General features: G+C 64.8%; 90 protein-coding genes and 1 pseudogene (1 of these 91 only partly in view). 48 read left to right on the top strand and 43 right to left on the bottom strand.

What is annotated here, in order from left to right:
* The 3 genes from M8R19_RS33060 to M8R19_RS33050 all read right to left on the bottom strand — a co-directional run.
* On the bottom strand, positions 1-493 hold a 493-nt coding region (locus tag M8R19_RS33060; RefSeq protein WP_502943055.1), incomplete at its 3' end, for a hypothetical protein.
* A gap of 321 nt (positions 494-814) precedes the next feature.
* Positions 815-979: a hypothetical protein gene (locus M8R19_RS33055; RefSeq protein ID WP_249916639.1), complete on the bottom strand. Its 165-nt coding sequence runs from the start codon at positions 977-979 to the stop codon at positions 815-817.
* Positions 980-1,254: 275 nt separating this feature from the next.
* Positions 1,255-1,626: a helix-turn-helix domain-containing protein gene (locus M8R19_RS33050; RefSeq protein ID WP_249916638.1), complete on the bottom strand. Its 372-nt coding sequence runs from the start codon at positions 1,624-1,626 to the stop codon at positions 1,255-1,257.
* 156 nt (positions 1,627-1,782) lie between these two features.
* Between M8R19_RS33050 and M8R19_RS33045 the strand changes: the two genes are divergently transcribed.
* From M8R19_RS33045 to M8R19_RS33010, 8 genes are all read left to right on the top strand, one after another.
* Complete coding sequence (locus M8R19_RS33045; RefSeq protein ID WP_249916646.1) at positions 1,783-2,928, top strand: phage/plasmid replication domain-containing protein; 1,146 nt, start codon at positions 1,783-1,785, stop codon at positions 2,926-2,928.
* Between the two features lies 1 nt (position 2,929).
* Entirely contained in the window at positions 2,930-3,103 is a 174-nt protein-coding gene (locus M8R19_RS33040; RefSeq protein WP_249916645.1) for a hypothetical protein, read from the top strand.
* On the top strand, positions 3,103-3,363 hold the full coding sequence (locus M8R19_RS33035; RefSeq protein WP_249916644.1) for a hypothetical protein: 261 nt from the start codon (positions 3,103-3,105) through the stop codon (positions 3,361-3,363). The genes M8R19_RS33040 and M8R19_RS33035 overlap by 1 nt, the downstream gene beginning before the upstream one ends.
* Before the next feature lie 35 nt (positions 3,364-3,398).
* Entirely contained in the window at positions 3,399-3,686 is a 288-nt protein-coding gene (locus tag M8R19_RS33030) for a single-stranded DNA-binding protein (RefSeq protein WP_043272796.1), read from the top strand.
* Positions 3,687-4,012: 326 nt separating this feature from the next.
* Positions 4,013-4,234 (top strand): hypothetical protein, encoded by a 222-nt coding sequence (locus tag M8R19_RS33025; protein WP_249916643.1) that lies wholly within the window; start codon positions 4,013-4,015, stop codon positions 4,232-4,234.
* Between the two features lie 135 nt (positions 4,235-4,369).
* Positions 4,370-5,881 carry a hypothetical protein gene (locus M8R19_RS33020; protein ID WP_249916642.1) on the top strand — a complete coding sequence of 504 codons (1,512 nt, stop codon included), beginning with the start codon at positions 4,370-4,372 and terminating at the stop codon, positions 5,879-5,881.
* A gap of 10 nt (positions 5,882-5,891) precedes the next feature.
* Positions 5,892-6,179, top strand: coding sequence for a hypothetical protein (locus M8R19_RS33015; protein WP_058491135.1), 288 nt, complete (start codon positions 5,892-5,894; stop codon positions 6,177-6,179).
* 4 nt (positions 6,180-6,183) lie between these two features.
* Positions 6,184-7,497: a zonular occludens toxin domain-containing protein gene (locus M8R19_RS33010; RefSeq protein WP_249916641.1), complete on the top strand. Its 1,314-nt coding sequence runs from the start codon at positions 6,184-6,186 to the stop codon at positions 7,495-7,497.
* Positions 7,498-7,899: 402 nt separating this feature from the next.
* On the opposite strand, the gene M8R19_RS33005 is transcribed toward M8R19_RS33010, so the two are convergent.
* From M8R19_RS33005 to M8R19_RS32995, 3 genes are all read right to left on the bottom strand, one after another.
* Positions 7,900-8,484, bottom strand: coding sequence for a hypothetical protein (locus M8R19_RS33005; protein ID WP_249916640.1), 585 nt, complete (start codon positions 8,482-8,484; stop codon positions 7,900-7,902).
* 321 nt (positions 8,485-8,805) lie between these two features.
* Positions 8,806-8,970 (bottom strand): hypothetical protein, encoded by a 165-nt coding sequence (locus M8R19_RS33000; RefSeq protein WP_249916639.1) that lies wholly within the window; start codon positions 8,968-8,970, stop codon positions 8,806-8,808.
* A gap of 275 nt (positions 8,971-9,245) precedes the next feature.
* Entirely contained in the window at positions 9,246-9,617 is a 372-nt protein-coding gene (locus M8R19_RS32995) for a helix-turn-helix domain-containing protein (protein ID WP_249916638.1), read from the bottom strand.
* 156 nt (positions 9,618-9,773) lie between these two features.
* Here M8R19_RS32995 and M8R19_RS32990 point away from each other — a divergent pair, with 156 nt between their 5' ends.
* The 10 genes from M8R19_RS32990 to M8R19_RS32945 all read left to right on the top strand — a co-directional run bounded on the left by M8R19_RS32990 (position 9,774) and on the right by M8R19_RS32945 (position 18,130).
* Positions 9,774-10,919: a phage/plasmid replication domain-containing protein gene (locus M8R19_RS32990; protein WP_249916646.1), complete on the top strand. Its 1,146-nt coding sequence runs from the start codon at positions 9,774-9,776 to the stop codon at positions 10,917-10,919.
* Position 10,920: 1 nt separating this feature from the next.
* A complete protein-coding gene (locus M8R19_RS32985; protein ID WP_249916645.1) occupies positions 10,921-11,094 on the top strand; it encodes a hypothetical protein in 174 nt (57 codons plus the stop codon).
* The gene (locus M8R19_RS32980; RefSeq protein WP_249916644.1) at positions 11,094-11,354 is read left to right on the top strand and encodes a hypothetical protein; all 261 of its coding nucleotides are present in this window, start codon (positions 11,094-11,096) and stop codon (positions 11,352-11,354) included. Before M8R19_RS32985 ends, M8R19_RS32980 begins: the two co-directional genes overlap by 1 nt.
* 35 nt (positions 11,355-11,389) lie before the next feature.
* Positions 11,390-11,677, top strand: a complete 288-nt coding sequence (locus M8R19_RS32975; RefSeq protein ID WP_043272796.1) for a single-stranded DNA-binding protein — start codon at positions 11,390-11,392, stop codon at positions 11,675-11,677.
* Positions 11,678-12,003: 326 nt separating this feature from the next.
* Positions 12,004-12,225, top strand: a complete 222-nt coding sequence (locus tag M8R19_RS32970; protein ID WP_249916643.1) for a hypothetical protein — start codon at positions 12,004-12,006, stop codon at positions 12,223-12,225.
* A 135-nt stretch (positions 12,226-12,360) separates the two neighbouring features.
* Positions 12,361-13,872, top strand: a complete 1,512-nt coding sequence (locus tag M8R19_RS32965; RefSeq protein ID WP_249916642.1) for a hypothetical protein — start codon at positions 12,361-12,363, stop codon at positions 13,870-13,872.
* A gap of 10 nt (positions 13,873-13,882) precedes the next feature.
* The gene (locus M8R19_RS32960) at positions 13,883-14,170 is read left to right on the top strand and encodes a hypothetical protein (protein ID WP_058491135.1); all 288 of its coding nucleotides are present in this window, start codon (positions 13,883-13,885) and stop codon (positions 14,168-14,170) included.
* Between the two features lie 4 nt (positions 14,171-14,174).
* Complete coding sequence (locus M8R19_RS32955) at positions 14,175-15,488, top strand: zonular occludens toxin domain-containing protein (protein WP_249916641.1); 1,314 nt, start codon at positions 14,175-14,177, stop codon at positions 15,486-15,488.
* An 840-nt stretch (positions 15,489-16,328) separates the two neighbouring features.
* Positions 16,329-17,261, top strand: coding sequence for an NAD-dependent epimerase/dehydratase family protein (locus M8R19_RS32950; protein WP_249920114.1), 933 nt, complete (start codon positions 16,329-16,331; stop codon positions 17,259-17,261).
* 116 nt (positions 17,262-17,377) lie between these two features.
* Entirely contained in the window at positions 17,378-18,130 is a 753-nt protein-coding gene (locus M8R19_RS32945; protein WP_249920113.1) for an SDR family oxidoreductase, read from the top strand.
* 29 nt (positions 18,131-18,159) lie between these two features.
* Here the strand turns inward: M8R19_RS32945 and M8R19_RS32940 are convergent, their stop codons facing one another.
* Positions 18,160-19,239, bottom strand: a complete 1,080-nt coding sequence (locus tag M8R19_RS32940) for a saccharopine dehydrogenase family protein (protein ID WP_249920112.1) — start codon at positions 19,237-19,239, stop codon at positions 18,160-18,162.
* 317 nt (positions 19,240-19,556) lie between these two features.
* Here M8R19_RS32940 and M8R19_RS32935 point away from each other — a divergent pair, with 317 nt between their 5' ends.
* Complete coding sequence (locus tag M8R19_RS32935; RefSeq protein WP_370311599.1) at positions 19,557-20,312, top strand: type 1 glutamine amidotransferase domain-containing protein; 756 nt, start codon at positions 19,557-19,559, stop codon at positions 20,310-20,312.
* A 47-nt stretch (positions 20,313-20,359) separates the two neighbouring features.
* Here the strand turns inward: M8R19_RS32935 and M8R19_RS32930 are convergent, their stop codons facing one another.
* The 3 genes from M8R19_RS32930 to M8R19_RS32920 form a co-directional block, all read right to left on the bottom strand.
* On the bottom strand, positions 20,360-21,082 hold the full coding sequence (locus M8R19_RS32930; protein ID WP_283939534.1) for an alpha/beta hydrolase: 723 nt from the start codon (positions 21,080-21,082) through the stop codon (positions 20,360-20,362).
* Between the two features lie 356 nt (positions 21,083-21,438).
* Entirely contained in the window at positions 21,439-22,344 is a 906-nt protein-coding gene (locus tag M8R19_RS32925; RefSeq protein WP_249920109.1) for an acetoacetate decarboxylase, read from the bottom strand.
* 343 nt (positions 22,345-22,687) lie between these two features.
* The gene (locus tag M8R19_RS32920; RefSeq protein ID WP_074983790.1) at positions 22,688-23,149 is read right to left on the bottom strand and encodes a MerR family transcriptional regulator; all 462 of its coding nucleotides are present in this window, start codon (positions 23,147-23,149) and stop codon (positions 22,688-22,690) included.
* A gap of 134 nt (positions 23,150-23,283) precedes the next feature.
* On the opposite strand from M8R19_RS32920, the gene M8R19_RS32915 reads away from it, so the two are divergent.
* Together M8R19_RS32915 and M8R19_RS32910 are read left to right on the top strand one after the other, a co-directional pair.
* The gene (locus M8R19_RS32915; protein WP_249920108.1) at positions 23,284-24,114 is read left to right on the top strand and encodes an alpha/beta fold hydrolase; all 831 of its coding nucleotides are present in this window, start codon (positions 23,284-23,286) and stop codon (positions 24,112-24,114) included.
* Positions 24,115-24,285: 171 nt separating this feature from the next.
* The gene (locus tag M8R19_RS32910; protein WP_074983795.1) at positions 24,286-25,272 is read left to right on the top strand and encodes an NAD(P)H-quinone oxidoreductase; all 987 of its coding nucleotides are present in this window, start codon (positions 24,286-24,288) and stop codon (positions 25,270-25,272) included.
* A 78-nt stretch (positions 25,273-25,350) separates the two neighbouring features.
* On the opposite strand, the gene M8R19_RS32905 is transcribed toward M8R19_RS32910, so the two are convergent.
* Genes M8R19_RS32905 through M8R19_RS32885 form a run of 5 tightly spaced genes read right to left on the bottom strand, consistent with a single transcriptional unit; the run spans position 25,351 to position 29,456 of the window.
* Entirely contained in the window at positions 25,351-26,118 is a 768-nt protein-coding gene (locus tag M8R19_RS32905; RefSeq protein ID WP_249920107.1) for an SDR family NAD(P)-dependent oxidoreductase, read from the bottom strand.
* Positions 26,115-27,290, bottom strand: coding sequence for an acyl-CoA dehydrogenase family protein (locus tag M8R19_RS32900; protein ID WP_074983798.1), 1,176 nt, complete (start codon positions 27,288-27,290; stop codon positions 26,115-26,117). The genes M8R19_RS32905 and M8R19_RS32900 overlap by 4 nt, the downstream gene beginning before the upstream one ends.
* Positions 27,291-27,314: 24 nt before the next feature.
* The gene (locus tag M8R19_RS32895) at positions 27,315-28,034 is read right to left on the bottom strand and encodes a histidine phosphatase family protein (protein ID WP_249920106.1); all 720 of its coding nucleotides are present in this window, start codon (positions 28,032-28,034) and stop codon (positions 27,315-27,317) included.
* Complete coding sequence (locus tag M8R19_RS32890) at positions 28,024-28,401, bottom strand: DUF6285 domain-containing protein (protein WP_249920105.1); 378 nt, start codon at positions 28,399-28,401, stop codon at positions 28,024-28,026. The genes M8R19_RS32895 and M8R19_RS32890 overlap by 11 nt, the downstream gene beginning before the upstream one ends.
* Positions 28,398-29,456, bottom strand: coding sequence for a phosphotransferase family protein (locus M8R19_RS32885; protein WP_116424529.1), 1,059 nt, complete (start codon positions 29,454-29,456; stop codon positions 28,398-28,400). The genes M8R19_RS32890 and M8R19_RS32885 overlap by 4 nt, the downstream gene beginning before the upstream one ends.
* 198 nt (positions 29,457-29,654) lie before the next feature.
* Between M8R19_RS32885 and prpR the strand changes: the two genes are divergently transcribed.
* The 4 genes from prpR (at position 29,655) to M8R19_RS32865 (ending at position 35,520) form a co-directional block, all read left to right on the top strand.
* Positions 29,655-31,607: a propionate catabolism operon regulatory protein PrpR gene (gene prpR, locus M8R19_RS32880; RefSeq protein WP_083426835.1), complete on the top strand. Its 1,953-nt coding sequence runs from the start codon at positions 29,655-29,657 to the stop codon at positions 31,605-31,607.
* A gap of 272 nt (positions 31,608-31,879) precedes the next feature.
* Positions 31,880-33,475, top strand: coding sequence for a long-chain fatty acid--CoA ligase (locus M8R19_RS32875; RefSeq protein WP_210147054.1), 1,596 nt, complete (start codon positions 31,880-31,882; stop codon positions 33,473-33,475).
* 72 nt (positions 33,476-33,547) lie between these two features.
* Positions 33,548-33,877: a DUF485 domain-containing protein gene (locus M8R19_RS32870; protein WP_074983811.1), complete on the top strand. Its 330-nt coding sequence runs from the start codon at positions 33,548-33,550 to the stop codon at positions 33,875-33,877.
* Complete coding sequence (locus M8R19_RS32865) at positions 33,874-35,520, top strand: cation acetate symporter (RefSeq protein WP_074983813.1); 1,647 nt, start codon at positions 33,874-33,876, stop codon at positions 35,518-35,520. The genes M8R19_RS32870 and M8R19_RS32865 overlap by 4 nt, the downstream gene beginning before the upstream one ends.
* Positions 35,521-35,607: 87 nt before the next feature.
* On the opposite strand, the gene hemB is transcribed toward M8R19_RS32865, so the two are convergent.
* From hemB to M8R19_RS32840, 5 genes are all read right to left on the bottom strand, one after another.
* Positions 35,608-36,579 (bottom strand): porphobilinogen synthase, encoded by a 972-nt coding sequence (hemB, locus tag M8R19_RS32860; RefSeq protein WP_074983815.1) that lies wholly within the window; start codon positions 36,577-36,579, stop codon positions 35,608-35,610.
* Positions 36,580-37,081: 502 nt separating this feature from the next.
* Complete coding sequence (locus M8R19_RS32855; RefSeq protein WP_249920103.1) at positions 37,082-39,451, bottom strand: hybrid sensor histidine kinase/response regulator; 2,370 nt, start codon at positions 39,449-39,451, stop codon at positions 37,082-37,084.
* Positions 39,452-39,705: 254 nt separating this feature from the next.
* Positions 39,706-46,704 (bottom strand): YDG domain-containing protein, encoded by a 6,999-nt coding sequence (locus tag M8R19_RS32850; protein WP_249920102.1) that lies wholly within the window; start codon positions 46,702-46,704, stop codon positions 39,706-39,708.
* Between the two features lie 44 nt (positions 46,705-46,748).
* Positions 46,749-48,524 carry a ShlB/FhaC/HecB family hemolysin secretion/activation protein gene (locus tag M8R19_RS32845; RefSeq protein WP_249920101.1) on the bottom strand — a complete coding sequence of 592 codons (1,776 nt, stop codon included), beginning with the start codon at positions 48,522-48,524 and terminating at the stop codon, positions 46,749-46,751.
* Positions 48,525-48,702: 178 nt separating this feature from the next.
* Positions 48,703-49,479: a response regulator transcription factor gene (locus M8R19_RS32840; protein WP_249920100.1), complete on the bottom strand. Its 777-nt coding sequence runs from the start codon at positions 49,477-49,479 to the stop codon at positions 48,703-48,705.
* A gap of 133 nt (positions 49,480-49,612) precedes the next feature.
* On the opposite strand from M8R19_RS32840, the gene M8R19_RS32835 reads away from it, so the two are divergent.
* On the top strand, positions 49,613-50,524 hold the full coding sequence (locus M8R19_RS32835) for a LysR family transcriptional regulator (protein WP_249920099.1): 912 nt from the start codon (positions 49,613-49,615) through the stop codon (positions 50,522-50,524).
* Positions 50,525-50,575: 51 nt separating this feature from the next.
* Here the strand turns inward: M8R19_RS32835 and M8R19_RS32830 are convergent, their stop codons facing one another.
* On the bottom strand, positions 50,576-51,808 hold the full coding sequence (locus M8R19_RS32830; RefSeq protein ID WP_249920098.1) for an NADH:flavin oxidoreductase/NADH oxidase family protein: 1,233 nt from the start codon (positions 51,806-51,808) through the stop codon (positions 50,576-50,578).
* 297 nt (positions 51,809-52,105) lie between these two features.
* Between M8R19_RS32830 and M8R19_RS32825 the strand changes: the two genes are divergently transcribed.
* Positions 52,106-53,008, top strand: coding sequence for an acetoacetate decarboxylase family protein (locus M8R19_RS32825; RefSeq protein WP_245322997.1), 903 nt, complete (start codon positions 52,106-52,108; stop codon positions 53,006-53,008).
* Between the two features lie 785 nt (positions 53,009-53,793).
* On the opposite strand, the pseudogene M8R19_RS32820 reads toward M8R19_RS32825, so the two are convergent.
* Positions 53,794-53,997 (bottom strand): annotated as a pseudogene (locus M8R19_RS32820) (MerR family transcriptional regulator); the annotation flags it as partial.
* 270 nt (positions 53,998-54,267) lie between these two features.
* Here M8R19_RS32820 and M8R19_RS32815 point away from each other — a divergent pair.
* Both M8R19_RS32815 and M8R19_RS32810 read left to right on the top strand, forming a co-directional pair.
* Positions 54,268-55,134 (top strand): oxidoreductase, encoded by an 867-nt coding sequence (locus M8R19_RS32815; RefSeq protein WP_249920097.1) that lies wholly within the window; start codon positions 54,268-54,270, stop codon positions 55,132-55,134.
* A 157-nt stretch (positions 55,135-55,291) separates the two neighbouring features.
* Positions 55,292-56,149 carry an oxidoreductase gene (locus tag M8R19_RS32810; RefSeq protein WP_249920096.1) on the top strand — a complete coding sequence of 286 codons (858 nt, stop codon included), beginning with the start codon at positions 55,292-55,294 and terminating at the stop codon, positions 56,147-56,149.
* A 119-nt stretch (positions 56,150-56,268) separates the two neighbouring features.
* On the opposite strand, the gene M8R19_RS32805 is transcribed toward M8R19_RS32810, so the two are convergent.
* The 5 genes from M8R19_RS32805 to M8R19_RS32785 all read right to left on the bottom strand — a co-directional run bounded on the left by M8R19_RS32805 (position 56,269) and on the right by M8R19_RS32785 (position 60,675).
* Entirely contained in the window at positions 56,269-57,042 is a 774-nt protein-coding gene (locus M8R19_RS32805) for an alpha/beta fold hydrolase (RefSeq protein WP_249920095.1), read from the bottom strand.
* Between the two features lie 68 nt (positions 57,043-57,110).
* Positions 57,111-57,611, bottom strand: a complete 501-nt coding sequence (locus M8R19_RS32800; protein WP_249920094.1) for a cytochrome P460 family protein — start codon at positions 57,609-57,611, stop codon at positions 57,111-57,113.
* 13 nt (positions 57,612-57,624) lie between these two features.
* On the bottom strand, positions 57,625-58,614 hold the full coding sequence (locus M8R19_RS32795; protein ID WP_249920093.1) for an alpha/beta fold hydrolase: 990 nt from the start codon (positions 58,612-58,614) through the stop codon (positions 57,625-57,627).
* Positions 58,615-58,659: 45 nt separating this feature from the next.
* Positions 58,660-60,009 (bottom strand): epoxide hydrolase family protein, encoded by a 1,350-nt coding sequence (locus M8R19_RS32790; protein WP_249920092.1) that lies wholly within the window; start codon positions 60,007-60,009, stop codon positions 58,660-58,662.
* A gap of 249 nt (positions 60,010-60,258) precedes the next feature.
* Positions 60,259-60,675, bottom strand: coding sequence for an organic hydroperoxide resistance protein (locus tag M8R19_RS32785; protein WP_074983849.1), 417 nt, complete (start codon positions 60,673-60,675; stop codon positions 60,259-60,261).
* A 225-nt stretch (positions 60,676-60,900) separates the two neighbouring features.
* Here M8R19_RS32785 and M8R19_RS32780 point away from each other — a divergent pair, with 225 nt between their 5' ends.
* Genes M8R19_RS32780 through M8R19_RS32770 form a run of 3 tightly spaced genes read left to right on the top strand, consistent with a single transcriptional unit; the run spans position 60,901 to position 64,361 of the window.
* Positions 60,901-63,294, top strand: coding sequence for a PAS domain-containing protein (locus M8R19_RS32780; RefSeq protein ID WP_249920091.1), 2,394 nt, complete (start codon positions 60,901-60,903; stop codon positions 63,292-63,294).
* Positions 63,291-63,662 (top strand): response regulator, encoded by a 372-nt coding sequence (locus M8R19_RS32775; RefSeq protein WP_249920090.1) that lies wholly within the window; start codon positions 63,291-63,293, stop codon positions 63,660-63,662. The genes M8R19_RS32780 and M8R19_RS32775 overlap by 4 nt, the downstream gene beginning before the upstream one ends.
* Before the next feature lie 27 nt (positions 63,663-63,689).
* A complete protein-coding gene (locus M8R19_RS32770; protein WP_249920089.1) occupies positions 63,690-64,361 on the top strand; it encodes a response regulator transcription factor in 672 nt (223 codons plus the stop codon).
* 20 nt (positions 64,362-64,381) lie between these two features.
* Here M8R19_RS32770 and M8R19_RS32765 read toward each other — a convergent pair whose 3' ends face one another.
* Positions 64,382-65,617, bottom strand: a complete 1,236-nt coding sequence (locus M8R19_RS32765) for an MFS transporter (RefSeq protein ID WP_502943052.1) — start codon at positions 65,615-65,617, stop codon at positions 64,382-64,384.
* A 255-nt stretch (positions 65,618-65,872) separates the two neighbouring features.
* Here M8R19_RS32765 and M8R19_RS32760 point away from each other — a divergent pair, with 255 nt between their 5' ends.
* On the top strand, positions 65,873-66,622 hold the full coding sequence (locus tag M8R19_RS32760) for a creatininase family protein (RefSeq protein WP_249920088.1): 750 nt from the start codon (positions 65,873-65,875) through the stop codon (positions 66,620-66,622).
* Positions 66,623-66,672: 50 nt separating this feature from the next.
* Here the strand turns inward: M8R19_RS32760 and M8R19_RS32755 are convergent, their stop codons facing one another.
* From M8R19_RS32755 to M8R19_RS32740, 4 genes are all read right to left on the bottom strand, one after another.
* Complete coding sequence (locus M8R19_RS32755; RefSeq protein WP_249920087.1) at positions 66,673-68,112, bottom strand: catalase; 1,440 nt, start codon at positions 68,110-68,112, stop codon at positions 66,673-66,675.
* Positions 68,113-68,367: 255 nt separating this feature from the next.
* Positions 68,368-71,235, bottom strand: a complete 2,868-nt coding sequence (locus tag M8R19_RS32750) for an ATP-binding protein (protein ID WP_249920086.1) — start codon at positions 71,233-71,235, stop codon at positions 68,368-68,370.
* A 107-nt stretch (positions 71,236-71,342) separates the two neighbouring features.
* Positions 71,343-71,759, bottom strand: coding sequence for an organic hydroperoxide resistance protein (locus M8R19_RS32745; RefSeq protein WP_074983863.1), 417 nt, complete (start codon positions 71,757-71,759; stop codon positions 71,343-71,345).
* 40 nt (positions 71,760-71,799) lie between these two features.
* Positions 71,800-72,198: a hypothetical protein gene (locus tag M8R19_RS32740; RefSeq protein ID WP_084302072.1), complete on the bottom strand. Its 399-nt coding sequence runs from the start codon at positions 72,196-72,198 to the stop codon at positions 71,800-71,802.
* A 1,370-nt stretch (positions 72,199-73,568) separates the two neighbouring features.
* On the opposite strand from M8R19_RS32740, the gene M8R19_RS32735 reads away from it, so the two are divergent.
* Genes M8R19_RS32735 through M8R19_RS32725 form a run of 3 tightly spaced genes read left to right on the top strand, consistent with a single transcriptional unit; the run spans position 73,569 to position 76,592 of the window.
* Positions 73,569-74,729 carry an NAD-dependent formate dehydrogenase gene (locus tag M8R19_RS32735; RefSeq protein ID WP_249920085.1) on the top strand — a complete coding sequence of 387 codons (1,161 nt, stop codon included), beginning with the start codon at positions 73,569-73,571 and terminating at the stop codon, positions 74,727-74,729.
* Positions 74,726-75,790, top strand: a complete 1,065-nt coding sequence (locus tag M8R19_RS32730; protein WP_249920084.1) for a Dyp-type peroxidase — start codon at positions 74,726-74,728, stop codon at positions 75,788-75,790. Before M8R19_RS32735 ends, M8R19_RS32730 begins: the two co-directional genes overlap by 4 nt.
* A complete protein-coding gene (locus tag M8R19_RS32725) occupies positions 75,783-76,592 on the top strand; it encodes a family 1 encapsulin nanocompartment shell protein (protein ID WP_249920083.1) in 810 nt (269 codons plus the stop codon). The genes M8R19_RS32730 and M8R19_RS32725 overlap by 8 nt, the downstream gene beginning before the upstream one ends.
* Before the next feature lie 290 nt (positions 76,593-76,882).
* Here the strand turns inward: M8R19_RS32725 and M8R19_RS32720 are convergent, their stop codons facing one another.
* The 4 genes from M8R19_RS32720 to M8R19_RS32705 all read right to left on the bottom strand — a co-directional run bounded on the left by M8R19_RS32720 (position 76,883) and on the right by M8R19_RS32705 (position 82,174).
* On the bottom strand, positions 76,883-77,218 hold the full coding sequence (locus M8R19_RS32720; RefSeq protein ID WP_116424510.1) for a histone-like nucleoid-structuring protein, MvaT/MvaU family: 336 nt from the start codon (positions 77,216-77,218) through the stop codon (positions 76,883-76,885).
* A gap of 134 nt (positions 77,219-77,352) precedes the next feature.
* Positions 77,353-78,369, bottom strand: a complete 1,017-nt coding sequence (cydB, locus tag M8R19_RS32715; protein ID WP_074983875.1) for a cytochrome d ubiquinol oxidase subunit II — start codon at positions 78,367-78,369, stop codon at positions 77,353-77,355.
* A gap of 12 nt (positions 78,370-78,381) precedes the next feature.
* Positions 78,382-79,776, bottom strand: a complete 1,395-nt coding sequence (locus tag M8R19_RS32710) for a cytochrome ubiquinol oxidase subunit I (protein ID WP_249920082.1) — start codon at positions 79,774-79,776, stop codon at positions 78,382-78,384.
* A 73-nt stretch (positions 79,777-79,849) separates the two neighbouring features.
* Complete coding sequence (locus tag M8R19_RS32705; RefSeq protein WP_249920081.1) at positions 79,850-82,174, bottom strand: FdhF/YdeP family oxidoreductase; 2,325 nt, start codon at positions 82,172-82,174, stop codon at positions 79,850-79,852.
* Positions 82,175-82,664: 490 nt separating this feature from the next.
* On the opposite strand from M8R19_RS32705, the gene moaA reads away from it, so the two are divergent.
* Positions 82,665-83,669 (top strand): GTP 3',8-cyclase MoaA, encoded by a 1,005-nt coding sequence (gene moaA, locus M8R19_RS32700; RefSeq protein ID WP_074983884.1) that lies wholly within the window; start codon positions 82,665-82,667, stop codon positions 83,667-83,669.
* A gap of 19 nt (positions 83,670-83,688) precedes the next feature.
* The gene (locus M8R19_RS32695) at positions 83,689-84,588 is read left to right on the top strand and encodes a bestrophin family protein (RefSeq protein WP_074983886.1); all 900 of its coding nucleotides are present in this window, start codon (positions 83,689-83,691) and stop codon (positions 84,586-84,588) included.
* On the opposite strand, the gene M8R19_RS32690 is transcribed toward M8R19_RS32695, so the two are convergent.
* The gene (locus tag M8R19_RS32690) at positions 84,573-85,577 is read right to left on the bottom strand and encodes an AraC family transcriptional regulator (RefSeq protein ID WP_249920080.1); all 1,005 of its coding nucleotides are present in this window, start codon (positions 85,575-85,577) and stop codon (positions 84,573-84,575) included. The two genes, M8R19_RS32695 and M8R19_RS32690, sit on opposite strands and share 16 nt — an antisense overlap.
* 162 nt (positions 85,578-85,739) lie before the next feature.
* Here M8R19_RS32690 and M8R19_RS32685 point away from each other — a divergent pair, with 162 nt between their 5' ends.
* The 3 genes from M8R19_RS32685 (at position 85,740) to M8R19_RS32675 (ending at position 89,846) form a co-directional block, all read left to right on the top strand.
* Complete coding sequence (locus tag M8R19_RS32685) at positions 85,740-86,798, top strand: 2Fe-2S iron-sulfur cluster-binding protein (protein ID WP_249920079.1); 1,059 nt, start codon at positions 85,740-85,742, stop codon at positions 86,796-86,798.
* 27 nt (positions 86,799-86,825) lie between these two features.
* Positions 86,826-88,013, top strand: coding sequence for an alkane 1-monooxygenase (locus M8R19_RS32680; protein ID WP_249920078.1), 1,188 nt, complete (start codon positions 86,826-86,828; stop codon positions 88,011-88,013).
* Positions 88,014-88,484: 471 nt separating this feature from the next.
* Positions 88,485-89,846 (top strand): OprD family porin, encoded by a 1,362-nt coding sequence (locus M8R19_RS32675; protein ID WP_283939531.1) that lies wholly within the window; start codon positions 88,485-88,487, stop codon positions 89,844-89,846.
* A gap of 289 nt (positions 89,847-90,135) precedes the next feature.
* On the opposite strand, the gene M8R19_RS32670 is transcribed toward M8R19_RS32675, so the two are convergent.
* From M8R19_RS32670 to moaB, 3 genes are read right to left on the bottom strand one after another with little or no spacing between them, the layout of a single operon-like run.
* Complete coding sequence (locus tag M8R19_RS32670) at positions 90,136-90,606, bottom strand: NAD-binding protein (RefSeq protein ID WP_249920077.1); 471 nt, start codon at positions 90,604-90,606, stop codon at positions 90,136-90,138.
* Positions 90,593-91,798, bottom strand: coding sequence for a molybdopterin molybdotransferase MoeA (locus M8R19_RS32665; RefSeq protein ID WP_249920076.1), 1,206 nt, complete (start codon positions 91,796-91,798; stop codon positions 90,593-90,595). Before M8R19_RS32665 ends, M8R19_RS32670 begins: the two co-directional genes overlap by 14 nt.
* Before the next feature lie 14 nt (positions 91,799-91,812).
* Complete coding sequence (moaB, locus tag M8R19_RS32660) at positions 91,813-92,352, bottom strand: molybdenum cofactor biosynthesis protein B (protein WP_058070373.1); 540 nt, start codon at positions 92,350-92,352, stop codon at positions 91,813-91,815.
* Between the two features lie 218 nt (positions 92,353-92,570).
* Here moaB and mobA point away from each other — a divergent pair, with 218 nt between their 5' ends.
* The 5 genes from mobA (at position 92,571) to M8R19_RS32635 (ending at position 95,365) form a co-directional block, all read left to right on the top strand.
* Positions 92,571-93,179, top strand: coding sequence for a molybdenum cofactor guanylyltransferase MobA (mobA, locus tag M8R19_RS32655; RefSeq protein WP_074980829.1), 609 nt, complete (start codon positions 92,571-92,573; stop codon positions 93,177-93,179).
* Positions 93,180-93,314: 135 nt separating this feature from the next.
* Positions 93,315-94,145, top strand: a complete 831-nt coding sequence (gene fdhD, locus M8R19_RS32650) for a formate dehydrogenase accessory sulfurtransferase FdhD (RefSeq protein WP_074980830.1) — start codon at positions 93,315-93,317, stop codon at positions 94,143-94,145.
* Positions 94,146-94,166: 21 nt separating this feature from the next.
* On the top strand, positions 94,167-94,670 hold the full coding sequence (moaC, locus tag M8R19_RS32645; RefSeq protein WP_061561790.1) for a cyclic pyranopterin monophosphate synthase MoaC: 504 nt from the start codon (positions 94,167-94,169) through the stop codon (positions 94,668-94,670).
* Positions 94,667-94,918, top strand: a complete 252-nt coding sequence (locus tag M8R19_RS32640; RefSeq protein ID WP_061561791.1) for a MoaD/ThiS family protein — start codon at positions 94,667-94,669, stop codon at positions 94,916-94,918. The genes moaC and M8R19_RS32640 overlap by 4 nt, the downstream gene beginning before the upstream one ends.
* Complete coding sequence (locus M8R19_RS32635; RefSeq protein WP_043272851.1) at positions 94,919-95,365, top strand: molybdenum cofactor biosynthesis protein MoaE; 447 nt, start codon at positions 94,919-94,921, stop codon at positions 95,363-95,365.
* 45 nt (positions 95,366-95,410) lie between these two features.
* Here M8R19_RS32635 and M8R19_RS32630 read toward each other — a convergent pair whose 3' ends face one another.
* The 3 genes from M8R19_RS32630 to M8R19_RS32620 all read right to left on the bottom strand — a co-directional run bounded on the left by M8R19_RS32630 (position 95,411) and on the right by M8R19_RS32620 (position 101,927).
* Positions 95,411-98,155 carry an ATP-dependent Clp protease ATP-binding subunit gene (locus tag M8R19_RS32630; RefSeq protein WP_436410219.1) on the bottom strand — a complete coding sequence of 915 codons (2,745 nt, stop codon included), beginning with the start codon at positions 98,153-98,155 and terminating at the stop codon, positions 95,411-95,413.
* Between the two features lie 392 nt (positions 98,156-98,547).
* Positions 98,548-99,486: a Dyp-type peroxidase gene (locus tag M8R19_RS32625; RefSeq protein ID WP_249920075.1), complete on the bottom strand. Its 939-nt coding sequence runs from the start codon at positions 99,484-99,486 to the stop codon at positions 98,548-98,550.
* A 167-nt stretch (positions 99,487-99,653) separates the two neighbouring features.
* Complete coding sequence (locus tag M8R19_RS32620) at positions 99,654-101,927, bottom strand: FdhF/YdeP family oxidoreductase (protein WP_043272853.1); 2,274 nt, start codon at positions 101,925-101,927, stop codon at positions 99,654-99,656.
* Positions 101,928-102,329: 402 nt separating this feature from the next.
* Here M8R19_RS32620 and M8R19_RS32615 point away from each other — a divergent pair, with 402 nt between their 5' ends.
* Together M8R19_RS32615 and cydB (M8R19_RS32610) are read left to right on the top strand one after the other, a co-directional pair.
* On the top strand, positions 102,330-103,736 hold the full coding sequence (locus tag M8R19_RS32615; protein ID WP_249920074.1) for a cytochrome ubiquinol oxidase subunit I: 1,407 nt from the start codon (positions 102,330-102,332) through the stop codon (positions 103,734-103,736).
* A gap of 33 nt (positions 103,737-103,769) precedes the next feature.
* Positions 103,770-103,960: the 5' portion of a cytochrome d ubiquinol oxidase subunit II gene (gene cydB, locus M8R19_RS32610; protein ID WP_074980834.1), read on the top strand. 820 nt of this gene lie beyond the right edge of the window; 191 of the gene's 1,011 nt are visible here — the first part of the coding sequence; its start codon is at positions 103,770-103,772; its stop codon lies beyond the right edge, outside the window.

Here is a 103,960-nt window from a genome sequence, read left to right as displayed (position 1 = left end):
TGAACTGCATGTAGTCCACGCTTCCCTTTGCCGCGTCCCAGCTTGATTCCGGTGCGTCACCTGATTTCTCCCATTTCTTGGTGCCGCGTTCCTTCCTTTCGACTATCCAGGTGCCTGGGATTTTGCCGTTCGTGATCTCTTTTTCGTTACGAGACGCCAATTCCTTTTTCAGCTCATGGCATTCGCGGATCAGGCTGTCGCGTTGCTCCAGTAGCTTCTGTACCTGTTCATGCAATTCATCCCTGTGATGCTCGGCCAGTGCGCACCTGTCGCTAATTTCTATCGTTATGGCGTGTAGCTTTTCGTACTTCGCCCTAGATACCAGGTCTGTGCCGTTTTCTGTTTTTTCGTTACGTTGCGCTTTTGCCCGCTCGCGGTAAGCGCGCTGCCGCTCGGCGTTGCTCATGGCTTTGCCGGTGCTGGGTCGGCCCCGGCGGCGCTTGGCCTCGCCGAGGTCCAGGGGCTGAGTGCTGTTGTCCTTCGGATCGATCATGGCGGTGTGCTCCGTGCTGGTTGCATGGAGTAATTATAGTTACGTAACGATAAATAGACCAGCGTAACGTAACGATAAATCGACCGTTCGTCGTTAATGTTCGTTACGTAACGATAACTTGGCTCGCCTCGCTCGGCGGCTGGCTCGCGAGGCGCCGGATTCGTCTCGGCACAAGCCCACCCCGCGCCATGATTACCCCTCCTGGGCGTATCGCGGCCCGTCACAGAGCACCGCATCTGGTGCGCATTGCGTGCTGACAGATCTCCGCGGAATGTCCAGGCCGTCTAGCCCAGCGAGCAGCGCTGCCGGGCTTCCCGTCGGCTACAGCCAGAGAATTACTGCGATGGCGATGGTCACGGCGACGCCTACGATGGCCCATGAGGGCGCTTTCAGGCTGCGTGGCTGTTTGGAGTGCTGGATGGGTTTCTTTGGCTTCTTGGGCGCTTTGCGCGCCTCGTTGAACCATTCCCGGTCCTGTAGGCCCATGGTCGTCTCCGTGGCTGGGCAGGGTGGGGGTGCTGTAACACCCCCAATTCACCCCGGACTTCCATGGTTTGCTCTTGGCACCAGCTTCCATTCGGGGTGTATGACGCTGTCTGGCGTGGGTGTTATGATGTAGCAATCTACCGTCGCCTCACGCCCTATTCGTTGGGCGTGCTCTCTGATTACGATCTGAAGCCCTCGGCATTCGTTTTCCGTTGGCTTTAGGTAGACCTTTGGCTCTGGGTCCCCCTGGAACGCTACGACCAGTGCCCAGGCCATCATGCTGCGGTTTTCCTTGCCGCCTCTTCTTCCAGGCTTGCCAGGATTGCGCTGATCATTCCTCTTGCCATGGGCTTTAGGTTGTCTGGCAGGTCATTAAAACGCCGGAATAACGCTCTCATTTCTGGTGATATGTCGCGCTCGTGCTTGTCCATCAGAATCTCGTCGGTTGAGCACCCGAAGAGTTTGGCCATTGCGGCAACCTTGTCGCCTGGTGGTGGGTTTTTGTCTTTCTCCCAGCCGACCACTGTGTTTTCGCCGCTGCCTATCGCTTCTCCAAGCTTCTTTTGTGACAGGCCGTGCGCCTCTCTTTGGCGCTTTATGTTCTCGCCGATGCTCATGGCTGCCTCTTCTGTTACGGGGTTGTCCATGCACCCTATCTCCTGTTTGTTTATCCAATACCGATAAATGGTGTCTTTGACCGCAAGATTTCGTTTGCATTCGATCCGCGAAAAGCTGTAGCTTCTACCGCAATATTTGGGTGGTTGACAGCTTTTGAGGCTTCCATGGGGCGACAGCAGAGCAGGATGTTCTACGACTACCTCGCGGTCGAGCAGGTCTTTCCGTTCGAACTGCCGCAGGTGTCGGACACCCGTATTTGCTACTACGACAAGCGCACCGGCGAGCGCCTCAAGGTGACGGAACCGGGTTGGAAGCATGAGGGCAGCTACTCCACGTCGATCTCCATCCGCGCCGACGGCAACAAGCTGGTGGTGAAGGGCAATCCGAGCGCGGTTAACCGGCTGGATAACCTCGACGGGTTCCGCACTCTTGACGAGTGCATTGCGGTCTTCAACGAGATCGTCACGTCGTATACCGATGAGTATGGCTTCCGCCGGCTACCGCGCTTCACCAAGTGCACCGAGTGGGGCCTGCGCCAGGGCGAGGACGGCACTAAGTCGAGCATGGTCGGCAATGGCGCCCGCATCCGTCGTATTGACCTGACAACGAACCGGACAGTAGGGAAGGGCAACGACCTGGCCTACATCCGGGCGCTTTCAACCCAGCTGTGGAAGCGCAAGGTGGGCCATCTCTATGAGGACGGGCGAACCGTCGACTGGAAGGCTCGCGACCACTACGAGAAGGCGTATCAGAAGTCGCACGCCATTCGTAAGTTCCTGTTCCCAAAGTGCAAACGGAATTTTGGCGAGGACTCGCCCGAATTTCGCTACCTGCAGTCGCTGGCCAATTTCTGCGATGAGCATGGCGTGGTGCGGATGGAGCAGGAACTGAAAGCGGAATACCTGCAACGGGAGCGCCTGGAGTGGTGGGGGCTCTTTGATGAGTCCCGTTTCCGCGACATCCACGCGGAATTTTTGGCGATAGATCAGAAGCTTGAGGTGATGGGTATGGACTACAGCACGATTGCGCAGACGCTGAAAGAGAAGGGCATTGTTGCCTCCACTCAGTCCGCCAATGCGACCGCCAACATTGCTATGCAGTGGATGCACTGCCCGGGCATTCAGTTCGATTTTAAGAAGTCGCAGATGGAGGTTTACGCCTCTCGTCTCAACAAGATCGGCATCAACATCCGCATGCCCTACGACGTCACCCGGCATACCGCTGTGCTGGTTCGTCGTGCGACCGAAATCGTCACTAACGACAACCTGGTGCTGCCGAGTTTCTACCGGCACGCCCAGGCACCGCGCACCCAGCTGCGCCTGGTGGCCTGACGTGGCTCTCTTCGATCTTGCCGAGATGGATCGGTTGCCCAAGTGGGACGTTGTTTACCAGGGCATTTTTTGCCTGACCGTCTCCGCCGCCAGTGTTGAGGAAGCGTTTCAGATGGCTATGCATGCCCTCGGCGTCGACTCCGATGATGACGTTGAAGTTTGGGAGGTGGACTGATGCGCACCGTCTCCTTCCAGGGCGTCCAGCTTTCGGCCTCTGAGCGCGCCCGTGTAGCCCTCCAGGCATCGCTGCGCAGCTCCATTGTGGCCAACCCTGCCTTGCTCGAAATGCCCGTCCTGCAGCCTGCGCCGTATGAGTCTCGCGAGGACCGCGAGTGCCGGCGTTACTGGGAAATCGTGGCCGAGTTCAAGCGCTATGCCCGTACCGAAATTTGGTCTGACGGCACGCCCTGGGTGGGTGATGCCTTCGGCTTCTAACGCCCATCCGGGCACACGTTGAGAGAGGAAAGACGATGGATATTCAGGTTGAGATTGAGAGCGCCGAGGTGGTGGTCAAGTCGGGCAATTCGGCCAAGACCGGCAAGCCCTACCAGATCCGCGAGCAGAAGGCCTACGTCACCCTGCCGGGGCAGAAGTACCCGCAGCACATCAAGGTCACCCTGGATGACAACGCGGCTCCGTACGCGCCTGGTCTCTATACCGTCGGCCCGGACAGCTTCTACGTGGGGCGGTTCGAGGACCTGCAGATGCGCCTGCGCCTGGTGCCGCTGCAGAAAGCGCCTGTGCGCGCTGCCAGCTGATCGGGGAGGGCGCCTGGATGCTGATCGCTGAGCTTCTCGCCTGGTACGTCGCTGCCGGCGTCGTCGTTCACGGCCTCGGCCGCTGGGCTCGGTCGTGACCACGTACACGGTCGCCTGCGATGGCGAGATTCAGGTGCTCAGTGACGGCGCGCCCAGCTGCTCCACCCCCTGGGTGCTTGTTGAGTCGCACCAAGATTTCGACCCCTCCACGCTCGACCCTGTGGCACTTGCCCAGGCGTTCGGGGTCGGCTTCGTCTTCGTCGGCGTACCGCTAGCCGTCGTGTTCGGAGCCCGAGCAATCCTTAAGATGATTCGGAGTTAAGTCTATGAAACTGAACAAAAAAGGTGTCGTCGCCCTGGGCTCGCTCATGGCTGCTGCTGGTTCCGGTCTGGCTGCTGCTGCCGGTCCGGACTTCTCGGCCATTACGTCTGGCGTGGACTGGTCCACTGTCGTGACCGGCATCCTGGCAGTGGCTGCCCTGGCTGCTGCGGTCTACGTCGCCGTCCGTGGCGCCAAGATGCTGCTCGGCATGATCAAAAGCGCCTGACCGGGCCGCGTGTACAAGGGGCGGCTTCGGCCGCCCTTTTCTTTGGGGAGGGCGAAAGCATGGCTGATCTTTATTACTTCGTATCGTTCTTTTTCGGCGGCATGTCGGCCCTATGTTTCTTCTGGAGTCTTTGATATGCGCCGCATAATCTCTATATTCTTTCTTTTTCTGTGCGGTAGTGTTAACGCCGCCGATTATTATTGGACCAATTATTCCGGCATAAGTGCGGCATCACCGTTTCTTGCCTGTCATCAGAGTTATACAAGCCAGGTTAATGATTTGACGTCTCAGGGCAAGATTGTTGCTGACGGCTCTTCTAGTGTTCGTATAACAATGCAGAGTTCCACAAGGGCTCTTTGTTATTGGGCGACTACTTATAAGAATTCCCCGGGTGGCTCTGATCAGCCTTTGAGTGTTAATGGTTCGGTTTTTGATCGCCTTGGCGATAGTTGTGCCTCTGGTCTTACTTATAATTCTCAGACTGGTGCTTGTGAAACACCTGCAGGCGAGGATGGAACTCTTTGCGGCAATACCACTTGGCAGTCTACCGTTCCTTATGTTTGGTCGTCTGGCGAGTGCATCCGCGTTTATGATTCGCCTCCTGCTGTTATGTGTAAGGCGTTTTCTTCTCGCGACGGCGGTTCTGTGTCGCAGCTTTCTATTCATCTTGATACGCCTGAGAAGGGGCCTATTAATGGGCAGACCGTTGCATATCCGAATATCGGCTGCTCGGTTAGTGTCAAGTCTTCTCAGTGCACGGTAAATGCGGATGGCCAAGGTTCCGTTTGCGTGGTTGACGGCGTTTACACTGGCGGCGTTGGCGGTGGCACTGACAACCCCAAGGATCAGGACTGCCATGCGCTTGGTGGTTGCGAGGCGCCCGATTTAACTCCTAAGACCGATACCAATAATCAGCCGTGTAATTATTCGACGGGCGCTGACGGCTCTCAATCCTGCACGTCGAAACAAGAGACTAAAACGTCGGGCTCGCAGAACTGTGGCACGGCGAACGGCGTATTTAGTTGCGATTGGAAATCGCCTACTTCCAAGGGCATTGATATCGCCACGAACATCAGTACGACGACGAACGCCGATGGCTCTACCACGTCCGTGAAGACGGATGTTTCGACCAAGACTGTGTGCACCGACATGAATGTGTGCAGCAGCTCCACGACGACGACCAAAACCACGACGACTAAGGATGGCACGGGCGTGGTGACCTCTACGCAATCGACCTGCAGCGGCGCCGCCTGTGGTACTGGCTCGGCCTCTAATGGCAGCGGTACGGGCTCTGGCGGCACAGGGGAGGGCGAGGGCGGTGGTGACTGTGTGACGGCCGAGGAATGCAGTGACGGCTCTAGTCCGGACACGCCGAAGCTCGATGACGTGGACGATTACCAGACTACGACACAGAAGTTCTACGACACGGTGAAGTCAAGTCCGATTGCAACAGCGGTTGGCAATATATCGGCGCCTGATACTGGAACGGCTCCGACATTAACTACGCCTGCACTTCAGGTCCTGGGCGGGGCTTCATTGGACTACGGCATTATTCGCGACCTGAAGTCCACGATTGACGATGTTCTGCAGCCGACCATGCGAGCCTTCTGGTGTTTCGTGGCGGTTATGATTTTCCTCATGGCGTGAGGTGATTGATATGTTGGATTGGCTGAAAAGTTGGCTTAACGACATTCTGAAGTGGTTTGTTGATTGGGCAGAGTGGATACCGAAAAAGATTTACTCGGTAGCCATGGAAGGTATCGGTAAGTTCCTGAATGCTATTCCGGTGCCCGACTTCATGTCGCAGGCCGGCGGTGCGTTTGCGGGCATTCCTTCCTCGGTAATGTGGTTCGCCTCGACGTTTGAATTGAGCTTCGGCATTAAGGTGTGCCTGGCCGCATTGTTGGCTCGGTTTATCCTGCGCCGTATTCCGTTCATAGGGTGACGTCATGCCTATTGATGCGTATGTGGGCAAGCCTGGTCACGGTAAAAGTTATGGCGTTGTCCAACACGTGATTATTCCGTCGCTTAAACAGGGGCGGCATGTGGTAACGAATATCCCGCTGCAGGTGGATATGCTGCTGGAAGACTTCCCGCAGGGCTCTATCGATCAATTGCCGGCTGACTGGGATAAGCGTGACGACTTGGCGGACCTGGCTCCTCCGGGTTCTGTTCTGGTGCTCGATGAACTTTGGCGGCGTTGGCCGTCCGGGTTAAAGGCAACTGCCGTGCGCGAACAAGATAAGGCGCTGCTGGCCGAACATCGGCACCGTGTCGATAAGAACAATAAGTCGATGCGTATTGTGTTGGTCACCCAGGACCTGAGTCAGATTGCGTCGTTTGCCAGGGCGCTGATTGAGCAAACTTATCGGGTGGTAAAGAAGACTAAGAAGGCGTACCGCGTTGATATCTACAGCGGTGCGGCGACGGGGGATCGTCCGCCTAAGAGTCAGATGCAGCGGCAGTCGTTCGGCACGTATAAGCCCGAGGTCTACCGTTACTACAAGTCCGCCACGCAAAGCGAAACGGGCGACGTGGGCGACGAATCCAAGGCCGATAACCGCGGCAACATCTGGCGTTCGCCGGCTCTGTGGGGCCTGGTGGTGGCCATCCCTGTGCTGGTCCTGCCCGGCGTCTGGGGCGTGCATCGGTTCTTCGATCCGGAGGCGCGTGGTCTGCACGTGCAGAGCGAGCTCGTGAACCCGCCGCCAGCTGCTGCAGCGCCGGTACAGCAGGTGAGGGCGTCTGCCGATCGTGTTGTACAGGCGGTGACGGGTGTTTCGGTCAGCGGCGCGGCGCCTATGAGTGCGACCTGGCGCGTCGCCGGCTGGCTTGGCTGCTCGGTGCCGGTCGAGGGCGATCCGTCCAGGGTGAAGCCCTGCGGGGCCTCTGTGACCGGTGCTGGCTCGGTTAGTCGCACGTCGAGCGTTGTGCTGACGGATGGCTCGTCCAGGCGAATCGTGCCGATGGCTGAGTGCCGCTGGATTGAGCGTGACTTGTACGTGCTCTGCGATGTGGACGGCGAACGAGTGACGCCCTGGACCGGTCGCGGCGCGGTGACGAAGGTCGTGGATCCGGAGGCCTCTGTGCAGGCCCGGCAATCGGCTGTGAGCAGCGAGCGGAGCGACCTGCGATCAGCCGATGCCAGGCCGGTTCCTGCATCCGTTCAGCGGCCCTCGACGCCGCACGCTACAGCGACAGTCGTAACCGTTGTGCCGGACAGCGAATATGCTTCGCGTCCCTGGAGAGGCCAGGATGATTGAGCCTGCAGACGTGTTCGTTACGGCGTGCCTGGCGGCGCCGTTGCTGGTCCTGAACATCCTGGCGGTTTCCGAGGCGCTGGGCTTCATCGCTCGGTGCCTAGGCTTCGCATAATATCGTGACGTTACGTTAAGTCGGCTCCGGACAATGCTGATAAGCTCCGGGGCCGATTTAGCGTAATGTCCATTATGCGATGCCCGCCCTAGACATCCCCGAATATCTGTTACGTGACGCAAAACTCTGGTTCCCGGGGCGCGATGCCCTGGACTCGGTTTGCTGCATGCTTGAGGACTACCCGCGCCTGGCGGGTGAGATTCGACAACTGAGGCGCCGGGTTGCCCAGCTGGACGAGGAGGGGAGTCTGTTGGATGACCGCCTGGAAGCGCTCCAGGCGGCTTGCCGGGCTATTTTGGAGCTTTAGGCCAGTAGATCATTCCTTTGAACGTGCCGGCTGTGCAGCGAGCTCTCCAGTTGTCGTCCTGACCTGTTCCTGATGTGAACTGCATGTAGTCCACGCTTCCCTTTGCCGCGTCCCAGCTTGATTCCGGTGCGTCACCTGATTTCTCCCATTTCTTGGTGCCGCGTTCCTTCCTTTCGACTATCCAGGTGCCTGGGATTTTGCCGTTCGTGATCTCTTTTTCGTTACGAGACGCCAATTCCTTTTTCAGCTCATGGCATTCGCGGATCAGGCTGTCGCGTTGCTCCAGTAGCTTCTGTACCTGTTCATGCAATTCATCCCTGTGATGCTCGGCCAGTGCGCACCTGTCGCTAATTTCTATCGTTATGGCGTGTAGCTTTTCGTACTTCGCCCTAGATACCAGGTCTGTGCCGTTTTCTGTTTTTTCGTTACGTTGCGCTTTTGCCCGCTCGCGGTAAGCGCGCTGCCGCTCGGCGTTGCTCATGGCTTTGCCGGTGCTGGGTCGGCCCCGGCGGCGCTTGGCCTCGCCGAGGTCCAGGGGCTGAGTGCTGTTGTCCTTCGGATCGATCATGGCGGTGTGCTCCGTGCTGGTTGCATGGAGTAATTATAGTTACGTAACGATAAATAGACCAGCGTAACGTAACGATAAATCGACCGTTCGTCGTTAATGTTCGTTACGTAACGATAACTTGGCTCGCCTCGCTCGGCGGCTGGCTCGCGAGGCGCCGGATTCGTCTCGGCACAAGCCCACCCCGCGCCATGATTACCCCTCCTGGGCGTATCGCGGCCCGTCACAGAGCACCGCATCTGGTGCGCATTGCGTGCTGACAGATCTCCGCGGAATGTCCAGGCCGTCTAGCCCAGCGAGCAGCGCTGCCGGGCTTCCCGTCGGCTACAGCCAGAGAATTACTGCGATGGCGATGGTCACGGCGACGCCTACGATGGCCCATGAGGGCGCTTTCAGGCTGCGTGGCTGTTTGGAGTGCTGGATGGGTTTCTTTGGCTTCTTGGGCGCTTTGCGCGCCTCGTTGAACCATTCCCGGTCCTGTAGGCCCATGGTCGTCTCCGTGGCTGGGCAGGGTGGGGGTGCTGTAACACCCCCAATTCACCCCGGACTTCCATGGTTTGCTCTTGGCACCAGCTTCCATTCGGGGTGTATGACGCTGTCTGGCGTGGGTGTTATGATGTAGCAATCTACCGTCGCCTCACGCCCTATTCGTTGGGCGTGCTCTCTGATTACGATCTGAAGCCCTCGGCATTCGTTTTCCGTTGGCTTTAGGTAGACCTTTGGCTCTGGGTCCCCCTGGAACGCTACGACCAGTGCCCAGGCCATCATGCTGCGGTTTTCCTTGCCGCCTCTTCTTCCAGGCTTGCCAGGATTGCGCTGATCATTCCTCTTGCCATGGGCTTTAGGTTGTCTGGCAGGTCATTAAAACGCCGGAATAACGCTCTCATTTCTGGTGATATGTCGCGCTCGTGCTTGTCCATCAGAATCTCGTCGGTTGAGCACCCGAAGAGTTTGGCCATTGCGGCAACCTTGTCGCCTGGTGGTGGGTTTTTGTCTTTCTCCCAGCCGACCACTGTGTTTTCGCCGCTGCCTATCGCTTCTCCAAGCTTCTTTTGTGACAGGCCGTGCGCCTCTCTTTGGCGCTTTATGTTCTCGCCGATGCTCATGGCTGCCTCTTCTGTTACGGGGTTGTCCATGCACCCTATCTCCTGTTTGTTTATCCAATACCGATAAATGGTGTCTTTGACCGCAAGATTTCGTTTGCATTCGATCCGCGAAAAGCTGTAGCTTCTACCGCAATATTTGGGTGGTTGACAGCTTTTGAGGCTTCCATGGGGCGACAGCAGAGCAGGATGTTCTACGACTACCTCGCGGTCGAGCAGGTCTTTCCGTTCGAACTGCCGCAGGTGTCGGACACCCGTATTTGCTACTACGACAAGCGCACCGGCGAGCGCCTCAAGGTGACGGAACCGGGTTGGAAGCATGAGGGCAGCTACTCCACGTCGATCTCCATCCGCGCCGACGGCAACAAGCTGGTGGTGAAGGGCAATCCGAGCGCGGTTAACCGGCTGGATAACCTCGACGGGTTCCGCACTCTTGACGAGTGCATTGCGGTCTTCAACGAGATCGTCACGTCGTATACCGATGAGTATGGCTTCCGCCGGCTACCGCGCTTCACCAAGTGCACCGAGTGGGGCCTGCGCCAGGGCGAGGACGGCACTAAGTCGAGCATGGTCGGCAATGGCGCCCGCATCCGTCGTATTGACCTGACAACGAACCGGACAGTAGGGAAGGGCAACGACCTGGCCTACATCCGGGCGCTTTCAACCCAGCTGTGGAAGCGCAAGGTGGGCCATCTCTATGAGGACGGGCGAACCGTCGACTGGAAGGCTCGCGACCACTACGAGAAGGCGTATCAGAAGTCGCACGCCATTCGTAAGTTCCTGTTCCCAAAGTGCAAACGGAATTTTGGCGAGGACTCGCCCGAATTTCGCTACCTGCAGTCGCTGGCCAATTTCTGCGATGAGCATGGCGTGGTGCGGATGGAGCAGGAACTGAAAGCGGAATACCTGCAACGGGAGCGCCTGGAGTGGTGGGGGCTCTTTGATGAGTCCCGTTTCCGCGACATCCACGCGGAATTTTTGGCGATAGATCAGAAGCTTGAGGTGATGGGTATGGACTACAGCACGATTGCGCAGACGCTGAAAGAGAAGGGCATTGTTGCCTCCACTCAGTCCGCCAATGCGACCGCCAACATTGCTATGCAGTGGATGCACTGCCCGGGCATTCAGTTCGATTTTAAGAAGTCGCAGATGGAGGTTTACGCCTCTCGTCTCAACAAGATCGGCATCAACATCCGCATGCCCTACGACGTCACCCGGCATACCGCTGTGCTGGTTCGTCGTGCGACCGAAATCGTCACTAACGACAACCTGGTGCTGCCGAGTTTCTACCGGCACGCCCAGGCACCGCGCACCCAGCTGCGCCTGGTGGCCTGACGTGGCTCTCTTCGATCTTGCCGAGATGGATCGGTTGCCCAAGTGGGACGTTGTTTACCAGGGCATTTTTTGCCTGACCGTCTCCGCCGCCAGTGTTGAGGAAGCGTTTCAGATGGCTATGCATGCCCTCGGCGTCGACTCCGATGATGACGTTGAAGTTTGGGAGGTGGACTGATGCGCACCGTCTCCTTCCAGGGCGTCCAGCTTTCGGCCTCTGAGCGCGCCCGTGTAGCCCTCCAGGCATCGCTGCGCAGCTCCATTGTGGCCAACCCTGCCTTGCTCGAAATGCCCGTCCTGCAGCCTGCGCCGTATGAGTCTCGCGAGGACCGCGAGTGCCGGCGTTACTGGGAAATCGTGGCCGAGTTCAAGCGCTATGCCCGTACCGAAATTTGGTCTGACGGCACGCCCTGGGTGGGTGATGCCTTCGGCTTCTAACGCCCATCCGGGCACACGTTGAGAGAGGAAAGACGATGGATATTCAGGTTGAGATTGAGAGCGCCGAGGTGGTGGTCAAGTCGGGCAATTCGGCCAAGACCGGCAAGCCCTACCAGATCCGCGAGCAGAAGGCCTACGTCACCCTGCCGGGGCAGAAGTACCCGCAGCACATCAAGGTCACCCTGGATGACAACGCGGCTCCGTACGCGCCTGGTCTCTATACCGTCGGCCCGGACAGCTTCTACGTGGGGCGGTTCGAGGACCTGCAGATGCGCCTGCGCCTGGTGCCGCTGCAGAAAGCGCCTGTGCGCGCTGCCAGCTGATCGGGGAGGGCGCCTGGATGCTGATCGCTGAGCTTCTCGCCTGGTACGTCGCTGCCGGCGTCGTCGTTCACGGCCTCGGCCGCTGGGCTCGGTCGTGACCACGTACACGGTCGCCTGCGATGGCGAGATTCAGGTGCTCAGTGACGGCGCGCCCAGCTGCTCCACCCCCTGGGTGCTTGTTGAGTCGCACCAAGATTTCGACCCCTCCACGCTCGACCCTGTGGCACTTGCCCAGGCGTTCGGGGTCGGCTTCGTCTTCGTCGGCGTACCGCTAGCCGTCGTGTTCGGAGCCCGAGCAATCCTTAAGATGATTCGGAGTTAAGTCTATGAAACTGAACAAAAAAGGTGTCGTCGCCCTGGGCTCGCTCATGGCTGCTGCTGGTTCCGGTCTGGCTGCTGCTGCCGGTCCGGACTTCTCGGCCATTACGTCTGGCGTGGACTGGTCCACTGTCGTGACCGGCATCCTGGCAGTGGCTGCCCTGGCTGCTGCGGTCTACGTCGCCGTCCGTGGCGCCAAGATGCTGCTCGGCATGATCAAAAGCGCCTGACCGGGCCGCGTGTACAAGGGGCGGCTTCGGCCGCCCTTTTCTTTGGGGAGGGCGAAAGCATGGCTGATCTTTATTACTTCGTATCGTTCTTTTTCGGCGGCATGTCGGCCCTATGTTTCTTCTGGAGTCTTTGATATGCGCCGCATAATCTCTATATTCTTTCTTTTTCTGTGCGGTAGTGTTAACGCCGCCGATTATTATTGGACCAATTATTCCGGCATAAGTGCGGCATCACCGTTTCTTGCCTGTCATCAGAGTTATACAAGCCAGGTTAATGATTTGACGTCTCAGGGCAAGATTGTTGCTGACGGCTCTTCTAGTGTTCGTATAACAATGCAGAGTTCCACAAGGGCTCTTTGTTATTGGGCGACTACTTATAAGAATTCCCCGGGTGGCTCTGATCAGCCTTTGAGTGTTAATGGTTCGGTTTTTGATCGCCTTGGCGATAGTTGTGCCTCTGGTCTTACTTATAATTCTCAGACTGGTGCTTGTGAAACACCTGCAGGCGAGGATGGAACTCTTTGCGGCAATACCACTTGGCAGTCTACCGTTCCTTATGTTTGGTCGTCTGGCGAGTGCATCCGCGTTTATGATTCGCCTCCTGCTGTTATGTGTAAGGCGTTTTCTTCTCGCGACGGCGGTTCTGTGTCGCAGCTTTCTATTCATCTTGATACGCCTGAGAAGGGGCCTATTAATGGGCAGACCGTTGCATATCCGAATATCGGCTGCTCGGTTAGTGTCAAGTCTTCTCAGTGCACGGTAAATGCGGATGGCCAAGGTTCCGTTTGCGTGGTTGACGGCGTTTACACTGGCGGCGTTGGCGGTGGCACTGACAACCCCAAGGATCAGGACTGCCATGCGCTTGGTGGTTGCGAGGCGCCCGATTTAACTCCTAAGACCGATACCAATAATCAGCCGTGTAATTATTCGACGGGCGCTGACGGCTCTCAATCCTGCACGTCGAAACAAGAGACTAAAACGTCGGGCTCGCAGAACTGTGGCACGGCGAACGGCGTATTTAGTTGCGATTGGAAATCGCCTACTTCCAAGGGCATTGATATCGCCACGAACATCAGTACGACGACGAACGCCGATGGCTCTACCACGTCCGTGAAGACGGATGTTTCGACCAAGACTGTGTGCACCGACATGAATGTGTGCAGCAGCTCCACGACGACGACCAAAACCACGACGACTAAGGATGGCACGGGCGTGGTGACCTCTACGCAATCGACCTGCAGCGGCGCCGCCTGTGGTACTGGCTCGGCCTCTAATGGCAGCGGTACGGGCTCTGGCGGCACAGGGGAGGGCGAGGGCGGTGGTGACTGTGTGACGGCCGAGGAATGCAGTGACGGCTCTAGTCCGGACACGCCGAAGCTCGATGACGTGGACGATTACCAGACTACGACACAGAAGTTCTACGACACGGTGAAGTCAAGTCCGATTGCAACAGCGGTTGGCAATATATCGGCGCCTGATACTGGAACGGCTCCGACATTAACTACGCCTGCACTTCAGGTCCTGGGCGGGGCTTCATTGGACTACGGCATTATTCGCGACCTGAAGTCCACGATTGACGATGTTCTGCAGCCGACCATGCGAGCCTTCTGGTGTTTCGTGGCGGTTATGATTTTCCTCATGGCGTGAGGTGATTGATATGTTGGATTGGCTGAAAAGTTGGCTTAACGACATTCTGAAGTGGTTTGTTGATTGGGCAGAGTGGATACCGAAAAAGATTTACTCGGTAGCCATGGAAGGTATCGGTAAGTTCCTGAATGCTATTCCGGTGCCCGACTTCATGTCGCAGGCCGGCGGTGCGTTTGCGGGCATTCCTTCCTCGGTAATGTGGTTCGCCTCGACGTTTGAATTGAGCTTCGGCATTAAGGTGTGCCTGGCCGCATTGTTGGCTCGGTTTATCCTGCGCCGTATTCCGTTCATAGGGTGACGTCATGCCTATTGATGCGTATGTGGGCAAGCCTGGTCACGGTAAAAGTTATGGCGTTGTCCAACACGTGATTATTCCGTCGCTTAAACAGGGGCGGCATGTGGTAACGAATATCCCGCTGCAGGTGGATATGCTGCTGGAAGACTTCCCGCAGGGCTCTATCGATCAATTGCCGGCTGACTGGGATAAGCGTGACGACTTGGCGGACCTGGCTCCTCCGGGTTCTGTTCTGGTGCTCGATGAACTTTGGCGGCGTTGGCCGTCCGGGTTAAAGGCAACTGCCGTGCGCGAACAAGATAAGGCGCTGCTGGCCGAACATCGGCACCGTGTCGATAAGAACAATAAGTCGATGCGTATTGTGTTGGTCACCCAGGACCTGAGTCAGATTGCGTCGTTTGCCAGGGCGCTGATTGAGCAAACTTATCGGGTGGTAAAGAAGACTAAGAAGGCGTACCGCGTTGATATCTACAGCGGTGCGGCGACGGGGGATCGTCCGCCTAAGAGTCAGATGCAGCGGCAGTCGTTCGGCACGTATAAGCCCGAGGTCTACCGTTACTACAAGTCCGCCACGCAAAGCGAAACGGGCGACGTGGGCGACGAATCCAAGGCCGATAACCGCGGCAACATCTGGCGTTCGCCGGCTCTGTGGGGCCTGGTGGTGGCCATCCCTGTGCTGGTCCTGCCCGGCGTCTGGGGCGTGCATCGGTTCTTCGATCCGGAGGCGCGTGGTCTGCACGTGCAGAGCGAGCTCGTGAACCCGCCGCCAGCTGCTGCAGCGCCGGTACAGCAGGTGAGGGCGTCTGCCGATCGTGTTGTACAGGCGGTGACGGGTGTTTCGGTCAGCGGCGCGGCGCCTATGAGTGCGACCTGGCGCGTCGCCGGCTGGCTTGGCTGCTCGGTGCCGGTCGAGGGCGATCCGTCCAGGGTGAAGCCCTGCGGGGCCTCTGTGACCGGTGCTGGCTCGGTTAGTCGCACGTCGAGCGTTGTGCTGACGGATGGCTCGTCCAGGCGAATCGTGCCGATGGCTGAGTGCCGCTGGATTGAGCGTGACTTGTACGTGCTCTGCGATGTGGACGGCGAACGAGTGACGCCCTGGACCGGTCGCGGCGCGGTGACGAAGGTCGTGGATCCGGAGGCCTCTGTGCAGGCCCGGCAATCGGCTGTGAGCAGCGAGCGGAGCGACCTGCGATCAGCCGATGCCAGGCCGGTTCCTGCATCCGTTCAGCGGCCCTCGACGCCGCACGCTACAGCGACAGTCGTAACCGTTGTGCCGGACAGCGAATATGCTTCGCGTCCCTGGAGAGGCCAGGATGATTGAGCCTGCAGACGTGTTCGTTACGGCGTGCCTGGCGGCGCCGTTGCTGGTCCTGAACATCCTGGCGGTTTCCGAGGCGCTGGGCTTCATCGCTCGGTGCCTAGGCTTCGCATAATGTATATTATGTTAAATTAGGTATATGCCATGAATCCCTGAGCCAACCCTGGCTTGCTTGCGACTGCTCGAATTTGAAACTATTTGGCTCGGATCTCGCCTCCTCGCTTGGCTCTGGTAGCTAAAAAATTTTCGAACGCTTCCCTGAGCTCAATTTCCTGCTGCTCAGTGCGGAGCTTCCCGCCGTTCATGTCAGGAGCCTCAAATAAGTGGAATTCCATTCCTTCCCACTGAGATCCTGGACTTCGTCGATCAGGACTTCGTCGTAAAGACATTCCAGCCTGCATAGTAATGTCGGGTCTGCCTTTCGCGTACTGTCCGGGACGACCTTCGAAGCTAAAACCCCCTACCCGCTGCCTGGGAATTTGAACGGCAAGAACGGCTTGGCGAAGTGGCGCAGCAAGAAGGTGTACCAGCCCAAGACCTCCAGGTTGTGGCGATCACCGGCCTGAGAGCCGAGGCGATAGCCAGAGTTAGGTGGTACCGATATTCACACCAGTCATCTCCGCACATCCCTCCCTCGAATAGCTGGAAGCATGCCCTTGACCTTAAAGCCAGCTTCAATCTTAGGGTGCGCATAAAAGCCCTGCTGTAAAAACCATCGCTGAACAGTGCCGACGTACGAAAGGCTGCGACAGATGGGCTTCGCGCCGGACGTCCCGGCATACGTGACGGCCCAGGGCCAGGCAGTTCGCAGATTGATCTTCATTCACAGTTCAAGGAAACATCATGCAAACCGTTCTAGGAGCAACCGGCCAGATCGCCATGGAGTTGGCCCGAGAACTGCGCCGTACCTATACGGACGACATAAGGCTCGTCAGCCGTAAGCCCCTCAAAATCAACGACTCCGACGCTCTGGTGGCGGCCGATCTGCTTGATGCCGATCAGGCAGCCAAGGCGGTCAAGGGCAGCAGCATCGTCTACTTCACGGCTGGTCTACCGCCGGATACCCAACTGTGGGAAACGCAGTTCCCGGTGATGCTGCGCAACTCGCTCGATGCAGCGCGAGCGGCCAAGGCCAAGTTCGTCTATTTCGACAACACCTACATGTATCCGCAGGATGACCGCATGCTGACCGAGAACGCTCCGTTCGAGCCCGTCGGCCGCAAGGGCCGGGTGCGCGCGCAGATGGCATCCATGGTGCAGCAGGAGATGCAGCGAGGGGACATCCCGGTGGTGATTGGCCGTGCCCCTGAGTTCTATGGGCCCGGCAAGACGCAGAGCATCACCAACACCCTGGTCATCGACAACATCAGGGCCGGCAAGACGCCCCGCGTGCCCGTGCGGGACGATACCAAGCGCACGCTCATCTGGACCCCGGATGCAAGCCGGGCGCTGGCTGCCCTGGGGAACGCATCGGACACGTTCGGGCAGACCTGGCACCTGCCCTGCGACGACGAGCGCCTCACCTACAAGCAATTCGTCGCCCTGGCGTCCGAGATCTTTGGCCGGGAGCCTTCCTACAAGGTTCTCGGCAAATGGACACTGACGGCTGTTGGCCTGATATCCAAGCAGGTCCGTGAATTGCGGGAACTGCTGCCGCGGTACGAGCACGACAACCTGTTCGACTCCTCTAGGTACAAGCAGCGTTTCCCCGATTTCAAGGTCACGACTTATCGCCAGGGGCTCACTCAGATCCTGGCCGACTCTGGCCGCAGCTAAGCCAGGAAAGACCGCCATGACTGTAGCCTCCTGCGCGATGTGCTCCATGTCTATAGGGGAAAGGTGCAGAGCACCAGGGCTCATTATCTTCCCCCTTTTCTCCATGAGGGAATCAAATGAACACCGACGCCAAGAACGTCGTTATAACCGGCGCCAGCTCTGGACTTGGGGCCGGTATGGCCAGGGGGTTCGCAGCGCGTGGCTACAACCTGGCGCTGTGCGCGAGACGAGTCGATCGGCTTGAGGATCTACGGCGAGAATTGATCGCACGCTACGATGTCAGGATTGAATTGCGTGCTCTGGACGTGAACAACCATGCCGATGTCTTTCAAGTCTTCCGAGAGTTTCAACAACTCTTCGGGCACATCGATCGCATCGTCGTGAATGCGGGAGTCGGTGAGGGGCGTCGCATTGGAACGGGGCACTTCGACATCAACCGGCGGACTGCCGAAACCAACTTCATTGCGGCACTGGCTCAATGCGAGGCGGCTGTAGAAATCTTTCGCCAACAGAACTTCGGCCACCTGGTCAATATATCCTCCATGAGCGCAGTGCGAGGGCTTCCCAAGCATCTGACCACCTATGCCGCGAGCAAGGCCGCCCTCGCCCACCTGACCGAAGGCATCCGCGCAGAGCTGCTTTCGACACCCATCCGCGTCAGCGCGATCTTCCCTGGCTACATTCGCACCGAGCTCAATGCGGGCGCAAAGCGGCTACCCTTCGAGGTCGACGAAGAAACCGGATGTCGAGCCTTGGTGGCCGCTATCGAGCGAAAGCCCGCAACAGCCTATGTTCCTGCATGGCCATGGGCATTTCTTGGGGCTTTCATGCGGTTTCTTCCCCTGCGCTGGATAGTGAAGCTCAATTGATGTGAGCGACGTAACGGAACTTGAACGCACTAATCAATCCGCAGGGGACCTGACTCCGGCAGCCGGCTCACCAGGTCGGCACCGACCAGCTTCGCCGGCGTGTAAGCGCCGCCGGCGGGTTGATGCGTCATCAGGTATTCGACCACCGTCAGCGAGCCGGTGATGGTCAGGCTGTAGCCGTTCGCCGTGCGGATGCGCGCAGTTTTCCTTTCACCCCGTGCATTGACGGCCTCGCCCCAGACGAAGGTGGGCTGCAGTGCGCGTTTTTCCTCGCTGGGGCCCTTCACCGTCCTGGCGATGCGCGCCTTGATCAGCCTTTGCACCCAGCCTATTCCCAGCAACGGCCGGATATAGTTGGCGCGCCTGGCGCTGGCGATCATGCGCGGTGAGCCGGGAATGAACACTTCGATATTGGGGATGCCGGTGGTGTGGTAGGCGGTGGATACGTCGCCCCAGGGGATCGTCATCGCCTCCTTCTCGCCGTCGCCGAAATCGATCCGGCGCACCTTGTAGGCCAGCGGCACGCTGACTATCCGGCCGTCGCGGCGCACCTTGCCGCCCTGCGCCAGGCCTTCGACCGAGGTCTTGGCAGTGCCGGGCGAGAAGCCCGAGCGCGAATCGAACCCCAGCGCCAGATGCGTGGCGTCGGGCAGCGCCGCCTTCAGCGCAGCGGCAACGCAGTCCGTCGGGATGACGTCGAAGCCCACGCCGGGGCAAAGCACCACACCGGCTTGCTGCGCACGGCCATTCAACGACTGCGCCAGCTCGAACACGGCGATCTCGCCGGTAATATCCAGGTAGTGCGCGCCAGCGCGCAAACAGGCTTCCATCATGGGCGCGGCGGTGGCCGAGAACGGGCCCGCACAGTTCAGCACCAGCGAGTGCCCCTGGATCTGCCCGGCCAGCGCTGAGGCATCGTCAAGCCCGAACGCACGGGCCTGCAGACCAAGCTCGCGTGCCAGCGCCTCGACACGTTCCCGGCTCCGGCCGGCCAGCACCGGCTTGAGCCCTCGCCGAGCGGCCTCGCGGGCAATCAGCTCCCCGGTGTACCCATTCGCACCGTAGATCATCCAGCGCATCGCTGCAGGCGTACTGTTTTGCGCACTCATGACATCGTTCCTGATTCGTTAATGTTCCAGAGCCTAAATGACCTGCCCATGGGACAGGGGCAACTCGACGAGCACCGTCATCGAGGGCCGGGATTGGCGCCTGCAACACCGTAACCTTGAAGTAAACTTCAATGTCAAGCCAGGTCCCTCCCATACCCCACCCATCCACTCGGAGGATTGGATAGCGCCCGGACAGGCTTGACCTTCAATCGAGGTTGAAGGTGAACATGCTTGCGCGCTGTTGAAAGCGAGCATTGAAGGAATTGAGGATGAGGCTGAAGACTATTTTTTCCGTTGCTGTGGCGGCTCTGGCCGGAATGTTTGTTTCATTGAGCAATGCGGAGCCAACCCCGGCTGGCGCAGTGACAGACAATCGACAAATCCTCGTGATCGTTACCAATCACTCCCGCTATCCGTCCAGGGCCGACACAACGGGACTTTGGCTGACCGAGCTGACGCATTTCACCGATGTCGTCGAAGCCGCGGGCTACTCCACCGTGTTTGCCAGCCCCAAAGGCGGCAAGACTCCGCTGGACGAACGCAGCATGGGGTGGCTGTACATGGATGAGTCGGCCCGGCAGCACATGAAGTCGCCGGCATTTCGCTTGCGCCTCGCCAACACGGTACCGGTCGCCAATGTCGACCCGAGCCAGTTCAGTGCCATTTATTTCACGGGCGGCCATGGTGTCATGTGGGACTTCCCGGACAATCCGGACCTTCAGCGCGCCGCCGAAAAAATCTATGCCCGGGGAGGCGTCGTTGCAGCGGTCTGCCACGGTGTGGCCGGGTTGGTGGGTGTAAAGGACGACAAGGGAAACATTCTGATCAAGGACAGGACCGTCACCGGCTTCTCCAATCGCGAGGAACTACTGTCGGGAATGAGGAGCCAGGTGCCGTTCTTCCTCGAAGACCGGCTCGTCGCTCAGGGCGCTCGGTATCAGAAAGCCTGGCTGCCTTTCACGTCCTACGTGGTAACCGACGGCAGGCTGGTTACCGGCCAGAATCCTCAGTCAGCAGAGGCGGTGGCAAAAGCGGTGGTCACTCTCCTCGCCAGCCGGCAGATGAAACACTGATGCAAGTCCGCTGCGCTCTGGATCGATAGGTCCAGAGCGCAGCGCAACTATGCGAGCAGCGGAGCTTGGGTGCCACCCTCCCCCAGAACGGACACCAAGAACTCAGCCTGGATGTCCAGGTTCCTGCTCAGGTGCGGCTCCAGATAGGGTTCGAAATGGTTGCTGTCGAGGGTGACGACCGTCACATCCGGGTTGCCGGCATTTCGTACCGACTGCTCATCGAATGGCGCGATCGTATCGCGGCTGCCGCCAATGACCAGGGTGCGGGAGGCTATCCGGCGCATCGAGTCGATTGGACGATATCCCAGCATGGTCAGGACAGAGCGTGCGGCGATGTAGTTCGGTGCGCCCGGGCCATACAGCTCGGCACTCGCCGCCTTGGCGCCGGCGGCTCCATCTCGCGTCATGGTAGCGAAGCCACCTTCATCGGCCACGATGGGTATGTACAGTGGATTCCCTCCCCTGAAGACATCCCGCACCGCGTGCAACAGGATGCGAATTCGTGAGCGCAATGGGGTACGGCGGGACGCTGCCTTGCCATCGAGCATGGGCACTTGAGCAATGATTCCTTTCAGCTCGGGATGTCGCTCCCCTACGGTGAAAGCGATGCCTGCACCCAGGGATGACCCCCACAGGAAGATCGAGTCGCAAGCCACTTCTGGCTGAAGGGACAGGTGCTGAAGAGCGGCTTCTGCATCCGCGATGCGGTCGGGTACCGAAATCACATGCCGCGGCTCCCCCGAGCTTTCCCCCCCAGCAGCGGAAATCAAAGGTCATCACGGCACACCCCAATTGCAGGAATCGGTCTCGGAACGGTGGTAGGAAAGAAGTCTGCACGCCACCCCAGCCATACATCAGCAGGATGGCAGGAACCTTGTTGGAACGACTGGCGCCGTCAGGGAGATAGACCGTTGCAGCGCAGCGCTCTCCCTGGCTGATGAAGCTGCTTTTTCTCATGCTCATGGAGTGAGGACCTTGGAGGGGGGGATTGCGGGACCGCCAACATCACACCGGGCAGGACTCCCCTGCCCTGCTCCAGCGCCAGTTGCTACCAGGCGCCACGACACAGGCGACAGCCAAGACCTGGTCGACCTGCAAGTGATATCTGCGGCATTCATCCGCCGCTTTAGTCGAAAACCTTCAGCGCGGTTGGCAGGTTCAGTACGATCTGCGCGTCCTTGACCACATCCAGGCGCAGCACCTTGGTAGCTCCCAACCCATCGAGCAGTTGGCTCAGCGGACCGCCGTTGCGCACCAGATTCACCTCCTTAGGCAGCAGGCGCTGGGCGAAGGACAGGGTGTTGGTCTGCACCTGCGTCTGATGCCACTGGCCGTCGACCAGGTGCACCATGGTCGTGGTTCCCATGCGCGACTGTGGCTGAACGTTCTGTAGAACTGGAAGAGGCGCGTTCAGGGACAGGTCCGGCAGCCCCTTGGGCCCTGCTATGCGGGCGGTCACATCAGTGCCGATGTTCATCTCGATATCTGCACGCCACTTGGGCAGTTGGTAACCGTGCACGCCGCGCACCCTGGCAATCTCGGTGGTCACGGGCAATGCCAGTACATGCGCGACGAAGCTGCGTCGCCGAATGGAATCGAGCAGCTCCAGGGCATGGGGCTTCCGGCTACCGGGCCGGCGAATGACGATGGCGACGGATACTTCGTCGTAGGGATCGTTATCGCAAACCGAGTACGAGAAGAAGGTCAGCGCCACCAGGCCGTAGCCGGGCAACGCGCGGAGCGGCTCCAGCGGCATCGGCAGGGTCGCCTTCAGCCGGTCGATGGGCGCGAGAAAAAGCAGCTGGATGCTGCTTGAGCGGTAATAGAAATTCGGGGCCCACGTCGGCCCGACCCTGGAGGCGACCAGTTGCTTAGGGATTCTACGGAAGAAATCGATGTTGCCGGCTGCCGGGTCGCGCGCGACCTCGTCGAGGTTCGGGTTCATTCGGTAGCGGTCGTAGTAGCCACCGGCAAGTACCTCGACCTTCTGCGATCCGAATTCGACTTCAGTGAAGCGCCTGCTCATGTTCATTGACCTTCCTCGATGATTGCCTTGGCAGATGGTTCGGGTGCCGGGCCACACAGGCCTGCCGCAATCACTCTAAGGTTCAACCAAGCTTCAAGGTCAAGGGAGCCTGGCCTTATTGCCTGCATTCACACGGCTTATCGAGCCCGCGCGCCGGAGCCGTTGAACGCCTTTCCCCCGCCCACCTGAAGGCACGCGAGGGGTAAACATGAATACATTCCTGGGTTCCAGCGCGCGCTTTATGCGCCCAAACCGCTGAGCAGCCTGATCGGCAAGGAAGGACTGGTCGGCCCGGCAAGCCGTTTCGATGGAAGCCAGGCAGCATGCCCGGCTTTTCTGGGGCCGGGGCTCATTCGACGGAAGCGCTACGGCCCTTGGTCTGTTTGCGGGGCCGCATTGTCACACTGCCCTCTTGGCGCAGACGCTCCAGCACCCGCTGGGTATTGTCTGCGCACTGCATCCCTTCCGGCTTGCTCTCGATGCCCTCAATGGCCACCAGCAGCTGTGCCTTGTTCTGCTCCAGGCGCTTCTGCAGCACCTCGATCTCGCCCACCTTGCGCCTGAGGCCCTCCAGCAGCTCGCCATGCTGCCAGCCACTGGCGTTCAGCGGCAGCAAGGGGCGGATCTCCTCCAGCGAGAAGCCCGCGCTCTGGGCACCGGTGATGATCTCCAGGATCACCAGCGTCTCCGGCGCGTAGTCGCGGTAGCCATTGGCCTTGCGCTCCACCGAGTTGATCAGGCCACTGGCCTCGTAGAAGCGAATGCGCGAAGGCGCCAGCCCACTGAGCTTCGCCAGCTCTCCAATTCTCATGCAGCACCCTCGAAAAAAGCGTTGACCTTAAAGCTTACTTTAAACCTACAGTGATTGGACGGCCAAGCGATGGGGCGTTCACGCGGTGTCGCATCGTTGGTCGCCGAACTCCACCTCACACAGGAGATGCGAACATGGGATACGTCACCACGAAGGACGGGGTTGAAATCTTCTACAAAGACTGGGGCCCGCGGGACGCCCAGGTAATCCACTTCCACCATGGTTGGCCGCTCAGTGCCGACGATTGGGATGCCCAGATGCTCTTCTTCCTGGCCAACGGCTTCCGCGTCGTCGCCCACGACCGCCGCGGGCACGGGCGTTCGAGCCAGGTGTGGGACGGCCACGACATGGATCACTACGCCGACGACGTGGCCGCGGTAGTCGATCACCTCGGCACCCGGGGCGCGGTTCACGTCGGCCACTCCACCGGCGGCGGCGAAGTCGTCCACTACATCGCCCGCCATGGCGAGGACCGTGTTTCCAAGGCCGCCATCATCAGTGCCGTCCCGCCGCTGATGGTGAAGACCGATAGCAATCCTGGTGGCCTGCCCAAGCAGGTATTCGACGACCTGCAGGCCCAGCTCGCGGCCAACCGCGCGCAGTTCTACTACGACGTGCCCGCAGGCCCCTTCTACGGCTACAACCGCCCAGGCGCGAAGCCCTCGGAAGGCATCATCTGGAACTGGTGGCGCCAGGGCATGATGGGCTGCGCCAAGGCCCACTACGACGGCATAGTCGCGTTCTCGCAGACGGACTTCACCGAGGACCTGAAGAAAATCACCATCCCGGTCCTGGTGATGCATGGCGACGACGACCAGATCGTCCCCTATGAGGACTCTGGCCTGCTCTCGGCGAAGCTGCTCCGGAACGGCACGCTGAAGACCTACTCCGGCTTCCCCCACGGGATGCCGACCACCCAGGCCGATACGATCAACGCCGACCTGCTCGCCTTCATACGCGGCTGACAAGCCCGGGAGCCAGGTGCACATATCCTGGCTCCCCTTCTTTCCTGGCCGATCAGACCAGCGTCAGCTCCGCCCCCTCCCAACGACCCGTGGTCAGATCAGCCATTCCCACGCTGCGTCAATGCTTATACCGAGGTTCGCAATATGAACGCGCCCAACATTCCTTCCCATATGACAGCCATTGAGATCAGCCGCCCGGGAGGACCGGATGTTCTGGTCCCGGTCCAGCGGCCCACTCCTCGTCCGAGTGAAAGGGAAGTGCTGATCAAGGTGCATGCCGCCGGCGTGAATGGGCCTGACGTCCTCCAGCGCAAAGGTCTCTATGATCCGCCTCCTGGCGCCTCGGATATTCCCGGGCTCGAAATATCCGGCGAAATCGTGGCGCTGGGCGCCGAGGTAAGAAATTTCGCCATCGGTGACAAGGTGATGGCCCTGGTTCCCGGTGGCGGCTACGCCCAGTACGCCGTTGCAGACGAGCGCACCACTCTCCATCTGCCCGAAGGCTTGAGTCTGGAAGAAGCGGCAGCCTTGCCGGAAACCTTCATGACCGTCTGGACCAACCTGTTCCAGAGAGGGCAGTTCAAGGCCGGGGAATCGGTGCTGATCCATGGCGGCGCTTCCGGAATCGGCACAACGGCCACCATGCTGGCCAGAGCTTTCGGTGCCTCGCAGATCTTCACCACGGTGAAGAACGAGGAACAGCAGGCCGCCAGCCGGTCTCTGGGCTCGGATCACCCCATCGACTACACCCGGCAGGATTTCGTGGAAGAGGTCATGCGCGAGACCGGGGGACGAGGCGTCGACGTGGTGGTCGACATCATCGGCGGGGACTACGTCGATCGAAACTTCCAGGCAGCGGCCATGAACGGCCGCATCGTTCAGATCGGGCTGATCAAAGGGCCCGCGGCCACCGTCAATTACTTCCAGATGCTGGTGAAGCGCCTGACACATATCGGCTCGACCCTGCGCTCCCGAACCCACGATGAGAAAAAGGCAATCATCGATGAGCTCGAGAGCCAGGTCTGGCCCCATGTACGCAAGGGGGAAGTCAAACCCCTGCTTTGCAAGACCTTCGGCCTCACGCAGGCTCGTGCGGCGCATGAAATGATGGACGCCAGTCAGCACATCGGGAAGATCATCCTGACCGTCGAGGCCTGACGATCGCGGTCGGCTCGTTCCCCGTCATGATCCAGGCTCGCCTCCCTGCCACAGCTATTGCTGGCAGGGAGGCCTGCCTTAGAGCGCAGAGCAGGAATGGCCACCGTCGACAACGATTTCCGCGCCGGTCATGCTCCGGCCGGCCTCCGAAGCCAGTAGCAGAAGCGCCCCGTCCAGATCCTCGTAGGTACAGAACTGCCCGGAGGGAATGCGCTTTCTCAGGCGTTCGCCTGCATCGCTGGCAAGAAAGTCCTGGTTCAGTTCGGTCACCACATAGCCCGGGGCTATCGCGTTGACCCGGATGCGGTGACGGGCAAGCTCCAGGGCCATGGAGCGCGTCAGGTGACCCAGACCGGCCTTGGCCGCGCAGTATGGCCCGACCCCGCCGCCTACACGCGAGGCGAGAATCGAGGTGATGTTGATCAGGCTGCCGCCACGCCCCGCAGCCACCATCCTGCGTGCCGCCTCCTGCGCAACGACCCAGGCGCCCTTGAGATTGGTATCCAGTACCGCATCCCAGTCACTGTCCTCGTAGTCGAGGACACGCTTCGTGTTACTGACGCCGGCGTTGTTGACGACGATATCGAGCCCTGCCAGGTCCCATTGGATGCTGTCCAGGCACGCATTGACCGATTCGCGCGAGGTGACGTCGAGCTCATACGCCGTTGCCTCCAGTCCCTGCTCGCGCAACTCGAGAACAAACGCGTCAAGGCGATCGAGTCGCCGCGCGGCGACTGCCACGTGGGCGCCAGCCACTGCCAGGGTTCGAGCGAAGTGCCTGCCGAGCCCGCTGGAAGCCCCCGTCACCAGGGCGCGTTTGCCGCTGAGGTTGAACAGTTGGTTCATCGCCCGCCTCCGCTCACCCGATCCAGAATCTTGCGGGCCAGGCTCATGCGGTGGACTTCGTTCGGGCCGTCATAGATCCTGAAGGCTCGCGCGTCACGGAAGATCCGGTCGACGATGGCCTCGCTAGTGACGCCCTGCCCGCCCAGCACCTGGACGCTACGGTCGATGACCCGCCAGATGCCTTCCGAGCTGATGACCTTGGCCATGCTGGATTCAACGTTGCCCCGCTCCCCCTGGTCCAGCACCCAGGCGCAATGCCAGATGGCCAGGCGCGTGGTCAGCAGGTCCATTTCGTTGTCGGCGAGCATGAACCCAACCCCCTGGTGCTCGCCAAGTTTCTTGCCGAAAGACTCCCTGCGGCTGGCGTAGCGGCAGGCAACCTCATGGGCGCGGCGAGCCTGCCCCAGCCATCGCATGCAATGAGTCAGCCGGGCAGGCGCCAGGCGAACCTGGGCATAGCGAAACCCCTTGCCCACTTCACCCAGCACATCGCTGGCAGGGACTCGCAGATTCTCGAAGCGCAAGACGGCATGGCCACCGGTGAAGCAGCTATCCAGCGAATCCATCATCCGCTCGAGAATGAACCCCGGGCGGTTGGTATCGGTGAGGAACATGGTCGCGTGACCCTCCTCGGTACGCGCCATGATGATGGCGAAGCCTGCGCCATCGGCGCCGGTGATCAGCCACTTGTGGCCGTTGATGATGAAATCGTCGCCGTCGCGAACCGCGGTGGTGGTCAGCATCGATGGATCCGAACCTGCGCCAGGCGAGGGTTCGGTCATGGCGAAACAGGAACGGATGTGGCCCTGCGCGAGCGGACGCAGCCAGCGGTCTTTTTGCGCCGGCGTTGCGACCACCTCCATCAGGTGGATGTTGCCTTCGTCGGGGGCATGGATATTCATTGCGGTGGGACCGAGCGGCGAGTAGCCAGCCTCTTCGAACACAACCGCCTTGGCGACGTGCGACAAGCCCTGGCCGCCCATCTCGGCAGAGGCATGCGGGGTCAGCAACCCCCAGGCACGCGCCCTCTCGACCAACGCTTGCCGCAGCTCATCCGAGGGGCCGTGGGAGCTCTGGCGAGGGTCGTTCTCCATGGGAATGACTTCTTCTGCGATGAAGTCGCGCACACGTTTCTGCAGGGATTGGAGCTCTTCGGGAAGGGAGAAATTCATGGATGGTTCCTGTCATCGGGAAGATCAGGCCGTCAGGCTTTCCGGCTGGATAGCCCTGAAGAGGTTTTCCAGAACGGTGTCGTGGATCCCTGCCTTGTGAGGGCTATAGGGGGTGTAGTTGAGCGTACGGATGACGGCGCCGAGCAATTGGCCGTCCCGGGTATCGATGTCCAGCACGTTCAGGCACGCGGGGTCCTGTTCGAACGCAGCGATCGCGCCGAGCCCCAGGCCGGTGGCCCAGCTCAGGATCACGCGGTTGACGGCGTCGTGGCTGACGATCAGGACGCTCTGCCATGACGGGTCCTGGATGAGACTCTGGAAAAGGCCGAGGATGCGTGACTGGAATTCGTCCCAGCGCTCTCCGCCGAGAAAGCGGGCATTCACGGCACCGGCATTCCGATAAGCGCCCAGCACCTGCTCGGGCAGCGACTCGCGCTCCAGTTCGCGCAGGCGACCGGCACGTATTTCGCGTAGTTCGGGCAGAGACTCGAAGGGTACGCCATGGCCCGGCAATATCAGCTCGAGCGTCTGCCTCGCACGGGGGTAATCGGAGCACAGGGCCCTGTCAACGCGAGCATCCTGCAGCACCTGGCCGAGCGCCCATGCCTGCTGCGCCCCTTTCTGCGAGAGCGGAACATTGCGCGGGTCCAGGGGTTTGCCTTGCTCATCGAAATACTCGACATGCCCGTGGCGGACCAGGTAGCAACGGCGTCGACGCACACCGGCGAAGGCTTCAGCGGCCATGGTTCAGGACCTTGGGGTTGCTGACACTCAGCCGGGCCTCGGTGATCGCGGTCAGCGCTTGCTGCAAGCTCGCCTGCCCGGCTCTCGGCCGGTCGAAGTCTCCCTGGCGGATCAGCTTCACGAGTGCGCCCAAGGCCCGCTCGTGAGGCAGATGGGGAATGCCCTGTGGTTCCAGCACATGATCCAGCGCGTGGCTCTCCAGGTCGGCGACCTGTTCTCCAAGCTCCAGCTCTCGGACGGCGATCGCCAGCGCATTGGCAACCATCCTGCATTGGTAATGCAGTTCGCTCGGCAGCGAGGGAAGCAACGCTTCCAGCACGGTGCTACGGGCGGCTACCAGTAGATCCACTGCATTCGGGGCAATCATGGCCGGGCTCCTGTGAGAGAAAGGATCTCGTATTCCAGTTCCGGGATCAGTCGCCCGGTCAGGGCCAGCTCCAGCGAGCGCTGCTGTCCGGTGAGATGCCGCTGCGCCTGTTGCAGCGCGATCAAGGCCCAGCGGACATGGGCCATCAGCTGCCAGAACCGGAGTTCTTCCAGCGTCGGGCGCAAGCCCGAAACACTCGAATACCCTTCGAGAAAATCGTCCAGTTGCCCGATGCCGCCGGCCTCCCGGTCCGGCCGGGCGAAACGCCAGCAGCGCGCGGTGAACCAGCCCAGGTCCTCACGGGGATCGCCCCACCCCGCGAACTCCCAGTCCAGCACGCCGACCAGACGCCCCTGGTCCACCATGTAGTTGCCAGTGCGGTAATCGCGATGAATCAGCCTTGGCGCAAGCGCGTCCGGCCGGTTCAGCTCGCACCAGCGCAAACCCCATTCGATGACGGGGTGGGCAATGGGCAACTCATCGAGGTATTGGCGGTAGAGATCGATATCGCGCTGAATCGGATCGATGGCGGCCGCATGCAGGAAATCGAGTTCAGCATGGTCGGGCTTCACTTCATGGAGCAACGCAAGGTTGGCACCAAGCTCCCGGCAAAGGTCTCTCCGCGCCGGTTCGAGGGCCTTGTCCGTCGTGAGCCGGAAGCCGCTGGCGGTCCCCTCCAGAGCCGCCATGAGAAAGAAGTCGCGCCCCAGTATCCCGGGGTCACGGCATAGCCAAAGCGGGTCCGGTACCGTGACGCCGGCCTGGTGTACCGCCTGCAATACGGCGAACTCCTGGGCTCGCCCCATGCTGACGGCAACCGTTGACGGCGCATCCGTACGCAACACCCAGCGCTTCTCGATCGGTTCCCCATGCACCAGGACGCTGGCGCTCAGTAACCAGTTTTCCTGGATGGCACCGCCGGAGAGCCGTTCGCAGGATTCGATTTCGACATGCTCGTAGGCAAACTGGCAGGCCAGGCGGGCTGCCAAGGGCGCCAGAGCCGAGGGGACATCGATTCGGGGAAGATCGGAGTTGGGGGCTGAAGGGCTATGCATGGATAAAGCTTGCTCTGGTTTGTGACGTGCAAGAGGCAGAGCAAGAGCCGTTCCAGCTGCAGAAAATCTATATTTTCCTATTAAAAATCAGATGCTTATGAATTCGCGCGATTGATAAGGAGTCTTCCCTGCTGGATTGTTCGTTGCAATTCTGAAACCTTGATTGCAGGTTGGAAAATGAATTGCACGAGACTCCCCATGGCCACAGAGCAGCATTACCTACCCCGCATCGTCGCCCTCATCAACCATCTCCGCACTCCCCATGGCCCCAACAGCATGTCCCGCATCGTCGAGAAGGTCGTGCCCCTCTACAGCCAGCGGGCCCACGTGGAGATCGTCGAAACGACCATCGATGAGCTGCGCCAGATCGGCAAGGCCCTGGAAGGCCGGCAGGATGTCGACATCATCATCTGTTCGGGCGCAACCGCGGATTACCTCCGGCGACATATCTCCACCGCGATCCTGTCGATTCGCATGGGCGAATACGATCTGATCCGGGCGCTGGACATCGCCAAGGCGCGGGCGACGAAAGTCGGCATCGTCAGCTTCCAGCGGGGCCACCCGGAAATCGACGCCATGGCCTCGCTGTTCACCGTCGACGTGCGCCAGGCCACCTACACCAACCTGAATGAAGTCCAGGAACAGATTCGCCGGCTGGTCGATGAGGGTTATCGGGTGATCGTCGGCTCCTCGACCGCTGTCGAAATCGCAGAGGCGGCCGGCGCCCAGGGCGTCCTGGCATTGAACGAAGACGCCGTGAAGAGAGCGCTCGATGAGGCCCTGGCGATCTGCCGCAGCAGGTCCCAGGCCCTCATCCAGCAACAGTGGCTGAACGCCGTGCTGCGAAACCTCAACGACGGCGTGATCGCCGTGGATGCCAAGGGTATCGTCCAGTCACTGAATCCCCGGATGGCACAGATGCTCGGCGTCACCATCGAATGGGCGCAGGAACGCCCATTCGCCGAAGTCATGCCCGACCTGGACATCAGCCTTGCCATCGGCCAGGGCGAAAGCGACGAAAGCCGGATCATTCGCGCCGGTGGGCGGGTGCTGGCAGCCAACGTCACGCCGATCATCGAACATGGCAAAGCGAATGGCGTGGTGGTCTCCTGCCAGGAAACGAACACGATCCAGCGCGCGGACCGGAGAATCCGCAGCCAGGCCCGCCCCCGGCAATTCACCGCTCGATATCGCTTTGATCAGCTACTCGGCCAGGCGCCGGGGTTTCGCACGGTGCTGGAACTGGCTCGGCGCTACGCCGGTACGGACTCCACCGTGCTGATCACCGGCGAAAGCGGGACCGGAAAGGAGTTGCTCGCACAAAGCCTGCACAATGCGAGCCCCCGACAACCGGGGCCCTTCGTGGCGATCAACTGCGCAGCCTTTCCGGAGACGCTATTGGAAAGCGAACTGTTCGGCTACGAAGAGGGCGCGTTCACCGGCTCTCGCAAGGGCGGGAAGTCCGGCCTGATCGAGGCCGCGCACACTGGGACCCTGTTCCTGGATGAAATCGGCGATATGCCGGTGACCCTGCAAACCCGCTTGTTGCGTGTGCTGCAGGAACGAGAGGTCCTGCGTCTCGGCGCCTCGGAGCCCACGCCCGTGGATATCCGCATCGTAGCCGCGACCCATTGCGACCTGCGGGCCCGGGTGGCCGATGGCCGCTTTCGCGAAGACCTCTATTACCGGCTGAACATTCTTCGCCTCGCCGTCCCTCCTCTCAGGGAGCGCCCGGAAGACATCCAACTGCTGGCCGGCTCGATCCTGCGCAAGCTTTCGCTCGCGCCGGAACACATTCTTGCCGGGCAAGCGGTTCTGGATGAACTGATGCCATACCTTCAGGCTTACCGTTGGCCCGGCAACATTCGCGAACTGGAAAACCTGGTGGAGCGCGCGGCACTTTCCGCCCAGGCGATGGGCGCCAGCAGCGTCGCATTGTCCACCTTGTTCCCCGAGTTGCTCGAAGACAGCCTGTGCCCCTCCTCCCCGCCATCCGCCGACGCTCCGCAGTTGGACCTGCGGAGCGTCGGCAAGGCCAGCGAAATCGCCCACGCGCGCAAGGTGCTCGAAGCATGCAACGGGGACATGGACGAGGCCGCCCGGCAACTTGGCATCAGCCGGACCACGCTCTGGCGCCGCCTCCGCACTTGAGCCGTGGCAATGCAGAAATGAAACCTCGCGGCGGCGAGTTCATTACAGAATTGAAATCGACGCGGAGCCAAGCGGCCCGACTCAAGTCGTAGCCTGATCGGGAATGCGTTTTATCCAATTGAAATGAAATGAGTTTCTGCCGCCGGGAAGGATCCGGACAGGCAATGGCACACCCCTTGCTCAACCCTCTGCCAAAGGCTGCGAGTCGCCCCTCGATGCCTGCGGATAGCCAAACAAGAAAAAGGCGGAGGTTGCCTGTGCAAGGTTTGATGATGAACTTCAACCTCGGTATTGCCGCAATCATGCGGCATGCCCTCCAGGTTGCAGCGGATACCGAGATCGTTTCCCTGTTCGCCGATGGCCGTGTGCATCGCTACCGCTATGCGCAAGCCTTCGCGCGAGCCGCGCGGCTGGCGAATGCGCTCGACGATCTGGCCTGCCCGCCCAATGCGAGGGTAGGCACCCTGGCCTGGAACGATCATCGTCATTTCGAACTGCACTACGCGGTTCCCTGTTCCGGACGCGTCTGCCACACCATCAACCCCAAGCTCTTCCCCGAGCAGATCCGGTTCATCATCCGCCATGCGCAAGACGACCTGCTGTTCATCGACCCGCAGTTCATCCCCCTTGTCGAAGGGCTTCGCGATGAGCTTCCATCGGTGCGGCATTTCATCGCCCTTTGTGGCGAAGACGAATTGCCGGCCAGCACCCTTCCCAACCTCCTGAGCTACGAACGCCTGCTGTCCCGGGCGAGCGAGGCCTGCGACTGGCCGGAGATCGACGAACGCCAGGCCAGCGGCCTCTGCTACACCTCCGGCACGACCGGCGATCCCAAGGGGGTGTTGACCAGCCACCGCAGCGCCGTCCTGCACAGCATGTCGCAGAACATGGCGGACAAGGTGGGACTGCGCGCCGTGGACGTGGTGATGCCGATGGTTCCCATGTTCCATGTCAACGCCTGGGGCATGCCCTACACCTCGGTGATGGCCGGAGCCAAGCTGGTATTGCCGGGCCCCAACGTGGGCGACGCGGCGAAGATGATCCGCTTGATCAACGAGGAAGGCGTCACCTTCTCGCTGGCCGTTCCGACGATCTGGGCGAACATCAGCCAGCAGCTGGCCGCTGGAGGTGGTGCGATACCGACCTTGAGAAGGGCCGTTACCGGTGGCGCCGCCTGCCCCCTTTCCCTGCTCGAGGCCATGGCCCGCCATGGTGTCGTTCTGGAGAATGGCTGGGGCATGACGGAGCTCAACCCGCTGGGTAGCTACAACCGCCACCAGCCCTGGTACGAGGAGCTCGACCCCGATGCCCGCGGCGAGCAATCGCTCAAGTCGGGGCGCCCGCTGTTTGGCGTGGAGATGCGTATCGTCGACGACGCCGGGCAGGTTCTTCCTCACGATGGACTGACCTCGGGCGTGCTGCAGGTGCGCGGTCCCTGGGTACGCAGTGGCTATTTCGGCCAGGACGGCTCGGACGACTGGTTCGATACCGGCGACATGGCCACCCTCGATCCGCGTGGATACATGCAGATAACCGATCGCATCAAGGACGTCATCAAGTCCGGCGGCGAATGGATCTGCTCCGTGGAAATCGAGAATGCCGTGATGGCGCACCCCCTGGTGGCCGAAGCCGCGGTGATCGGGGTACCGCACCCGCGCTGGAGCGAGCGTCCCCTCCTGGTGGTGGTGCCGCGCTGCCGCGAAACGGCGCCCAGCCACCAGGAGCTGATCGGCTTCCTGGACGGCAAGGTGCCCAAGTGGTGGATCCCCGATGCCAGCGAGCTGCTGGACGCGTTGCCGCTTACCGCCACCGGCAAGATCAGCAAGAAAACCTTGCGCGAGCGCTACACCGACTACAGCTGGCGCTGAACTCCCCTCCTGATAACGGCCCGTCCATACGGGCCGATGGATCGCCCTACAACAAAAACAAGTGGAGGCTCCATGACCATCCCCCCCAAAAGCCATACCGATCATTACCGGCGAATTCGCCAGGATCCGAAGTTCATCGCCCTTAGCCGTGCGCGTGGCCGTACCAGTTGGTGGCTGACGATCGTGGTGCTGAGCGGCTACTTCCTCTTCATGGGCGTTGCCGCAAGCGATCCCCAACTCCTTCATCGTCCTCTCTACCCTTCCAGCCACATCAGCCTTGGCATTCCCCTGGGCGCCTTGCTGATCGTTGCCGGATGGTCGCTGACAGGCTGGTACGTGCATCGAGCCAACAACCACTACGACCGCCTCAACCAAAGCATCATCCAGGAGAGCCAGGAATGAAACGAATCTGCGCAGCCTGCCTGATCGCCCTGCCGCTCTTCGCCCACGCCAGCGAGGCCGGCCGTCAGGAGCCCAACCTGAACGCCATTGCGATGTTCGTGCTATTCGTGGGCATCACCCTGCTGATCACCTGGTGGGCGGCGCGGCGCACCCGGTCCGCGCATGACTTCTACACGGCCGGAGGTGGCATCACCGGTCTGCAGAACGGGCTGGCCATCGCCGGCGACTACATGTCGGCCTCCACCTTGCTGGGCATCTCCAGCATGGTGTTCGCCAAAGGCTACGATGGCATGATCTACGTCACCGGCTTCTTCGTCGGCTGGCCGGTGCTGACCTTCCTGATGGCCGAGCGCCTGCGCAACCTGGGCCGCTACACCTTCGCCGACATCGTCTCCTATCGGCTCGACCAGCGCAGGATCCGCATACTGGCGGCCTGCGGCTCGCTGACGGTGGTGAGCTGCTACCTGCTGCTGCAGATGGTCGGCGCCGGGCAACTGATCAAGCTTCTATTCGGCCTGGACTATAACGTCGCCGTGGTAGTGGTCGGTGTGCTGATGCTGGTTTACGTGGTGTTCGGCGGAATGCTGGCCACGACCTGGGTCCAGATCACCAAGGCCGTTCTTTTGCTCGCCGGTGGCACCACGCTCATGCTGCTGGCCCTGGAGCGGTTCGATTTCAGCCTGGAAACCCTGGCCCGGCGCGCGGTGGAAAGCCATGCCAATGGCTGGAGCATCATGGGGCCGGGCAGCATGCTGGCCAACCCGGTCAATGTGGCCTCCATGGCCATAGGCCTGGTGTTCGGCCTGGCTGGCCTGCCCCACATCATGATGCGCTTCTTCACCGTGCCCAATGCGCGGGAAGCCCGTAAATCGGTGCTCTACGCATCCGGCTTCATCGGCTTCTTCTTCCTGGTGGTCTGCGTGCTCGGCTACTCCTCCATCGTCATCGTCGGCACCGACCCGCAGTACTTCGTCGATGGCAAGCTGGGTGGAGCCTTGCTTGGGGGCGGCAATATGGTCGCTATGCACCTCGCCAAGGCCGTTGGCGGGAATCTGTTCCTCGGCTTCATCTCGGCGGTGGCCTTCGCCACCATACTGGCCGTCGTTGCCGGCCTCACCCTGGCGGGCGCCTCGACCATCTCCCACGACCTCTACGGCATGGTCTACAAGCGCGGCCAGGCCAGCGAAGCGCAAGAGATGCGCATTTCCCGCTTCGCCGTGCTCGGGCTCGGGGTGCTGGCTATCGCGCTGGGCATGCTCTTCGAGCAGGTGAACATCGCCTTCCTGGTGGGGTTGACCTTCGGCATCGCCGCATCGGCCAACTTCCCGGTGCTGATAATGGCCATGTACTGGAAGGGGCTGACCACCCGCGGCGCCATCTGGGGTGGGCTGAGCGGGCTGATCGCGGCGCTCGTGCTGGTCGTTCTTTCCCCCACCGTATGGGTGACAGTGCTTGGCCATGCCAAGGCCCTGTTCCCCTATGACCACCCGGCGTTGTTCGCCATGCCCCTGGCCTTCGGCATGATAGTGGTGGTCTCGAAGCTCGACCGCAGCGCACGTGCCGATAGGGACCGAGAGGGTTTCGAGGATCAACGGGTTCGCGCCGAAACGGGCCTGGGTATCGCCACAGCGCTCAGCCACTGAGCCCCTGACCGGGGAGCGAAAAATCGTCCGGCGTGGAGGGGAACCGGTCGCCCTCCACGCCCGGGCGACCGCGCGCCCCGAGCATCATCAGATGCCGTCGCGCGCCAGATCCATCGCGAAGTAGGTCAGGATCAGATCGGCCCCTGCGCGCTTGATGGCGCCGATGCTTTCGCGCATCACGCGTCCTTCGTCGATGGCGCCGGCCAGGCCAGCGAACTTGATCATCGCGTACTCGCCACTGACCTGGTAGGCCGCCAGGGGCAGGCGCGATGCGGCGCGGATGTCGGCAATCACATCGAGGTAAGCGCCGGCCGGCTTGACCATCAGCGCGTCCGCCCCTTCCTGCTCGTCCAGCAGAGACTCGCGCACCGCCTCCCGACGGTTCATCGGGTTCATCTGGTAGCCCTTGCGATCGCCCTTGAGCGCGGTGCCACCGGCCTCGCGGAATGGGCCATAGAGCGAGGAGGCGAACTTGGTCGAGTAGGCCATGATCGCCGTGTCGTGGAAGCCCGCGGCATCCAGGGCGTTGCGGATGGCCTGGACCTGCCCGTCCATTGCAGCGGACGGAGCGATGAAGTCGGCACCGGCAGCCGCGGCGACCACAGCCTGCTTGCCCAGGTTGGCCAGCGTGGCGTCGTTGTCCACCCCGTGCTCATGCAGCACGCCACAGTGGCCGTGGCTGGTGTATTCGCAGAAGCAGGTGTCGGACATGACCAGCATTTCCGGCGCGGTGTCCTTGCAGATGCGCGCCATGCGCGCCACCAGGCCGCTCTCGTTCCAGGTGTCGGAGCCAGTCTCGTCGAGGTGGTGCGAGACGCCGAAGGTCATCACCGAGCGGATGCCGGCGCGGGCGTAACGCTCGATCTCGCGGGCGAGCAGTTTCTCGGGGATACGATTGACCCCCGGCATGCTGGCGATGGGCACGAAGTCGTCGATGCCCTCCTCGACGAAGATCGGCAGGATGAGGTCATCGAGACGGAATTCGGTTTCCTGGAAGAGTGTGCGCAGGGATTCGTTTCGGCGCAGGCGGCGCGGACGGATGATGGGGAACGCGGGCATGAATACTCCAAAGGGTTTTTCCTAGCCAAAACCTTAAGTCGAGAACGCGTCGCGAGAAAAGGGACCATGACGAGAAACACCTTTGCAGGCTGGGTAATGGCCCCAGGCACCGGCGGCCTGAGGTTTGGCTACCCAATCTGTTCCAGGGTGGGCCCAGCACCCTTTCAGCCTTTGACGGCCGCCCTTTTCCATCGAGGGCTAACGCAACGATTGCCTCCGTGGCGGCAGAGTCCATAGCGTACTGGTGAGTTGAACGGGTGAGTTTCATTCGCTTCAGTTGGTAAATCCAAATGCCTGCAACTCGCCTTCCAGGCGAGCGATAAGCGCCTGGCTATCCCAATGCGGCTCTTTAAAAAGGCAGGCCGCAATCAGCATCGGTTTCATTGGCGTCCCCTGCTCTACTTAACCGCCCTCCTCCTCTCCTGTTTCCTGTGTTCCTGGATGTACTAGCGCCACGCAGGGCATGGAGGATCTGCAGCGCTCCCGGCTCGGCGAGCCCTCGTCATTCAACGACGCAGCTACCGAGCAACCTGCGGACGCTGCCCAGTACCTGCCCGCTGGCAGCAGGCTTGAGCAGCGCGGCGTCGAACGCCAGTCCGGCGGGCACCCAGCGTGGCCGCAGGGGCGGCGCCGCCGAGTACAGCAGGACAGGCAGTTCCGGGTAGTGCTCGCGGACCTGGCAGAGCAAGGCCCAACCATCCATCGGCGCCATCATCTGGTCGGTGATCAGCAGGTCCACCGTGGATGTCTGCAGCAATGCCAGCGCTTGCCCGCCGTCGGCGGCGGTCAGCACGTCGAAGCCGTAGCCGGCCAGCAGGTCGTACAACCCCTCACGGTTCTGCTGGATGTCGTCGACGACCAGGATGCAACGGCCATCGCCGTCGATGTCTACGGTGCCGGTATCGCTCACCACGCTTTCGACCTCATCTTCCGTCGCGCAGGCCATCCTCAGCACGAATCCCAAGGCGGCCCCCCGCTCCCGCTGCGCATCGACGTTCAGCTCGCTGCCCATCTGTTGCAGCAGCTGGCAGACGATCGAAAGCCCGAGCCCGGAGCCGTCGTAGGCCGCGGCATTGCTGCCGCGCTGGAACGGCTGCAGCAGTTTTTCCCGCTCGTCCGCGCGGATGCCGATCCCGCTGTCCCTGACACTGAAGCGCAGAGTGACGCCGCTCTCGTCGGCGTCCAGGCGTTCCACGGCGAATTCAATGAGGCCGTCGCGGGTGAATTTGCCGGCGTTGGCCAGGAGGTTGATCAGTACCTGGCGCAGGCGGCGGAAGTCGGCCTGGACCAGGGGTGGCAGGTCGGAGGCGAATTCGCAGGCGAAGCGGTTGTCCTGGCGCAGGGCGAGGAAGCGCCCTTCGTCCTCGATTTCCCGCAGGAAGCCGTAGAGGTAGCCGGGCGCCAGGACCAGCTCCAGTTGCTGCAGGTCGCTGCGGGAAAATTCCAGCAACTCGTCGATCATCTCCAGCTGGCGGCGGGCGTTGCGCTCGATGCGCTGGGGCAGGTCCGTCCGGCCCTCGCGCTCCAGGGCCCGCGAGTAGTCGATGATGCTCGACAGTGGCGTGCGCAGGTCGTGGCTGATGCGCGCCAGCAGCATGCTGCGGGCCCGTAGTGATTCGCGCAACTGCTCGGTGCGCCGGGCGACCGAGCCTTCCAGCCGCTCGTGCTCCGCCCGGCGCTGCTCCTCGAGATCCGCCAGGGCCCGGCGCTCGCGCCAGCGACTGCGGCTGAACTCCATCACCAGGGTGCAGACCAGCAACAGCACGCCGGGCAAGGTGGAGGTCAGGCCCAGTTGGTCCTCACCGTACTGCCAGCCCACGTTCTTCACGTCCATGAAGTGCCGGAGGGTGCCCTGGAACACGAACAGCGCCGTCAGCCCGAGCCCCAGCCAGCTGGGGCGCCGGCCGTACAGCCAGGTCGCCCCCAGTGTCAGCGGGATCAGCAGGTAGTTGAGCCCGCGCAGTTCGCTGAACACGACCCGGGTGTAGCGGTAGTCGCCGAATGCCCCCCAGAGCAGCAGCCCTCCGATCAACAGGGTGTACAGGTTCAGCAGGGCCTTCATCCACCCCGGCAGGACCTGCACGCCGAACAGGACGCGCATGTAGCCCAGGAACAACGAGAAGGCGAGGCAGGAGAGCACGCTGATCAACTGCTCCTTCAACGGCATCCACTGCGGGACATAGAACAGGTAGCCGTTGACCACGCAGCACACCAGGCCGTAGGCCATGATCGCCAGGGCGTTCACGATCAGCAGTTGCGAGCGGCGGATCAGGCCGATGACGAAGCCGAAGGGGACGATGATCAGGGTGATGCCCAGGGACACGCCATCGAGCAGGTTCGACCATTCGAGGGCGCGCTGCTGCTGGAACTCGTCCCACAGGGCCGGCTTGATCATCAACGCGCTGCTGCTCTGTACCCGCATCAGCAATTGGGCCGGCTCGCCCCCGGCAAGGGCCAGCGGAAACAGCGGCTGCCGCGCGGCGACCCGCCACTGCGACAGCGGGTAGTCGCTGCCGGCGTGCATTTCGCTCCACTGCCCGGCGTGCCCGACGAACACCTGCACCTTGTCCAGGCGCGGCTCGCCGACCTTCAGCCAGCGCAGGCAAGCGCTGTCCGACTGCAGGGTGAAGCGCAGCCAGATCGCCGCGGTGCTGAATTCCAGGGGGAAGCGGTTCCCCTCGATCCGCTGGAAGCGCTCGTCCGGGAGGTTCGTGACCGCCTCCGCGCCCAGGCTGTGCGTCGGATCGAGCAGGAACTGCGCACCGGGAAGCAATTGCAGCGATGAAACCTGGCAGGGATCGGGCAGCCCGGACGCCCAGGCCATCCGGTTGCCACAGAGCGCCAGGAGCAGAAACAACAGCAGCAGAGGCATGCCGAAGGAGCCGGCGCGCCAGGATGCCGGTCGCCGCCCGCGGCTGCGAAGAAAAGCCAGTTGCTTGTTTACCACGCGCTGCACGCCTACATGAGCGGGTTACCGGGGGCGCATACGATAGCCCAAATCCGCTGGCGAGACCGTCCCGCCCGGCGCAACCTGTGGTTGCGCCGGATGGGAACGGGAAGACCCCTCGATGGCCGGCAGCGAGGTGTCTCCGGATCGTCCCCAGCCCGGGAGGCCGGCGACGGAGGTCAGCGAGAGACCAGTTGGATGCCGCTCGCCGAACCTCGCCAGGCCGAGCCCGCTACCCGCTCGATGACTACCGCCCGCACGCCCGGCACCGTCACCCCGAGGCGCTGCTTGGCCAGCGCCAGGCCGAAGCTGGCCAGGTCCTCGTCCGAGTCATCGTCGTCCAGGCCGCGCACTGCCACGCGCAAGGTGCCGTCCTTGACCAGCGCCACCTTGAGCGGAAGCAGTTCGCCATTGGCACGAGCCACCGCACCGCTGGCCCACTGGCCAGTCTCCTGCCCCAGGTCCGGCGCCTGCTGCCGTGCCGCGCTGACGGGCTCCAGGGTGATGCTGTTGCCCAGGTCGGTGGCCCGGAACAGGCCCTTGCCGGACGGCTCGCTGCCAACATCCACGCGGAACAACGCCAGGGTGTTGACCTGCGCCAATTCTGCCGGCGCGTCGTCCAGCATCAGGCTCTGGCGACCGCCGCCGCTGAGCACCGCGTCCTGCAGCAGCAGTTCGCTGCCGACGGGGATGTCGGCTGGCGCCGCGGCCTGCCGGGAAGCGTCGCTGAACAGCTGGGTGCTGGCCTGCGGCAGCGAGTCGGTCGGCGCCGTCACCTGCACGCGCTGGGACTGCTGCTCCACGGCCACCGCCGTGGCGTTCGCGCCCTTGGGTTCGTTGATCAGGCCCACCGGGTTGTACAGCGGCGCCTCGATGCTCCCGGTGCCCTGCAGTTGCGCCGGATCGATCCGGTAGTTGCCGGCGTCGCCGCCCGCCAGAAGCAGGTCGACGGCGCTGACCGCCTTGCCCTGCCCCGCCGACGGCGTGGCATAGAGCCCGTTGGCCGTGGCGCGGACATCGTCCCCGGCGACCACGCCGCTCAGCTCGACGCCCTGTACCGGAGCCCGGGTGCTGCCGTCGTAGGTCTTGTCGCCGACCAGCAGGGTGCCGCCCAGGGTCTGCCGGGCGATATCGGCCGTGCCGACCGTGGCGCCGGTGTCGAAGCTGTAGTTGCCCGCCTCGGCGCCGGCCAGACTGATGCCGCTGCCGCTCACCGACTTGTCGTTGCCGGCGTTCTTGTCGGTGAAGCTGCCGGTGCTGCCGATGCCGACCACCCTGCCCTCGTCGCCGGCGACCACGCCCACCAGGCCGACGTTGGTCAGTTGCGCGTTGGTATTGCCGTCATACACCTTGTCGGCCACGTCGGCCGTGCCGGTCAGCACCTTGCGGGTGATATCGGCATTGCCAATCTGGGCCGTGGTGTCGAAGCTGTAGTTGCCTGCTTCGGCGCCGGACAGGGCAACGCCACTGCCGCTCACCGACTTGTCGCTGCCAGCGTTCTTGTCGGCGAAGCTGCCGGCGCCGCTACCGGCCACCTTGCCTTCGTCACCGGCGACCACGCCGACCAGGCCGATATTGCCCAGTTGCGCGTTGGTGGTGCCGTCGTACACCTTGTCGGCCACATCGGCAGTGCCGGTCAGTACCTTGCGAGAGATGTCGGCGGCGCCGATCTGGGCCGTGGTGTCGAAGCTGTAGTTACCCGACTCGGCGCCGGACAGGGCGATGCCACTGCCACTCACTGCCTTGTCGTTGCCGGCGTTCTTGTCGGCGAAACTGCCATCGCCGCTACCGGCCACCTTGCCTTCGTCACCGGCGACCACGCCGACCAGACCGATATTGCTCAGCTGGGCGCCGGTGTTGCCGTCGTAGACCTTGTCAGCCACGTCGGCCGTCGCGGTCAGCGCCTTGCGGGTGATGTCGGCGGTACCGATTTGTGCCGCGGTGTCGAAGCTGTAGTTGCCCGCCTCGGCGCCAGTCAGGCCAATACCGCTGCCGCTGACCGCCTTGTCGTTGCCGGCGTTCTTGTCGACGAAGCTGCCGATGGAGCCGGTGCTCGCTACCTGGCCTTCGTCACCGGCGACAACACCCACCAGATTGACGTTGTTCAGCTGAGCATTGGTGTTGCCGTCATACACCTTGTCCGCCACGTCGGCCGTCGCAGTCAGGACCTTGCGGGTGATATCGGCAGTACCGATCCGGGCGCCGGTATCGAAGCTGTAGTTGCTGGCTTCATCGCCGGACAGGGCGACATTGCTGCCGCTCACCGACTTGTCGCTGCCAGCGTTCCTGTCGACGAAGCTGCCGCTGCCATTACCGGCCACCTTGCCTTCGTCACCGGCCACCACGCCGACCAGGGCGATATCGCTCAGCTGGGCGTCGGTATTGCCGTCGTACACCTTGTCGGCCACGTTGGCGGTTGCGGTCAGCATCTTGCGAGTGATATCGGCGGTGCCGATCTGCGCTGCGGTGTCGAAGCTGTAGTTGCCCGCCTCGGTGCCGGAGAGGCCGATGCCGCTGCCAGTGACCGACTTGTCGGCACCAGCGTTCTTGTCGGCGAAGCTGCCGGTCACGCCCGTGCTCACCACTTCGCCCTCGTCGCCCGCGATCACGCCCACCAGATTCACATTGCTCAGCTGGGCGTCGGTGCTACCGTCGTAGACCTTGTCGGCTACATCGGCGGTGGCCGTCAGCACTTTGCGGGTGATGTCGGCGGTGCCGACCTGGGCCGCAGTATCGAAGCTGTAGTTATTGGCTTCGGCGCCAGTCAGGCCGATGCCGCTGCCGCTCACCGACTTGTCGCTGCCGGCGTTCTTGTCGGCGAAGCTACCGGTAGCCCCCGTGCTCGCTACCTGGCCTTCATCACCTGCGACCACACCCACCAGGCTCACATTGTTCAGCTGGGCATTGGCGTTGCCATCGTACACCTTGTCAGCCACATCGGCCGTCGCAGTCAGAACCTTGCGAGTGACATCGGCCGTGCCGATCGCGGCGCTGGTGTCGAAGCTGTAGTTGTTGGCTTCGGCGCCGGTCAGGCCTATACCGCTGCCGCTTACCGACTTGTCGTTGCCGGCATTCTTGTCGACGAAGCTACCGATGGCACCGGTGCTCACAACCTCGCCTTCGTCACCCGCCACCACACCGACCAGACTCACATTGCTCAGTTGAGCACTGGTGTTGCCGTCATACACTTTGTCCGCCACGTCAGCGGTGGCGGTCAGCACCTTGCGGGCAATGTCGGCCGTGCCGATCTGCGCGGTCCCATCGAAGCTGTAGTTACCCGCCTCGCTACCGGACAGGATGACGCCGCTGCCGCTCACCGCCTTGTCGCTGCCAGCGTTCTTGTCGACGAAGCTACCGATAGCCCCCGTGCTCGCTACCTGGCCTTCATCACCTGCGACCACACCCACCAGGCTCACATTGTTCAGCTGGGCATTGGCGTTGCCATCGTACACCTTGTCAGCCACATCGGCCGTCGCAGTCAGAACCTTGCGAGTGATATCGGCCGTGCCGATCGCGGCGCTGGTGTCGAAGCTGTAGTTGTTGGCTTCGGCGCCGGTCAGGCCGATACCGCTGCCGCTTACCGACTTGTTGTTGCCGGCATTCTTGTCGACGAAGCTACCGATGGCACCGGTGCTCACCACCTCGCCTTCGTCACCCGCCACCACACCGACCAGACTCACATTGCTCAGTTGAGCACTGGTGTTGCCGTCATACACTTTGTCCGCCACGTCAGCGGTGGCGGTCAGCGCCTTGCGGGCAATGTCGGCCGTGCCGATCTGCGCGGTCCCATCGAAGCTATAGTTGCCCGCCTCGCTACCGGACAGGATGACGCCGCTGCCGCTCACCGCCTTGTCGCTGCCAGCGTTCTTGTCGACGAAGCTGCCGCTGCCGCTACCGGCCACCTCGCCTTCGTCGCCCGCCACCACACCCACCAGGTTCAGGTTGCTCAGCTGGGCGTTGGTGTTGCCGTCGTAGACCTTGTCGGCCACGTCGGCGGTGGCGGTCAGGACCTTCTTGTCGACCACGCCGACGTCGCCGCTCACCGAGCCGGACGACAGCTGGTAGCCGTAGACCGCCACGCTCTTGCCACCGTTGAGCGTCTGGTTGCTCGCCGTGCCCAGGGCCACGCCGTCCACCGTGACGGTCTTGCCGCTGCCGGCGTTCTTGTCGTCGTAGCGGGCCGAGCCCCAGCCGCTGACGATCAGCTGGATGTCGTCGCCGTCGATGGCGCCGTTGGTGGCTCCCGGCGCTGCCGGGTCGGTGTTCACGTCGAAGTTGGCCATCGACAGGTTGGTGGTGCCGGCCGCCGCGCTGTCGTTGCCGTCGTAGGTCTTCTCCACCGTGCCCACCAGTTTTACGTCCACGGTCGGCGCCACGCTGTACAGGTGGCCGTTGCCGCTGCTCTGCGCCACCACCAGCGAAGGGTCGCCGTAGTTGGCGTTGTACTGCTTGAAGTCCACGTCCAGGCCGCCGCGCAGGTCGTCGCGCGGGTCGCTGGAATAGGTCAGCCAGCGGCCGTTGCTGTTGCTGGTCAGCAGCGCGTTGGCGCCGGCGTTGTTGATGAAGTTGCGCGCCGCCGCGGCAACCACCGCGTCGCCGCTGCCATGGGCGGAAATGCTCCCGCCGCCGTCGATCTGCACGTCGCCCACGCCGGCGCTGACGATGGCGTGGCCGGTGCTGGAGGTATTCTCCAGGGCGCCATTGACCACCAGGTTGCCGTTGAGCAGGGTCAGGTTGTTGTTGGCGTCGAAGCTGAAGCCGCTGCTGTTCACCGTGGTGGTGCCGGTGCCGTCGGCGCGGCCGATGGTCAGGTTCCTGATGCCGGTCAGCTGGGTGAAGGTAGTGGCCGAGGCGATGCCGTCGGTGCCGTCGAGGGCGATGTCGGTGCCGATGTCCCAGGGCTCCAGGACGATGCTCGCGGTGTTGATGTTCTGCAGGGTGGCCTGGCTGAAGTCGATGTTCTCCGCGCGCAGGGTCAGGGCCTTGTCGCCGGTCTGCAGGTTCACGTTGCTGGTGAAGTTGATGTCGCCGTCGGTGTAGATCGAGGCGCCGCCGAGCATGGTCAGCGGCGTGCTGAAGTTGACGTCGCCGCTCAGGCTGAGCTTGCCGGCCAGGCGCTTCTCGCCGGTGGAGCCGCCCATCCCCAGGCTGCCCATGGCGTCGCCGAAGTAGAGCCGGCCGGCGCCCAGGGTGATGTCGCTGTTGAGCGTGGCGATGCTTTCGGCATAGTTGGTGGTGCCGAAGGACAGGTAGAGGTTGCCGCCGTTGGTGCTGATCGGCGTATTGATGGTCAGCGCGCCCTTGCCGCCCGTGTCGGAGTCGCTGGACAGGCGCACGTAGCCGCCATTGGTGGTCAGCGCGCCGGCGATGGTCAGGCCGTCGGCGCCCAGCAGGGTGATGGAGCCCGCCCCCGGCGTGCCGCTGCCGGCGGAGTTGACGTTGTGGACCGGCAGCGCGCTCACCGCGGGGTTGTCGCCGGCGCCATGGGCGATCAGGTTGGCGACGTTGCTGATGCTGCCGGTGCCGGTGCCGCCGGACTGGAAGTACAGGCTGCCGGTGCCGAACACCTCGATGGTATTGCCGGGGTTGGCGAAGCTGATGGAACTGTTGCTGTTGCTGCCGTTGCCCGCCTCCACACGCAGACTGACGTTGTCCTGCATGCTGATGGTGCCGTCGCCGCCGTTCTGGGTGAGGTCGCCGAAGGTGATGGCGCCGGTGGCGGTCATCAGTACGTTGGCGCCCTGGGCCTCCAGGGTCTGTTCGTAGACCGTGACGTTGCCGCTGCCGCTGCTCCAGTTGCCGCTGCTGCCGCTGCCACCGGAGACGGTGATGTTGGTCGGGTCCAGCAGCAGGTCGCCGGTGCGGCCCTTGGCCGCGCGTGCATCGGCCACGCCGGCGTAGCTCAGGGTCTGCTTGCCCGAGACTTCCGCCTTGCCGCCGTCACCGCCCTGCGCGCCGCCCCGAACCGAGATGCTCCCGGCGAAGCTGTTGTCGCCGTCGGACCAGGCCACCACCTGGCCGCCGTCGCCCTGCACGGTGGCGTCGGCGCGCAGCTCCGCGCCACTGGCCACGCTCACCTGCTGCGCATTGCGCACGCTGGCGTCCTGCCCCTGCCAGCCGCCGCCAACCTTGATGTCACCACCGCCGCTGCTGCCGCTGGCGTCCAGCCGGGCGCCCTGGGCCAGTTCGACGCGGTTGCCGGTGACCACCACCGAACCGCCCGCGCCCTGGCTGGAGGACGCGTCCAGGGTTCCCGCCACCTGGGTCAGGCCGCTGTCGGCATCGCCGTCGAGGAGGATGCGGCCGTTGCGCGCCACCAGGCCATGGGCCTCGATCACCCCGGAGTTGTTGACCACGCTGCTGATCGCCGCGTCCGCCGAGCGAGCGCTGAGCACCACCGAGCCGCCGTCGGCGCTGATGCGCCCGTCGTTGCGCACCAGGGCGTCGAGCACGCCGCGGTCGACGTTGACGCTCACCAGCCCGTCGCCGGTGAAATCCAGGCTGACCTGCTCGCCTGCGGCCAGCACGCTGCTGCCCGAGGGCGTCTCGATGCTGCCGCTGTTGCGCACCTGCGGGCCGATCAGGGCGACCACGCCGCCATCGGCGGTCTTGATGCTCCCCTGGTTGACCACCGCGCCCGCGCCGCTGCCGCCGCCGAGGCGGGTCTTGCCGGCCATGAAGTCGGCGTCGCGGATGTTCAGCGACGATGCCACCAGGCCGCCGACGTTCACCTGGGCGCCCTGGCCGATCACCACGCCGTTGGGGTTGAGCAGCCAGACCTGGCCGTTGGCGTCGAGCTTGCCGAGGATCTGGCTGGCGTTGCCGCCGCCGACCACCCGGTTGAGCGCGACGCTGTCGCGGCCGGGCTGCTGGAACTGCACGCGGGCATCGGCGCCGACGTCGAAGCTGTTCCAGTTGGTCACCAGGCGGTTGCTGTTCTGCTGGATGGTCATCTGTGCGCCGGACTGGCTGATGCTGCCGGCGCCGGCGACTATGCTGCCGCCCGTGGGCAGGTCGGCGGCCTGGGCCATGCCACTGCCGAGCAGACCGAGGGCGGCAAGGATACCGACCACCCCGCCGCGCTTGCCGCGGGCGGTGGAGTTTTCGGCAACGGCGACATAGGCCTGGGCGGTGTCGCTCCAGACCAGACGGTATACGTGGTTCAACGAAGCGCTCATGGCGTGCTCCTACTTTGTCTCTTCAATACCCGGTGGGGCGATGATCAGAACGCCAGCGAGGCCTGGATCCAGCCGCGCCAGTCGCTGGCGCGGCCGTCGGCGTCCTGGCCGGAAAGGCTGCGCCCGGGGTTGTCGCCCAGGGTGCGGGCCACGGCGGCGTGCAGGCTCCACTGGCCGACCCAGAGGTTGGCGCCAAGGCCCAGGGCATTCAGGTCGTAGCGGTTGCGCCCGGTGGCGGTGACGGTTGCGCCCGGCCAGGTGTCCTGGTGCAGCCAGATCCGCCCGCTGTCGAAGAAGCCGAGGCCTTCCAGCTTGGCGTTCGGCAGGCCGATGGGGAGGTTGCGACGCAGCTCCAGGGTGCCCAGCCAGCCCTCGTCGCCGGCCGCCTCGCCGACCGGGTAGGCGCGCACGCCGGCGGGGCCGCCGAGCAGGAACTTCTCCGCCGAGTCGAGGTTCTGGTCCGACCATTGCGCCAACATCCCGGCGTACAGGTTCCAGTCGCTGCCGGCGCCCAGGCTCTGCAGGCGCGACAGGCGCAGGTCGAGTTTCTCGAAGTGGCCGTCGCTCCTGGCGCTGCGGCTGTCGGCGAACGCGTCGTCGCGGTTGCCCGAGAGGTCCAGCTTGCCGAGGGTGAGCGCCACGCCGGCATCGCTGACGCCGCCGCCGGCGAAGCTATCGAAGCGGTTGCCGTTCAGGGCGAAGGTGAAGTTGTCCAGGCTGCGGTCGCGCAGGTTGGCGCCCAGGGCCCGGTCCTTGAGGTTCTTGTGCTCGTAGGTGCCGGAGAGGTAGAGGTTCTGCAGGCGCGAACGCAGCAGCGGGTAGCTCAGGCCGATGGAGCCGGTGCTGGCCGTGCCGCGCAGGTCCAGCCCGCGGTACTTGTCCTGGTCGACGTCGTAGCGCAGGTACGAGGTCCCCAGTTGCAGGCGCAGGCCGGAGGCGTTCAGCGGCAGGCTGTACCCGGCGCCGAAGATGTCGCTGCCGGTGGTCTTGCTGACGCCCAGGTTCAGTTGGTCGCCGATCGCCAGCGGGTCATTGAGGCTGAACTGGGCATTGGCCCGGGCGATGCCGGTGCTGCGGTTGCCATAGTTGTCGAGCGACACCGCGCCACTGACCAGCGGGCCCTGCCTGGCATCGATCAGCAGGCGGCTGCTGCCCGGTTCCGCACCGCGCTCCAGCGCGGCGTGGGCGCTGATGCCCGGCTGGTCATTGATCAGCAGCAGCGCGCGCTCGAGGTCTTCGGCCTGCAGCACCTTGCCCTCGGGCAGCGCCGCGCCGGCCATGTCGGCCAGGCGTCGCGGGCTGCTGCGGGTGTTGCCGCCGACCTGGATGCGCGCGGCGCCGGACTCCAGGCGCCCCTTGATCAGGGCGATCTCCAGGTTGCCCTCGGTCAGGTCCTGGCGCGGCAGATAGGCCCTGGCCAGCACATAGCCGCGGCCACGCAGGTAGCGCGTGAGGCTGTCCACCAGTTGCTGCAGGCCGGCGTGGTCGAGGGTCTTGCCGAGCATCGGCTGCAGCAGCTGTTGCAGGTTTTCCGCGCTGGCCAGGTCGGTGTCACCGCTGAAGCGGATCGCATTCAGGCGCACGCGCAGGCCGGCATCACCGGGGCGCCTGGTTTCCACCGGCAGTTCGAGCCCCGCCGGCGGCTGGGTGGACTGCGGTCGCGGGGGTTGGGTGCGTTGCTGCTCGTTGAGCAACTGGCCGGCGCTGGGCAGGCTCTCGGCCAACGCTTGGGGGACGGTCAGCGTGCCGGCCAGGGCGATGGCCATGGGCAGCAGGGCGCGGCCGAAGCGCTCGGAAGCCGCATGCAGGAAATGCGTCAAGGGACAGACTCCAGGGGGTTCTAATTAGCATCCGTTGCAGCAGCGGGTCTGACGGATATTTGGCCCCTGAAGTATTCCCACTCTCCAAACGACGGATTTTTGCCAGGCAGGACGGAAATTTTGCGGCGAAGGACAATGATGGCTTTTTTATGGCGCAGCCGGAGGCCGCCGCCAGCGGCTAGCGGCCGGAGCCGGCCAAGGCCTGCTGGCGGAATTCGCTGGGGGTCACGCCCTGCTGCTCGCGGAACGCCGTGGTGAAGTTGCAGGCGCTGCTGAAACCCACCAGGTCGGCGATGTCCTGCACGCTCATGCGGCTGCCGGCCAGCAGTTCCTGCGCCTTGCGCAGGCGCGCCTGGCGCACGTGGGCGAAGACCGTGCAGCCCAGGTGCCGGCGAAAGATCGCCGACAGGCGCTTCTCGTGGGTGCCCACGCTCCTGGCGATCTCCGCCAGCCCCGGCAGCTGCGCCAGGTTCTCGTCGATGTAGCGCAGCACCGCACGCAGAAGAATCTCATCCCCCGAGGCCGGCGAACCTTCTTCGCTGGCCGGCGCTGCCCGCCGGGTGAGTTGCAGGTGCAGGCGCACCCGGGCCAGCACCTCCTCCGACTCGAACGGCTTGAGCACGTAGTCCACGCCGCCCAGGCTGAAGCCCTCCAGGCGTTCCTCCAGGTCGTTCGCGGAGGTCAGGAAGATCACCGGGATGTCCCGCGTCGCCGGCGCCTCGCGGAGCAGCCGGCACACCGAGAAGCCGCTCATCTTCGGCATGCGCACGTCCAGCAGCACCAGGTCCGGCTGCAGCGCCAGGGCCCGCTGGTAGCCCTGCTGGGCCTCGGTCACCACGGAGATGCGCCAGGGCTGCGCATGCAGCAGGTGCAGCAAGGGACGGATCTCCTCGGGGGAGTCGTCGATCAGCAGGATGTGTGGCCTATCGGTAGTGACTGGTTTGCGTCCAAGCATGGTACCGCCGCGTCCCCTAGTGCATCTCGTTCGTATCCTCGACCGGGCGCCGCGGCAAAGGCATCCGCCGCCCGGGCAAAGACTCATGGTTGATAACGCGCCATAAAATATCGCAATACCATGAGGGAAAGGTATGAAGGAAGGTTCCATCGGCCGCAACCTGACGTTGCAGGATGACAGCGACTGGCCTGGGTTGCTCCTGGAGTTGCATTGGTTCGCCCGCCTGGTGGAAGCGCGCGGTTTCAGCGCTGCAGCACGTGTATCGGGCCTCTCCAAGTCCTCCATGAGTCGGCGTCTCCAGCAACTGGAGCGGCGCATGGGCGTTCAGCTGGTCCAGCGCAGCAACCGTGTATTCGCCCTGACGAGCATTGGCGAAGGGGTCTACAGGCACGCCCGGGAGATGCTGGCCGCGGCCGAAGCGGCGACCCATAGCGCTCAGGCGGCATTGAAAAGCGCGAGCGGCTTCGTGCGCCTGGCCGCGCCGGGCATCCTGCAAGGCTGGCTCGTGCGCTTGCTGGCGAAGTTCCTGGCGCAGCAACCACGCATCCACGTCGGCCTGTTCGACCTGGGGCCGGAACACGACCCCATCGCCCAGATGACCGATATCAGCCTCAGCCTGGCAGTCCCTCCCCACGACAGTACGATGCTGGCAGCGCGCAACCTGGCCACCCTGCGCACCCACTATATGGCCGCGCCGGCCATGGCCGGGAACATCGGCCATGGGCGGGCAGCAACCGTTTCCGGCCTGCCGCTGCTTTGCGATGCAGCCTCGGGAACAGGCAAAGGGGCGACATTCAGCACCGATAGCCTGCTGGCCCTTCGGGAAGCTGCAATCGCAGGCCTGGGGGTCGTCTGCCTGCCAGCGATAGCCTGCAGCGAAGAACTTCGAGCCGGCTCCCTGCGGATCATCCAGACCGCGGAGGCGCCCCCGGAAATGACGTTACTCGCCATAACGCCTCCGACCAAGGCGATCACCCAAGCCAGCCGCGTCCTGATGAACGAGATTCAGGATGCCGCACGATCCTCATACGCGGTTGAATACTGAGCCCCGCCAACGCCCCTGGATGAAGACGGCATCAACCCTCCCCGCCAATGATCAGCCGGCAAGCCCCCTCACCCAACGCCGATAGCGCCAGGTGCGAACCTGCGTATCCAGCTGCTGCTCCAGCAGCGCCAGCGCCGGCGCGACATTCGGGTTGGCCAGCTTGCCGAGGCTCAGGCGGCGCAACTGGTGCTTCACCATCGCCATGTAGCCGATCGACGCCAGCACCTTGTTCTTCCAGGTGATGGGCCTGAGCATGGGCGCGCTTGCCTGCCCCGCCCGCCAGTCCCTGGGCAGGTTGGGGTCGATGGCCAGCGCGGTGCCCATGCCGACCATGTCGATGCCGCTGTCCAGGACCTGCTCCGCCACCGGCAGCCGGCGCACGCCGCCGGTGACCATGACCGGCATCTTTGCAACGGACGAGATGTCCTTGGCGAACTCCAGGAAGTAGGCTTCCCGGGCCAGGGTGCGGCCGTCGCGGGCCTGGCCGTGCATCGCCGGCGCTTCGTAGCTGCCGCCGGACAGCTCGATCAGGTCCACGCCCAGCGGGTTGAGCAGCGCGACGACCTGCTTCGCATCATCCGTGCTGAACCCGCCGCGCTGGAAGTCGGCCGAGTTGAGCTTCACCGACACGGCGAACCCGGGGCCCACCGCCGCGCGGACTTCCCTGACCACGTCGAGCAGCAGCCGGGCGCGGTTCTCCAGCGCCCCGCCCCACTGGTCCGTGCGCTTGTTGGTGATCGGCGAGAGGAACTGGCTGATCAGGTAGCCGTGCGCGGCATGGATCTGCACGCCGGTGAAGCCGAAGCGCTCGGCGAGCACGGCCGTCCTGACGAAGCGCGCCTTGACGTCAGCGATGTCCGCCTCGGTCATCGCCCGCGGCGGGATGAACTGCTTGGAGAAGTTGCCCAGGTCCATGGGCACTTCCGAGGGCGCGATGGTGTCCTGCTTCAGGGCCGCGGGCATCTGCCGGCCTGGATGGTTGATCTGCATCCACACCTGCCCGCCGTGGGAGCGGGCGGCTTGCGCCCAGGCCCGGAAGCGCTCGCCGAAGCGCTCGGACTCCAGCACCACCCCGCCCGGCCCGGTCATGGCGCGGTGATCGATCATGACGTTGCCGGTGATCATCAGGCCGACCTCGCCTTCGGCCCAGGTGCGATAGAGACGGATCAGTGCATCCGAGGGCGCGTGGTCTTTGTCCGCCATGTTTTCTTCCATGGCGGCTTTGGCGAGACGGTTGGGAATGACGGCCCCATTGGGCAGGGTCAACGCAGTGAACGCGGTCATCACAGGCTCCAGGATTGGCGACTGCCGCACCGTAACCTTTAAGTCAACTTTAATGTCAAGGGTGTTTTCGCGTGTCGCGCCAACCACTCGGAACCCGGGATTGCAGGGGCTTGACCTTGAAGTTCAGTTAAAGGTTAGGGTTCGCCGGCAAGCTGCTGGCCAGCGTGCCGCAAGCCCCACGCCTAACCCTGGAGAGAGTGAACAGTGAAACTCGGAAGTGTTGCCGCGATAGCCGGACTTTTCGTCAATGCCCTTGCAGCCTCCGCATGGGCCGAGGTTCCAGCGACCGAAAGCACGATGATCGACATCGCCGGCCATGAAGTGCCTGTGGTGAAAGGCGGGTTGTACGACCGCTACCGTTCGAACCCGCCCCTCTCGGTGATCGCCGCCGAGGCGCCGGACGTCGACCTGAGCTGGTTCAAGGGGCTGACCAAGACGAAGGTGGACATAGGCTTCGAATCCTACTCGCCGAACTTCTACTACAAGAACAGCCGGGTCACCGCCGTCTACACGGCGGACATCGACAAGCTCAGGGAGCTGATACCCGCCAAGGTCCTGGAAAAGGTGCAGCCCCTGCAGGTCTGGCCGGGGCGCGGCCTGGTGGCATTCACCGCCTACTCCTATCACTACTGCGACAACGACAGCTACAACGAAGTCGCCCTTTCCATCATCACCAACAAGCCTGGCAGCTCGAACCTCGGCCCCCTCACGCTGGTTGGCCAGTCGCTGTCCAAGGATTATTGGGGGTACGTGCTCAAGCTCCCGGTGAATACCGAGCTCGCGAGGGTTCGCGGCGTGGTTGGCTACAACCTGCCGAAGTGGCTGACCGGCATCGACGTCACGGAGGATGCGCACAAGGTGACCTACGACATCGTCGATAGCCGGACGGGCAAGGTGGATGTGGTGTTCCAGGCGGCCAAGCTTGCCAAGCTTTCGCAGAAGGACGAGCTGGTGACCAGCAGCTTCACCAATACCGACCAGAAAGGTGAGCTGACCTATGGCTACGCGGTGTCGCGCCAGCTCAGCCATGCCTCCAGCAGCGACGGGGATTCGGCGCGGCTGATCCTCGGCGAGGGGGAGCTTTCCAGCTACATCAAGTCGCTGAAGCTCGGAAAGATGCTGAAGTACGAGTACGTCCCGCAATTCCAGAGCGCGCTCTATGCGCCCAAGCCGCTGGGTTCGCTCATCGGCAAGGACTGACGGATAGGTGGATGGGCCGTGGGCCGGTGCGCCGATGCCATCATGATTGTAGGAGCGAGCTTGCTCGCGAACGGGGTTTACCGGGGGCTGAGGTGTTGGGGTTGAGAGCGCCCTCTCCCCAGCCCTCTCCCGCAAGCGGGAGAGGGGGCTGTCCTGAGCGATGCGTCGGTCAGGCGCCATCCTTCCACGCCTAACCTCACCCCGTCATTCCCGCGAACGCGGGACGCGGCTCCATCGCGAACAGCGCTTGCGCTGGCCCGAAGGGGAATAACCCAGTGACTTTTTTGGGTTGGGGCTCGGTGTACCGCGCCGCTCCGAGTGCTCGGAGGTTTCTTGTTTCGCCCCCTCGGGCGAGTCCCTTTTGTCAAACGCCACAAAAGGAACCAAAAAGGCTTGCCCCGACATACGGGCCCGATGGAGCCGGGCTACCCTCGCGAATTCCCCCGCCACGGAGGCCCGCCCCGAGGGTACGTCCCTGTAGCCCGCGGGGCTCTCGCGACATCCATGTCGCATGACCTCCTGAGCGCGGGTTTCGTTCGGCCTTCTGAAGGGGCGTTCCGGTGCGCTCGGGTGTTTCTCTGGAAATCCAAGAGCAAACGCGCTTTTGCTCTTCGTAGGAGCGAGCTTGCTCGCGAACCCAACCACCCGTCACTGGGTTCCCGCGTTCGCGGAAATGACGGGGTGAGGTTAGGGAGAGGAGGATGGCACCTGACCGACACACCACTCAGGACACCCCCTCCCCTCCAGGAAAAAACCCAAGGCTCACTCGACAGAAGCACTACCAGCCTTGGCCTGCCTACGGTCCGGCATTGCACACTACCCTCTTGGCGCAACCGCTCCAGCACCCGCGGGGTGTTGTCTGCGCACTGCATCCCTTCCGACTTGCTCTCGATGCTCTCGATGGCCACCAGCAACTGCGCCTTGTTCTGCTCCAGGCGCTTCTGTAGCACCTCGATCTCACCCACCTTGCGCCTGAGGCCCTCCAACAAGCCGATACGATCAACGCCGACCTGCTCGCCTTCATCCGCGACTGACGAGCCCGGGAGCCAGGCGTTCAGTGCCTGGCTCCCCCCTCCACTCCCGCCCCCTGCTCCGCCAAAGAGAACCCACAGGCACTCCGTACGATCGAAAAAGAAAACCGTATTCCGTGACATGGCAAGTACGGATGACCCCACGTACCTTTGTATCCGCAAATCGCCTCGTCGCTCCCAAGGGGAGCGACGATGGCCATCGGTAACACGTACATGGGAGAAAGGTTCATGAGCCATGCAAAGAAGGTCTGGTTGATCACTGGCGCCTCGTCGGGTTTCGGCAAGTCGCTGGCCGAGGCCGTCATCGCCAACGGTGACTGCGTAGCCATCACCGCCCGCCGCCTGGAGCGCCTGCAAGCCATCGCGCAAGGCCATGAAGACCGCGTGCTGCCCCTGGCCGTGGACGTGACCGACGCCGCCGCCCGCGACAAGGCCGTGGCCGACACCCTGGCGCGCTTCGGCCGCATCGACGTGCTGGCCAACGTGGCCGGGCGCGGCGTGGCCGGGGCCTGCGAGGAATTCAGCCTGGAACAGCTGCGCGAGCAGATGGAGCTGAACTTCTTCGCCGCCGCCGAAATGAGTCGCGCCGTGCTGCCGCAGATGCGCAAGCAGGGCTCGGGCAACATCCTCACGGTGAGCAGCATCGCCGGCCTGGTGGCCATGAATGCCGCCGGCCCCTACTGCGCCGCCAAGTTCGCCATCGAGGGCTGGACCGAAGCGCTGGCCATCGAGGCCAAGCCGCTGGGCATCCACGTCACCCTGGTCGAGCCGGGCGCGTTCCGCACCGAGTTCGCCGGCGACGTGAACATGCGTCCGCTGCAGCGCATCGATGCCTACCGGCCGATGGTCGAGCCGTTCGAGACCTACCTCGAAACCTCCGCCGGCAAGCAGATGGGCGATCCGGCCAAGGCCGCCCGGCGCATGCTGGAAGTGGTGGCCAGCGACGCGCCGCCGGTGCGCCTGATGCTGGGCCGGGACGCCTACTCGATCTGGGACGCCACCCTCGCCAAGCGCCAGGAAGACCTGAACAGCTGGCGCGAACGTGGTGAAGACACCGCTTTCGACGACGCCGAAGTCGTGGAAATCCGGCTGTGATGCGCAGCCGGGCGCCAGGCGCATCGACAGAGGAAAACAGCGTGCAAGACCAACAGACGCCCCTGAACTCCGGCTTCGGCTTCCACAGCAGCGCCGCCGAGGTGCTGACCGGCATCGACGCTTTCGCCTGAATCCCATCCCTCAAGGAGAACACCCCATGAAAATCTGGTTCATCACCGGCGCATCCTCCGGCCTTGGCAAGGCACTGGCCGAGGCCGTGCTGGCCAAGGGCGACAGCGCCGTCATCACCGCGCGCCGCCTGGAGCCGCTGGCGGAAATCGCCGCCGGCCACGGCGAGCGCGCCCTGGCGCTGCAACTGGACGTGACCGACGCCAATGCCCGCGCCGCCGCGCTGAAGGCCGCCAACGACAGGTTCGGCCGCATCGACGTGCTGGCCAACATCGCTGGCGCGGGCGCCTACGGCGCGCTGGAGGAATTCACCAGCGAGCAGCTGCGCGCCAACCTGGAGCTGAACTTCTTCGCCGCCGCCGAGCTGTCCCGCGAGGTGCTGCCGCAGATGCGCGCGCGCAAATCCGGGCACATCCTCAACCTGACCAGCATCGCCGGCCTGGTGGCCTTCCCCGGCAACGGCCTGTACAACGCCTCGAAGTTCGCCCTGGAAGGCTTCACCGAAGCCCTGCACCACGAGGTCAAGCCCTTCGGCGTGCGCGTCACACTGGTCGAACCGGGTGCCTTCCGCACCGGCTTCGCCGGCGCCGCGGCGATGAAGGCCGCCACCAGGATCGCCGACTACGCGCCCCTGGATGCGGGCCTGGACGAATACTTCGCCGGGCAGGACGGCCAGCAGATGGGCGACCCGGCCAAGGGCATGCAGGTGGTCATCGACATGGTGGAAAGCGATACCGCCCCGGTGCGCCTGATGCTGGGCGAAGACGCCTACCAGCTGTGGGAAAGCGCCGTCGCCTCGCGGAACCGCGACCTGGCCCGGTGGCGCGCGCGTGGCGAAGACACCGCCATTCCAGGCGCCGCGAAGAATCCGGTGCAGGCGCTCTAGCGCCTGACAGGCAGGCGCGACAGCGGATGTCCGTCGCTGGCCTCTACTCCCCTCCCCCCCGAAGGTCGCTGGCCGCTCAACAAGGAGCGGCCAGCGACCTTTCTTCGATCAGCAACGACCTAGAGCGAAGCAGCAGCCTTCTCGATCGACCGCGCCACCGCTTCGGGATGCGAGACCATCACCACGTGGGAAGCGCCGGAGACCACCTCGACGTCCTTGGCGTGGGCCCGCTGGGCCATGAAGGCCAGGGCCTGCGGGGGGATGTTGCGGTCCTGGTCGCCGTAGACGAACCACGAGGGGATGCGCTGCCAGGCAGCGGCGCCGGCCTTCTCGTTCAGCGCGGCCTCGGTGACCGGGCGCTGGGCCGCGGCCATCAGCTTGGCCTGCGCGGCGGGCACGTCGGCGGCGAACTGGGCGTGGAACTTGTCCTGCTGGATGTACAGGTCCTTGCCGCCGCCGCTGAGCGCAACCGGCGGCGCCAGGGTCGGGCCGAGGGTGCTGCCGGGGAACTTGCCGGCCAGGTCGGCGGCGCTCTCCCCCGCCTCGGGGGCGAAGGCGGCGACGTAGACCAGCGCCTTGACGTTGCCGGCGTCGCTGGCCGCGGCGCTGATGACGTTGCCGCCGTAGGAGTGCCCGACCAGCACCACCGGCGTCTTCAGGCTGGCGAGGATGTTGGCCACGTAGGCGCCGTCGCTGGCGACGCCGCGCAGCGGGTTGGCGGCGGCCACCACGGTGTAGCCGTCGTGTTCGAGGATGCGCGTCACGCCGTTCCAGCTGGAGGCGTCGGCGAAGGCGCCGTGGACCAGCACCACGGTGGGTTTCGCGGCGGCGGACGCGCCGGCGGCCATGAGCAGGCCGGCGGCGCAGGCCAGGGCACCGAGGGTTGTTTTCATCGGGAATTCTCCTTGCAGGGGGAATGAGGCCGGGGCGCGCGGCCCCGGCCGGTGGTGGGGAATCGGCGCTAGGGCGCGTAGCGGGTGAACACCAGGTCGTGGTTCTTCACCCGCGCCTGGTGACAGGCGTAGCAGGTCTGGTGCTGCGCCTCGTCGGCCGGCTTGCCGTCGATGAAGCGGGCGAAGCCCCAGCCGCCGGTGGCCGCGTACTTCTTCGAGTCCTTGACCATGAACTGCACGGTGGTGGCCGCGCCGGGGATCGAGGCCGGCTCGAATTCCGGCGACTGCACGTGCTTCCAGGCCAGCTTGGCGAGCACGCTGCCGTCGGGGAACGGCAGCTTGCCCGCGCGGTAGGCCCGCATGGCGATGTCGTTGCCGAGCACCGCGCGCAGTTCGTTCAGCGGCGCCGCTTCCTGCGCCGGGGCGATCAGCTGCCAGTTGCGGTAGCCCTCGGGCATGCGCACGCCGTAGATCGGCGAGGCGTCCGCGGCGGGCTGGTCGGCGCTGGCGCCGCTGGCCAGGGCAAGCGCCAGGAGCGTCGCGGCGAGTACGGTAAGTCTGGGTGTCATGGCTGCGCTCCGCTCACAGGTGGTCGGCGTCGACCACCGCCTGGACGAAGGCCTGGGGCGCCTCCTGCGGCAGGTTGTGGCCGATGCCGCCCTTGATCAGGCGGTATTCGTATTTGCCGCTGAAGCGCTTGGCGTAGGCCTCTGCCGGCGGGTGCGGTGCGCCGTTGGCGTCGCCTTCGAGGGTGATGGTCGGCACGCCGATCGCGGGGAAGGCCGCCAGGCGCTTCTCCAGTTCCGCGTAGCGCGCCTCGCCCTCGGCCAGGCCCAGGCGCCAGCGGTAGTTGTGGATGGCGATGGGGCCCTGGTCGGGGTTGTCCAGCGCCGCCGCGCTGCGCTCGAAGGTGGCGTCGTCGAAGTTCCACTTGGGCGAGGCCAGCTGCCAGATCAGCCTGGCGAACTCGTGGCGGTACTTGTCGTAGCCTTCGCGGCCGCGCTCGGTGGCGAAGTAGAACTGGTACCACCACTGCAGTTCGGCGCTGGGCGGCAGCGGCGCCTTGCCCGCCGCCTGGCTGCCGATCAGGTAGCCGCTGACCGAGACCAGCGCCTTCACCCGCTCGGGCCACAGCGCCGCGACTATGTCGGCCGAGCGCGCGCCCCAGTCGTAGCCGGCGAGCACCGCGCGCTTGATCTTCAGCGCATCCATGAAGTCGACGACGTCCACCGCCAGCGCCGCCGGCTCGCCGTTGCGCGGCGTCCTGGCGGAAAGGAAGCGGGTGTCGCCATAGCCGCGGGCATAGGGGATGAGCACGTGGTAGCCCTTGGCTGCCAGCTGCGGCGCCACTTCGCTGTAGCTGTGGATGTCGTAGGGCCAGCCGTGCAGCAGGATGACCGCCGGGCCGTCGGCCGGGCCGGCTTCGGCGTAGGCCACCTTCAGCAGCCCGGCGTCGACGTGGCGCAGCGCGCCGAAGGCGTCGTCCGCGGCCTGCGCCAGGGGGATGGCGAGGTTCGCCAGGGCGAATGCGAGCACCGGGGCGCCCAGGGCTTTGTACTTGAACGGATTCATCAGGGTTCTCCCTTGCTGTGTGCCGGGAATCGGCGGGACTTCGGTCTAGCGCTCGGCCAGCGAGGCGCGCTGCGGGCGGAAGGCCTCGCGCAGTTCCTCGCTGAACAGCTGCGGTTGCTCCCAGGCGGCGAAGTGGCCGCCCTTGTCCACCGCGTGGAAGTAGTCGAGCGAGGGATAGGCGCGCTGCGCCCAGCTCTTCGGCGCGCGGTAGATTTCGCCGGGGAACACGCTGATGGCCACCGGCACCTTGATCTGCGCGGTCTTCTGCGCGGCGGCGCTGAAATTGTTGTTGTTGTTTTCCCAGTAGAAGCGCGAGGACGAGGCGCCGGTGTTGGTCAGCCAGTAGAGGGAGATGTCGTCGAGCATCTCGTCGCGGCTGAGCACGCGCTCCGGCTCGCCGCCGCTGTCGGTCCAGGCGGCGAACTTCTCGTACATCCAGGCGGCCATGCCGGCCGGCGAGTCGGCCAGGGAATAGCCGATGGTCTGCGGCCGCGTCACCATCATCGCGCCGTAGGCGGCGTTGCGCCCGAAGAAGGTACTCAGCGCCTGGTAGGCGGCGCGCTCGTCGCCGGACAGGCCGTCGGGCGCCGGGTCGCCGCTGTTGATCGGCTTGACCAGTTCGGCCGGGATGGTCGCCGGCATGTTCAGGTGGATGCCCAGCAGCCCGGGCGGCGCCAGGCGGCCCAGGGCATCGGAGATCACCGAGCCGTGGTCGCCGCCCTGGGACACGTACTGCTGGTAGCCCAGGCGCTTCATCAGCACGTCCCAGGCCCGCGCCACCCGGTCGGGGTTCCAGCCCAGCTCGGTCGGCTTGCCGGAGAAGCCGTGCCCGGGGATCGCCGGGATCACCACGTCGAAGGCGTCCTCGGCCTTGCCGCCGTAGGCCGTGGGGTCGGTCAGCGGGCCGATGGTCTTGAGGAACTCCAGCGGCGAGCCGGGCCAGCCGTGGGTGAGGATCAGCGGCATGGCGTGGGGCTGGCGGGAGCGCACGTGGATGAACTGGATGTCCACGCCGTCGATGCGGGTGACGAACTGCGGCAGGGCGTTGAGCTTCGCCTCGGCCTTGCGCCAGTCGTAGCCGTTGCCCCAGTAGTCGACCAGGGCTTTCAGCCTGGCCAGTTGCACGCCCTGGGAGGCGTCGGCGACGGTTTCCTTGTCCGGCCAGTGGGTGGCGGCGATGCGCCGGCGCAGGTCGTCCAGTTGCGCCTGGGGCACCTCGATGCGGTACGGCCGCACGCTGTCGTCCTCGCTCGCCGTGGCGTTGGCGGACGCGACCAGGGCCAGCGGCGCCAGGTGCGCGTGGCTGCCGCCGAGCAGGAACAGGCCGACGGCGCCGGCCAGGAGCGAACGGGTGAACAGGTGCTGAGTCTTCCGTGGGTGCGATGCTGCGAGCATGGTCGATCTCCTTGAGTGGGGGCCGGGGCGTGGACGCAATCGTTCGCCCTCGGCGAAGCGCGAACCTGGCCACTGTCGGTCGCGCCCGCCCCGCTTCGGAGGCGCTGCGCAACCCGTGGCATCGATCAGAACAAAGGGCGGCGGGCCTGGGGATTGCACGAAGGTGTCGGTCGATACCTTCGTATCGTTCGCCCGCCGGCGCCGGGGCGCTGCGGCCACGCCGGCCTGGCGTGGCCGCAGCGGGCTCGCTCAGGCGAGCGAGAGCGCGACGTCGATGTTGCCGCGGGTGGCCTTCGAGTAGGGGCAGGTCTGGTGGGCCGTCTCGATCAGGTCCAGGGCGGCGTCCCGTTCCAGCCCCGGCAGGCTGACCTGCAGGCGCGCCCGCAGGAAGTAGCCTTCCTCGCCCTGGCACAGCTCCACCTCGGCGTCGATGGCCAGGTTCGCCGGCAGGGCGATCTTCTTCCGCCGCGCGGCGAGGCCCAGCGCGCCTTCGAAGCAGGCCGACCAGCCGGCGGCGAACAGCTGCTCCGGGTTGGTGCCGGTGCCTGGCGTGCCGGGCAGCGAATGGCGGATGTCCAGGCGCCCGTCGTCGCTGCGCGAGGTGCCGCCGTCGCGGGCCCCGGTGGTGTGGACCCTGGCGGTGTAGAGAACGGTTTCGGTGGTCATGGCTGCCTCCTGGCATGTGCTCGTGCATACCGGGTTCGGTATGTGCCGCCGATCAGAGCAGAGGCCGGCTGCCGGGGACGATTGCACGAAGGTATCGAGTGCCCCCGCGCAGCCCCCTGCCCCGTCAACGGCGCCGCTTTCGCCCAGCCGACACCAAGGTATGATGGGCAGCTCCGCCAAGGTGGCGCATGCTCGCGAAACGGCTACCGCCGAGAGAGGATCGGTATGCACAACGAACCCGGCCCTGTCGTCGACAGGCTGCCCGGCCTGGCCTGGACCGCCGCTGCCGACGGCCGGGTCGACTCCGTCAACCGCCCCTGGTGCGCGTACACCGGCCTCCCCGCCGGCGCGGCCCAAGGCGACGGCTGGCAGTCGGTGGTGCACCCCGACGACCTGCCGGCGCTGCTCGAACGCTGGGCCGCCATCCTGCGCTCCGGCCAGGCGCAGGACATGCAGGCGCGCCTGCGGCGTTTCGACGGCGCCTACCGGCGCTTCCTGCTGCGCGTCGAGCGCCTCGACGCCGCCGCCGGCAGCTGGTGCGGCCTGGGCATCGACATCGAGGACCTCGGCCCGGGCCCGGCGACCACCAGCACCCCGGCCCTGGATGCGCTCATCGACAGCATCCCCGGCTTCGTCTGGCGCACCGCGCCCGACGGCAGCGTCGAATTCCTCAACCAGCGCTGGTTCGACTACACCGGCATGACACCCGACGAGGCCCGCGGCACCGGCTGGATGAACGCCGTGCACCCGAGCGACGCGCCGGCGTTGGGCGCGTACTGGCAGGGCCTGCTGGCCGCGGGGCTGGCGGGCGAGTTCGAAGCCCGCCTGCGGCGCTTCGACGGCAGCTACCGCTGGTTCCTGATCCACGCCGTGCCGCAGCGCGACGAGGCCGGCCGCGTGCTCAAGTGGTACGGCGGCAACACCGACATCGACGCACGCAAACGCGCCGAGCTGCTGCTGGCCGGCGAGAAACGCCTGCACAGCCTGATGGCCGGCGGCGCCGCCCTGCCCCTGGTGCTCGAAGCGCTGTGCCAGTTGGTGGAAGCCAGCCTCGACGACTGCCTGTGCGGCATCACCCTGGTCGCGCCCCGGCGCAGCCGCCGCGCCGTGCAGGCACCGGGCGAGCTGCGCCTGCAACCCGGCGCCGGCCCCGGGCTGCCGCCGGGCCTCATGGCTAGCGACGGCCAGGCAGTGGACGCCGGCAACAGCCCTGAATCCCTGGTCGTCCTCGGCGGCGAAACCGTGGTGGTGGCCGACCTGTCCGCCGAAACGCGCTGGCCCGCCTGGTGCGCCACGGCCCTGGCCCACGGCCTGCGGGCGAGCTGGGCGACGCCGGTGATCGCCACCGGCGGCGAAGTGAGCGGCGTCCTCTCGCTGTTCTTCCACCACGCCTGGCAACCCGACGAGGCGCAGCGCAACCGCATCGCGCAGTTCAGCCAACTGGCCAGCATCGCCATCGAGCGCGCCCGCGGCGAGGCCGCGCTGAAGCAGAGCGAGGCCTTCCTCGCCAAGGCCCAGCGCATCAGCCTGACCGGCACCTTCTCCTGGCACGTGGACAACGACGAGATCGCCTGGTCCGACGAGATCTACCGCCTGCTCGACCTGGACCCGGGCCTGACGCCGAGCTTCGAGCTGGTCTATTCGCGGGTCCACCCCGACGACCTCTCGCGCCTCGACGAGGTGTTCCAGCGCCAGCGCCACGCCGCCCGCGACTTCGAGCACGAACACCGGCTGCTGCTGCCCGGCGGCGTGATCCGCCACGTGCACATCGTGGCCCAGGCGATGCGCGACGCCGACGGCGCCCTGGAATACATCGCCGCCGTGCAGGACGTCACCCAGCGGCGCCTCGCCGACGAGGCCCTCTGCAGGGTCCGCGCCGAACTCGCACACGTGGCCCGGGTCGCCAGCCTGGGGGCGCTCACCGCGTCCATCGCCCATGAAGTCAACCAGCCGCTGGCCGGCATCATCACCAACGCCAACACCTGCCTGCGCATGCTCGGCGCCACCCCGCCCAACGTCGACGGCGCCCGCGAGACCGCGCGGCGCACCATCCGCGACGGCAACCGCGCGGCCGACGTGATCAAGCGCCTGCGCGCGCTGTTCGCCAAGGACGGGGTGGCCAGCGAGCCGGTGGACCTCAACGCGGCGGCCCGGGAAGTGCTTGCCATGCTGCAGAACGAACTGCAGCGCAACGGCGTGGCCGTGCTGCCGCAGTTCAACGAGCAGCTGCCGCCCGTGCCCGGCGACCGCGTGCAACTGCAGCAGGTAATCCTCAACCTGATCATCAACGCCATGGACGCCCTGGCCGAGGTGCACGGCCGCCCGCGGCAGCTGCGCATCAGCAGCGGCTACGACCTGGACTCCAGCGTGTTCCTGGCGGTGCGCGACAACGGCAACGGCTTCCCCCCGCAGGACGCCCACCGGCTGTTCGACGCCTTCTACACCACCAAGCGCGCCGGCATGGGCATCGGCCTGCTGGTCAGCCGCTCCATCATCGAACACCATGCCGGGCGGATCTGGGCCACGGCCCACGACGGCCCCGGCGCGACCTTCATCTTTTCCATCCCGCTGCCGGCCGCGGACGCCGACGACGACCACGCCAGGGGGAATGCCCGATGACCACGCCTTTGCTCGTGTCGCTGGTGGATGACGACGAGTCCGTGCGCGAATCGCTGCCGGACCTGCTGCGCGAGTTCGGCTTCGCCGTGCAGGCCTTCGCCTCGGCGCCGGCCTTCCTCGACTCGGACTGCCTCTCGCAGACGCGCTGCCTGATCCTCGACGTGGCCATGCCGGAAATGTCCGGGCCGGAGCTGCAGAAGGAACTGGCCCGGCGCGGCTGGCGCATCCCCATCATCTTCATCACCGCCCATGGCGACGCGGCCACCCGCCCGCGCCTGATCGCCCAGGGCGCCGTGGATTGCCTGCTGAAACCCTTCAGCGAGGCGGAACTGCTCAAGGCGCTCAGCGCCGCGCTACCGGTCGGCTGACGCCGCAGGCCACCAGGAGAACCAGGCATGTTGAACGCTGTCCCTGCCCCCCAGGGGGGAACCCGGCCACAGGCCGACGCCACGCCGCTGGTCTACGTGGTCGACGACGACGTCTCGGTGCGCGAGTCGCTGGAACTGCTGATCCGCTTCGCCGGCTGGCAACCGGTGCTGTTCGATTCCGCCCAGGCCTTCCTCGACCAGCCCGCGGCCCTGGTGCCCAGTTGCCTGGTGCTGGACGTCAACCTGCCCGATCTCAATGGGCTGGACCTGCAGCGCAGCGTGGCCGGCGAGCGCCCGGCCATGCCGATCATCTTCATCACCGGCTATGGCGACGTCCCGCTCACGGTGCGCGCGATGAAGGCCGGGGCGGTGGAATTCCTCACCAAACCCTTCGACGACGACACCCTGCTGCGCGCCATCGCCGAGGCCCTGGCGCACAGCCGCGTGGCCCTGCAGCAGCAGGAAAGGCTGCGCACCCTGCGCGCCGCCTACGCCAGCCTCACACCGCGCGAACGGGACGTGCTGCGCAGGGTCGTTGCCGGGCGCCTGAACAAGCAGGTGGCCGCCGACCTGGGCATCAGCGAGATCACTGTGAAGGCCCACCGCGGCAGGGCCATGCGCAAGATGAAGGCGCGCTCGCTGCCGGACCTGGTGAAGATGGCGGCGCTGCTGGAGATCGCCCCCGACGGCGAGCGCTGAGGCGCCCTCGCCGCCCGGGCTCAGGCCGGGACCGACAGCGGCCGCCGGCAGCCCAGCCAGACCAGCAGGGCCGCCAGCAACTGGCTGCTGGCGAAGAAGCCGAACAGTTCTTGCGTGCTCCACTGCGCGTCGAGCAGCACCCCCGCGATAGCCGGTGACAGGATCGCCCCCAGGCGCCCGGTCGCCAGCACCAGGCCCACGCCACTGGTGCGAATCGCGGTAAAGAAGGCCTGGGGCGCGAGGATGAAAAGCGCCGCGATGGCGCCATTGAGCGACAGCCCCGCGCCGAAGCCAACGGGAATGGCCAGCAGCGAGACGCGGCTGGCCGGCACCAGCAGCGTCATCACCACGGCATTGAGCAGCAGAAGGCCCAACAATAGTTGGCGGCCCCCCGCCCGATTCGCCGCCAGCCCCACCAGCAAGGCGCCGAGCATGCCGCCGAGGCCCAGCAACAGCCCGCCGGTGGAGCCCTGTTTTTCGGAAAAGCCGTTGTGCAGCATCAACGTCGGCGTCCAGCTCATCACGAAGTAATAGCCGAACATCAGCAGCAATAGCGCCAGGGCCAGTGAAGCGGTCAGTTGCCACTGGCCAGATGCGAATAGCTGCCGGAATTCCACGCCTCGCGATAGCCGCAACTGGGCATTCTGTTGCCGGTCGAGCGCCAGGAACTCCGGCGACTCACGCAGCCAGAGTGCACCAGCCGCCACGGCCGCGAGCGTGGCCACGCCGCCGGCTAGAAACACGTAGCGCCAACCAAGCCACTCGTTGAACAGGTGCGCCAGCAGGCCGCCCAGGCTCACGCCCAGCGCGAAGGCGAGGGATTGCAGGGCGATGGCCAGGCTTCGCCGATGCGCTCCGGTGTATTCATGGGCCAGCACATTGGCGCCCACCAGCACCGCGCCGGTGCCGACGCCGGTCAGCATGCGCAGAAGCATCAGCACCTGGTGGTTCGGGCTGCAGAACGACAGCAACATGCTGACGCCGCTGAGCGAAAGGCCCGCCAGCAGCAAGGGCCGGCGCCCATAGCGGTCCGCCCGGGGGCTGATGAACGAGCCGCAGGCCATGCCCACCAGGCTCGCGCTGAGCAGCATGCCGAGCTGGGTCGCACTCAGCCCCCACTCCGCCGAAACGCTGCCGCCGGTGAACGCCATGGCCATCGCATCCAGGCCGTCGATCACGTTGAAGAGCATGCACAGACCGACGACGCCCCACGGGGACGGGGCCATTGCAGCCTTGTTGTTCATAGCCTTGGGCACGCAGCCTGTTTCCTTCTGACGCACTGTTCGAAGCGGTGCTCCACGCAGCCATACCCTTGCGTGCATACCAAGGTATCGACCGACACCATCGTGCAATCGCCGAGGTGGCATCCGGGTGCTTTGATCGACCTGCGCAAGCGGCGCCGAATGCTGGGCCGGAAGCATATTACGTCCCGGCCGCTACAGACAGGACCCCGCGCCTCGAACCCCACCCCACCGGGTTCCGCCAGGAACCTTTCCAAGGAGAGCCCCCAGATGTTCCTGCATCTATCGACCTGGGCCGAGATCGGCCAGTTTCTCGAACGCAGCCGCACCATCGTCATCCCCATCGGCTCCAACGAACAGCACGGCCCCACCGGCCTGCTGGGCACCGACTGGATGTGCCCGGAGATCATCGCCGGCGAGGCGCAGAAGCTGGCGGACATCCTCATCGCCCCGACCTTCAACATCGGTATGGCCCAGCATCACCTGGGCTTCCCCGGCACCATCTCGCTGCGGCCCTCGACCTTCATGGCCGCCATCGGTGACTGGGTGCGCTCGCTGGCCGGCCACGGCTTCGAGAAAATCTTCTTTCTCAACGGCCACGGCGGCAACATCGCCTCGATCGAAGCGGCCTTCTCGGAACTCTATGCCGAAGCGAGTTTCGCCCGGCGCCGCGCCGGCTTCGCCCTGAAGCTGTGCAACTGGTGGGACCTGGAAGGCGTCGATGCCCTGGCGCGGGAGCAGTTCCCCACGGGCCACGGCATCCACGCCACGCCCACCGAGATCGCCGTGACCCAGTGGGCCTATCCGGACTTCATCAAGTCCGCCGAGTATTCGCCACGGATCGCCAACTGGGGCCCCATCCGCGAAGCGCTCGATTTCCGCGCGCGTCACCCGGATGGCCGCATGGGTTCGGACCCGGCGCAAGCCTCCATCGAAAAGGGCCGGCAACTGGTGGCCCTGGCCGCCCAGGGCCTGGTGCAGGAGGTCCAGGCCTTCGGCGACGAGGCGAAACCGGGCTAGAAACCCTTCGGGCTGGCCGCGCGCCCATGGACGGGCGCGCGGCCTTTTTACTACGCCCGGCCCAGCCGTTCGATGGCGCTTGCCACGCCCGCTCCGTACGCCGGGTCCGCCTTGCTGCAGTTATCGATATGCCGCTGTTTGGTCTGCGTCGAGGCGCCCTGGATCGAACGCGCGGTATTGTCGAACAGCGCCTGTTGCTGCTCGAAGGTCATCAGGCGGAACAGCGCGCCGGGCTGGGAGAAATAGTCCTGGTCTTCGCGATGGTCCCAGTGGCCCGCGCTGCCTTGCAGCGCCAGCGGCGGTTCGCTGAAGTCCGGCTGCTCCTGCCATTGCCCGTAGCTGTTGGGCTCGTAGCCCAGGGTGCTGCCGGCGTTGCCGTCGGTGCGCATCTGCCCGTCCCGGTGATAACTGTGGAACGGGCATTTCGGCGCGTTCACCGGAATCTGGTGATGGTTGACGCCCAGGCGGTAGCGCTGTGCATCGCCATAGGAGAACAGCCGCGCCTGCAGCATCTTGTCCGGCGAGAAGCTGATGCCGGGCACCACGTTGGCCGGGCTGAAGGCCGCCTGCTCCACCTCGGCGAAGTAGTTCGCGGGGTTGCGGTTGAGTTCGAGAACGCCGACTTCGATCAGCGGGTAATCGCCGTGCGGCCAGACCTTGGTCAGGTCGAAGGGATTGATCGGGCAGGTCGCCGCGTCCGCCTCCGGCATGATCTGCACGTAGAGCGTCCAGCGCGGGAAGCGGCCTTCCTCGATGCTGCCATACAGGTCGCGCTGGGCGCTTTCGCGGTCCCGGCCGACCAGGGCTTCGGCCTGCTGGTCGGTGAGGTTCTCGATGCCCTGCTGGGTCTTCCAGGTGAACTTCACCCAGGAGCGCTCGTTCTGCCGGCTTATGAAGCTGAAGGTGTGGCTGCCGAAGCCGTGCATGTGCCGGTACGAGCGGGGCAGCCCGCGGTCGCTCATGACGATGGTGACCTGGTGCAGGGCCTCGGGCAGCAGGGTCCAGAAGTCCCAGTTGTTTTCGGCGCTGCGCAAATGGGTGCGCGGGTCGCGCTTGACCGCATGATTGAGGTCGGGGAACTTCAACGGATCGCGCAGGAAGAATACCGGCGTGTTATTGCCCACCAGGTCCCAGTTGCCCTGTTCGGTATAGAACTTTATGGCGAACCCGCGAATGTCACGCTCGGCATCGGCGGCGCCGCGTTCCCCGGCCACGGTGGAAAAGCGCACGAAAACCTCGGTGCTCTTGCCGATCTCGGAAAACAGCCGGGCCTTGGTATAGCGGGTTATGTCGTGGGTGACGGTGAAGGTTCCATGGGCGCCCGAGCCCTTGGCGTGCATGCGCCGTTCGGGAATCACCTCGCGATCGAAGTGCGCGAGCTTTTCCAGCAGCCAGACGTCCTGCAGCAGCACCGGGCCCCTGGGGCCTGCGGTCTGCGAATTGTTGTTGTCGACCACCGGCGCACCAGCGGCTGTCGTGAGCTTTTTCATGGTTTTGTCCTGGATGATTGGCGCAATGAACAAACAATGGGAAACGCCAACCCATCAAACCAAGTTATGCAACCGCCAACCATGATACGAAGGTGTCGCCCGGTAATAGGAAAGTTGTTCGAAGCCGTCCAGTGCCGGATAAAAAAGAATAAACAGGCGGGATATGAATACAGTGGCCAGTTAAGGTAAACAGTTCTGTTTCGTTATATACGGCGCACTCTTCTGCAACGTGCAGAAGAGTGCGCCCTACCCGCCTCAGCCCAGCCGCTGGCGCAACTGCGCCAATTGGCGCATGTCCAGGCTGTCGAAGCCTTCGCTGAGCGCGCAGGCATCGAGCAACTGCGCCGCCTCCGTGTTGCGCCCCTGCTCCAGGTGCAGCTTCGCGCGGTCCATGCCCGCGCGCAGCTCCCAGGCCCGCGCGCCTTGCTGGCGAGCGAGGGCCAGCGATTCGTCGAGCACGGCATCGACCGCCGTGGCGCCCTCGCCCAGCGCCTTGAGCACCTGGGCCTGCAACCGCAGCAGTTCCGGCAGCGCGAAGGCATCGCCGCTGCGCCGGCAGTGCTGGACGCTGCGCTGGATCACCGCCAGGGCCCGCGCGTATTGCCCATCGAGGATCAGGCCTTCGGCCAGGGAAATCTCGAAGGAGGTGGTCAGCAGCTCGTAGCGCATGCCCTGCAGCCGCGACAGGCTCTCCTCCAGCAGCGGCACCGCGCCGCCGGGCTGCTCGCGGCGGATGGCGATGGCCCCGCGCAGGCCCTGCGAGGCCGCCATATATGGGGCAAAGGCATTGGCGTGGGCGATCTGGCTGAAGGCCAGCAGGCTCGCCTCGGCCTGCGCCAGGTCGCCGTTCCAGATGTGGATGCACAGCGTCCACACCAGGGCGATGCAGTAGGTGGCCGGGTGCTTCAGCTCCGCGGCTTCCGCCTCCACTTGCGTGGCGAGGCGCCGCGCCTGGTCCGGGAAGCCCAGCAGCCACAGCGTGCGCGCCAGCGCCAGGCCGGTGCGGTTGTGGTGGTCGAAGCCGTAGTGCAGGGTCCGGCTGCGCTCGGAAGGCAGGCTGTTGCGCAGCGAGCGCTCCAGTTCCTGGCGCGCCAGGCGCTGGTCGCCCAGCAGGTGGTGGGAAATCCCCGCCAGCGAGGCGGCGACGGCGATGGCTTCCGGCTCGCCCAGGCTGTCGCCGATCGCCAGCGCGCGCTCGGCCCAGGCCAGCGACGAGGCGAAGTCGCCGATGCGCTCGTAGAAGATCTGCAGGCGGCCCAGCAGGCGCAGCTGCGCCCAGCGGTCGTCCAGCGCCACGGCGATGTCCAGGGCCCGCAGCAAGGCGGTTTCCGCCGCGCCGCTGTTGCCGCGGGTGAACATCAGCACCAGGCCCAGCGCGGCCTGCAGCTCCATCTCCGTGGGCGTGCCGTGGTAGCCCAGCTCCAGCAGCTCGGTGGCGCGGGCACACCAGGTGCGGCATTCCACCTGCAGCGAGAAGTGCAGGAACAGCGGCGCGCTGGCCGCCGCCAGGGGCAGCGCCAGGCCGGGGTCGCCCTGGGGGCCGAAGCTCCATTCCAGGGCGCTGCGAATGTTGCCGAGCTGGCTGGCCAGGCGCGCGCAGCCGTCGAAGATGTCTTCCGGCGAGCTGCCCAGGCCCTCCAGCAGCTTCAGGTAGAAAAGCGCATGGCGGAAGCCGAGGCTGTGCATCTCGGCCGCGCCGTGGGCCGGCAGCTTGTCGCGGACATAGGCGCGGGTCATTTCCAGCAGGCGGTAGGTGACCGTCGTTTCGCTGCGGTCGACCGTCACCAGTCCCTTGGCGGCGAGTTCGTCCAGGGTGGCGGCGGCTTCCAGCTCGTCGATCCGGGCATCGGCGACGATCTGCGAGGCCGCCTGCAGCGAGAACGGCCCGACGAACACCGCCAGGCGGTCGAACACCAGGCGCTGCGGGGGGCTGAGCAGGTCGTAGCTCCAGTCGAGCATCGCCCGCAGCGTCTGGTGGCGCGGCTGCGCGGTGCGCCAGCCGGCCCAGCCGAGCGAGAAACGTTCGCCCAGCAGGGCGTGGGTGGCCTTGACCCCGTGGCTGGCGGCGCGCATCGCCGCCAGCTCGATCGGCAGCGCCATGCCGTCCAGGCGCCGGCACATGTCGGCGACCAGCTGGGCGTCGCCCTCCTCCAGCGCCAGCGAGGCGTTGCCGGCCTTCGCCCGTTCGACGAACAGCCGCACCGCCGGGAATGCCAGCAGTTGCTCCAGGCTCAGCCCCTCGCTGTCGGCGGGAAAGCCCAGCGGCCCCAGCCAGTGCACCTGCTCGCCGCGCACCCGCAGCGGCTCGCGGCTGGTGGCCAGCAGCGCGACGCCGGGCGCGGCCTCGCCGATGCGCTCGGCGACGGCGGACACCGCATCCACCAGGTGCTCGCAGTTGTCGATGATCAGCAGCAACCGCTGCCCGCGCAGGTGGGCGAGCAGCACGAACAGCGGGTCCTCGACCTGCACGGGAATGCCCAGCGAGGCGGCCAGGGCGGAAGGCACCAGCGCCGCATCCTCGACCTGCGCCAGGTCGACGAAGCGCACCGGCTCCAGGCGCTCGCCGGCGGCGCGGTGGCCCACCTCGACGGCGAGGCTGGTCTTGCCGACGCCGCCGGTGCCGACGATGGTGAACAGCCGCGGCTGCGCCAGGCGCTCCAGCACCAGGGCCACGTCGGCCTCGCGGCCGAACAGCCTGGCCCGCGGCGGCAGGCCGCCTACGCTTTCGCCGAGCGGCGCCACGGGCGCGGCCGAAGGCGCTGCGTCCAGGGCCGGGCGCCGGTTCACCGGGGCGACGAAGGCGTAGCCGACGCCGACCTGGGTGGCGATGTAGCGCGCGCCCTGCTCGCCGTCGCCGAGCGCGCGGCGCAGGCTGTTCATGTGAAAGCGCAGGCTGCCCTCTTCCACCACCACGTCGGGCCAGACGCGCTTGATCAGCTCGCGCTTGGACAGCACCTGGCCCGGCTTCTCCAGCAGGGCGATGAGCAGGTCGAGGGCGCGGCCGCCGATCTCCACCGGCTCGCCATCGCGGCTGAGCAGGCGCTTGCCGGGCGTGACGCGGAAGGGGCCGAACTCGAGGGACGGGTCAAAGGAATCGTGCAATGCGTCCGTTACGGACTCCACGGGAAGTACTCTCGGGCTCGGAAATCCTACGAGGATAGGCGTTTTGCGCGGGCGATCAAGCCCGCGACGGCGGCCGTGTGCACGCCGCCACAGGCTGCGCGGGCCGTCTAGCGCAGGCTCAGCAGCAGCGGAATGTTGCCGCGGGTGGCCTTGGAGAAGGGGCAGCTCTGCCGGGCGGCGTCCAGCAGGCAGCGGGCCAGCTCCGCCTCGACGCCGGGCAGCGAGATGGCCAGGTGCGCCCGCAGGAAGAAGCCGTGCTCGCCGTGCACCAGGTCCACGTCCGCCTCCACCGTGGCATCGGGGGGAAACGGGACTTTCCGGGCGTTGGCGGCATGCCGCAGCGCACCGATGAAACTGGCCGACCAGCCGACGGCCAGGAGCTGCTCCGGGTTGGTGCCCTGGCCCGGCGCGCCCGGCGGCGAAAAGCGCAGGTCCAGGCGGCCATCGTCGCTGCGCGCGATGCCGTCGCGGCCACCGAGGGTGCGGGTGTGCGCGGTGTAGAGAACCTTCTCGATCGACTGCATCGGTACTTCCTGACGAACGATGACCGGCGGGCCCGGCGACTCAGAGCACCCGCGCGCACTTGCGGCTGGTGCGGGAAAGACGCTGCCCGGGGCCGGCCTTCGGCAACAGCGCCTGCGCCGCCGCGCGCCGCTGGTATTCGCCCAGCTCCTGGCGGGCGATGTCGAGCAGCCAGGCACGGAAAGGGCCGGCGGGGTCATAGCTGGCGCGCCGTGAATCCACGGCCTTGAGAGTCGCGCGCAGGACCTCGCCGAGGTCCTCCAGGCGCACCCGGCCGGCCTGTACCTGCCCTTCGAAGAACGCCACGAGCAGCGGAACCAACGCCTTGAGCAGGCGCGGCGACGCCTCGCCGCCGCCCTGCTGCGCCTGGGCCAGCAATGCACCGAATTCCGCATTGCTGCAGCGCCCTGCCAGGCTCATGCAGCCGATACCTTCAGTCATTCGCCCAACCTCCCTTTCCCAAGCAGCCCTGCATTGACTGTCCTGCGCCTTGGCGTGAGGACAGGGACTGCTCATGAGGATGGGGCAGGAGTGCCAAGGCTGCCCGTTATATGCTGTTAGCGTCTGTTAGGCGTGCACAATGTGCTGTTCACTTAAGAAAAATGCCGTTTCTCTCCATGGGAGAAGCGGCATTTTCATGTGGGGTGGGGTTATGGCTTCGTTTGTGAGCCCTTGCACTCAACCTAACATCGTCATTCCCGCGAACGCGGGAACCCAGCTGCCTTCTTGCTCGGTGTAGCGCGCCGCTCCGAGTTTGCGGATGTCTTTTGTTTCGCCCCCTCGGGCGAGTCCCTTTTGTCAAACGCCACAAAAGGAACCAAAAAGGCTTGCCCCAACATATGGGCCCGATGGAGCCGGGCTACCCTCGCGAACTCCCCCGCCACGGAGGCCCGCCCCGAGGGTACGTCCCTGTAGCCCACGGGGCTCTCGCGACATCCATGTCGCATGACCTCCTGAGCGCCGGTTTCGCTCGGCCTTCTGAAGGGGCGTTTCGGAGTGCGCGGATGTTTCTCTGGAAGTCCAAGAGCAAACGCGCTTTTGCTTTTGCTTTTGCTTTTCGTAGGAGCGAGCTTGCTCGCGAACCCAAAGTCTCTGGGTTCCCGCGTTCGCGGGAATGACGGGGGATGGTTAGGCGTTTCAGGATGACTCAGGATTTTCCGGCGGCTCAGGACAGCCCCCTCTCCCTTCAGGGAGAGGGCTGGGGAGAGGGTGCTCTTGAACCCAACACCTACGTCACCGGTAACCACTGTTCGCGAGCAAGCTCGCTCCTACAGTTCCATGAAGGGCATCGGCGCGCCGGCCAACGGCGTATAACCGCGAACGGTTATACGCCCTACGCACCTCCCGGCTGACGCTGCGTTATCCACCCACTCCAAACGGCCCCCTCTCCCTCCGGGAGAGGGCTGGGGTGAGGGAGCGGAGCCAGGCTGGAGCACCTTTGCTGAACCACCGCATATGCATTACATCGTTTTATTGCGGCTACATTTAATACAGATGCCGGAACCAAGTATCCGGGCTCCATCGATTCTCATCCTTCATATCCACAAAGATGCCCCGCAGATGCTCTTCGGCGAATCTTCCGAATCATCGGCTTCGAATAAATACAACCACCCCATCAATAATCCTCATGTTCTCCGACCGACAGAAAGACTCCGGTTTTTATTCCCCCGGCGGTCTTCGAAGCATTGGCGTGCGAAAGGAACATGAACTTTACTGAATGATCTTCCTCGCTGTCGCAGGCCAATAGTCGTCGACCGGGAAGTTTGGCCGTCCGCATTCGCGCGGGCGCACGATATGAGGAGATTCCGTCCATGGCCAAAGTGCTGTGTGTCCTCTACCCCGATCCACTGGCCGGCTACCCTCCCCGCTATGCGCGCAGCGACATTCCGCACATCGATGCCTACGCCGATGGGCAGACGGCTCCCTCGCCCCAGCCGCCGCTCGGTTTCACGCCCGGCGAGCTGGTGGGCTGCGTTTCCGGCGAGCTTGGCCTGCGCGCCTACCTGGAACAGGCGGGACACGAGCTGCTGGTGACCAGCGACAAGGACGGCCCGGACTCCGAGTTCGAGCGCTGGCTGCCCGAGGCCGAGGTGGTGATTTCCCAGCCGTTCTGGCCCGCCTACCTGACCGCCGAGCGGATCGCCAAGGCGCCCAGGCTGAAGCTCGCGGTCACCGCCGGCATAGGTTCCGACCACGTCGACCTGGCTGCGGCCGCGGCGGCCCGCATCACCGTCGCCGAGGTCACCGGCTCGAACTGCATCAGCGTCGCCGAGCACGTGGTGATGATGGTGCTGGCCCTGGTGCGCAATTACCTGCCCGCCCACGAGATCGCCTGCAACGGCGGCTGGAACATCGCCGACTGCGTGGCGCGCAGCTACGACATCGAGGGCCTGCATTTCGGCGCCATAGGCGCGGGGCGCATCGGCCTGGCCGTGCTGCGCCGGCTCAAGCCCTTCGACCTGCACCTGCACTACACCCAGCGCCACCGCCTGGCCCCGGCCATCGAGGCGGAGCTGGGGCTGACCTACCACGCGGACGTCGCCTCGCTGGTGGCGGCGGTCGACATCGTCAACCTGCAGGTGCCGCTCTACCCGTCCACCGAGGGGTTGCTGGACGACGCCATGTTCGCCCGGATGAAGCGCGGTACCTACCTGATCAATTGCGCGCGCGGCAAGCTGGTGGAGCGCGACGCCGTGGTGCGCGCGCTGGAATCCGGGCAGCTCGCCGGCTATGCCGGCGACGTCTGGTTCCCGCAGCCCGCGCCGGCGGACCATCCCTGGCGCAGCATGCCGTTCAACGGCATGACGCCGCACATGTCCGGCACCTCGCTTTCGGCCCAGGCCCGCTATGCCGCGGGCACCCTGGAGATTCTCCAGAGCCACTTCGCCGGCCAGCCGATCCGCGAGGAATACCTGATCGTCGACGGCGGCGCGCTCGCCGGCACCGGCGCCCGGTCCTACCAGTTGAAATGAGCCTGCAAGAGGAGCACCGCGTGTCCACAGCCGTTCCCCAGTCGGTCACCGCCCCGCTGAGCCGGGCCGCCATCTTCCTGGTGCTGACGATCAACCCCGGCCAGGCCGGCGAAACCGCCGTGCGCGCGTTGTGCGCCGACATGCCCGGCCTGTTGCGGGCCATCGGGTTCCGCGCCCCGCAGGGGCTGCTGTCCTGCGTCATGGGCTTCGGCTCGGCGGCCTGGGACCGTCTCTTCGGCCAGCCCAGGCCGCGGGAGCTGCACCCCTTCCGCGAAATCCAGGGCGCGCACCACGCCGTGTCCACCCCGGGCGACCTGCTGTTCCACATCCGCGCCGAGCGCATGGACCTGTGCTTCGAGCTGGAAACGCAGATCATGGCCCGCCTCGGCGACGCCGTGGCCACCGCCGACGAGGTGCAGGGCTTCAGCTACTTCGATGCCCGCGACCTGCTGGGCTTCGTCGACGGCACGGAGAACCCGGCGGGCCAGGCCGCGCTGGACGCCACCCTGATCGCCGGCGAGGACGAGAACTTCGTCGCCGGCAGCTACGTCATCGTGCAGAAGTACCTGCACGACCTGGCCCAGTGGAACGCGCTGCCGGTGGCCGAGCAGGAACGGATCATCGGCCGGCACAAGCTCTCCGACATAGAGCTGGACGACGCCGTCAAGCCGAGCAATGCGCACAACGCCCTGACCACGATCATCGAAGACGGCGAACAACTGGAAATCCTGCGCGACAACATGCCCTTCGGCGATATCGCCAAGGGTGAGTTCGGCACCTATTTCATCGGCTACGCCCGTTCGCCGCGACGCATCGAACGGATGCTCGAGAACATGTTCATCGGCCTGCCCCCGGGCAACTACGACCGCCTGCTGGACTTCAGCCGCGCGGTGACCGGCAGCCTGTTCTTCGTGCCTTCGGCCAGTTTTCTCGAACACGTAACCCCGGACGCCAGCGTAGCTGCCGCCCCTGCCCTCCCCGCGCAGGACGGCGTACCCCCGCTGGCGCCCCGCGACGGCTCCCTCGGCATTGGCTCACTAAAGGAAGCAGGCAATGAATAACCTCCACCGTGAACTCGCCCCCATCTCCGACAAGGCCTGGGCCCAGATCGACGAAGAGGCCACGCGCACCCTCAAGCGCCACCTCGCGGCCCGCCGCGTGGTCGACGTGCCGCCGCCGGGCGGCCTCGGCCTGTCCGCGGTGGGCACCGGCCACCTGCATGCGTTGCAGGCCCCGGCGGAGGGTATCCAGGCCGCCCAGCGCGATGCCCGGGCGATCGTCGAGCTGCGCGTGCCCTTCGAGCTGAGCCGCCAGGCGATCGACGACGTGGAGCGCGGTTCGGACGATTCGGACTGGGACCCGCTGAAGGACGCCGCCCGCAAGCTGGCCTTCGCCGAGGACCGCGCGGTGTTCGACGGCTATGCCGCGGCCGGCATCCAGGGCATCCGCCAGGCCAGCAGCAACGCCGGCGTGGTGCTGCCGGCCAACGTGCGCGGCTACTCCGGCGCCGTGGCGCAGGCGCTGAGCCAGTTGCGCCTGGCCGGCGTCAACGGCCCCTATGCCCTGGTGCTGGGCGCGGACGCCTATACCGCGGCGAGTGGCGGCAGCGACGAGGGTTACCCGGTCTTCCACCACATGGAGCAGCAGGTGGACGGCGGCATCATCTGGGCCCCGGCGCTGGAAGGCGGGTTCGTGCTCAGCACGCGCGGCGGGGATTTCGAGCTGGACATCGGCCAGGACATCTCCATCGGCTATACGAGCCACAGCGCGACCAGCGTGGAGCTGTACTTCCTGGAGACCTTCACCTTCCGGGTGCTCACCAGCGAGGCCAGCGTGGTGTTGACGCCGGGGAAAAAAGGATAATCGCGGACGGAGTCCGCTCCTACGTTCCAGGAAGCACGGGCGTAGGAGCGGACTCCGTCCGCGATTGGGTTCATCGCCCACGCCGGACACCTCGGTGGCACGGACGGCGGCGCATAACCGCGAACGGTTATGCGCCCTACACATGTTCCCACCGAACCCACCTGTAGGAGCGGGCCCTGCCCGCGATTTCGCGCGCAGGGCGCGCTCCTGCATGGAGTAGCGTAGGTATGGGGCTGCGTGGCCCGCTCTTCGTAGGATGGGTTGAGCGAAGCGATACCCATCAATGCGAGCTAGCTGAGAATCCAGGACTCCACGACCTCCTCGCCATAGGCGTCCTTCCAGCCCAGCAGCGTCTTGTGGTCGCGGTTGTTGGTCCGCACCGTCTCGCCGGTGTGCGGGTTGCGGTAGACCTTGCGGGCGCGGATCTTCTGGTATTTCACGCCCTTGGCCTGGTCGCCGTTGGCGATCCAGTCGGCATCGGTCTCGAGAATTTCGATGACGTCCTCCAGGGTCTTGTCGTACTCGCCCATCAGCTCGCGGAGCGATTCCACGAACGCCTGGTTGTCGAGTTCGGCGTCGTTTTCCTGGGCGGCGTCGTCACGGACTGAATCTTTATCGTCTTTCATCGCAAGGCTCCGTTATCGGTATCTGTACGGGCCGGCACGGGCGGCCCGCTGGAATTCGGAAAAAAGCGTCCCCGCGCCGGGGGCGGCCGCGCTCGGGCGCGGCCACCGCCAGCTGTCGTGTGGCTCGTGGGGAGTTAGTGGTAGGCGTCTGCGGCGGTGACCTTGCCGCGGAACACGTGGTAGCTCCAGAAGGTGTACATGAGGATGATCGGGATGATGAACAGCGCGCCGATCAGGGCGAACAGCTGGCTGGACGGCGGCGAGGCGGCCTGCCAGAGGTCGATGGCCGGCGGGATGATCTTCGGCCAGATGCTCACCGCCAGGGCGAGGTAGCCGAGGAACATCAGGGCCAGCACGCTGATGAACGGCAGGTGCGAATGGCGCTTGCGCAGGTTCGACTGGACCAGGCACATCGACGCCACCGCCAGCGCGGCGATCACCGCGAAGAGCACCCAGTGGCGCCCGGAGAACCACAGCTGGGCGATGTTCGGGTGCAGCCAGGCGGTCCAGGCGCAGATCACCACGATCACCGCCGCCAGCAGGTAGGTCAGCGGCCGGCTGTAGTGGCGCATGCGCGACTCCAGCATGCCCTCGGTCTTCACCAGCAGCCAGGTGCTGCCCAGCAGCGCGTAGGCCACCACCAGGCCCAGGCCGCAGAACAGCGGGAACGGCGACAGCCAGTCCAGCGGGCCGCCGGCGAACTGCCGGTCCAGCACCGGGATGCCGTCGATGTAGGTGCCGATGGCCACGCCCTGGAAGAAGGTCGCCAGGAAGGAGCCGGCGATGAACGCCTTGTCCCAGATGTGGCGCTTCTGCGGCTTGGCCTTGAAGCGGAACTCGAAGGCCACGCCGCGGAAGATCAGCCCGGCCAGCACCAATACCAGCGGCAGGTACAGCGCCTCCAGGATCACCGAATAGGCCAGCGGGAAGGCCCCGTAGAGCGCGGCGGCGCCCAGCACGGCCCAGGTTTCGTTGCCGTCCCACACCGGGGCGACGGTGTTCATCATCACGTCGCGTTCACTGGAGTCGGACACCAGCGGGAAGAGAATGCCCAGCCCCAGGTCGAAGCCGTCCATGATCACGTACATCATCAGCCCGAAGGCGATGATCACGCCCCAGATGACCGACAGGTCGATGCCTTGAATACCCATGTTGCAACCTCCTCAGCCGGCAACCGACATAGGTCTGCGGATGCTGGAAGGCCCGGCGGGCTCGCTGTCCAGCGGATCGATCAGGTGCTGCTGGCCAGGCCCCTTGCGCACCAGGCGCATCATGTAGCCCAGGCCGACGGTGAACACCGAGAAGTAGATGACCACGAACAGCGCCAGGGTCAGGCTCATCTGCGCGACGTTGTGGTTGGAGACCGCCTGGTTGGTGCGCAGCATGCCGTAGACCACCCAGGGCTGGCGGCCCATCTCGGTGGTGAACCAGCCGGCGAGCAGCGCGATCAGCCCGGAGGGGCCCATCGCCAGCACCAGGCCCAGGAAGGCGCGGTTGCGGTACAGCGCGCCAGCGCGGCGCAGCACCAGGGCGGCCAGGGCGCAGAGGATCATCAGCATCCCCAGCCCGGCCATCAGGCGGAAGCTCCAGAACACCACGGTGGAGTTCGGCCGGTCCTGCGGGGCGAAGCTCTTCAGCGCCGGAATCTGCTTGTCCAGGCTGTGGGTCAGGATCAGGCTGCCCAGGTACGGCACTTCGAGGCTGTAGCGGGTCCGCTCGGCCTGCATGTCCGGGATGCCGAAGAGGATCAGCGGCGTCGGCTCGCCCGGCTCGTTCTCCCAGTGCCCCTCGATGGCGGCGATCTTCGCCGGCTGGTGCTCCAGGGTGTTCAGGCCGTGGGCGTCGCCCACCAGCACCTGCAGCGGCGCCACGCCCAGCACCATCCACATGGCCATCGACAGCATGGTCCGCGTGGCCGGGTTGTCGCGCCCGCGCAGCAGGTGCCAGGCGGCCGAGGCGCCGACGAAGAAGGCGGTGGACAGGTAGGCGGCCAGCGCCATGTGCACCAGGCGGTAGGGGAAGGACGGGTTGAAGACGATCTTCAGCCAGTCCAGCGGCACCACGCGCCCATCGACGATGCCGATGCCCTGGGGCGTCTGCATCCAGCTGTTGGACGAGAGGATCCAGAACATCGAGATCATGGTGCCGATGGCCACCATCACCGTGGCGAAGAAGTGCAGGCGGCGCCCCACCCGGTCCCAGCCGAAGAGCATCACGCCGAGGAAGCCGGCTTCCAGGAAGAACGCCGTCAGCACCTCGTAGGTCAGCAGCGGCCCGGTGATGCTGCCGGCGTAGTCGGAGAAGCGCGCCCAGTTGGTGCCGAACTCGTAGGCCATGACCAGGCCGGAGACCACGCCCATGCCGAAGTTCACCGCGAATATCTTCGACCAGAACTTGTAGAGGTCCTTGTAGACCGCGTTGCCGGACTTCAGCCAGAGCCCTTCGAGCACTGCCAGGAAGCTGGCCAGGCCGATGGTGATGGCCGGGAAGATGATGTGGAAAGAGACCGTGAACGCGAACTGAATCCGCGCCAGGTCCAACGCCTGTAGGTTCAACATGGCGAAACCCTTATTGATCGCTCATTCATGAAATGCCGGCAGCCGTCCTCCGGCTGCCGCACGGGAGTCCGCCTCAGGCGACAGTCGAATGGATCCGATTGTCTTCCCGGGCCTTCTCCAGCCTGATCGCGATGAACTTGGAAGTTGGCGTGAAGGTGCGCTCGCCATAGCTTTCCAGCGGCACCAGCGGGTTGGTCTCCGGGTAGTAGGCCGCGGCCTGCCCGGCCGGCAGGTCGTAGGCCACTAGCCGGAAGCCGTGGACGCGGCGCTCGATGCCGTCTTCCCAGAGCGACACCAGGTCGACCTTCTCGCCCGGCTCGAAGCCCAGGCGGCGGATGTCCCGCTCGTTGGCGAAGACCACCTCGCGCAGGCCGAACACCCCGCGGTAGCGGTCGTCCAGGCCGTACAGGGTGGTGTTGTACTGGTCGTGGGAACGCAGCGTCTGGAGGATCAGGTCGGGCCGCTCGCCGCGGGCCAGCACCGCCTGGTTGACCAGCTCCAGCGGCAGTTCGCTGGGGGTGAAGCCGGCCTTGCCGCTGGCGGTCTTCCAGACCCGCTCGGCCGCGTCGTTGCCCAGGTGGAAGCCGCCGGGGTGCTGCAGCCGCGCGTTGAAGTCGGCGAAGCCGGGGATGACGTCGGCGATCAGGTCGCGGATGTGCCCGTAGTCGGCGATGGCCCAGTCCCAGTCGATCGGACGGTTGCCCAGGGTGGCCTTGGCGATGCCGGCGATGATCGCCGGTTCCGAGCGCAGGTGCGGCGAGCGCGGCTTCAGCTGGCCGTGGGAGATGTGCACCATGCTGAAGGTGTCTTCCACGGTGACGCCCTGGGGCCCTTCGGCCTGCATGTCGACCTCGGTGCGGCCCAGGCACGGCAGGATCAGCGCGTCGCGGCCGGTGACCAGGTGCGAGCGGTTGAGCTTGGTGGCGATGTGCACGGTCAGCTCGCAGTTGCGCAGCGCGGCGTGGGTGCGCGGGGTGTCCGGGGTGGCCTGGGCGAAGTTGCCGCCCAGGGCCAGGAACACCTTGGCGCGCCTGGCTTCCATGGCCTGGATGGCGAGTACGGCGTTGTCGCCGTGGCCACGCGGCGCCTTGAACCTGAAGCGTTTCTCCAGGGCATCCAGCAGCCAGGTCGGCGGCTTCTCGTCGATGCCCATGGTGCGGTCGCCCTGCACGTTGCTGTGGCCGCGCACCGGCGACAGGCCGGCGCCGGGCTTGCCGACGTTGCCGCGCAGCAGTTGCAGGTTGACCACCTCCTGGATGGTCGGCACCGAGTGGCGGTGCTGCGTCAGGCCCATGGCCCAGCACATGATCACGCGCTCGGCGCGGCGGTACATGCGCGCCGCCAGCTCGATCTCGGCCAGGCTCAGGCCGGACTGGCCGACGATGTGCTCCCAGGGGGTGGCGTCCACCGCCGCCAGGTAGTCGTCCAGGCCGCTGGTGTGCTCGCGGATGAAGGCGTGGTCGAACACCGGCGGCTCGCCGTTGGCCTGAGCCTCGCGCTCCCACTGCAGGAGGAACTTGGCCATGCCGCGGAACATCGCCATGTCGCCGCCCAGGGCCGGGCGGAAGTAGGCGGTGTTGGTCGGCTCCGAGCCGTTGCTGAGCATCTCGAAGGGGTGCTGCGGGTGCTGGAAACGCTCCAGGCCGCGTTCCTTCAGCGGGTTGATGCAGATCACCTGGGCGCCGCGGTGCACGGCCTCGCGCAGCGGTTCGAGCATGCGCGGGTGGTTGGTGCCGGGGTTCTGGCCGATGACGAAGATGGCGTCGGCCTTCTCCAGGTCGTCGAAGACCACGGTGCCCTTGCCCACCCCGAGGGTTTCCGCCATGCCCAGGCCGCTGGCCTCGTGGCACATGTTCGAGCAGTCGGGGAAGTTGTTGGTGCCGAAGGCGCGGACGAACAGCTGGTAGAGGAAGGCCGCCTCGTTGCTGGCCCGGCCGGAGGTGTAGAACTCCGCCTCGTCCGGCGACTTCAGCGCCTTCAGGTGCCGGGCGATCAGGGCGAAGGCCTCGTCCCAGGTGGTTTCCACGTAGTGGTCGGTGGCCGCGTCATAGCGCATGGGATGGGTCAGGCGGCCCTGGTATTCGAGCCAGTAGTCGCTCTGCCCGGCCAGCGCGCTGACGCTGTACTTGGCGAAGAAGTCGGGGTCGACGGAGCGCCCGGTGGATTCCCAGTTGACCGCCTTGGCGCCGTTCTCGCAGAACTTCACCAGGCCGTTCTCGGGCGACTCGCCCCAGGCGCAGCCGGGGCAGTCGAAGCCGCTGTTCTGGTTGGTCTTGAGCATCGCCCGCAGGTTCTTGACCGCGTTCTCGCTGCCCAGCCAGCTCTTGGTCACGCTCTTGAGCGCGCCCCAGCCGGCGGCCGGTCCGGTGTAGCTCCTTATATGTTCGTCTTGGCTCATTCAGGCATTCCTCGATTACACGCAGAGAATGAAAGTTCTCAGGCAGAAAAAGGCGACGCTAAGAGCACGCCAATATCGGAACGCTGAGCGAGCAACTTCCTTGCGCGAAACTTGCTGTTCGCAACACTGGGTGAGTTGTGTTCAGGTCCAAGTTCCAGGGCCTTTTTTCGAACAATCGGCCTGAAAGCTGGAAAGACATTGGTTCGCCTTGTGACATCAGGCTATTGAGAAGCGGAGATTGCGTCCAATCGAAATAAATTAAACCCTGATCAGAACCGTCTATCAGTCCTGGAATGCCCGCAGTAGAAGGGCGGAATGGACAATTAAGGCGCTTGATAGACCACTCTTATCAACCGGTAATCAAAAGCAATTTGACGCCCCTGGGCGAACTGACTAGCCTCACCTCGAAGATCGCCAGAGCATTAATAAAAAGATGCCAACGCCTGCGTGCAAAGAGCAATGAACGATCACTTCGAGAGGCAACTCGGAATTGAATGAAAATACTGGCGAACTCATCGACGGTTTCAATCGGAAGATCGATTACCTGCGCATGTCGGTGACCGACCGCTGCGACTTCCGCTGCGTGTACTGCATGGCCGAGAACATGCAGTTCCTGCCGCGCCAGCGCATCCTCACCCTCGACGAGCTGTACCGCGTGGCGGAGCGCTTCGTCGCCCTGGGCACGCGCAAGATCCGCCTCACCGGCGGCGAGCCCCTGGTGCGCCAGGGCATCGTCGAGCTGTGCGCGCGCATCGCCGCCCTGCCCGGCCTGCGCGAGCTGTGCATGACCAGCAACGGCTCGCAGCTCCAGCGCCTGGCGCAGCCGCTGCACGACGCCGGCCTGGCGCGGCTGAACATCAGTCTCGACAGCCTGGATGCGCAGCGCTTCAAGGCGCTTACCCGCACCGGCGACCTGCAGCAGGTGATCGCCGGCATCGACGCCGCGCGCAGCGCCGGCTTCCGCCACACCAAGCTCAACTGCGTGGTGCTCAAGGGCCGCAACGACCACGAGGTGGTCGACCTGGTGCGCTTCGCCATCGACCGCCAGCTGGACATCTCCTTCATCGAGGAAATGCCCCTGGGCGTGATCAGCGAGCACCAGCGCGGCGAGTCCTACTGTTCCAGCGACGAGGTGCGCCAGCGCATCGGCGAGCGGTTCACCCTCATCGAATCCGCCGAATCCACCCAGGGCCCGTCGCGCTACTGCCGCCTGGCCGAGGCGCCGGAAATCCGCATCGGTTTCATCTCGCCGCACAGCCACAACTTCTGCGGCAGCTGCAACCGCGTGCGCCTGACCGTCGAGGGCCGCCTGCTGCTGTGCCTGGGCAACGAGCATTCGGCCGACCTCAAGCAGGTGCTGCGCGCCCACCCCGGCGACGCCGAACGGCTGGACAAGGCGATCCGCCAGGCCATGCGGCTCAAGCCCCAGCGCCACCATTTCGAGGTCGGCGGCGAAGTGCAGATCCTGCGCTTCATGAACATGACCGGCGGCTAGCCGCCCACCTGGAATCGCCATGATCGTCCAACCGCAACCCGACATGCTGCGCGTGCTGTTCACGCTCAAGGGCTCCATCGCCAAGCGCATCGCCTTCCGCAGCCTGATGGTCACCATCCTGGCGGCGCTGATCGTGCTGGTGGAGGAACACCACCCGGCGTTCTTCGCGCGGGTCAACGCCACGCCCTTCACCCTGCTGGGCCTGTCGCTGTCGATCTTCATGAGCTTCCGCAACAACGCCTGCTACGACCGCTGGTGGGAAGGCCGCAAGACCTGGGGCAAGGTGATCATCGACATGCGCTCGTTCATCCGCGAGAGCGTCGCCATCACCGACGCCGCCCTGCGCGAACGCCTGCTGCGCGCGCTCTGCGGCTACGCCCACGCGCTCAACGCGCGGCTGCGCAACGAGGACGAGCTGAAGGCCGCCCGCCCCTGGCTCGCCAGCGACACGCCGATCGCCGCGCACAACGTCACCGACGGCATCCTCCAGCACATCGGCAGCGTCTGCTCGCAGCTGGCCGAAGAAAAACGCATCAGCGAATGGCGCTACGTGACGCTGGAGCAGCGCCTGGCCGCCTTCACCGATGCCCAGGGCGTGTGCGAGCGGATCAAGGCGACGCCCATCCCCTTCCCCTACACCCTGCTGCTGCACCGCACCATCTACATCTTCTGCATCCTGCTGCCCTTCGCCATGGCCGAGCCGCTGGGCTGGATGGCGCCCATCTTCACCACCATCGTCAGCTACACCTTCTTCGGCCTGGACGCCATCAGCAACGAGCTGGAAGACCCCTTCGGCCGCGAAGAGAACGACCTGCCCACCGACGCCATGGTCCGCGTCATCGAGCGCGACATCCTCGGCGCCCTGGGCTGCAAGGACCTGCCGCCGCCCCTGCAGCCGGTGGACTACGTCCTCAGCTGAGCGCCGAGGCTGGCTCGGTACGCCGAGGGCGGCATGCCCTCCCAGCGCTTGAAGGCGCGGCGGAAGTTGGCCAGGTCGGTGTAGCCCAGGGTGTAGGCGATTTCCTCGATGCTCAGGTGGCCGGCCTTCAGGTGCTCGATGGCCAGGGTGCGGCGCACGTCCTCGAGGATCAGCTTGAATGACGTCCCCTCCGCCAGCAGGTGGCGGTGCAGGGTGCGCGGCGTCATGTGGAACAGGCGCGCGGTGACCTTCAGGCTGGGGAAGCCGTTGTGCTTCTCCAGCATGGCGCGCCGCACCCGGGCGCCCATGGAGGCGGTTTCGCCCAGCCGCTCCAGCTCCCGCCGGCAGATCGCTTCGGCCTCGCGGAAGGCCGCGGGGTCGGCCAGCTTCAGCGGCTGGTCGATGACCGCCAGGTCCAGGCTGAAGCCGGCCCAGGGCTGCCCGTAGGCCACCGGGCAGCGGAACAGCTCCTCGGCCAGCGCGGCGTAGGGCTGCTCCGCGAACGGCAGCCTGACCTGGCGCAGCGGGCAACTGCCGAGGGTCATCGCCGCGAAGATGTTGCTGACCGCCAGCATCACTGCCTCCAGCACCGTGCGCTCGATGTCGCCCAGGGCATAGCCGGGCTGGAAGCGCACCTGTACCTGCCCTGCCCGCTCATCGCATTCGTAGCTCAGGCTGAACAGCGTGGTGCGCAGCGCCAGGTAGCGCTGCAGCAACTCCAGGGCCTGGCGCAGGGTGCCGCTCTGCATCGCCGCATAACCGAGGATGCCGTGGGTGTTGACCACCAGGCGCTCGCCGATCAGCAGCCCCAGCGCCGGTTCCGCCGTCAGCGCGATGGCGTCGCGCAGCAGTTGCTGGAACTGCGGGAAACCGAGCTGGAAGCCCGGCTCGTCGAGCTGGCGCTCGTCCAGGCCGCTGCGGGCGAACCAGGCCTGCGCGTCCTTCTGCATGGCCCGCAGCTGCTCGGCGATCTGTCGCAGGTAGGGCATTGGCAATACGAAGTCCGACAAGGGCTCGACCTCACAGGGTTCCGGGGGGCGCGAAGATGTCAACAAATGACCCCTGGAATGTCAATCGGGAACCTCTCCGCCGCCCGCCGCCGTCCCTAGCATTGAAGCGTCCCGACCCACAACGATTAGAACGGAGGACGCATGTTTGCCTTCCTGAACAGAAACCGTGCGGCAAACGCCTCGATCAACGGCGCCAGCATCCGTGTCGAGCCCGGCGAGACCCTGCTGCAAGCCGCCTTGCGCAGCGGCATCGACTTCCCCCACAGCTGCCGCGTCGGCGGTTGCGCCAGTTGCAAGTGCCGGCTGCTGCAGGGCAAGGTCAGGGAACTGACCGAGACCGGCTACATCCTCAGCGCCGAGGAACTCGACCAGGGCTACATCCTGGCCTGCCAGAGCGTGCCGCGCGGCGACGTGAGCATCGAGGTCGACAGCGCGCAGCAGGAGGCCCGCCAGGTCCGCGGCAAGGTAGTGGCGCAGGAGCGCCTCACCCACGACATCACCCGCCTGACCCTCCAGCTCGAAACGGGCCTGCCCTACCAGGCCGGGCAGTACGCCGAGCTCAGCCTCGACTGCCTGCCCAATCACGCCCGGAGCTTCTCCTTCGCCTCGCCTCCGCGGGCCGATGCCAAGGTCAGCTTCTTCATCCGCAAGGTGCCCGGCGGCCGGCTCACCACGCTGGTCGATAGCCACTCGCTGGTCGGCCAGGGCGCGAGCCTCAAGGGCCCGCTGGGCCAGTTCCACCTGCGCCCGGCCGACGCCCCGCTGCTGCTGGTGGCCGGCGGCAGCGGCCTGGCCCCGCTGCTGGCCATCCTCCAGGACGCGCTGGCCGGCAACGTGCGGCGCCCGGTCACCCTGCTGTTCGGCGCCCGGCAGGAGCACGACCTCTACGCCCTGGAGGAAATCCAGGCGCTCGCCCGGCAGTGGCCCGGGGCCTTCCACTTCGTCCCGGTGCTTTCCGAAGCGGACCGCCACGCCGCCTGGGAGGGCGCGCGGGGCCTGGTCAGCGAACAGATACCGGTGCTGCTGCAGGCCGGCAGCCACGCCTACCTGTGCGGGCCGCCGGGGATGATCGACAGCGCCAGCGCCCTGCTGCAACGGCATGGCGTGGCCCGCGAAAACATCCATGCCGACCGCTTCACGCTGCAACAGGCTCCCCATGCCGCCGCGGAAAGCGCAGCCACGCAACCCGCAAGCCTGTAACCCGAAGCCCAATAACAAGAGAGACAGATGCCCATGAACGCGCTGCACTACCTCAAGTACTTCCTGTTCCACGCCGTCGGCCTGTGCTCGGCCGCCGCCCTGCTCGCCGGCGGCCCCTGGATCGCCTACGGCCTGGCCGCCGTGCTGACGCTCTACGTGGTCGGCGACCTGGTCTGCGGCGACGACACCAGCACGCCCGAGTTCCATCACCCGGGCATCCTCACCTTCCAGCTGTGGCTGGCCCTGCCGCTGCTGTGCTTCATCGTCTTCGCGGCGCTCTGGGGCGTCAGCGACGGCGACTTCCTCGGCTTCGGCGCCGCCCTGGGCCAGGCGACGGGCTACGACCTGATCGCCGCCCGGGACGCCACCAACCTTGGCCAGCACCTCTGCGCCTGGGTCCTCACCGGCCTGATGATCGGCACCATCGGCACCATCACCGCCCATGAGCTGACGCACCGCACCTGGGACCCGGTCTCCATGCTCATCGGCCGCTGGCTGCTGGCGTTCAGCTTCGACACCACCTTCTCCATCGAGCACGTCTACGGCCACCACCGCTACGTCTCCACCACCGAGGACCCGGCCACCGCGCCGCGCGGGCGCAACGTCTACGCCCACGTGCTGATCTCGACCCTGCGCGGCAACCTCAGCGCCTGGCACATCGAGAAGCAGCGCCTGGCGCGCAAGGGCTACTGGCTGCTCGGCTGGCGCAACGCGGTGCTGCGCGGGCACGGCATGAGCCTGCTGCTGGTGGCCGCGGCCTACGCCATCGGCCAGTGGCCCGCCGCGCTGTTCTTCATCGCCTGCGCGCTGTGGGGCAAGGCCCTGCTGGAGATCGTCAACTACATGGAGCACTACGGCATGGTGCGCAACCCGGCCACCCCCGTGCAGCCGCGGCATTCCTGGAACACCAACAAGCGCATCAGCTCCTGGACCATGTTCAACCTGACCCGCCACTCCCACCACCACGCCCAGGGCGAGGTGCCCTACCAGGACCTGAAGCCCTTCCCCGACGCGCCGATGATGGTCGGCGGCTACCTGACCACCATCATCGTCGCCATGCTCCCGCCGCTCTGGCACAAGTTGATGACGCCCAAGGTGCTGGCCTGGGACCGCGAATACGCGAGCGCCGAAGAGCGCCAACTGGCCGCGACCGCCAACGTCCGCAGTGGTATTCCGGCGCTGATGAAATATTCGAACTATCCGTCCCCTTCCTGATGAGCGTTACCTGCAAGTTCGAATGTTTCGCCCGGGAATGAAAGAGAACATCCCCGAAAGATTCACCTGAAACTTCCGCCGAGGGCCGGTTGACGCCGCAGCCCTCGGCGCCCGGGCATTCGCTGAAGTGCATAGTTGGAACTTCCACTGGGTGCGGCGCTTTTCGAAAAACAATAAGCCGGTACTTGCCCAATCAGGAAAGTCCATATCTTGCAAGATCGATCCCGAGTATCCGCCAATGCACTTCGCCTTTCATTCTTCAGGAAAATCAAATATCGCTTGACACTTCCCTTGCAGTTTGGCGTCATAGCCAGCGCCTTACGTAGCAAGAAGAAGCGCCCTTGTTTTCTATCAACGCCATATTCATGGCGTTTTTTACAAGTATCGCTATATAAAAAAGTAAATAACGTAATAAAACACTTTCTGCTCGGAGTCAGGCGCGACACTCGAACCGTTATCAGGAGCATTCATATGAAGCGATCCACCCTCGCCCTGGCGATCGCCGCGGGCGTCCTCGCCCAGCAGGCCAGCGCCGGCGGGTTCATCGAAGACAGCAAGGCCAGCCTCGGCCTGCGCAACTTCTACATCAACACCGACAACCGCAACGGCCCCGCCTCGCCCAGCAAGCAGGAAGAATGGGGCCAGGGCTTCATGCTCAACTACGCCTCCGGCTTCACCGAGGGCACCGTCGGCTTCGGCGTCGACGCCCTGGGCCTGCTCGGCCTGCGCCTGGACGGCGGCGGCAAGTCCGGCAAGAGCGGCATCGACCGCCAGCCCGGCACCATCTTCCCGCTGGAGAGCGACGGCAGCGCGGTGGACGAGTTCAGCAGCCTGGGCCTGACCGCCAAGGCCAGGGTGTCGAAGACCGAGTTCCGCTACGGCACCCTGCAGCCCAAGCTGCCGGTGGTGGTCTACAACGACGCGCGCCTGCTGCCGATGACCTACGAGGGCGGCCAGGTCACCTCCAACGAGTTCAAGGACCTGACGCTGATCGGCGGCCAGCTGACCCACACCAAGGGCCGCAACTCCACCGACTGGCGCAGCATGTCCATCGCCGGCGCCAACGGCAGCAGCGCCAGCTCCCGCGACAGCAACAAGTTCTACTTCGCCGGCGGCGACTACAAGGCCACCAAGGACCTGACGCTGCAGTACTACTACGGCCAGCTGACCGACTTCTACCAGCAGCACTTCCTCGGCCTGACGCACAACTGGGCGGTCGGCCCGGGCACCCTGAAGACCGACCTGCGGGTGTTCATCAGCGATTCCGACGGCAAGAACGGCAGCGCCTCCGGCCGCGCCGACGGCTACGTCAGCAGCGGCTACTACGGCAACAACGCGACCAAGGGCGAGGTGGACAACAACGTCTACAGCGGCCTGCTCACCTACAGCCTCGCCGGCCACAGCATCGGCGCCGGCTACCAGGTGCTCACCGGCGACAGCGACTTCCCCTACCTGAACCGCGGCGACGGCGAAGGCACCAGCACCTACCTGCACACCGACGCCCAGCTGCTGAAGTTCAACCACGCCGGCGAGCGCACCTGGATCGGCCGCTACGCCTACGACTTCGCCAAGCTCGGCGTGCCGGGCCTGACCTTCAGCGTGCTCTACCTCAACGCCGACGACATCAGGACCGGCCGCGGCGACCAGGGCGAATGGGAACGCGACATCGCGGTGGGCTACGTGGTCCCCGAGGGCACCTTCAAGGGCCTGGGCCTGGCCTGGAAGAATGCCACCATGCGCAGCGGCCTGCCGGTCAGCGGCTCGGGCACGGCGACGCAGCGGGACCAGGATGAGAACCGGTTGATCGTGAGTTATACGTTGCCGTTGTTCTAGGTCTGGAGTGGGGGCTGTTGGAGCCAAGAGCCCCTCTCCCTAACCCTCTCCCTGAAGGGAGAGGGGACCGTTCGGAGTGAGTGGATGTTTCGGCGTCAGCCGGAGATGACGGTTCAGGTTGAAACCATTCCTATCCGCCGGCACGGACAAGCTCCCTCTCCCTTCAGGGAGAGGGAGCGGAGCCAACCCAAGACACGAAAGCCACCGGGCCGCGCCAGGATGCTCTTCGTAGGAGCGAGCTTGCTCGCGAACCGCATGGCACCGTATTTGTTCGCGAGCAAGCTCGCTCCTACGAGAAGCCGTGCTCGCCAGCAACACCCTCTTGCTGGAGCACACAGTGCGGCAGCAGGTCCAAAGGTATCTGCCCACCCTGAACGACCCGCGCAGCCACTCCCCCATCCTCCATCACCGGCGCTATGACAGCGCCGGGCCGCAGCTGGCGGATACGCGGAAGGTTCCGCGAGTCATTGACCGTCACCACCGTGAGCGCACTGCAGGCGAGCGCCTGCAATGCCCGCAGCACGGCCAGGTTGTGCGAATCGTCGTCGAGCATCGCCAGTATGGCCACCGCTCTCTCCGCGCCCGCCCGCCGGAGCACTTCCACGTCCTGAGGATCGCCCAGCACGGCGTCCGGGGCTGCCGTCGAGGTTCGACAGGGCAGCAGGCGGATCGCGGCCTGGCCCCTTGCGCTCAGTTCCCGCCAGGCGTTGTAGGCCAGGGCGTTGTCGCCGATGACGATGTAATGCTCAGCGCGCGTCATTCGCCGCGCCCCAGAGCCCGTCGAACGGCAGGAAGTTCAGCCATTCCCCCGCCGCGAAAGTCCTGCCCGCCGGGACTTCCAGCAGGCCGTCGGCCACTGCCGCGCTCAGCAGGGTGCCGGAGCTCTGCCCCGGCAGCAGCCGGGCGACACCGTTCTCGATGCGCACCCGCAGGTATTCCTGGCGGGTACCCGCCGAAGGCCAGTCGAAGCCCGCCGGCAGCGGGTAGTGCCTGGGCCGGACCGCGGCCACGCCCATCCGCCGCAGCAGGTAGGGCCGCACCAGCAGCAGGAAGGTCACCAGGGACGAGCCGGGGTTCCCCGGTAGCCCGATGAAGGGCGTTGCGTCCAGTTGGCCGAAGGTGAACGGCTTGCCTGGCTTGATGGCCAGCTTCCAGAGCAGCACCTCGCCCTGCTCGCGCAGGAGCTGGCCGATGAAATCGGCCTCGCCCACCGAGACGCCGCCGGAACTGAGGATCAGGTCGCTCGCGCTGCCGGCGGCGAGGGCCGCGCGGATCGCCTCGGGGTCGTCCCCGACGCGGCCCAGCTCCACGACCTCGCAACCCAGGCGCTGGAGCAGCGCCCGCAGCAGCGTGCGGTTGCTGTCGTAGATCTGCCCGGGCGCCAGCGCCTGGCCAGCGACGACCAGTTCATCGCCGGTGGAAAGCAGCGCGACCCGGGGGCGCCGCACGACCGGCGCGCGCTCATAGCCCTGGGAAGCCAGAACCCCCAGGGATACCGGCCCCAATACCCGGCCGGCTTCGAGCAGGGGTTCGCCGGCGGCGATCTCGTCCGCCCGCGGCCGAACGTTGGCGCCGGCCCGCGGCTGGCCTTCGATCAGCACCCGCTGGTCGTCGAGCAGCCTGCAGTTCTCCTGGATCTGCACGCAGTCAGCCCCTTCCGGCAGCGGCGCGCCCGTGTAGATGCGCGCGCAGGTGCCGGGCTCCAGCGGCGCCGGCGCCTGGCCGGCGAAGATCGTCTGGGAGATGCGCAGCGCCCGCCCGTCCAGGTCCGCAAGCCTGAAGGCATAGCCATCCATGGCGCTGTTGGCCCAGGGCGGCGAGTCGGTCCGCGCGAACAGGTCGCGCGCCAGCACGCGGCCATCGGCCAGGGCCAGCGCCAGTTCCTCGATATCGGCGATGGGCGAGCCTTGCGCCAGGTCGAGCAGGCGGCCCAGGGCCTCGTCGACCGGCATCAGCGCCGCGCCCTTCATTGGCGCGGCCCGCAGGCGTTGCCGGGCTTGAGGTGCGCGACGAAGTTGCAGGGGCGGTGCCGCGAATCGAGCTGCTCGACCAGGATGCCCTCCCAGGCCGTCCGGCAGGCCCCGGTGGAGCCCGGCAGGCAGCACACCAGGGTGCCGTTGGCCAGGCCGGCCAGGGCGCGGGACTGCACGGTGGAGCTGCCGATGTCGAGGATCGACAGCGCGCGGAACAGCTCGCCGAAGCCCTCGACCTGCTTGTCCAGCAGGCAGGCGACGGCCTCCGGAGTGCTGTCGCGGCCGGTGAAGCCGGTGCCGCCGGTGATCAGCACCACCTGCACCTCCTCCTCGGCGATCCAGGCGGCGACCTGCGCGCGTATCCGGTAGAGGTCGTCCTTGAGCAGCACACGCGCCACCAGGCGGTGGCCGATCTCGACGCAGCGGCTCGCCAGCAACTCGCCCGACGTATCGTTTTCGAAAGTTCGCGTATCGCTGACGGTCAATACCGCGATGTTCAGCGGAATGAATTCCGTATTCGGTTTGACACTCACGGGGCATCGCTCCAGTTGGAAGTTTCCGTGGAAACTAGAGACAAAGACCGGCGTCGTCCAATCGATATGGCAAACCCTCCGATCGGAGTCTTCTATCGACAAGAAGAGTGTTCCCGATAAGGCGCATCTATCTTCCGGTAAGCATTTGCAATTGGACGCATCCGCTGCAAGTTCTGTAGTTTTCCGCCTTCGATTCCGAGCCTTCGGATACAACGAGCATGAGCACTATCGAAATACCCTGTTCCATACTTCTGCTCGCCGGTGGAAAAGGCCAGAGAATGGGAGGAAAGGACAAGGGACTGATGCTCTTCCGCGGCAAGCCGTTCATCGCGCATATCCATGCCGTGGTGCGCGAACTGACCGACGACCTAATCATTTCCTGCAACCGCAACCAGGCTGTCTACGCGACCTATTCGGACCGCTGCGTGAGCGATTCGGTCGACGGCTATCCGGGCCCCCTGGCGGGTGTGATCGCGGGCCTGGAACAGGCCAGGCACGCGTGGATGCTGGTGCTGCCCTGCGATGCGCCGCTGGTCGACCAGGCGCTCGTCCGCGCCATGCTGGCGCACCTCGGCAAGGGCCTCGGCTACCCGCTGATGCTGCGCCAGGGCAGCCAATGGCAGCCGATGTTCAGCCTGCTGCCCAAGGCCCTGTTGCCGACCCTGGAGGCGGCCTGGGCGGCGGGCGAGCGAAGCCTGCTGCGGCTGCTCCTGGCCGCCCGGGCCAAGGGCCTGCCGTGCTCCTGCCAGGACCTGCGCCTGCAGAACCTGAACAGCCCCGAAGTGCTGCTGGCGGCGCAGAGCGGCACCATCGAAACCCGGCCGTGAAAGCAACTTCCGGCCTGCATCGAATGCGTTGTTTCCGTCATAGAGGAGTCTTATTGACGGATCGGAACAAGCGATTGGACGTTATTTGATCGCCTGCGTAACCTGAAAACAGGCAACAAGACACAAGGTGCCGTGATGGAGCTGATCGACGAAGCTCGAACCGATATATCCGATATCAATGCGCCGCCCGCGCCCGCGCAAACCTATAGTTATGTCGAGTTGGGCGAGAACTGGATAATCGGTGAGGCCGTACTTGCCCGGGAAACGGCATTGGCCATCAGTTATAACGGCATCAACCAGGCGGTGATGATGGTATCGCCGGGTAATATGGAAGACTTCGTCAGGGGTTTCAGCCTGACCAATGAAATCGTCACTTCCCTGGATGAAATCCGCGATATAAAAATCACCGGTTCCGGCGAGTCGTACCTGGCCCAGGTCGAAATAACCAACCGCGCCTTCTGGGCGCTGAAGGACCACCGCCGGCAACTGGCCGGCACCAGCGGCTGCGGCATCTGCGGGGTCGAGGCGCTGGACCAGGCGCTGCCGGCGCTGACCCCGCTGCGCCTCGCGCCGCTGCCGGAAGCGCGCCTGCTGGAGGGCCTGCGCGAGCGCATCAACGCCGCCCAGACGGTCGCCCGCGACAGCGGCGCCCTGCACGCCGCCCTGTACCTCGACGCCCAGGGCGAGGTGCGCCTGTGCCGCGAGGACATCGGCCGGCACAACGCCCTGGACAAGCTGATCGGCGCCATGGCCCAGGCTCGCTTCGAACCCGCCGAGGGCTTCGTCGTCGTCACCAGCCGCTGCAGCCTGGAACTCATTCACAAGGCGGTGCGGGCGCGCATCGGCACCCTGGTCAGCCTCTCGGCGCCCACCGCCCTGACCGTGGAATGGGCGCGCCGCAACCAGCTCAACCTCATCCACCTTCCCCACCACAGCCTGCCCAGGCTCTACAGCCCGGCGCCCTGACCCGCGCGCCCCGGAGTCCCGATGAACCAAGCCCATGAGTCGGCGGCGACGCTGACCCACCTGGACAATCGCGGCCATGCCCGCATGGTCGACGTCACCGCGAAGCAGGACAGCCAGCGCGAAGCCGTGGCCGAAGCCTGGATCAGGATGAAACCTGAAACCCTCGACCTGATCCTCGAACAGGGCCACCCCAAGGGCGATGTCTTCGCCACCGCGCGGATCGCCGGGATCATGGCGGCCAAGCGCACTCACGAACTCATCCCGCTGTGCCACCCGCTGCTGCTCAGCGCGGTCAGCGTCGAGCTCAAGCCGGTGCTGCCGGACTCGGTGCGCATCGTCGCGAGCTGCCGGCTGAAAGGCGCGACGGGCGTGGAGATGGAAGCCCTGACGGCGGCCAGCGTCGCGGCCCTGACGCTCTACGACATGTGCAAGGCGATCGACCGCGGCATGCAGATCGACTGGGTGCGGCTGCTGCGCAAGGCCGGCGGCCGCTCGGGCCTGTACCAGGTGGAGGACGCGCGATGATCCACCTGCAGTACTTCGCCCGCTACCGCGAACTGCTCGGCAGCGAGGGCGAGCCCCTGCCCTGGCAGCCGGCCCTGGCCACGCTGGGCGACCTCCGCGACCACCTGGCCAGCCGCGGCGGCGCCTGGGCCGAGGTGTTCAGCCAGGGCAACCTGATGTGCGCGCGCAACCAGGAGTTATGCAGCCTGGACGAGCCCCTCGCCGATGGCGACGAAGTGGCGTTCTTCCCGCCGGTGACCGGAGGCTGAATGAGCATCTGCGTGCAACAGCAGGGCTTCGATGCCGGTGAACTCATCGAGCGGCTGCGCGGGCGCTCCGGCGGCGCCGGCGCCCTGGTGAGCTTCGTCGGCTACGTGCGCGACCTGGACGGCGGCGCCGAAGTCAGCGAGCTGTTCCTGGAGCACTACCCGGGCATGACGCAAAGGAGCCTGGAGCAGATCGCCGCGGCGGCGCGGGAGCGCTGGGCGCTGCTCGACCTCGAAGTGCTGCACCGCGTCGGCGCCCTCGCGGCGGCCGAGCCGATCGTCTTCGTCGGCGTCACCAGCCGGCACCGGCGGGACGCCTTCGAAGCCTGCGAATACATCATGGACCAGTTGAAGACCCGCGCCCCGTTCTGGAAGCGCGAACGCACGCCCCACGGCTGGCAATGGGTGGCGGCCCGCGAGACGGACAGCCAGGCCGCCGCGCGCTGGTGAGGGCACGGGTAGCGCCCGGGGTGAGCGCTACCCGTCCGCCCGTCTTCAGGTTCCGGTCTGCTCCGCGTCGGCCGGCGGCGCGGGCGGCTCAGCCGCCGGGGGCTGGGCGCCGCCCTTCTCCAGCGTCACCTTGCCGGCCTCCTTGTCGTAGCCCAGGGCGATGCTGTCCCCGGAAACCACCTTGTCCCCGAGGATTTCCCGCGCCAGGCGCGTCTCCACTTCCTGGCGTATCTGCCGCTTCAGCTCGCGGGCGCCGAACTCGGGCTGGTAGCCCACGTCGACCAGGTGATCGACCAGGGACTCATCGACCGTCAGGGTGATGTCCTGCGCGGCGGCCGTGCGCACTACCCGCTGCAGCTGGATGCGGACGATGGCGCGGATGTCGTCGCGGGACAGCGCATGGAACACGATGATGTCGTCGACGCGGTTGAGGAACTCCGGACGGAAGTGTCCCTTGAGCACGCCCATCAGCTCGTCGCGCAGCGCCTTGTCGTCCATGCGCTCGGCCTCGGGGCGTTCGAGGTTGTCCATGATGATCGAGGCGCCGAGGTTGCTGGTGGCGATGATGATGGTGTTGCTGAAGTCCACCACCCGGCCCTTGCCGTCGGTGAGCCGACCGTCGTCGAAGACCTGCAGCAGCACGTTGTTGACGTCGGGGTGGGCCTTCTCGATCTCGTCCAGCAGGATCACGCTGTACGGCCGCCGGCGCACGCGCTCGGTCAGCTGGCCGCCCTCGTCGTAGCCGACGTAGCCCGGCGGCGCGCCGATCAGCCTGGCCACGGCATGGCGCTCCATGTACTCGGACATGTCGATGCGGATGATCGCCTGCTCGTCGCCGAACACGCTCTCCGCCAGCGCCTTGGCCAGCTCGGTCTTGCCCACTCCGGTCGGGCCGAGGAACAGGAAGGTGGCGATGGGCCGGTGGGCCTGGCCGAGGCCCGCGCGGGACAGGCGCACCGCATCGCTGACCGCCACCACCGCGTGCTCCTGGCCGATCAGCCGCTCGCGCAGCGTCTCTTCCATCTTCAGCAGCTTCTGGCGTTCTTCCTGGGTCAGCTCCGCCACCGGGATGCCGGTCAGCCGCGAGACCACCTCGGCGATGGACGAGGTGGTGACCTCCAGGGTCTCGGAACCGGTCTTGCGTTCCCAGGCCTCGGAGCGTTCCTCCAGCTGCGTCTGTTTCTCGCCGATCAGCTCCTCGAAGCTCTTCGCCTCGTCGAAGCGCTTGCGCGAGGTCGCGTAGTCCTGCTCGCGCTTGAGCTGGGCGATCTCCGCCTCCAGCTCCTGGATGTCTGCCGGCCGCGAGGTGGCGCCGATGCGCACGCGGGCGGCGGCCTGGTCGATCAGGTCGATGGCCTTGTCCGGCAGGAAGCGGTTGGTGATGTAGCGGTCGGCGAGTTCCGCGGCGGCGACGAAGGCATCGTCGGCGAAGGTCACCTGGTGGTGGGCCTCGAGCTTGTCGCGCAGGCCCCGGAGGATGACGATGGTCTGCTCCACCGTCGGCTCGGGGACGAACACCGGCTGGAAGCGGCGTTCCAGCGCGGCGTCCTTCTCGATGTACTTCTGGTACTCGTTGAGCGTGGTGGCGCCGATCAGGCTCAGCTCGCCGCGGGCCAGGGCCGGCTTGAGCACGTTGGCGATGTCCAGCCCGCCCTCCTCGCCGCCCTGCCCGGCGCCGACGATGGTGTGCAGCTCGTCGATGAACAGCACCAGCTCGTCGTGCTTGGCGGTGACTTCGTCGATCAGCTGCTTGGCCCGTTCCTCGAACTCGCCGCGGTACTTGGCGCCGGCGACCATCGAGTTCAGGTTCACCTCCACCAGGCGCTTGCCGCGCAGCACTTCCGGCACGTCGCCGTTGACGATGCGCTGGGCCAGCCCTTCGACGATCGCCGTCTTGCCGACGCCGGGCTCGCCGATCAGCACCGGGTTGTTCTTCTTGCGCCGGGCCAGCACCTCGATGGCGTTCTCGATCTCCTGGGCCCGCCCCAGCACCGGGTCCAGCTTGCCCTGGCGCGCCAGCTGGGTGAGGTCACGGCCGAACTTGTCCAGCGTCGGCGTGCCGCTGGGGGTATCCACGCGGCCGTCTTCGGCGCCCTTGCCGACGATCTTGACCACCTTCTGGCGCAGCGTCTCGGGGGTCACGCCGTACTTCTTCAGCAGCGTGCCGGCCAGGCTCTCGGGCACCGAGGCCAGGCCGATCAGCAGGTGCTCCGGGCCGACGTAGGAATGCCCCAGGTCCCGCGAGGCCTGGAAGGCCAGCTGGAAGGCCTTCTTCAGGCGCGGCGAGATGGTCATGCGGTCCACCGGCGCGTCGGCGGAGGCGTTGCCGGTCTGCGCATGCTGGTCGATGTAGCCCTTGATGTCCTCCGGCGACAGCTTCAGTTCCTTGAGCAGGGCGCTCACCACGTCGGTGTCGGCCAGCACGTACAGCAGGTGCTCGGTATCCAGTTCGTTGCGCCTGAGCTCGTGGGCCTTTTCCGCGGCGCGCTGGAGAATCTCCAGGGTCTGGGCGCTGAAGGCATCGGTGGCGTCGACCGACTCGCGGGGCACTTCGGCGGCCATGCCGAAACCATCGCCCTCCTCGCCCGCGCCGCCGAACCTGTCGAAGAAGCGTGAAAGCCCGCCGCCCCCCAGCAGCGAGTCGAACGGATTGAGCATGCTCTGGTGCCGCATCAACTGACGGTAGTCGTGGTCGCAGATCGACATCGACTTGCGCTCGCCATTCTGTACGACGGTCACGCGGGCAACGGCGGGTCGCGCATTACAGATTTCACAGAGAGTCGCCATGATGAACTTTCTCCACGCAACAAGTGGGCGCTTGTAATCGAGCGGCCGCATCTCCAGCAGCGCATAGCCATGGATGAGTTCAATAACGAACCCGGAGACTTGGCATGCACTGTTTTTTCGAAACGAAAGAGACAGGAAAACTCGAAAAGCCGGAACGGTTATTACACCGTCCGTTCACCATAGTCCGGGAAGTGGAAGAGCGCCAGACGAAATCGACGATAGCCAAACAACGAAAGATGATAAGCAGCGACGCTATAGCTACAAAACAATGAAACGAAGGAAGCTCAGCGGAACATGCCGGAGCAACTTCGGATTCCCTGGAAAACTATTGCGGCGAAGTGAGTCGCCGCAATAGTCCAGGGAAGTTACCGGGAAAACCGCTCGAACACGGGAAGTTATTCGGCGAGTTGCTCCAGCAGGTCGGCGGAGGGAACGAAGAACAGGCTGCCGGTCACCGCACGGCTGTAATCCAGCAAGCGGTCGTAGTTGCCCGCCGGGCGCCCGACGAACATGTTCTGCAGCATTTCCTCGATGGGCTCGGGCGAGCGGGCATAGCCGATGAAATAGGTGCCGAACTCCCCTGCCCCCGGCCGGCCGAAAGGCATGTTGTCGCGCAGGATCTTCACTTCCTTGCCGTCCTTGACCAGGGTGGTGAGGGAGCTGTGCGAGCAGCTCGGCTTGACCGATTCGTCCAGCTCGATGTCGGACAGCTTGGTGCGCCCGATGATGCGCTCCTGGGCCTCGATGGACAGCCGGTTCCAGCCGGCCATGTCGTGCAGGTACTTCTGCACGATGACGTAGCTGCCGCCGGCGAAGCCGGGGTCTTCGTCGCCGATCAGGGTGAAATGGGCCGCCTCGCGGCCCGCAGGATTCTCGGTGCCGTCGACGAAGCCGACCATGCTGCGCATGTCGAAGTAGCGGAAGCCCTGGACTTCGTCGACCACTTCCACCGCCTTGCCCAGCCGGGTGACCACCTGGGTCGCCAGTTCGAAGCACAGGTCCATCTGGTCCGCGCGGATGTGCAGCAGGATGTCGCCCGGCGTGGAAACGGCCACGCGCTCGCCGGAACCCACTTCGCGGAAGGTGTGCAACGCCGCCGGGCGAGGCGCGCCGAACAGCCTGTCCCAGGCCTCGGAGCCGAAGCCGACGACGCAGGAAAGATTGCCCGCCGGCGCCCGCTTGCCGACCGAACGCACCAGGGCGGCGATATCCCCGCACAGTGCGCGCACGGCATCGCGGTTTTCCTCACCGGAAACCAGCGTCATCACGAGAAAGATCGCGCTACTGGTGATCGGACTGTCGACTGCCTGGGGATTGGGGAGTTCTTCTGTCATTTTGCTTGGCAACTACCATCACGGTTGGGCGTTCGAGACTACCAGATAATAGCGGGCGCATGACAATCGTCATCGCGCGTGCCGAATGGTTTTATTCCGAACTGCAAGTAAGGCTGAAAAAGAAAGGGGTGCCATTGACACCCCGGTTATATGTTGGGCAACTTGGCTCAGTTGACTTCCGAGCGCATCACCCGAACCGGCACGGATTTATAGGAGGGCGTTCCGCTGTCGACGTCTATGTAGTCCAGCGGCACCAGTCTATTGGCTTCGGGATAGTACGCGGCGACCGAACCCGCGGCGATCTTGTATTCAATGGCGGTGATCTTCTCGTAACGCAGTTTGCGCCCCGCGGTAATTGTTTCTATATCCACCAGGTCGCCATGTTCCAAACCCCTGGCCGCCAGGTCGTCCGGGTTCATGAAGAGCACGTCGCGCCGCCCGAATACGCCGCGGTAGCGATCGTCCAGCGCATAGATGGTGGTGTTGTACTGGTCGTGGCTGCGGATGGTCACCAGGCGCAGGACGTCTTCGCCCTCCACCACCTTGTCTTCGTGCAGGCCGGGGAAGACGAAGAACTCGGCCTTGCCCGAGGGCGTGTCCCACTTGCGCTCGGTCGGCGGCAGCGGCATGCGGAAGCCGCCCGGGACGCGGATGCGGGCATTGAAGTCGTCGAAGCCGGGCACCGTCTTCTCGATCAGGTCGCGGATGCGGTCGTAGTCGGCGACCAGCTCCAGCCAGGGCACCTTGCTGTCCGGCAGGGTGGCGTTGGCCATGCCGGCGACGATGGCCGGCTCGGAGAGCAGGACGTCGGAAGCGGGCTTCAGCTTGCCGGCCGAGGCATGGACCATCGACATGGAGTCTTCCACGGTCACCGATTGCGGCCCGGTTTCCTGCACGTCCAGCTCGGTCCGCCCCAGGCAGGGGAACAGGAAGCTGTGCTTGCCCACCAGCAGGTGCGTGCGGTTCAGCTTGGTGCCGATGTGCACGCTCAGCTCCAGCTTGCCCATGGCCGGGAAGCACTGGCCGGGGTCGGGCAGCGCCACGGCGAAGTTGCCGCCCAGGCAGATCAGCGCCTTGGCCGTGCCGTCGATCATCGCCTGCATCGCCTGCACGGCATCGTGGCCATGCTGCGCCGGCGGCTTGAAGCCCAGCACCTGTTCGATCTTGCCGAGGAAGGCGCTCGACGGCTTCTCGGTGATGCCCACCGTGCGGTTGCCCTGGACGTTGGAGTGGCCGCGCAGCGGGCAGATGCCGGCCCCGGGCTTGCCGAAGTTGCCGCGCAGCATCAGCAGGTCGCAGATGAGCCGGACGTTGGCGGTGCCCTCGTTGTGCTGGGTGATGCCCATCCCGTAGGTCACGATGGTGGCGTTGGACTTCGCGTAGGCCGCCGCGACCATTTCCAGGTCGGATTTCTTCAGGCCGCTGGCGGCTTCGATGTCCGGCCACTGGGTGGCGTGCAGGTCGGCGACCAGCGCATCGAAGCCGACGGTGTGCTGCTTGATGAACTCGTAGTCGAGCGCGCCGCCCAGGCTGTCCTCGATCTCCAGCAGCGCCTTCATGATGCCCTTGATCGCCGCCGCGTCGCCGCCTGCCTTGACCATGAAGTAGGAGGACGCGATGCGGGTGGAGCCGTAGGTGGCCATCTCGATCATGTCCTGCGGGTCGGCGAAACGCTCCAGCGCGCGCTCGCGCAGCGGGTTGAACACCATGATCGGCACCTTGCGCCGCGACGCCTCGTGCAGCGTGCCCATCATCCGCGGGTGGTTGGTGCCGGGGTTGTGGCCGATGGAGATGATCAGCTCGCAGGCCTCGAAGTCATCCAGCGATACCGTGCCCTTGCCGATGCCGATCGAACGCGGCAGGCCGACGCTGGTGGGCTCGTGGCACATGTTCGAGCAGTCCGGGAAGTTGTTCGTGCCGTATTCCCGGGCGAACAGCTGGTAGAGGTAGGCCGCCTCGTTGGAGGCCCGCCCGGAGGTGTAGAACTCCACCTCGTCGGGCTTCAGGCCACGGAGAATCTCGCCGATGCGGGCGAAGGCGGTTTCCCACTCGATGGGCTGGTAGGTGTCCGAGGCGCGGTCGTACACCAGCGGGTGGGTGATGCGCCCGAGGTCTTCCAGCTCGTAGTCGCTGCGGTGCAGCAGGGAAGCCACCGGGTGGCTGGCGAAGAACTCGGGGGTGACGCGCTTGCTGGTGGCCTCCCAGGTCACCGCCTTGGCGCCGTTCTCGCAGAACTGGAAGGTGGACCTGTGCTCCTTGTCCGGCCAGGCGCACCCGGGGCAGTCGAAGCCGTCGGGCTGGTTGGTGCGCATCAGGGTGATGGGCGCCTTGAGGGTATCCATCTGTTCCCGGACGGCCGTGGCCGTCGCCTTGAGAGCGCCCCAACCACCAGCGGGACCATCGTATTTACGAACACCAGGTACCTTGCGTCGAATAGTCATGATCGCTCCATATATACGAGCAGGCCGATAGTTGGGCGTGGCTCGACAGTTTTATATGTTCAGACGCTATAGCGATTATCTTTCTCCGCTATAGCGATATTGCCTTGCGCTCTACCCTCCCGAAAAAACAAAACTTCTTTCTTTCAAGAAGAAACCATCGTCGCCAGCCAACGAAAAACTGGCGCCTGTTACATGACTTGCTGGATGAGATCAACAGGAAGTTGCGAGAAAAAATAGCTTGCTCATGCCGCTCGATCGTGCTCTAGAATCTAAGCGGCGCACTTCCGAGATGTCAAGGCAAAGAACGAGAGTTGCACAGGCGCAAGCGGTCACTTAGTTAGCTTGCTTTGTGCCCGACACTCTCCGGCGAACTTTCCCTCCACTCCACAAGGCAGAGAAAGCATGGACACATACAGCTCGACCGCAATTGATCTGGCTCGTCTGCAGTTTGCCTTCACCGTTGGCGTCCATATAATCTTTCCGGCCATCACCATTGGTCTCGCCAGTTTCCTGACGGTACTCGAAGGTCTTTGGCTTAGAACCGGAAGAGATGTCTACCGGGATCTTTACAGCTTTTGGGTGAAGATTTTCGCCATCAACTTCGGCATGGGTGTCGTTTCCGGATTGGTAATGGCCTATCAGTTCGGCACCAACTGGAGCCGCTTTTCATACTTTGCCGGCGGTATTACCGGACCCTTGTTGACTTATGAAGTTCTGACCGCGTTCTTTCTCGAGGCGGGCTTTCTCGGCGTGATGTTGTTCGGCTGGGAGCGCGTAGGCCGGGGCCTGCACTTCTTCGCCACCGCCATGGTCGTGCTGGGCACATTGATTTCCACCTTCTGGATATTGTCTTCCAACAGTTGGATGCATACGCCGCAAGGCTTCGAGATCGTCGATGGCCGGGCGGTGCCGGTCGACTGGCTGGCAGTCATCTTCAACCCGTCGTTCCCCTTCCGGCTCGCGCACATGGCCATCGCCGCGTTCCTCGCCACCGCCTTCTTCGTCGGGGCCTCCGGGGCCTGGCACCTGCTGCGCCGGAGCAACGACGAGGCCGCGCGCACCATGCTCTCCATGGCGGCCTGGATGGCGCTGCTGGTCGCGCCCATCCAGGCCGTGGTCGGCGATGCCCATGGGCTCAACACGCTGGAACACCAGCCGGCGAAGATCGCGGCCATCGAAGGGCACTGGGAGAATGTTCCGGGCGAACCTTCACCGCTGATATTGGCCGGCTGGCCCGACATGAAGGCGGAAAAAACCCACTTCGCCATAGAAGTTCCCCTGCTGGGAAGTCTTATTCTCACCCACAGTCTCGACCGCCAGATTCCCGCACTCAAATCATTCCCGCCGGAAGACAGGCCAAACTCCACGGTTATCTTCTGGACGTTCCGGATAATGGTAGCCATGGGACTCCTGATGATACTTACCGGCCTCTGGAGTCTATATCTGAGATGGCGCGGAAAACTCTACGATTCCCGCTTTTTCCTCAAGTTCGTGCTCTGCATGGGCCCTTCGGGACTCATTGCCCTGCTGGCCGGCTGGGTAACTACCGAAATGGGCCGGCAGCCCTGGGTGGTCTACGGATACATGCGTACCGTCGATGCCGCCTCGGCGCAAACCACCGCGCAAATGACCATCAGCCTGGTACTTTTCGTTCTTGTCTACTTCGCACTCTTCGGCACCGGCATCGCCTATATGCTGAAACTCGTACATAAGGGGCCGCAACCCCACGATGCGGAACATCCCATCGAAGGCGGTGCAGGCCAGATGCGTACGCCCGCACGTCCATTGTCGGCATCCGACGACCGTTAAGCGCAAGCACTGCAAACTTGAGGAGCGAATAACATGGGCGTCGATCTCACACTCATCTGGGCATTGATCATCATCTTCGGCATCATGATGTACGTCATCATGGATGGCTTCGACCTGGGCATCGGCATTCTTTTCCTTGCAATAAAGAACAAGGAAGAACGCGACGTCATGATGAATACCGTCGCCCCCGTATGGGACGGTAACGAAACATGGCTGGTATTGGG

The sequence above is a fragment of the Pseudomonas sp. R3.Fl genome, assembly GCF_023516765.1.
GTDB classification, from domain to species: Bacteria; Pseudomonadota; Gammaproteobacteria; order Pseudomonadales; family Pseudomonadaceae; genus Pseudomonas; species Pseudomonas citronellolis.
This window is presented reverse-complemented; position numbering and strand designations above follow the sequence as displayed.

What these genes read in the sequence shown, in the direction of transcription:
- M8R19_RS33055 (WP_249916639.1), bottom strand. Translation starts at nt 979, where the DNA reads ATGGGCCTACAGGACCGGGAATGGTTCAACGAGGCGCGCAAAGCGCCC.
- M8R19_RS33050 (WP_249916638.1), bottom strand. Translation starts at nt 1,626, where the DNA reads ATGGACAACCCCGTAACAGAAGAGGCAGCCATGAGCATCGGCGAGAAC.
- M8R19_RS33045 (WP_249916646.1), top strand. Translation starts at nt 1,783, where the DNA reads ATGTTCTACGACTACCTCGCGGTCGAGCAGGTCTTTCCGTTCGAACTG.
- M8R19_RS33035 (WP_249916644.1), top strand. Translation starts at nt 3,103, where the DNA reads ATGCGCACCGTCTCCTTCCAGGGCGTCCAGCTTTCGGCCTCTGAGCGC.
- M8R19_RS33030 (WP_043272796.1), top strand. Translation starts at nt 3,399, where the DNA reads ATGGATATTCAGGTTGAGATTGAGAGCGCCGAGGTGGTGGTCAAGTCG.
- M8R19_RS33025 (WP_249916643.1), top strand. Translation starts at nt 4,013, where the DNA reads ATGAAACTGAACAAAAAAGGTGTCGTCGCCCTGGGCTCGCTCATGGCT.
- M8R19_RS33020 (WP_249916642.1), top strand. Translation starts at nt 4,370, where the DNA reads ATGCGCCGCATAATCTCTATATTCTTTCTTTTTCTGTGCGGTAGTGTT.
- M8R19_RS33015 (WP_058491135.1), top strand. Translation starts at nt 5,892, where the DNA reads ATGTTGGATTGGCTGAAAAGTTGGCTTAACGACATTCTGAAGTGGTTT.
- M8R19_RS33010 (WP_249916641.1), top strand. Translation starts at nt 6,184, where the DNA reads ATGCCTATTGATGCGTATGTGGGCAAGCCTGGTCACGGTAAAAGTTAT.
- M8R19_RS33005 (WP_249916640.1), bottom strand. Translation starts at nt 8,484, where the DNA reads ATGATCGATCCGAAGGACAACAGCACTCAGCCCCTGGACCTCGGCGAG.
- M8R19_RS33000 (WP_249916639.1), bottom strand. Translation starts at nt 8,970, where the DNA reads ATGGGCCTACAGGACCGGGAATGGTTCAACGAGGCGCGCAAAGCGCCC.
- M8R19_RS32995 (WP_249916638.1), bottom strand. Translation starts at nt 9,617, where the DNA reads ATGGACAACCCCGTAACAGAAGAGGCAGCCATGAGCATCGGCGAGAAC.
- M8R19_RS32990 (WP_249916646.1), top strand. Translation starts at nt 9,774, where the DNA reads ATGTTCTACGACTACCTCGCGGTCGAGCAGGTCTTTCCGTTCGAACTG.
- M8R19_RS32980 (WP_249916644.1), top strand. Translation starts at nt 11,094, where the DNA reads ATGCGCACCGTCTCCTTCCAGGGCGTCCAGCTTTCGGCCTCTGAGCGC.
- M8R19_RS32975 (WP_043272796.1), top strand. Translation starts at nt 11,390, where the DNA reads ATGGATATTCAGGTTGAGATTGAGAGCGCCGAGGTGGTGGTCAAGTCG.
- M8R19_RS32970 (WP_249916643.1), top strand. Translation starts at nt 12,004, where the DNA reads ATGAAACTGAACAAAAAAGGTGTCGTCGCCCTGGGCTCGCTCATGGCT.
- M8R19_RS32965 (WP_249916642.1), top strand. Translation starts at nt 12,361, where the DNA reads ATGCGCCGCATAATCTCTATATTCTTTCTTTTTCTGTGCGGTAGTGTT.
- M8R19_RS32960 (WP_058491135.1), top strand. Translation starts at nt 13,883, where the DNA reads ATGTTGGATTGGCTGAAAAGTTGGCTTAACGACATTCTGAAGTGGTTT.
- M8R19_RS32955 (WP_249916641.1), top strand. Translation starts at nt 14,175, where the DNA reads ATGCCTATTGATGCGTATGTGGGCAAGCCTGGTCACGGTAAAAGTTAT.
- M8R19_RS32950 (WP_249920114.1), top strand. Translation starts at nt 16,329, where the DNA reads ATGCAAACCGTTCTAGGAGCAACCGGCCAGATCGCCATGGAGTTGGCC.
- M8R19_RS32945 (WP_249920113.1), top strand. Translation starts at nt 17,378, where the DNA reads ATGAACACCGACGCCAAGAACGTCGTTATAACCGGCGCCAGCTCTGGA.
- M8R19_RS32940 (WP_249920112.1), bottom strand. Translation starts at nt 19,239, where the DNA reads ATGAGTGCGCAAAACAGTACGCCTGCAGCGATGCGCTGGATGATCTAC.
- M8R19_RS32935 (WP_370311599.1), top strand. Translation starts at nt 19,557, where the DNA reads ATGTTTGTTTCATTGAGCAATGCGGAGCCAACCCCGGCTGGCGCAGTG.
- M8R19_RS32925 (WP_249920109.1), bottom strand. Translation starts at nt 22,344, where the DNA reads ATGAACATGAGCAGGCGCTTCACTGAAGTCGAATTCGGATCGCAGAAG.
- M8R19_RS32920 (WP_074983790.1), bottom strand. Translation starts at nt 23,149, where the DNA reads ATGAGAATTGGAGAGCTGGCGAAGCTCAGTGGGCTGGCGCCTTCGCGC.
- M8R19_RS32915 (WP_249920108.1), top strand. Translation starts at nt 23,284, where the DNA reads ATGGGATACGTCACCACGAAGGACGGGGTTGAAATCTTCTACAAAGAC.
- M8R19_RS32910 (WP_074983795.1), top strand. Translation starts at nt 24,286, where the DNA reads ATGACAGCCATTGAGATCAGCCGCCCGGGAGGACCGGATGTTCTGGTC.
- M8R19_RS32905 (WP_249920107.1), bottom strand. Translation starts at nt 26,118, where the DNA reads ATGAACCAACTGTTCAACCTCAGCGGCAAACGCGCCCTGGTGACGGGG.
- M8R19_RS32900 (WP_074983798.1), bottom strand. Translation starts at nt 27,290, where the DNA reads ATGAATTTCTCCCTTCCCGAAGAGCTCCAATCCCTGCAGAAACGTGTG.
- M8R19_RS32895 (WP_249920106.1), bottom strand. Translation starts at nt 28,034, where the DNA reads ATGGCCGCTGAAGCCTTCGCCGGTGTGCGTCGACGCCGTTGCTACCTG.
- M8R19_RS32890 (WP_249920105.1), bottom strand. Translation starts at nt 28,401, where the DNA reads ATGATTGCCCCGAATGCAGTGGATCTACTGGTAGCCGCCCGTAGCACC.
- M8R19_RS32885 (WP_116424529.1), bottom strand. Translation starts at nt 29,456, where the DNA reads ATGCATAGCCCTTCAGCCCCCAACTCCGATCTTCCCCGAATCGATGTC.
- prpR (WP_083426835.1), top strand. Translation starts at nt 29,655, where the DNA reads ATGGCCACAGAGCAGCATTACCTACCCCGCATCGTCGCCCTCATCAAC.
- M8R19_RS32875 (WP_210147054.1), top strand. Translation starts at nt 31,880, where the DNA reads ATGAACTTCAACCTCGGTATTGCCGCAATCATGCGGCATGCCCTCCAG.
- M8R19_RS32870 (WP_074983811.1), top strand. Translation starts at nt 33,548, where the DNA reads ATGACCATCCCCCCCAAAAGCCATACCGATCATTACCGGCGAATTCGC.
- M8R19_RS32865 (WP_074983813.1), top strand. Translation starts at nt 33,874, where the DNA reads ATGAAACGAATCTGCGCAGCCTGCCTGATCGCCCTGCCGCTCTTCGCC.
- hemB (WP_074983815.1), bottom strand. Translation starts at nt 36,579, where the DNA reads ATGCCCGCGTTCCCCATCATCCGTCCGCGCCGCCTGCGCCGAAACGAA.
- M8R19_RS32855 (WP_249920103.1), bottom strand. Translation starts at nt 39,451, where the DNA reads ATGCCTCTGCTGCTGTTGTTTCTGCTCCTGGCGCTCTGTGGCAACCGG.
- M8R19_RS32850 (WP_249920102.1), bottom strand. Translation starts at nt 46,704, where the DNA reads ATGAGCGCTTCGTTGAACCACGTATACCGTCTGGTCTGGAGCGACACC.
- M8R19_RS32840 (WP_249920100.1), bottom strand. Translation starts at nt 49,479, where the DNA reads ATGCTTGGACGCAAACCAGTCACTACCGATAGGCCACACATCCTGCTG.
- M8R19_RS32835 (WP_249920099.1), top strand. Translation starts at nt 49,613, where the DNA reads ATGAAGGAAGGTTCCATCGGCCGCAACCTGACGTTGCAGGATGACAGC.
- M8R19_RS32830 (WP_249920098.1), bottom strand. Translation starts at nt 51,808, where the DNA reads ATGACCGCGTTCACTGCGTTGACCCTGCCCAATGGGGCCGTCATTCCC.
- M8R19_RS32825 (WP_245322997.1), top strand. Translation starts at nt 52,106, where the DNA reads ATGATCGACATCGCCGGCCATGAAGTGCCTGTGGTGAAAGGCGGGTTG.
- M8R19_RS32815 (WP_249920097.1), top strand. Translation starts at nt 54,268, where the DNA reads ATGAGCCATGCAAAGAAGGTCTGGTTGATCACTGGCGCCTCGTCGGGT.
- M8R19_RS32810 (WP_249920096.1), top strand. Translation starts at nt 55,292, where the DNA reads ATGAAAATCTGGTTCATCACCGGCGCATCCTCCGGCCTTGGCAAGGCA.
- M8R19_RS32805 (WP_249920095.1), bottom strand. Translation starts at nt 57,042, where the DNA reads ATGAAAACAACCCTCGGTGCCCTGGCCTGCGCCGCCGGCCTGCTCATG.
- M8R19_RS32800 (WP_249920094.1), bottom strand. Translation starts at nt 57,611, where the DNA reads ATGACACCCAGACTTACCGTACTCGCCGCGACGCTCCTGGCGCTTGCC.
- M8R19_RS32795 (WP_249920093.1), bottom strand. Translation starts at nt 58,614, where the DNA reads ATGAATCCGTTCAAGTACAAAGCCCTGGGCGCCCCGGTGCTCGCATTC.
- M8R19_RS32790 (WP_249920092.1), bottom strand. Translation starts at nt 60,009, where the DNA reads ATGCTCGCAGCATCGCACCCACGGAAGACTCAGCACCTGTTCACCCGT.
- M8R19_RS32785 (WP_074983849.1), bottom strand. Translation starts at nt 60,675, where the DNA reads ATGACCACCGAAACCGTTCTCTACACCGCCAGGGTCCACACCACCGGG.
- M8R19_RS32780 (WP_249920091.1), top strand. Translation starts at nt 60,901, where the DNA reads ATGCACAACGAACCCGGCCCTGTCGTCGACAGGCTGCCCGGCCTGGCC.
- M8R19_RS32775 (WP_249920090.1), top strand. Translation starts at nt 63,291, where the DNA reads ATGACCACGCCTTTGCTCGTGTCGCTGGTGGATGACGACGAGTCCGTG.
- M8R19_RS32770 (WP_249920089.1), top strand. Translation starts at nt 63,690, where the DNA reads ATGTTGAACGCTGTCCCTGCCCCCCAGGGGGGAACCCGGCCACAGGCC.
- M8R19_RS32760 (WP_249920088.1), top strand. Translation starts at nt 65,873, where the DNA reads ATGTTCCTGCATCTATCGACCTGGGCCGAGATCGGCCAGTTTCTCGAA.
- M8R19_RS32755 (WP_249920087.1), bottom strand. Translation starts at nt 68,112, where the DNA reads ATGAAAAAGCTCACGACAGCCGCTGGTGCGCCGGTGGTCGACAACAAC.
- M8R19_RS32745 (WP_074983863.1), bottom strand. Translation starts at nt 71,759, where the DNA reads ATGCAGTCGATCGAGAAGGTTCTCTACACCGCGCACACCCGCACCCTC.
- M8R19_RS32740 (WP_084302072.1), bottom strand. Translation starts at nt 72,198, where the DNA reads ATGACTGAAGGTATCGGCTGCATGAGCCTGGCAGGGCGCTGCAGCAAT.
- M8R19_RS32735 (WP_249920085.1), top strand. Translation starts at nt 73,569, where the DNA reads ATGGCCAAAGTGCTGTGTGTCCTCTACCCCGATCCACTGGCCGGCTAC.
- M8R19_RS32730 (WP_249920084.1), top strand. Translation starts at nt 74,726, where the DNA reads ATGAGCCTGCAAGAGGAGCACCGCGTGTCCACAGCCGTTCCCCAGTCG.
- M8R19_RS32725 (WP_249920083.1), top strand. Translation starts at nt 75,783, where the DNA reads ATGAATAACCTCCACCGTGAACTCGCCCCCATCTCCGACAAGGCCTGG.
- M8R19_RS32720 (WP_116424510.1), bottom strand. Translation starts at nt 77,218, where the DNA reads ATGAAAGACGATAAAGATTCAGTCCGTGACGACGCCGCCCAGGAAAAC.
- cydB (WP_074983875.1), bottom strand. Translation starts at nt 78,369, where the DNA reads ATGGGTATTCAAGGCATCGACCTGTCGGTCATCTGGGGCGTGATCATC.
- M8R19_RS32710 (WP_249920082.1), bottom strand. Translation starts at nt 79,776, where the DNA reads ATGTTGAACCTACAGGCGTTGGACCTGGCGCGGATTCAGTTCGCGTTC.
- M8R19_RS32705 (WP_249920081.1), bottom strand. Translation starts at nt 82,174, where the DNA reads ATGAGCCAAGACGAACATATAAGGAGCTACACCGGACCGGCCGCCGGC.
- M8R19_RS32695 (WP_074983886.1), top strand. Translation starts at nt 83,689, where the DNA reads ATGATCGTCCAACCGCAACCCGACATGCTGCGCGTGCTGTTCACGCTC.
- M8R19_RS32690 (WP_249920080.1), bottom strand. Translation starts at nt 85,577, where the DNA reads ATGCCCTACCTGCGACAGATCGCCGAGCAGCTGCGGGCCATGCAGAAG.
- M8R19_RS32685 (WP_249920079.1), top strand. Translation starts at nt 85,740, where the DNA reads ATGTTTGCCTTCCTGAACAGAAACCGTGCGGCAAACGCCTCGATCAAC.
- M8R19_RS32680 (WP_249920078.1), top strand. Translation starts at nt 86,826, where the DNA reads ATGCCCATGAACGCGCTGCACTACCTCAAGTACTTCCTGTTCCACGCC.
- M8R19_RS32675 (WP_283939531.1), top strand. Translation starts at nt 88,485, where the DNA reads ATGAAGCGATCCACCCTCGCCCTGGCGATCGCCGCGGGCGTCCTCGCC.
- M8R19_RS32670 (WP_249920077.1), bottom strand. Translation starts at nt 90,606, where the DNA reads ATGACGCGCGCTGAGCATTACATCGTCATCGGCGACAACGCCCTGGCC.
- M8R19_RS32665 (WP_249920076.1), bottom strand. Translation starts at nt 91,798, where the DNA reads ATGCCGGTCGACGAGGCCCTGGGCCGCCTGCTCGACCTGGCGCAAGGC.
- mobA (WP_074980829.1), top strand. Translation starts at nt 92,571, where the DNA reads ATGAGCACTATCGAAATACCCTGTTCCATACTTCTGCTCGCCGGTGGA.
- fdhD (WP_074980830.1), top strand. Translation starts at nt 93,315, where the DNA reads ATGGAGCTGATCGACGAAGCTCGAACCGATATATCCGATATCAATGCG.
- moaC (WP_061561790.1), top strand. Translation starts at nt 94,167, where the DNA reads ATGAACCAAGCCCATGAGTCGGCGGCGACGCTGACCCACCTGGACAAT.
- M8R19_RS32640 (WP_061561791.1), top strand. Translation starts at nt 94,667, where the DNA reads ATGATCCACCTGCAGTACTTCGCCCGCTACCGCGAACTGCTCGGCAGC.
- M8R19_RS32635 (WP_043272851.1), top strand. Translation starts at nt 94,919, where the DNA reads ATGAGCATCTGCGTGCAACAGCAGGGCTTCGATGCCGGTGAACTCATC.
- M8R19_RS32625 (WP_249920075.1), bottom strand. Translation starts at nt 99,486, where the DNA reads ATGACAGAAGAACTCCCCAATCCCCAGGCAGTCGACAGTCCGATCACC.
- M8R19_RS32620 (WP_043272853.1), bottom strand. Translation starts at nt 101,927, where the DNA reads ATGACTATTCGACGCAAGGTACCTGGTGTTCGTAAATACGATGGTCCC.
- M8R19_RS32615 (WP_249920074.1), top strand. Translation starts at nt 102,330, where the DNA reads ATGGACACATACAGCTCGACCGCAATTGATCTGGCTCGTCTGCAGTTT.